Source organism: Streptomyces luteoverticillatus, assembly GCF_003970715.1.
In the GTDB taxonomy this organism is placed as follows: domain Bacteria; phylum Actinomycetota; class Actinomycetes; order Streptomycetales; family Streptomycetaceae; genus Streptomyces; species Streptomyces abikoensis.
Map to the genome: position 1 here is coordinate 5,842,156 of NZ_CP034587.1, position 115,343 is coordinate 5,957,498.

Annotated in this window: 87 protein-coding genes, 1 tRNA gene and 3 pseudogenes (2 of these 91 only partly in view); 46 read left to right on the forward strand and 45 right to left on the reverse strand. The window is 73.8% G+C overall.

Annotation, left to right across the window (positions count from 1 at the left end; translation table 11 throughout):
* From EKH77_RS26090 to EKH77_RS26120, 7 genes are all read left to right on the forward strand, one after another.
* Positions 1-488 carry the 3' portion of an isochorismatase family protein gene (locus EKH77_RS26090; protein WP_126916730.1) on the forward strand. Its footprint begins 145 nt before the window's first position, so 488 of the gene's 633 nt are visible here — the last part of the coding sequence; the start codon falls outside the window, past its left edge; its stop codon occupies positions 486-488.
* A 5-nt stretch (positions 489-493) separates the two neighbouring features.
* Positions 494-724 carry a phosphopantetheine-binding protein gene (locus tag EKH77_RS26095; RefSeq protein WP_206279925.1) on the forward strand — a complete coding sequence of 77 codons (231 nt, stop codon included), beginning with the start codon at positions 494-496 and terminating at the stop codon, positions 722-724.
* On the forward strand, positions 721-3,249 hold the full coding sequence (locus tag EKH77_RS26100) for a condensation domain-containing protein (protein ID WP_126916732.1): 2,529 nt from the start codon (positions 721-723) through the stop codon (positions 3,247-3,249). Before EKH77_RS26095 ends, EKH77_RS26100 begins: the two co-directional genes overlap by 4 nt.
* Positions 3,246-3,920, forward strand: a complete 675-nt coding sequence (locus EKH77_RS26105) for a 4'-phosphopantetheinyl transferase family protein (protein ID WP_346429075.1) — start codon at positions 3,246-3,248, stop codon at positions 3,918-3,920. The genes EKH77_RS26100 and EKH77_RS26105 overlap by 4 nt, the downstream gene beginning before the upstream one ends.
* A 42-nt stretch (positions 3,921-3,962) precedes the next feature.
* Positions 3,963-5,111 (forward strand): serine hydrolase domain-containing protein, encoded by a 1,149-nt coding sequence (locus EKH77_RS26110; RefSeq protein ID WP_240667535.1) that lies wholly within the window; start codon positions 3,963-3,965, stop codon positions 5,109-5,111.
* Positions 5,112-5,140: 29 nt separating this feature from the next.
* Positions 5,141-5,689, forward strand: coding sequence for a GNAT family N-acetyltransferase (locus tag EKH77_RS26115; protein ID WP_126916733.1), 549 nt, complete (start codon positions 5,141-5,143; stop codon positions 5,687-5,689).
* Between the two features lie 237 nt (positions 5,690-5,926).
* Positions 5,927-7,186: an RCC1 domain-containing protein gene (locus EKH77_RS26120; RefSeq protein ID WP_126916734.1), complete on the forward strand. Its 1,260-nt coding sequence runs from the start codon at positions 5,927-5,929 to the stop codon at positions 7,184-7,186.
* A 24-nt stretch (positions 7,187-7,210) separates the two neighbouring features.
* On the opposite strand, the gene EKH77_RS26125 is transcribed toward EKH77_RS26120, so the two are convergent.
* Together EKH77_RS26125 and EKH77_RS26130 are read right to left on the reverse strand one after the other, a co-directional pair.
* On the reverse strand, positions 7,211-8,257 hold the full coding sequence (locus EKH77_RS26125; protein WP_206279926.1) for an MBL fold metallo-hydrolase: 1,047 nt from the start codon (positions 8,255-8,257) through the stop codon (positions 7,211-7,213).
* Positions 8,258-8,341: 84 nt separating this feature from the next.
* A complete protein-coding gene (locus tag EKH77_RS26130; RefSeq protein WP_126916736.1) occupies positions 8,342-9,541 on the reverse strand; it encodes an aminotransferase class I/II-fold pyridoxal phosphate-dependent enzyme in 1,200 nt (399 codons plus the stop codon).
* 156 nt (positions 9,542-9,697) lie between these two features.
* Here EKH77_RS26130 and EKH77_RS26135 point away from each other — a divergent pair, with 156 nt between their 5' ends.
* Entirely contained in the window at positions 9,698-10,531 is an 834-nt protein-coding gene (locus EKH77_RS26135) for a class I SAM-dependent methyltransferase (protein ID WP_126916737.1), read from the forward strand.
* 15 nt (positions 10,532-10,546) lie between these two features.
* On the opposite strand, the gene EKH77_RS26140 is transcribed toward EKH77_RS26135, so the two are convergent.
* Positions 10,547-12,544, reverse strand: coding sequence for a transposase (locus EKH77_RS26140; protein WP_240667536.1), 1,998 nt, complete (start codon positions 12,542-12,544; stop codon positions 10,547-10,549).
* A 288-nt stretch (positions 12,545-12,832) separates the two neighbouring features.
* Here EKH77_RS26140 and EKH77_RS26145 point away from each other — a divergent pair, with 288 nt between their 5' ends.
* Positions 12,833-13,183 (forward strand): VOC family protein, encoded by a 351-nt coding sequence (locus EKH77_RS26145; RefSeq protein WP_126916738.1) that lies wholly within the window; start codon positions 12,833-12,835, stop codon positions 13,181-13,183.
* Between the two features lie 60 nt (positions 13,184-13,243).
* On the opposite strand, the gene EKH77_RS26150 is transcribed toward EKH77_RS26145, so the two are convergent.
* Both EKH77_RS26150 and EKH77_RS26155 read right to left on the reverse strand, forming a co-directional pair.
* Positions 13,244-15,121, reverse strand: a complete 1,878-nt coding sequence (locus EKH77_RS26150; protein WP_126916739.1) for a DUF5107 domain-containing protein — start codon at positions 15,119-15,121, stop codon at positions 13,244-13,246.
* 78 nt (positions 15,122-15,199) lie between these two features.
* Positions 15,200-16,627, reverse strand: coding sequence for a CoA transferase (locus EKH77_RS26155; RefSeq protein ID WP_126916740.1), 1,428 nt, complete (start codon positions 16,625-16,627; stop codon positions 15,200-15,202).
* Between the two features lie 232 nt (positions 16,628-16,859).
* Here EKH77_RS26155 and EKH77_RS26160 point away from each other — a divergent pair, with 232 nt between their 5' ends.
* Both EKH77_RS26160 and EKH77_RS26165 read left to right on the forward strand, forming a co-directional pair.
* Positions 16,860-17,126 carry a hypothetical protein gene (locus EKH77_RS26160; protein ID WP_126916741.1) on the forward strand — a complete coding sequence of 89 codons (267 nt, stop codon included), beginning with the start codon at positions 16,860-16,862 and terminating at the stop codon, positions 17,124-17,126.
* 277 nt (positions 17,127-17,403) lie between these two features.
* Positions 17,404-18,801 carry an amino acid permease gene (locus EKH77_RS26165; RefSeq protein WP_206279927.1) on the forward strand — a complete coding sequence of 466 codons (1,398 nt, stop codon included), beginning with the start codon at positions 17,404-17,406 and terminating at the stop codon, positions 18,799-18,801.
* 81 nt (positions 18,802-18,882) lie between these two features.
* Here EKH77_RS26165 and EKH77_RS26170 read toward each other — a convergent pair whose 3' ends face one another.
* Together EKH77_RS26170 and EKH77_RS26175 are read right to left on the reverse strand one after the other, a co-directional pair.
* Positions 18,883-19,644, reverse strand: coding sequence for an SDR family NAD(P)-dependent oxidoreductase (locus EKH77_RS26170; RefSeq protein WP_126916743.1), 762 nt, complete (start codon positions 19,642-19,644; stop codon positions 18,883-18,885).
* A 94-nt stretch (positions 19,645-19,738) separates the two neighbouring features.
* Positions 19,739-20,320 carry a TetR/AcrR family transcriptional regulator gene (locus EKH77_RS26175; RefSeq protein ID WP_126916744.1) on the reverse strand — a complete coding sequence of 194 codons (582 nt, stop codon included), beginning with the start codon at positions 20,318-20,320 and terminating at the stop codon, positions 19,739-19,741.
* A 163-nt stretch (positions 20,321-20,483) separates the two neighbouring features.
* On the opposite strand from EKH77_RS26175, the gene EKH77_RS26180 reads away from it, so the two are divergent.
* Positions 20,484-22,865: a collagenase gene (locus EKH77_RS26180; RefSeq protein WP_126916745.1), complete on the forward strand. Its 2,382-nt coding sequence runs from the start codon at positions 20,484-20,486 to the stop codon at positions 22,863-22,865.
* A gap of 91 nt (positions 22,866-22,956) precedes the next feature.
* Here EKH77_RS26180 and EKH77_RS26185 read toward each other — a convergent pair whose 3' ends face one another.
* Positions 22,957-24,726 (reverse strand): hydroxysqualene dehydroxylase, encoded by a 1,770-nt coding sequence (locus EKH77_RS26185; RefSeq protein WP_126916746.1) that lies wholly within the window; start codon positions 24,724-24,726, stop codon positions 22,957-22,959.
* A 211-nt stretch (positions 24,727-24,937) separates the two neighbouring features.
* On the opposite strand from EKH77_RS26185, the gene EKH77_RS26190 reads away from it, so the two are divergent.
* Complete coding sequence (locus EKH77_RS26190) at positions 24,938-25,243, forward strand: 4a-hydroxytetrahydrobiopterin dehydratase (RefSeq protein ID WP_126916747.1); 306 nt, start codon at positions 24,938-24,940, stop codon at positions 25,241-25,243.
* 45 nt (positions 25,244-25,288) lie between these two features.
* Here EKH77_RS26190 and EKH77_RS26195 read toward each other — a convergent pair whose 3' ends face one another.
* The 3 genes from EKH77_RS26195 to EKH77_RS26205 all read right to left on the reverse strand — a co-directional run bounded on the left by EKH77_RS26195 (position 25,289) and on the right by EKH77_RS26205 (position 29,117).
* Positions 25,289-26,131: an aldo/keto reductase gene (locus EKH77_RS26195; RefSeq protein WP_126916748.1), complete on the reverse strand. Its 843-nt coding sequence runs from the start codon at positions 26,129-26,131 to the stop codon at positions 25,289-25,291.
* 102 nt (positions 26,132-26,233) lie between these two features.
* Positions 26,234-28,060 (reverse strand): AMP-dependent synthetase/ligase, encoded by a 1,827-nt coding sequence (locus EKH77_RS26200; protein WP_126916749.1) that lies wholly within the window; start codon positions 28,058-28,060, stop codon positions 26,234-26,236.
* Between the two features lie 97 nt (positions 28,061-28,157).
* Positions 28,158-29,117: a LysR family transcriptional regulator gene (locus EKH77_RS26205; RefSeq protein ID WP_206279928.1), complete on the reverse strand. Its 960-nt coding sequence runs from the start codon at positions 29,115-29,117 to the stop codon at positions 28,158-28,160.
* 87 nt (positions 29,118-29,204) lie between these two features.
* Between EKH77_RS26205 and EKH77_RS26210 the strand changes: the two are divergent.
* Positions 29,205-30,244: pseudogene (locus EKH77_RS26210) on the forward strand (bile acid:sodium symporter family protein).
* A gap of 25 nt (positions 30,245-30,269) precedes the next feature.
* On the opposite strand, the gene EKH77_RS26215 reads toward EKH77_RS26210, so the two are convergent.
* Both EKH77_RS26215 and EKH77_RS26220 read right to left on the reverse strand, forming a co-directional pair.
* Positions 30,270-32,312 carry a sialidase family protein gene (locus EKH77_RS26215; protein WP_126916750.1) on the reverse strand — a complete coding sequence of 681 codons (2,043 nt, stop codon included), beginning with the start codon at positions 32,310-32,312 and terminating at the stop codon, positions 30,270-30,272.
* Positions 32,313-32,416: 104 nt separating this feature from the next.
* On the reverse strand, positions 32,417-33,349 hold the full coding sequence (locus tag EKH77_RS26220) for a quinone oxidoreductase family protein (RefSeq protein WP_126916751.1): 933 nt from the start codon (positions 33,347-33,349) through the stop codon (positions 32,417-32,419).
* Between the two features lie 111 nt (positions 33,350-33,460).
* Here EKH77_RS26220 and EKH77_RS26225 point away from each other — a divergent pair, with 111 nt between their 5' ends.
* Positions 33,461-33,967: a MarR family winged helix-turn-helix transcriptional regulator gene (locus EKH77_RS26225; RefSeq protein ID WP_240667538.1), complete on the forward strand. Its 507-nt coding sequence runs from the start codon at positions 33,461-33,463 to the stop codon at positions 33,965-33,967.
* Between the two features lie 212 nt (positions 33,968-34,179).
* Entirely contained in the window at positions 34,180-36,810 is a 2,631-nt protein-coding gene (locus tag EKH77_RS26230; RefSeq protein WP_126916752.1) for a GTPase-associated protein 1-related protein, read from the forward strand.
* A gap of 79 nt (positions 36,811-36,889) precedes the next feature.
* On the opposite strand, the gene fdhD is transcribed toward EKH77_RS26230, so the two are convergent.
* Positions 36,890-37,720 (reverse strand): formate dehydrogenase accessory sulfurtransferase FdhD, encoded by an 831-nt coding sequence (fdhD, locus tag EKH77_RS26235; protein ID WP_126916753.1) that lies wholly within the window; start codon positions 37,718-37,720, stop codon positions 36,890-36,892.
* 55 nt (positions 37,721-37,775) lie between these two features.
* On the reverse strand, positions 37,776-39,137 hold the full coding sequence (locus EKH77_RS26240; RefSeq protein WP_126916754.1) for a DUF2254 domain-containing protein: 1,362 nt from the start codon (positions 39,135-39,137) through the stop codon (positions 37,776-37,778).
* Between the two features lie 106 nt (positions 39,138-39,243).
* On the opposite strand from EKH77_RS26240, the gene EKH77_RS26245 reads away from it, so the two are divergent.
* The 12 genes from EKH77_RS26245 (at position 39,244) to EKH77_RS26295 (ending at position 55,117) form a co-directional block, all read left to right on the forward strand.
* Positions 39,244-39,328, forward strand: a tRNA-Leu gene (locus EKH77_RS26245).
* 87 nt (positions 39,329-39,415) lie between these two features.
* Positions 39,416-40,225 (forward strand): maleylpyruvate isomerase family mycothiol-dependent enzyme, encoded by an 810-nt coding sequence (locus tag EKH77_RS26250; RefSeq protein ID WP_126916755.1) that lies wholly within the window; start codon positions 39,416-39,418, stop codon positions 40,223-40,225.
* Between the two features lie 59 nt (positions 40,226-40,284).
* A complete protein-coding gene (locus tag EKH77_RS26255; RefSeq protein ID WP_126916756.1) occupies positions 40,285-42,690 on the forward strand; it encodes an ATP-binding cassette domain-containing protein in 2,406 nt (801 codons plus the stop codon).
* A gap of 63 nt (positions 42,691-42,753) precedes the next feature.
* Positions 42,754-44,376: an FAD-dependent monooxygenase gene (locus tag EKH77_RS26260; protein WP_240667539.1), complete on the forward strand. Its 1,623-nt coding sequence runs from the start codon at positions 42,754-42,756 to the stop codon at positions 44,374-44,376.
* A 160-nt stretch (positions 44,377-44,536) separates the two neighbouring features.
* Positions 44,537-46,723 (forward strand): hypothetical protein, encoded by a 2,187-nt coding sequence (locus tag EKH77_RS33110; RefSeq protein ID WP_164737861.1) that lies wholly within the window; start codon positions 44,537-44,539, stop codon positions 46,721-46,723.
* A gap of 1 nt (position 46,724) precedes the next feature.
* The gene (locus EKH77_RS26270) at positions 46,725-48,011 is read left to right on the forward strand and encodes a hypothetical protein (protein ID WP_126916757.1); all 1,287 of its coding nucleotides are present in this window, start codon (positions 46,725-46,727) and stop codon (positions 48,009-48,011) included.
* On the forward strand, positions 48,008-50,380 hold the full coding sequence (locus tag EKH77_RS26275) for a GTPase-associated protein 1-related protein (RefSeq protein WP_126916758.1): 2,373 nt from the start codon (positions 48,008-48,010) through the stop codon (positions 50,378-50,380). Before EKH77_RS26270 ends, EKH77_RS26275 begins: the two co-directional genes overlap by 4 nt.
* Positions 50,377-51,981, forward strand: a complete 1,605-nt coding sequence (locus EKH77_RS26280) for a TRAFAC clade GTPase domain-containing protein (RefSeq protein WP_126916759.1) — start codon at positions 50,377-50,379, stop codon at positions 51,979-51,981. The genes EKH77_RS26275 and EKH77_RS26280 overlap by 4 nt, the downstream gene beginning before the upstream one ends.
* Positions 51,982-52,058: 77 nt before the next feature.
* Positions 52,059-52,214, forward strand: coding sequence for a hypothetical protein (locus tag EKH77_RS33115; protein WP_164737862.1), 156 nt, complete (start codon positions 52,059-52,061; stop codon positions 52,212-52,214).
* A gap of 31 nt (positions 52,215-52,245) precedes the next feature.
* Positions 52,246-52,911 carry a vWA domain-containing protein gene (locus EKH77_RS26285; RefSeq protein WP_126918305.1) on the forward strand — a complete coding sequence of 222 codons (666 nt, stop codon included), beginning with the start codon at positions 52,246-52,248 and terminating at the stop codon, positions 52,909-52,911.
* Positions 52,908-53,786 (forward strand): PP2C family serine/threonine-protein phosphatase, encoded by an 879-nt coding sequence (locus tag EKH77_RS26290; RefSeq protein ID WP_126916760.1) that lies wholly within the window; start codon positions 52,908-52,910, stop codon positions 53,784-53,786. Before EKH77_RS26285 ends, EKH77_RS26290 begins: the two co-directional genes overlap by 4 nt.
* Positions 53,786-55,117 (forward strand): protein kinase domain-containing protein, encoded by a 1,332-nt coding sequence (locus tag EKH77_RS26295; RefSeq protein WP_126916761.1) that lies wholly within the window; start codon positions 53,786-53,788, stop codon positions 55,115-55,117. The genes EKH77_RS26290 and EKH77_RS26295 overlap by 1 nt, the downstream gene beginning before the upstream one ends.
* A 62-nt stretch (positions 55,118-55,179) precedes the next feature.
* On the opposite strand, the gene EKH77_RS26300 is transcribed toward EKH77_RS26295, so the two are convergent.
* Both EKH77_RS26300 and EKH77_RS26305 read right to left on the reverse strand, forming a co-directional pair.
* The gene (locus EKH77_RS26300; protein WP_126916762.1) at positions 55,180-55,503 is read right to left on the reverse strand and encodes a hypothetical protein; all 324 of its coding nucleotides are present in this window, start codon (positions 55,501-55,503) and stop codon (positions 55,180-55,182) included.
* Positions 55,451-56,968 (reverse strand): hypothetical protein, encoded by a 1,518-nt coding sequence (locus EKH77_RS26305; protein WP_206279929.1) that lies wholly within the window; start codon positions 56,966-56,968, stop codon positions 55,451-55,453. The genes EKH77_RS26300 and EKH77_RS26305 overlap by 53 nt, the downstream gene beginning before the upstream one ends.
* Before the next feature lie 290 nt (positions 56,969-57,258).
* Here EKH77_RS26305 and EKH77_RS26310 point away from each other — a divergent pair, with 290 nt between their 5' ends.
* Both EKH77_RS26310 and EKH77_RS26315 read left to right on the forward strand, forming a co-directional pair.
* Positions 57,259-58,707 (forward strand): MFS transporter, encoded by a 1,449-nt coding sequence (locus EKH77_RS26310; protein WP_126916763.1) that lies wholly within the window; start codon positions 57,259-57,261, stop codon positions 58,705-58,707.
* A 141-nt stretch (positions 58,708-58,848) separates the two neighbouring features.
* A complete protein-coding gene (locus EKH77_RS26315; protein ID WP_164737863.1) occupies positions 58,849-60,438 on the forward strand; it encodes an FAD-dependent oxidoreductase in 1,590 nt (529 codons plus the stop codon).
* 122 nt (positions 60,439-60,560) lie between these two features.
* Here the strand turns inward: EKH77_RS26315 and EKH77_RS26320 are convergent, their stop codons facing one another.
* Genes EKH77_RS26320 through EKH77_RS26330 form a run of 3 tightly spaced genes read right to left on the reverse strand, consistent with a single transcriptional unit; the run spans position 60,561 to position 66,597 of the window.
* Entirely contained in the window at positions 60,561-61,760 is a 1,200-nt protein-coding gene (locus tag EKH77_RS26320) for a cytochrome P450 (protein ID WP_126916765.1), read from the reverse strand.
* A complete protein-coding gene (locus EKH77_RS26325; RefSeq protein ID WP_126916766.1) occupies positions 61,757-65,074 on the reverse strand; it encodes a ferritin-like domain-containing protein in 3,318 nt (1,105 codons plus the stop codon). Before EKH77_RS26325 ends, EKH77_RS26320 begins: the two co-directional genes overlap by 4 nt.
* Positions 65,074-66,597 carry a flavin monoamine oxidase family protein gene (locus EKH77_RS26330; protein WP_240667540.1) on the reverse strand — a complete coding sequence of 508 codons (1,524 nt, stop codon included), beginning with the start codon at positions 66,595-66,597 and terminating at the stop codon, positions 65,074-65,076. The genes EKH77_RS26325 and EKH77_RS26330 overlap by 1 nt, the downstream gene beginning before the upstream one ends.
* Positions 66,598-66,988: 391 nt before the next feature.
* Here EKH77_RS26330 and EKH77_RS26335 point away from each other — a divergent pair, with 391 nt between their 5' ends.
* The 3 genes from EKH77_RS26335 (at position 66,989) to EKH77_RS26345 (ending at position 70,170) form a co-directional block, all read left to right on the forward strand.
* Positions 66,989-67,903: a DMT family transporter gene (locus EKH77_RS26335; protein WP_126916767.1), complete on the forward strand. Its 915-nt coding sequence runs from the start codon at positions 66,989-66,991 to the stop codon at positions 67,901-67,903.
* 147 nt (positions 67,904-68,050) lie between these two features.
* Positions 68,051-68,551 carry an inorganic diphosphatase gene (locus tag EKH77_RS26340; RefSeq protein ID WP_126916768.1) on the forward strand — a complete coding sequence of 167 codons (501 nt, stop codon included), beginning with the start codon at positions 68,051-68,053 and terminating at the stop codon, positions 68,549-68,551.
* Positions 68,552-68,574: 23 nt separating this feature from the next.
* The gene (locus EKH77_RS26345) at positions 68,575-70,170 is read left to right on the forward strand and encodes a hypothetical protein (protein WP_240667541.1); all 1,596 of its coding nucleotides are present in this window, start codon (positions 68,575-68,577) and stop codon (positions 70,168-70,170) included.
* Between the two features lie 18 nt (positions 70,171-70,188).
* On the opposite strand, the gene EKH77_RS26350 is transcribed toward EKH77_RS26345, so the two are convergent.
* Entirely contained in the window at positions 70,189-70,596 is a 408-nt protein-coding gene (locus EKH77_RS26350; protein WP_126916769.1) for an SsgA family sporulation/cell division regulator, read from the reverse strand.
* Between the two features lie 218 nt (positions 70,597-70,814).
* Here EKH77_RS26350 and EKH77_RS26355 point away from each other — a divergent pair, with 218 nt between their 5' ends.
* Complete coding sequence (locus tag EKH77_RS26355; RefSeq protein WP_126916770.1) at positions 70,815-71,939, forward strand: oxidoreductase; 1,125 nt, start codon at positions 70,815-70,817, stop codon at positions 71,937-71,939.
* A 14-nt stretch (positions 71,940-71,953) separates the two neighbouring features.
* Here EKH77_RS26355 and EKH77_RS26360 read toward each other — a convergent pair whose 3' ends face one another.
* Positions 71,954-72,253 carry a YciI family protein gene (locus EKH77_RS26360; protein ID WP_126916771.1) on the reverse strand — a complete coding sequence of 100 codons (300 nt, stop codon included), beginning with the start codon at positions 72,251-72,253 and terminating at the stop codon, positions 71,954-71,956.
* A gap of 80 nt (positions 72,254-72,333) precedes the next feature.
* On the opposite strand from EKH77_RS26360, the gene EKH77_RS26365 reads away from it, so the two are divergent.
* Positions 72,334-73,032 (forward strand): endonuclease V, encoded by a 699-nt coding sequence (locus EKH77_RS26365; RefSeq protein ID WP_126916772.1) that lies wholly within the window; start codon positions 72,334-72,336, stop codon positions 73,030-73,032.
* On the opposite strand, the gene EKH77_RS26370 is transcribed toward EKH77_RS26365, so the two are convergent.
* Together EKH77_RS26370 and EKH77_RS26375 are read right to left on the reverse strand one after the other, a co-directional pair.
* Positions 73,027-73,218 (reverse strand): hypothetical protein, encoded by a 192-nt coding sequence (locus EKH77_RS26370; RefSeq protein WP_126916773.1) that lies wholly within the window; start codon positions 73,216-73,218, stop codon positions 73,027-73,029. The genes EKH77_RS26365 and EKH77_RS26370 overlap by 6 nt on opposite strands.
* Positions 73,215-73,421 (reverse strand): hypothetical protein, encoded by a 207-nt coding sequence (locus EKH77_RS26375; protein WP_240667542.1) that lies wholly within the window; start codon positions 73,419-73,421, stop codon positions 73,215-73,217. Before EKH77_RS26375 ends, EKH77_RS26370 begins: the two co-directional genes overlap by 4 nt.
* A 155-nt stretch (positions 73,422-73,576) precedes the next feature.
* Here EKH77_RS26375 and EKH77_RS26380 point away from each other — a divergent pair.
* Positions 73,577-74,317 (forward strand): annotated as a pseudogene (locus EKH77_RS26380) (helix-turn-helix domain-containing protein); the annotation flags it as partial.
* A 31-nt stretch (positions 74,318-74,348) separates the two neighbouring features.
* Complete coding sequence (locus tag EKH77_RS33990; RefSeq protein WP_126916774.1) at positions 74,349-74,564, forward strand: DUF397 domain-containing protein; 216 nt, start codon at positions 74,349-74,351, stop codon at positions 74,562-74,564.
* Positions 74,565-74,573: 9 nt separating this feature from the next.
* Here EKH77_RS33990 and EKH77_RS26390 read toward each other — a convergent pair whose 3' ends face one another.
* Positions 74,574-76,115: a carboxylesterase/lipase family protein gene (locus tag EKH77_RS26390; protein WP_126916775.1), complete on the reverse strand. Its 1,542-nt coding sequence runs from the start codon at positions 76,113-76,115 to the stop codon at positions 74,574-74,576.
* 125 nt (positions 76,116-76,240) lie between these two features.
* Positions 76,241-78,220 (reverse strand): Xaa-Pro dipeptidyl-peptidase, encoded by a 1,980-nt coding sequence (locus tag EKH77_RS26395; protein ID WP_126916776.1) that lies wholly within the window; start codon positions 78,218-78,220, stop codon positions 76,241-76,243.
* A gap of 168 nt (positions 78,221-78,388) precedes the next feature.
* Between EKH77_RS26395 and EKH77_RS26400 the strand changes: the two genes are divergently transcribed.
* Both EKH77_RS26400 and EKH77_RS26405 read left to right on the forward strand, forming a co-directional pair.
* Complete coding sequence (locus EKH77_RS26400) at positions 78,389-79,945, forward strand: M1 family metallopeptidase (RefSeq protein WP_126916777.1); 1,557 nt, start codon at positions 78,389-78,391, stop codon at positions 79,943-79,945.
* 143 nt (positions 79,946-80,088) lie between these two features.
* Positions 80,089-80,814 (forward strand): MerR family transcriptional regulator, encoded by a 726-nt coding sequence (locus tag EKH77_RS26405; protein WP_126916778.1) that lies wholly within the window; start codon positions 80,089-80,091, stop codon positions 80,812-80,814.
* A 29-nt stretch (positions 80,815-80,843) separates the two neighbouring features.
* Here EKH77_RS26405 and EKH77_RS26410 read toward each other — a convergent pair whose 3' ends face one another.
* The 14 genes from EKH77_RS26410 to EKH77_RS26475 form a co-directional block, all read right to left on the reverse strand.
* On the reverse strand, positions 80,844-83,024 hold the full coding sequence (locus tag EKH77_RS26410) for a 3-hydroxyacyl-CoA dehydrogenase NAD-binding domain-containing protein (protein ID WP_126916779.1): 2,181 nt from the start codon (positions 83,022-83,024) through the stop codon (positions 80,844-80,846).
* Positions 83,025-83,113: 89 nt separating this feature from the next.
* A complete protein-coding gene (locus EKH77_RS26415) occupies positions 83,114-84,328 on the reverse strand; it encodes an acetyl-CoA C-acetyltransferase (RefSeq protein WP_126916780.1) in 1,215 nt (404 codons plus the stop codon).
* A 48-nt stretch (positions 84,329-84,376) separates the two neighbouring features.
* Positions 84,377-85,519, reverse strand: coding sequence for an acyl-CoA dehydrogenase family protein (locus EKH77_RS26420; RefSeq protein WP_126916781.1), 1,143 nt, complete (start codon positions 85,517-85,519; stop codon positions 84,377-84,379).
* The gene (locus tag EKH77_RS26425; RefSeq protein ID WP_164737864.1) at positions 85,516-86,703 is read right to left on the reverse strand and encodes a CaiB/BaiF CoA transferase family protein; all 1,188 of its coding nucleotides are present in this window, start codon (positions 86,701-86,703) and stop codon (positions 85,516-85,518) included. Before EKH77_RS26425 ends, EKH77_RS26420 begins: the two co-directional genes overlap by 4 nt.
* 92 nt (positions 86,704-86,795) lie before the next feature.
* A complete protein-coding gene (locus EKH77_RS34425) occupies positions 86,796-87,863 on the reverse strand; it encodes an acyl-CoA dehydrogenase family protein (RefSeq protein WP_126916782.1) in 1,068 nt (355 codons plus the stop codon).
* Complete coding sequence (locus tag EKH77_RS26435) at positions 87,863-89,032, reverse strand: acyl-CoA dehydrogenase family protein (RefSeq protein ID WP_126916783.1); 1,170 nt, start codon at positions 89,030-89,032, stop codon at positions 87,863-87,865. The genes EKH77_RS34425 and EKH77_RS26435 overlap by 1 nt, the downstream gene beginning before the upstream one ends.
* Before the next feature lie 28 nt (positions 89,033-89,060).
* Positions 89,061-90,254 carry a CaiB/BaiF CoA transferase family protein gene (locus tag EKH77_RS26440; protein ID WP_126916784.1) on the reverse strand — a complete coding sequence of 398 codons (1,194 nt, stop codon included), beginning with the start codon at positions 90,252-90,254 and terminating at the stop codon, positions 89,061-89,063.
* A gap of 80 nt (positions 90,255-90,334) precedes the next feature.
* Positions 90,335-91,774, reverse strand: coding sequence for a CoA transferase (locus EKH77_RS26445; RefSeq protein ID WP_126916785.1), 1,440 nt, complete (start codon positions 91,772-91,774; stop codon positions 90,335-90,337).
* Between the two features lie 69 nt (positions 91,775-91,843).
* A complete protein-coding gene (locus EKH77_RS26450) occupies positions 91,844-92,581 on the reverse strand; it encodes a helix-turn-helix domain-containing protein (RefSeq protein WP_126916786.1) in 738 nt (245 codons plus the stop codon).
* Positions 92,582-92,664: 83 nt separating this feature from the next.
* Entirely contained in the window at positions 92,665-93,048 is a 384-nt protein-coding gene (locus EKH77_RS26455) for an MmcQ/YjbR family DNA-binding protein (RefSeq protein WP_126916787.1), read from the reverse strand.
* A gap of 61 nt (positions 93,049-93,109) precedes the next feature.
* A complete protein-coding gene (locus EKH77_RS26460; RefSeq protein ID WP_126916788.1) occupies positions 93,110-94,516 on the reverse strand; it encodes a M1 family metallopeptidase in 1,407 nt (468 codons plus the stop codon).
* Positions 94,513-98,505: a Pls/PosA family non-ribosomal peptide synthetase gene (locus EKH77_RS26465; RefSeq protein ID WP_126916789.1), complete on the reverse strand. Its 3,993-nt coding sequence runs from the start codon at positions 98,503-98,505 to the stop codon at positions 94,513-94,515. The genes EKH77_RS26460 and EKH77_RS26465 overlap by 4 nt, the downstream gene beginning before the upstream one ends.
* Before the next feature lie 345 nt (positions 98,506-98,850).
* Positions 98,851-100,488 carry an ABC-F family ATP-binding cassette domain-containing protein gene (locus EKH77_RS26470; RefSeq protein ID WP_126916790.1) on the reverse strand — a complete coding sequence of 546 codons (1,638 nt, stop codon included), beginning with the start codon at positions 100,486-100,488 and terminating at the stop codon, positions 98,851-98,853.
* 75 nt (positions 100,489-100,563) lie between these two features.
* Entirely contained in the window at positions 100,564-101,256 is a 693-nt protein-coding gene (locus EKH77_RS26475; RefSeq protein WP_126916791.1) for a M24 family metallopeptidase, read from the reverse strand.
* Positions 101,257-101,400: 144 nt separating this feature from the next.
* Between EKH77_RS26475 and EKH77_RS26480 the strand changes: the two genes are divergently transcribed.
* The 3 genes from EKH77_RS26480 (at position 101,401) to EKH77_RS26490 (ending at position 104,746) form a co-directional block, all read left to right on the forward strand.
* Entirely contained in the window at positions 101,401-102,366 is a 966-nt protein-coding gene (locus tag EKH77_RS26480; protein ID WP_126916792.1) for an FAD-dependent oxidoreductase, read from the forward strand.
* Between the two features lie 31 nt (positions 102,367-102,397).
* Positions 102,398-103,342, forward strand: a complete 945-nt coding sequence (locus EKH77_RS26485; RefSeq protein WP_430981011.1) for a dihydrodipicolinate synthase family protein — start codon at positions 102,398-102,400, stop codon at positions 103,340-103,342.
* A gap of 72 nt (positions 103,343-103,414) precedes the next feature.
* Positions 103,415-104,746 (forward strand): hypothetical protein, encoded by a 1,332-nt coding sequence (locus EKH77_RS26490; protein ID WP_126916794.1) that lies wholly within the window; start codon positions 103,415-103,417, stop codon positions 104,744-104,746.
* On the opposite strand, the gene EKH77_RS26495 is transcribed toward EKH77_RS26490, so the two are convergent.
* From EKH77_RS26495 to EKH77_RS26505, 3 genes are all read right to left on the reverse strand, one after another.
* Positions 104,747-106,345: an AMP-binding protein gene (locus tag EKH77_RS26495; RefSeq protein ID WP_126916795.1), complete on the reverse strand. Its 1,599-nt coding sequence runs from the start codon at positions 106,343-106,345 to the stop codon at positions 104,747-104,749.
* A 171-nt stretch (positions 106,346-106,516) separates the two neighbouring features.
* On the reverse strand, positions 106,517-107,179 hold the full coding sequence (locus tag EKH77_RS26500) for a response regulator (RefSeq protein WP_126916796.1): 663 nt from the start codon (positions 107,177-107,179) through the stop codon (positions 106,517-106,519).
* The gene (locus tag EKH77_RS26505) at positions 107,176-108,354 is read right to left on the reverse strand and encodes a sensor histidine kinase (protein WP_240667543.1); all 1,179 of its coding nucleotides are present in this window, start codon (positions 108,352-108,354) and stop codon (positions 107,176-107,178) included. The genes EKH77_RS26500 and EKH77_RS26505 overlap by 4 nt, the downstream gene beginning before the upstream one ends.
* Before the next feature lie 132 nt (positions 108,355-108,486).
* On the opposite strand from EKH77_RS26505, the gene EKH77_RS26510 reads away from it, so the two are divergent.
* Entirely contained in the window at positions 108,487-109,407 is a 921-nt protein-coding gene (locus EKH77_RS26510) for an ABC transporter ATP-binding protein (protein ID WP_126916797.1), read from the forward strand.
* On the forward strand, positions 109,404-110,228 hold the full coding sequence (locus EKH77_RS26515; RefSeq protein WP_126916798.1) for an ABC transporter permease: 825 nt from the start codon (positions 109,404-109,406) through the stop codon (positions 110,226-110,228). Before EKH77_RS26510 ends, EKH77_RS26515 begins: the two co-directional genes overlap by 4 nt.
* Positions 110,229-110,239: 11 nt before the next feature.
* On the opposite strand, the gene EKH77_RS26520 is transcribed toward EKH77_RS26515, so the two are convergent.
* Together EKH77_RS26520 and EKH77_RS26525 are read right to left on the reverse strand one after the other, a co-directional pair.
* Positions 110,240-112,630 (reverse strand): Tex family protein, encoded by a 2,391-nt coding sequence (locus EKH77_RS26520; RefSeq protein ID WP_430981012.1) that lies wholly within the window; start codon positions 112,628-112,630, stop codon positions 110,240-110,242.
* A gap of 118 nt (positions 112,631-112,748) precedes the next feature.
* Positions 112,749-113,614, reverse strand: a pseudogene (locus EKH77_RS26525) (SCO6745 family protein).
* A gap of 125 nt (positions 113,615-113,739) precedes the next feature.
* Between EKH77_RS26525 and EKH77_RS26530 the strand changes: the two are divergent.
* Both EKH77_RS26530 and EKH77_RS26535 read left to right on the forward strand, forming a co-directional pair.
* Positions 113,740-114,720, forward strand: coding sequence for a GlxA family transcriptional regulator (locus EKH77_RS26530; protein WP_126916800.1), 981 nt, complete (start codon positions 113,740-113,742; stop codon positions 114,718-114,720).
* Positions 114,721-114,786: 66 nt separating this feature from the next.
* A protein-coding gene (locus EKH77_RS26535) for a DJ-1/PfpI family protein (RefSeq protein WP_126916801.1) crosses the window boundary here: on the forward strand, positions 114,787-115,343 show its 5' portion. 73 nt of this gene lie beyond the right edge of the window; only the first 557 of its 630 coding nucleotides appear in the window; its start codon is at positions 114,787-114,789; the stop codon falls past the right edge of the window.

Here is a 115,343-nt window from a genome sequence, read left to right on the forward strand (position 1 = left end):
GCGCCTCGCCCGTCACCGAGCTGCTCGCCAACATCGCGCGGCTGAAGAAGGAGTGCGCCCGCCTCGGCGTCCCCGTCGTCTACTCCGCCCAGCCCGGCGGCCAGAGCCCCGCCGAGCGCGGCCTCCAGCAGGACTTCTGGGGCCCCGGGCTGCCCGACGACGAGCGCGCCAAGGCCATCGCCGACGCCGTCGCCCCCGACGCGGGCGACACCGTGCTCACCAAGTGGAAGTACAGCGCCTTCGTCCGCACCGACCTGGCCGAGCGGATGGCGGAGCAGGGCCGCGACCAGCTGATCGTCGTCGGCGTCTACGCCCACATCGGCGTCATGATGAGCGCCTGCGACGCCTGGATGCGCGACATCCAGCCCTTCCTCGTCGCCGACGCCGTCGCCGACTTCTCCGCCGGCGACCACGCCATGGCCCTCGCCTGGGCCGCCGCCAAGTGCGCCGTCGTCACCACCACCGACCGCGTCTTCGAAGGACAGTGAGCACCGTGGCCCTGACCCTGGAACAGATCCGCGCCGACGTCGCCGACGTGCTGGGCGAGGACCCGGCCGACGTCCCCGACGACGAGAACCTCGTGGACTACGGCCTCGACTCCGTCCGCATCATGACCCTCGTCGAACGCTGGCGGCGCGACCACGGCACCGAGGTCACCTTCGTCGACCTCGCGGAGAAGCCGGCCATCGAGGAGTGGGCACCCCTGCTGGGGGCCTCGGCATGACGATCACCGCACTCGAGCGGCCCGTCAGCGGCAGCGGCCCCGACCGGCGCGTCGCGCCGGAGGGGCTGCCGCTGACGGCCGCTCAGTCGGCCGTGTGGCACGCCCGGAACCCCGCCCCGGGCAGCCCCGCGTGGGCCACCGCCGAGTACCTGGACATCCACGGCGACGTGGACCCGGAGCTCTTCGCACAGGCCCTGTACCGCGTCGCCCGCGAGGCGGACACCCTGGGCGTACGGATCGCGGACACGCCCGCCGGACCCCGGCAGCTGCCCGTCGACATCCCGCCGCCCGGCCACGGCTTCCCCCTCCACACCGCCGACCTCCGCGCCGAACGCGACCCCATGGGCGCCGCCCACGCCTGGCTGCGCGCCGACCTGGCCGTCCCCTTCGACCTCGCCCGCGGCCCGCTCTTCGCCCACGGCCTGCTGCGCGTCGGCGAACGGCGCTGGCTGTGGTCCCAGCGCGTCCACCACGCCGTCCTCGACGGATACGGCCACTCCCTCCTAGCCCGCCGCACCGCCGACGTCTACACCGCCCTCGCGGCGGGCACCGACCCCGGCGCCGGCCCCTTCGGCCGGCTCGCCGCGCTCGTCGAGGAGGACGCCGCCTACCACGGCTCCGCCGCCCAGGACCGCGACCGCGAGCACTGGCTCCGCCACGCCGCCGCCGACGACGCCCCCACCCTCGCCGGCCGCACCGCGCCCCCTTCCGGCACCGCCCTCCGGAGCACCGCCCACCTGGGCACCGAGGAGACCGCCCGGCTGCGCGAACTCGCCGCCTCCGTCCGCGCCACCTGGCCCGACGTCCTCTTCGCCGCCCAGGCCCTTTACCTCTCCCGGGCCACCGGCAGCGAGCGCGTCACCCTCGGACTGCCCATGATGGGCCGCATGGGATCCGTCGCCCTGCGCATCCCCGGCATGGTCATGAACGTCCTGCCGCTGCGCTTCACCGTCACCCCCGACACCACCTTCGCCGAGCTCGCCCACCAGGCCGACCTCGGCATCCGCGCCGCGCGCCGCCACCAGCGCCACCGCCCCGCCGAACCGGTCCGCGCGCCCCAGGTCAACGTGATGCCCTTCGACTACGGGCTCACCTTCGCCGGCGCCCCCTCCACCGCCCACAACCTCTCCGGCGGCCCCGTCGAGGACCTGACCGTCAGCGTCTACGACCGCGCCGACGGCACCGGCCTGCGCGTCGACCACGACGCCAACCCCGCCCTGTACGACGCCCGGGAACTCGCCGCCCACCAGCGCCGCTTCGTCGACCTCCTCGCCCGCCTCGCCGACGGCGACCCCCACCGGCCGCTCGCCGGTCTCGGCATCGCCACGGACGAGGAGCGCGCCCGGGTGCTGACGGAGTTCAACGACACGGCCGTCGCCCTGCCCCCGACCACCCTCATCGGCCCGGTCGAGGCCCGCGCCGCCCGGACGCCCGGCGCCCTCGCCCTCGTCCACGGCGACCTGACCCTGACGTACGGCGAGCTCAACGCCCGGGCCTCCCGCCTCGCCCGGCACCTCGCCGGCCTCGGCGTCCGGCCCGGGGCCCGGGCCGCCGTGGCGCTCGACCTCTCCGTCCGGGAGACGGTGGCGGTCCTCGCCGTCCTCAAGGCGGGCGGCGCGCTCACCGCCCCCGACGACCCCGCCGCCGTCTGCGTCGTGACCGACGCGGCCACGAGCCGCACGCTGCCGGACGTCCCCGTCGTCGACCTGGACGACCCCGAGGTGACGGCCGCCGTGGCCGCGCAGCCGCCCGTCGACCCCGGCCGCGCGCTCACCCCCCAGCACCCGGCCTGTTCCACCAGCGGAACTCTCGTCCCGCACGCCACGATCGACGGTGGGCTGCGCTGGCTGAGCGACCGGTGCGGGCTGACGGCCGGCGACCGCGTGCTGCGCCACGCCGAGGCCGGCTCGGAGGCATCGCTGCGGGAGCTGTTGTGGCCGCTGCGGGAAGGCGCCACGGTGGTCCTGCCGGAGAGCGGGGACGTGGCCCGTACGGTCCGCGAACAGGGCGTCACGACGGTCCGCTGCGACGGATCGCTCCTGGCGGACCTGACGGGTTCCGCTGGTGTGGGCTCCCTGCGGCGGGTCGTCTGCGAGGGCGACGCGCCCTCCCGCGAGGCCGTCGACGCCTTCCACCGGGCGCTCCCGGACGTGGCGCTGCATCTGGTGTACGGGACGGGGGAGGCGGCCGGCGCCGCCCACCACCGCTGCGAGCCGGGCGAGGCCGGGCCCGTGCCCATCGGGCGGCCCGCCTGGAACACCCGCCTGTACGTGCTCGACGCGGCCCTCCAGCCGTGCCCGCCCGGCGTCACAGGCGAGCTGTACGTGGCCGCCGACCGGCCGACCCCCGGTCGCGGGGCCGCCGGGGAACGCCTCGTCGACACCCCCTTCGGCCGGGTGCGCCGCACGGGCACCCCGGCCCGCTGGACGGCGGACGGCCGCCTGGAGCGCCCCGCCACCACGACTCCGGCCTCGGCGGATGCCGCCGCCGAGGCCGGTCCGACCGCTCTCCCGGAGGCGCCGTGATCCGCCCCCGGGAGCTCGGCCGCGACCCGCTGCCCGGGCCCTGGCGCCCGGGCGGCGGCCCGGCCGTCTGGCTGCTGAGGATCCCCGACGGGTCGACGTGGCCGCTCGACGACCTCGACGCCGACGAACGGACCCGGGCCGCCGGCTTCCTCCGCCCCCTCCACCGCGAGCGCTTCGTGGCCTCGCACGTGGGGCTGCGCCGCCTCCTGGGCGCGTACCTCGGCCTCCCACCGGCCGACGTCGCCCTCACCCGCGAACCCTGCCCCGGCTGCGGCGGCCCCCACGGCCGCCCGGCCGTCGCCGGACCGCTGCACTTCAACCTGTCCCACGCCGGGGAACTGGCCCTCTTCGCCTTCGCGGACACGCCGGTGGGAGCGGACGTCGAGGAGGAGCAACCGGCGGCGGTCGTCGCCGACGTCTCCCCGATGCTCCACCCGGCGGAGACGGCCGAACTCGCCGCCCTCCCGGAACCGGAGCGCCCGGCGGCGTTCGCGCGCTGCTGGACGCGGAAGGAGGCCTACCTCAAGGGGACGGGCACGGGGCTGGCGGAGAGCCTGGCGGCCACGTACGTCGGCACGGGAGCCGCCGCTTCGGCGCCACCCGGGTGGACGCTGACCGACGTCGAGGCGGGACCGGGCCACGCGGCGGCCATCGCGGTGGCGGGGCGCTGAGAAGACCCCACCGAACATCCCTCGTTAAGGAAGAAACTGGCTGTGTTGACGTTACGAAAGTCGCTGGTCGCCATGGTGACGGCCGCCGCGCTGGCCACGACTGCCTGCACCTTCACGGCGAACGCCTCGGCGGCGCCTCATGCCGCCGCCCGGGCGGCCCTGGACGCCCAGGTGAAGGCCGGGCACCCGGGAGCGCTGATACAGGTGCGGGACGGGAACGGCGTCTGGAACGCCTCCGCCGGCGTCGCCGACCTGGACACCGGCCGCAAGCGGCTCCCCGAGGACCACATACGCATCGGCAGCATCACCAAGTCATTCACCTCGGTGGTCGTCCTCCAACTGGAGGCCGAGGGCAGACTGAGCCTCGACGACACGGTCGAGAAGCTCCTGCCCGGCGTCGTCCGCGGCAACGGCTACGACGGCCGCGCGATCACCCTCCGTCAGCTGCTCAACCACACCAGCGGCGTCTTCAACTACAGCGACGACGAGAACTTCGAGCACATGGCCAGGGAGGGCTGGCCGGAGCACCGCGACGACGCCAAGACGCCGGCCGAGCTCGTGGCCACCGGCCTGTCCAACAAGCCCGACTTCGCACCGGGCAAGGGCTGGAACTACTCCAACACCAACTACGTCCTCGCCGGCATGATCATCGAGAAGGTGACCGGCAGGACGTACGCGAGCGAGGTCGAACGGCGCGTCATCAAGCCCCTCGGCCTGCGTGAGACCACCCTCCCCGGCACGTCGGTGAAGATGCCGGAGCCGCACGGCCGGGCGTACAGCAAGCTTCTCCTCCACGAGACGAACCCGGACGCGAAGATCTGGGACACCACCGAGATCACCAACACCTGGGTCTGGGCGGCGGGCGAGATCATCTCCACCACGGGTGACGTCAACCGCTACTTCGGCGCGCTGCTGGGCGGGAAACTGCTGCCTGCGAAGCAGCAGAAGGAGCTCCTGACCACCGTGCCGACGCCCGACAAGCGCTACGCCTACGGCCTGGGCCTGTACCGGATGGACCTGCCCTGCGGCGGCTACGTCTGGACGCACGGCGGCGGCGTCCACGGCTCGACGTCCGAGGCCACCTCGTCCCCCGACGGCCGGCACACCATGATGTTCAACGCCAACGGCGACTGGGCGACGCTCGAAGCGACAGAGGTGGTCAAGGCCGAGTACTGCGGTACCACCGCGTAGGGCGACTCCCCCCTGGGCAGCATCCGCACATGACCACCACCCTCCGTACGCCGACGCCCCGACTGACAACCCCCCGGCTGACGCTGCGCCGTTGGCGCGAGGACGACGTCGAGCCCATGGCGGCCATCAACGCCGACCCGCAAGTGATGCGCTGGATCCGCGACGGCTCGGTCCTGGACCGGGCGGAGACCGCAGCCGGGATCGCCGTGTGGGAGCGGGAGTGGGAGGAACGCGGCGTGGGGCTGTTCGCCGTCGAGGAGCGGGAGAGCGGGCGGTTCGCCGGGTTCGCGGGGCTGTCGGTGCCGGAGTTCCTGCCGGAGATCCTGCCGGCCGTGGAGATCGGCTGGCGGTTCGGCAGGGAGTTCTGGGGGCGCGGGCTCGCCACGGAGGCGGCCCGCGTCGTGCTGGACTTCGCGCTGCGCGATCGCGGCCTCGCGCGGGTGGTGAGTGTGCACGCGGTCGGCAACGACGCCTCCGAGGGCGTCATGCGCAAGCTCGGCATGCGACCCGAGCGCCGGACCGTCCACCCGGCCCATGGCGGCCCGCTGTGCGTACACGTCCTGGAGGCGGCCCCCTAAGTCCCGTGCGGTCCGGCAGCGCCCCAAAGGGGCGCGGGGAACTGCGCGACCAGCCACGACGCACCCGCAGCCGACCAGCCGCACTACCAGCGGAGCGCTCAGCGCGCGAGGGACGCCGCCGGGACGGCCGCGTCACGCGTTCGGCCGCCCCGCACGTGCCCCGGCCCGGCGGAGCGGCCAGCGTGGACGGCGGCGGCCTTTGCGCCGTCCGTCCCGCCCGCGCCGAAGGAGGCCCTCTTGGCCGTCGACCCGCCCGTATCCGCCCACGCCGCCGGCCGGCTCCACGCGGCGGGGCTGGGCCTCCAGGGTCAGGTGCCGGGCATCCTCATGGCGGCGGAGGGCGAGCGGATCGGCGCGATCGCCGCCGGGGACTACCACAGCCTCGCCGTCACCGACGACGGTCGGCTGCTGGTCTCCGGGCTCGACGACTACGCCCAGGTGACCGGGATCTTCGCGCTGGCGCGCGGCGAGCTGGTCGGCGCCGTGGCCGCGGGCGGCTTCCACAGCCTCGCGGTGACCCGGGACGGCCGGCTGCTGGCCGCCGGGAAGGACCAGAACGGCCAGGTCACCGGCGCCCGTGACGCGGCCCGCGGCAAGAAGGTCACGACCGTCGACGGCGGCGCCGTGCACAGCCTCGCCGTGACCGAGGACGGCGAGCTGCTCGCCGCCGGGCACGACGGCGACGAACAGGTGTCGGGGATCCTGACGGCGGCCCGGGGCCACCGCGTCACCGCCGTCGCCGCGGGCGACTTCCACAGCCTCGCGGTGACCGAGGACGGCCGGATCCTGGCCGCCGGCCGCGACGACGACCGGCAGGTCTCCGGGATCCTGGCGGCGGCGGACGGCCGGAAGGTCGTCGCCGTGTCCGCCGCCGCCCTGCAGAGCCTGGCCGTCACAGACGACGGCCTGCTGCTCGCCGCCGGCCGGGACGGGCACCACCAGGTGTCGGGCATCCTGCGCCTCGCCCAGGGCCGCAGGGTCACGGCCGTCGCGGCGGGCCATCTGCACAGCCTGGCGCTGACCCGGGACGGCGAGCTGCTGGGCGCGGGCAAGGACGGCGACGGGCAGGTGTCGGGGATCCTGGAGGCCGTGCGGCACCGGCACACCGAGCGGATCGCCGCGGGCGGCTACCACAGCCTCGCCGTCGTCGCCCCCGACGGGCCCCGGGGCCGGGTGATCCGGGCGAACTTCCACGCGGCCGACGACGCCGGGCCGGACGTGACCCTGTGGCTCCTGCGCCGCGAGGACAACCTCGACGTGGCCCTGACCTCGCATCAGCCCGCCCAGGACTTCGGCATCCGGGAGGGCGTGCCCGTGACGCTGGAGATCCGGCGGGGCGGGGACGAGGTCCTGGGCGACGGCATCGTCCGTTTCAGCTACGACGAGACCACCCGCACCGTCGGCGTCGACACCCGCGCCAGCCGCTTCCCCTCCCACCTGACCTGCACCGGACACGGCGCCAACCGCTTCACCTTCACGTTCACGGGAATCAGCTGAGCGACAGAGGCCGGGACTCACCCGTCACATCAGCCCCGTGACGCTCCTGTCGTACTCGGCGAGCACCCGTGAGGCGCCCACCGGCAGGTCCCACAGGTCCTCCCGGGGCCGGCCCGTCGCCGCCCACGCCGCCCGCACCCGCCGCAGCGGCTCCAGCGGCGGCTCGGCGGACAGCAGGAACGTCGCCCAGTGCATCGGCGCCAGCACCCGCGCCCCCAGGTCCCCGCAGGCGCGCACCGCCTCCTCGGGGTCGGTGTGCACCGGGCTCAGCATCCAGCGCGGGTCGTAGGCGCCGATGGGCAGCAGCGCGACATCGATGTCCGGATAGCGCTCGCCGATCCGTTCGAACCAGAAGCCGTAGCCCGTGTCCCCGGCGAAGTACACCCGCCGCCCGTCCGGCGCGGTCAGCACCCAGCCGCCCCACAGCGACCGGCACGTGTCGGTGAGGGTGCGCTTGCTCCAGTGGTGGGCCGGGACGAAGTCGAAGCGCACCGGGCCCGCCGGGCCGGGCAGCTCGACCGCCTCCCACCAGTCGAGGTCGGTGACCCGGGTGAACCGGCGGCGGCGTGCCCAGCCGGCCAGGCCCGCCGGCAGCAGCAGCGGGGTGTCGCGGGGGAGCCGCTTGAGGGTGGGCGCGTCGAGGTGGTCGTAGTGGTTGTGGCTGATGACGACGGCGTCGATCCTCGGCAGCGTCTCCCACGGCACTCCCACTGGCGTCACCCGGGGCGGGGTGCCGAGGATCCGGCGGGACCAGACCGGATCGGTCAGCACCGTCAGCCCGCCGACGCGCACCACCCAGCTGGCGTGCCCGGCCCAGGTGACGGCCAGCGCGCCGGCGTCGGCGGCCGGCAGCGGGCCCGGCTCGACGGGCAGCAGCGGGACCTCGCGGAGCGCCTCCGAGCCGGGCCGCAGCCGGCCCTCCCGGGCCAGCCGGGCCATGGCGCGCACTCCCGGCAGCGGCGCGGTGAGACGGTCGGCGAACGAGCGGGGCCAGGAACGGACCTGGCCGAGCGGGCGCGGCTCCCCGAGAGGACGCGGCTCCGCGAGAGGGCGCTCGGTCTGTTCGGTCATCTGGGGCTCCATTCGTGGGGAACCGGAACCTGGCGGTACGGGCGCGGGGCCCGCGCCGTCGTACGCCCACCGACTGACGGTAGATCAGTCACCGGCGAGTTCACTGAACGCCGATCCAAAAGTGGACAACGCCTCCACGACATCCGGATCCGCCAGCGGATCCGGGGTACTCAGGGCCCGGCGCCGCCGGTCGTCGCCGGTGCCGAGGAACGGAGGGGTGGAGATCCGCACCCGCAGCGCGTCCGGGTCGTCGCCGAACCGGTGGCCGCCGGGCACCGGACGGCCGAGCGCCGCGCTCAGCCGCTCCTCCAGCTCCACGGAGTCGGTGACGCCCCGCGCGGCGAGGGGCACCCGCAGCTCGCCCAGGTCGGCGTAGAGGTGCGGCCCGGTGCGCGGGGGCCGGCAGAGCGCCCCGGCGGCGTCGAGCCGCTCCCGCGCCGCCTCACCCAGCAGCCCGTACAGCCGGGCCATGGCGGCGGACCGGGCCCGGACGGGCTCCGGTTCGGTCAGCGCCCAGCCCACTGCCGCCGCGATCGGCGGCGGCAGTTCGGCCCGTACCGCCGTCAGCAGCGAGACGGCGCGGGCGTACAGGGCGGGGCCGGCTCCCCCGGCCGGGAAACGGGCGATCGCCGCCGGCCAGCCGGCGGGGGCGAGCGGGCCCGCGAGGTCGGTGAGGACGACGACCTGGTCCGGATACATCTCGGCGGGCCCCACGAACACCGTCCCGTGCGGGTCGTGGAGGGTGTCGCGCCATGTCTCGTCGCTGACGACCGTCAGCTCCTCGGCAGCCGCCGCCTCGCACACCTCGTGGAGGATCTCCGGCGGGGCGACCGTCCCGGTGGTGTCGTCGGCCACCGACAGCACCAGGAAACGCGGCCGACCGCCCTCGGCCCGGATCCTGCGCACGGTCTCCAGCAGCGCGTACGGGTCGGGCACGCCACCGCACTCGGCCGGCACCGGCACGTGGTACGCCAGCCGCCCGGCGAGCCGCGCCAGCGGGCTGTACGACGCCGAGCACGGCCGGGTCAGCAGCACCTCGCCGCCCGCCGAGGCGAACAGGGCCAGCAGCAACGGCTGGGCACCCGGCGCCGCGAGGACCCGCCCCGGCTCCGTCGGCAGACCGCGCCGCGCCCAGTAGCCGCAGGCCGCCTCCCGCAGCGCCCGCCCGCCGCCGACCGGTTCGGGGCCGGCCAGCCCGGCCGCCCCCGCCAGCCGCTCGCCCAGCTCCGGAAGCACGGGCAGCCCGCGCTCCGGCGGCGGGAGGGCGGGCGGTACCTGCTGCATCCTCACACCTTCGCAGATCACGGGGTGCGCGGCGGCCCGACACGGGCGGCGGAGTGAACAAACCCCGCCGTCCCGGATCGCAAGACGGCACTCTCACGATGCGAGAGAACGGCCTACGGTGGAAACGCCACTTCACGACGGAGCGAAGGGACCACCATGCCGGAACGACACGACGAACGGAACACGGCGAGCGCCGTCTACATCCACGGCCACCACGAGTCCGTGCTGCGCTCCCACGGCCGCCGCAGAGCCGCCGACTCCGCCGCCTACCTGCTGCCCTCGCTCGAACCCCACCACCGGATCCTGGACATAGGCTGCGGCCCCGGCAGCATCACCGCCGACCTGGCCGCTCTGGTGCCGTACGGCCGGGTCACCGGCCTCGACGCCGCCCCCGACGTCCTCGCGACCGCCCGCGCCACCGCCCGCGAACGCGGCGTGTCCAACGCGGACTTCACCGTCGGCGACGTCCGCGCCCTGGACTTCCCCGACGGCTCCTTCGACGTCGTCCACGCCCACCAGGTGCTCCAGTACCTCGACGACCCGGTGGCCGCCCTGCGCGAGATGCGCCGCGTGTGCCGCCGCGGCGGGATCGTCGCCGTGCGCGACGTCGTCTACACGGCCATGACCTGGTATCCGCGCGTCCCCGGCCTCGACGACTGGCAGCGCCTGTACGTGGACGTCGCCCGCGCCGGCGGCGGCGAACCCGACGCCGGCAGCCGGCTGCTGGCCTGGGCCCGGCGGGCCGGCCTGACCGACGTCACCGCCACGGCCGGCGCCTGGTGCTGGACGGGCGCCGAGCAACGCGCCTGGTGGAGCGGCCTGTGGGCCGACCGCACCCGCTCCGACCCGTATGCCCGCCACGCGATCGAGGGCGGCCACACGGACCGGGCGGGCCTGGAGACGATCGCGGCGGCCTGGCACGAGTGGGGGCGTCACGAGGACGCGTGGTTCTCGGTGCTCCACGGGGAACTGCTCTGCCGGGTCAACTAAGACTTGATCCGTAGGTCACCAGAGGGTGAGCTGTGGACTGCGCGCCGGTCGGGTGCCGGGCGCTCCGGCGTGGTCGCGCACTGGACGCGGCTCATCCGGGGTTGCTCGGTCCCGTCGTTCGGCGGTTCGGTGAGCAGAGGTCACCCGCTGGGCGGGGACTGCCACGCGGCCAGCGCCCCGAGGGGTGTTCTGGCACGGTGTGGTTGACTCACGCAGGGCCTCTTTCAGCCCTTGAGCGAATACGATTTGTGCGTGCCGTGATCGGGCTGTGTCCAGGGTCGCGGTCTTGGGGTCGTCGGGGTTGGACAAGTCCACGAAGGCGGCCAGAGCGGCGGACACCAGGTCCCGCTTGCCGAGCAGGCCGCAGGCGACGCACTTGTGTTCGCGGTCCCGGAGGGTCTTGGCGACGCGCTCGCCGCACATGCAGTGCTGGGACAGAGCGGTGGACCAGGTGGAGGCACGCACGAGGCGACCACCGGCAGCCTCGCACTCGATCTCCAGGGCGCCAATGAGCATGCCCGGCGTGGTCTGGGCCAGGCGCCTTCCCCACAGTCGGTACCAGGTGCGGATGTCGCAGTCCTCCACCGTGAGGCGGGGCCCGTGGGCGGCGACGATGTCGCGGGCCACAGCGCGGGCGCGGTGGCGTCGGTACTCGGCAGTGCTGGCGGAGGCCTCGGCCTGGCGTGCGCGCAGTTCCCGGTGGCCGGCCGACAGTCGGTCGCGGCGGAACGGCTGCTTGGGCACCCCGTCGGCTCGTGCGGCACGGGCACCGCCCGGGACAATCACGGCCTTGGGGGTCAGACCCTTGGCAGCGCGGCGTTCGGCGCGGGCGGTCTGCCGCCTCGACAAGACGTACTGTGTGGTGTTCGTGGCGCGGCGGGAACGCTCCAGCGCCCTGGCCCGGCCGCGCCGCTTCTTCGCTTCCTTCTCCAGCCGCGTCCGCTCGTCGTCGGTGAGTACGATCTCGGAGGACTTGGCGGCGCCTGCCGATGCCTCCAGGCTGGCGGGGAAGGAGACGACGGACAGGTTGGAGACGTTGCCGTCCACGCCGCCGATACGGTCCAGTTCGGCAGCCTGCTGCCGTACCTGCCGGACGGCAGGGGAGGTGTAGCCGGGGCCGAGGACCGTCAGGTGCGCCTCGTACGCCCAGCCGCCCGGCGCGGACGCCTTGCGACGGCGGACGAGATCGACCTTGTGCCAGCGGGCGTCGGTCTCAAGGAAGTGCCGTACCCGGTTCTCCTGAGCGGGGCTCTGGGGGATGCGGACAGGGAGGACGAGGTCGCCGCGCTTGCCGTCTGGGCCGCCGGCGAACACCACGGCGAGCGGCCCTGCATGATCCCACCAGTTCGCTTTGCGGGTGCCCTTGCCGGTAGGAACCTTGCCATTCGGCCGGGTCGGCTTCGGCATCCGGCGCGGCTGCATCAGGTCGTGCTGTCCGCCACTGGTGTAGGCCATCAGGTGGCCGCGGAAGGTGCCGACGAGGCGGAAGGTCTCCCACTTGTTGGCGGTGGTGTGGGAGCGAGCGCGGCCGGGAATACGGGTGAAGCCGTGCCGGCGACCCACGCGGGGGCGGCCGTGGCGGTTGCCGGTGGCGTCGGCGAACAGGTGCCTCTGTACGCCGTTCCATACCTCGTCGGCCATGTGCATGGACAGGGCCTTGGAGGCGTGGTGCTTGAGGTGACCGGCCGCCTCCAGGTGTTTGTACGCGCAGCGCTCCAGGGCCTCACGGGACAGGCTGAGTCGCTGTCGTACGTCCTTCGCGCTGTGGGTGTCGCGCTCGTGCTTGGCGGACCAGTAGGCGTCCACCTTGGCGCGGGCGTCGCGCTGGACGGCGCGCTTGATCGACCACATCGCGCCGAAGAGCTTCTCCAGCCGGGCGAGGTCGGCCGGGTCGGTGACGGCCAGCGGCAGCACCATCACCGACACCATCCCGTCGTCGGGCTTGGTCCACTTCGGGGCTTTGTTCTTCCCCCGGAATTTCTGCTGTGGCCGGGCGGTCTGCAGGGCAGTCACCTCCCTTCCGGATCAGTTGACTTATGGCACGCTACGCGAAGTACACCCTCCAAGCACGGGGATTGGGTCGATCATCCCTGATATGGGATGTGATTGGTCAACCAGGCTGCCGGTCACCGGCTGTTGGTGGATCACGTCGCGGACGCAGCCCCCGTTCGCCTGCATCAGTGAGGCGATGCCTTGACAGTCTGATCCAGGGCGGATATCAGCACACGATCGCCCCCGAGCGCCGGGCGGCACGTCGATTACCCGGCCAACGATGCGAGACGAGCCACTAGCCTGCTTTTCATGAACATTCTGGGGACTTCGCTAAGGGTGTGCGTGAGCGATCTGGAATCGTCGATCGCGGTGTACGAACGACTGACCGGCACCGAGGCCCAGCGCTTCCGGCGCGGCGGGGTCTCGGTCGCGGCCGTCGGCTGCTTCTTCCTGATGAGCGGACCGGAGGCCGAACTCTCCGTCCTGCGCAACATCACGGCCACGCTCGCCGTCACGGACGTCGACGAGGCCCTCGCCGACCTGCGCGCGGTCGGCGCGCAGATCATCGCGGGCCCGGTGCGGACGCCCATCGGCAGCAACCTGGTGGCCCGTCACCCGGACGGCTCGGTGTTCGAGTACGTCGACCGCCGGGCGGGGTGACCCCGAGGCCGGACGGGCTGACATTGTCAGCCCGTCCGGCGATCGAGGACCCATGACGGCTCAGGGGAAAGTCTCACCCTCCCCCAGGTCCTCCACCACAACACCGGCATCGCGGATCGCCCGCGCCCCCGCCGCATCCCCCCGCGCCTCCAGAATCCGCGCCTCCAGCAACCGGAACCGCCCCCGCGCCCGTGCGGTGGGGTGCACCGCCGTCAGCACGGCGGCGGCGTCCTCGGTCCGTCCGGCGGCGAGCAACGCCGGGATCGCCTCCAGCGCCAGCGCCGTCCGCGCGACCCGTGAGGCCCCCGCCTCCCGCGCCTCCGCGACCGCCCGCGCGTAGCGCTCGGCGGCGCGTTCGGGGTGGCCGCGCTCGACGTCCGCCGCCGCGAGCGCGCGCCGGGCCGGCCAGCCCATGCCCTGCCGGAGCGCGCGCTCCCAGCTGCGGACGGCCTGCGCGCGGTCGCCGGCGTGCCACTGGGCGACGCCGAGGTGGTAGGAGGCGTGCGGGCCGGGCTCGGCGTGCTCCAGCAGTTCCCGCCACGCGGGGGAGACGAGGGAGGGGCCGGGCTCCGGACCCTCCTCGCCCAGCGCTCCGGTGCGCAGCAGCGCCCGCCACGGCCGCTGTTCGTCGTCCTCGGCGGGTACGGGGAACGGCGTGCCCGGCAGTTCCAGACGCCCCCGCTCGACCTCGAGCGCGCCCCAGCCGGAGCCGGTGGCCAGCGTCTCCTTGGGCTGGTGGTCGGCGTAGGGGCGCCACGCCGCGTACGCGGCGTCGACGGCGGCGCGCGGCAGCGCCGCCTCCAGCCGCGCGGCGGCCTCGGCGCGCGCCGCCGCCCAGTCGGCGCCGTGGACGGCGGCGGGGTCGGCGGTCAGCGGCCCGTACGCCTCCAGCCAGGCGAACTCCCCACCCGCCTCCAGGGGGACGTGCTCCAGCTGGGTCGGCGCGAGGCCCGCCTGGATCTCGGCGTAGCCGCCCGTGCCGGGCTCGGTGAGCCACTCCTGCCATCGCCGCCCGTTCTCGTCCGCGCCCCACAGGAAGAGCTTGCGGCCGGTGAGGGCGTCGGTGGAGGTCTGGACGAGCCCCTGGCCGTGCTCGTCGAGCGCGGCGATCCAGCGGCGTTCGCCGTCGGGGAGGTCGTAGAAGTAGTCGGCGTGCCGGCTGCCGTCCGCCGGGTACGTCCGGTCGGCGCCGTCCCAGTGGGGGACGGGCACCCGGCGCAGGGAGGCGCGGTCGTAGCCGAAGTGCCAGGCGGCGTCCGCCGGGGCGAGGACGCGGGTGCGCGGGGTCTCGGGGACGGCGGTGTTGGACCACCAGTAGACGGGCGCGGCGCGGTGGTGGGGGTTACGGACGCGCACACCGGCATAGAGGAAGTCGGAGCCGTCCGGCAGCCACAGGTCGACCTGGAAGGGCAGGTCGCGCAGCCGCTCCCACTCCCACAGCCGCAGCATCTCGCCGCCGTCTGGCGCGGGCACGCGGGCCGCGTGGAGCGGGGCGACGGAGAGGGTGCCGTGGCCGGTCGCGCCGATGTTCCATTCGATGCCGCCGGAGAACCAGGCGCCGTTGAGGGCGAACCCGGCGGGCTGGAGGACGGGGTTGGAGTAGAGGAGCGGGCGGCCCGTCGGCTTGTGGACGAGGGAGTGCACCCGGCCGCCGAGCCCCGGCAGGACCGTGGCGCGCAGCCGGTCGTTCTCGATGACGATCGCGTCCAGGTCGGTGGGGACCCGGGTGCGGGTGTAGTCGTCGCGGCGGCGTACGGGCAGCAGGGAGCGCGGCGGCGCGTAGCGCGTCCGCCGGGCCATGGCGGGCGGCAGGGCCGCCATGGCGGCGCGGTCCAGGCGGTGGACGTCGCCGCGCGTGCCGAGCCGCGGCAGCGGGTTCTCCGGGCCGGGGGAGGCCGCGGGCAGGGTCAGCACGGCTCGGCGGATGGTGGTGGCCACGCGTCGGGCTCCCTTTCGCTCGTTCGCTTCGGCGGGGGTTCTCTCACAGCTCGCTTCGGGGTTCCGGCTCGCTTCGGGTCACAGCCACGCGGGGGCGTCGGCGCCCCAGCGTCCGGGCCGCCGGGCCCAGTCGCGCGGGGAGCCCGTGAACTCCACGGGGGAGCGCGCGTAGCGCAGCCGTCCCAGCGGGCCCTCTGCCTCGGTCAGCCAGGGCGCGGGGTCGTGGGCGTCGGCGCCGGGCTCGGGCACGCCCTCGTCGTGGGGTACGTCACGGGCCAGCCAGGCCGCCGTCTGCGCGAGGGCGAAGCGGGCCAGATGGGTGCCGCCGATGGCGCGCTGCTCGGTGACGGCGCGCAGCAGGGCGGCGGCCAGCAGGTAGCCGGTGCCGTGGTCGAGCGCCTGCGCGGGCAGCGCGCCGGGGCCGCCGCCGGGGCCCGGCTCGGTGGCGGCGATGCCGCAGGCGGCCTGGACGAGGCTGTCGAAGCCGCGCCGGTCGCCCCACGGCCCGTAGCTGCCCCAGGCGCTCAGCTGGCCGACGACCAGGCCCGGCCGGCGCTCGGCGAGGGCCTGCGGGGCCAGGCCGAACCGGTCGAGCGCCCCGGGCCGGTAGCCGGTCACGACGATGTCGGCGGTGGCGAGCAGCTCCTCGAAGGTCGCGCGGTCGGCGGTGCGGGCCAGGTCGAGGACGGTGGAGCGCTTGCCCGCGCCCGTGTCGTCGTGCAGCTCCTGGCTCTCCGGCAGGGAGGGGGAGTCGACGCGCAGCACGTCCGCGCCGAGCAGGGCGAGGGTGCGGGTGGCGACCGGGCCCGCGAGGACCCGGGTGAGGTCGAGGACGCGCAGCCCCTCGGCGGGCAGCGCGCCCGAGGGCGCCCCGAGCTCGCGGGCCGGGCCCTCGGCGAGCCGCTCCAGGGCGAGCAGCGGGCGCCGGGCCACCGCCGCGCCCTGCGGGTGGACGGCCCACTCGTGGGGCGTGCGCACGGCGACGGCCAGCCCGCCGGCCCCGCACACCAGCTCCTCCACCCGCGCGGCCTCCCGGCCGGCCAGCTCGGCGGCGACCCGGTCGACGAGTGGCGCGGCGTCGGCGTCCGGCCCCGGGTCGGGCACTCCGAGGGCGGCGAGGAGGCGGGCGCGGTGGTGGGGGTAGTTGGCGTGGGTGCGCACCCAGCCGTCGGCGGTGCGCCAGAAGCGGGACAGCGGGGCGAAGGAGGCCGGGGCGCGGCCGTCGCGGCGCACATGGCGCTCGCTGGCGAACGCCGTCGCGACGGCGCCGTCGTCGACGAGCACGCGCGGCGGCGGCCCGCCGCGCCGGGCGGCGAGCAGTTCGGCGGCGGCCAGCGCGCAGACGGCCACCGTGGCCCGGGCCGCCTCCCGGACGGGGAGCCGGGCCGGGAGTCGACTGGCGAGGGCCGTCTCCGGGCCGGTGTATTCGACGGAGGCCGTGAGCGCGGGGTCCCCGCCGAGCAACGCCCAGACGTGGTCCGTGGCTTCGGACGATCGCTTGATCATCCTCCGAGTCTGGCACCGGGTGCCAGGGCCTGGGAAGAGGTCCTTTGAGGCGTCCTGCCCGGAGGTGTCCTGCCCAAGGACGTCCTGTCCCATAGGGGACGGATGGGGGAGGCAACCCGATCGGGTGACATCCGGCGCGGGCCCGGCGCGGCGGCCCCGGCGGTCTAGGCTGGGTCGCGACCAACGGTGATCACCGGGCGGCGCCCGGTGAGCGGCTCTGGGGCGGGTTTCGGTGAGCGAGCGCACATCTCCGTCCGGGCCGGACCCGCTGGGGCGGACATGTCAGTGGTGCCACGGCTCCGGGTTCGGGACACGGGCGCTGGCCTACTGCCCGGGCGCCGACCCCTTCACCGGGCCGGCCGACACCGTCCACCGCGCGGGGCAGTGCGCCCACTGCCGGGGCTCCGGGACGTACGACTCCGGGCTGGACCCGACCCTCGGCCACCCCCGGGAGCCCCCCGAGGAGCCCGCCCCGCCCGCCTCGGAGCAGGGCGGCTGACCGGGTTTCCCTCGCTCGCGGGCGCGAATCCCGTCGGCAGGAGCGAAGCGGTCCGTTCCGCTTGATCGCGCGGCGGTGGACGAATCACGGTGCGCGGCGCCGATCGCAGCACCTTTTGCGGTCGCCGGGCGTACCTCGCGGGACAAAAAATTTCAATTTTGCGCCGTCTCACACTGCGGTCAATATGTGCTGTCGCACATACCTGTGCTCTTGCACAGTGATGCGAAGTCGCCACAGAATCAGCGACCTGCCCGCAGTACGAGAGGCGCACCCTTCCATGCAAGAAACCGACGGCACTCCCGCACGCCGCTTCGGCCTCCCCACGGCCATCTGCCTGGTCATGGGCAACATCATTGGCGGGGGCATCTTTCTGCTGCCCGCCTCGGTCGCCCCGTTCGGCACCGTCAGCCTGCTGGCCTTCGGTGTCCTGACGATCGGCGCGATCGCCCTCGCCCTCGTCTTCGGGCGGCTGGCCGAGCGCCATCCGCACACCGGCGGACCGTATGTCTATGCGCGCGCGGCTTTCGGCGACTTCGCCGGGTTCCTGTCCGCCTGGTCGTACTGGACGATGACCTGGGTCAGCAACGCCGCCCTCGCCGTCGCCGGCGTCGGCTACTTCCACGTGCTCACCGGGGGCTCGTCCTCGAAGACCACGGACCTGGTGATCGCCCTGCTCATGCTGTGGCTCCCGGCGCTGGCGAACCTCGCCGGCACCCGCTGGGTGGGCGCGGTGCAGGTGATCTCCACGGTGCTGAAGTTCATCCCGCTGCTCTTCGTCGCCGTCGCCGGTCTCTTCTTCTTCGACCCGAAGAACCTCGGCTCCTTCACCGAGGGCGGCGGCAGCTGGGCCAGCGGTCTGTCCGCCTCGGCCGCGATCCTGCTCTACAGCTACATCGGTGTGGAGTCCGCCGCGATGAGCGCGGGCGAGGTCCGTGACCCGGAGCGCAACGTCGGCCGCGCCAGCGTGCTCGGCACCATCGGCGCCGCCGTGGTCTATCTGCTCGGCACCGTCGCGGTCTTCGGCACGGTCGCGCACGACAAGCTCGCCAAGTCCACGGCGCCCTTCTCCGACGCGGTCGACGCGATGTTCGGCGGCCAGTGGGGCGGCACGCTGATCGCCTTCGCCGCCGTCGTCTCCATCGTGGGCGCGCTCAACGGCTGGACGCTCATGAGCGCCCAGATGCCGTACGCGGCCGCCAAGGACGGCCTGTTCCCGGCGATGTTCGGCAAGAAGCGGCGCGGGGTGCCCACGGCGGGCGTGCTCGCCGCGGCGGTGCTGGCCTCGCTGCTGACGATCGTCAACTACGTCTCCGGCTCGGGCGGCGTCTTCGAGATCCTGGTCCTGATCACCACCTTCTCGGCGACCGTCCCCTACCTCCTGGCCACCGCCGCGCAGGTGTACTTCCTGCTCAAGGGCGAGCGCGAGAAGGTCCACGCGGGCCGGTTCACGCGGGACATGGTCTTCGCGCTCGGCGGCTTCGGCTTCTCCTTCTGGCTCGTCGCCGGCGCCGGGTACGCGGCGGTCTACCAGGGCGGACTGTTCCTCCTCGCCGGCATCCTCGTCTACGCGTTCATGGCGGCCCGCCGCACGGCGACGGAAGAGCGCGAGGGCGAGCCCGTGGCGGCGGCGGAGAAGTCCGCCGAGCCGGAGGCTGAGCCGGAGCTGGTCGCGTAACGGCAGGACCTATGAGGAAGGGGCGGGCCGGGGGGCCCGCCCCTTCCTCATGTCCGTAGTGGTGTCCCGGGCCGGCGGGTCTCAGGCCGTGACGCCGCCGTCCAGGACGAGCTCCGTGCCGACCGTATAGGCGGCCTCGGCGGAGGCCAGGTAAAGGACCGCGGCGGCGACCTCCTCGGGGCTGCCCGCGCGGCCGGCCGGGACGTCGCGGCTCATCCGCTCGGCCTTCTCGTCGGCCGACTCGCCGGGCCGCGAGGACATCGTGGTCTCGATGGGGCCCGGGCTCACAGCGTTGATCCGCACCCCCTCGCCGATGTGGTCGAGGGCCGCGCTGCGGGTGAGCGTCGAGACGGCGGCCTTGCTCGCGGCGTACGCGCCGAGCCCCGGGACGCGCAGGTGCGCGCCGAGGTTGGACGAGATGTTGACGATGGCGCCACCGCCGTTGGCCCGCATGTGCGCGATCTCGTGCTTCATCGACAGCCAGACGCCCGTGAGGTTCGTGGCCAGCACGGTGTGCCAGTCGTCCTCCGGGAGGTCGGCGATCTTGGCGGGCGGGACGAACACGCCGACGTTGTTCACGGCCACGTCCAGGCCGCCGTACTGCTTCACCGTCCGCTCGACCAGGGCCTCGACGTCGGCCGGGCGGGTGACGTCGGCGGTGACGGCCGTGGCCTCGCCGCCCGCCGCCTCGACGGCGGCGACGGTCTCGCGAAGCGGCTCGGCCCGTCGGCCCGCGACCACGACCCGGGCGCCCTCCCGGGCGAAGGCGAGCGCGACGGCCCGGCCGATGCCGGTGCCACCACCCGTGACGAGGACGGTCCTGCCGGAGAAACGCGTGGTCATGTCGATGACTCCTCGGGATAACGCAAACAAAGATAAAAGAACGATCGGTCTTGAATTTGGGCATGAAAGAGCACAGAGGTGCCCATCGGGGGTGTCAGTCCAGCAGGGTCAGTGCCTGCTCGGCGGCGTCGCGCGCGAGGCCCGGTGCGGTGTCGAGCCGGCCGATCACGCGCAGGCCCTGCAGGAAGACCAGGAACATCCGGGCGAGCGCCACCGGGTCGCGGTCCGGGGAGAGTTCGCCCTGCGCCGCGGCCCGCATCAGGGCCGAGGTCAGCGCCGCCTCGACGTGGTGCCAGCTCTGCTCGACCCGGCGCGCCGCGACCGGGTCGTGCGGGCCCAGCTCCACGGCCGTGTTCGTCACGAAGCAGCCGAGCCGGGACGACGCGCCGGCCGACTCGGCGGCGAAGCGGCGCACCACGGCGCGGACGGCCGGCAGCGCCGGGCCCGGCTGGGCCAGCTCGGCCATGAGGCGCGGGTCCTTCTGCTCGCCGTAGCGCTCCAGGGCCTTGAGGTAGAGGTCGCGCTTGCCGCCGAACGTCGCGTAGAGGCTCGCCCGGGCGATGCCGAGGCGCTCCACGAGGTCCGCCATCGACGTCGCCTCGTAGCCGCGCTCCCAGAACAGCTCGAGTGCCGACTGGAGGGCGGCGTCCGGATCGAATTCCTTGGTCCTGGCCACGTCTTCGATCTTAGGTGTATCCAGAACGACCGGTCAAGAATCAACGATCGGTCAAGAGTTCGTTCACCGCGGTCTTATGGGTTGTCAGTGAAATGTCACATTACTATGGTGCGGCGCACGTCACTCGTAGCTGACGCAACATCAACCCCCCTGAGGAGAACCGGTGTACGCGCTACGCACAGTGCGCAAGGGGCTGCTGGCCGCCGCCCTGGCGGCCGCTCTCGCCCTGCCGACGGCCCAGGCCGCCCAGGCCGGCCCCGCCCGACCATCCGCCCGGACACCCACGCCCGCCACCGGGACCGCCACCGGCACGGCCCCGGTCCACGACCCGCGCGACGAGGTCGACAGGCTCGCCGCCCCGCCCAGGAGCACCACCCGCACCCCCGTCCCCGGCGGCGAGCGGGCCGAACCGGGCCGGATACCCGGCGACCTCACCGCCGACGGACCCGGCAGACCCGACAGAGCCGGCAGCCCCAGTAAAACCGGCAGACCCACCGGCGGCCCCGCCCTGCGCGGCTCCGTCCCCTGCACCCTCGACGGCCTCACCCGGCTCGGCCCCGACCAGCTCGCGGACTTCCTCACCGACCCCGCCGTCACCGCGGACGGCTGTCTGCGCGGCCTGATCTGGACCTGGGACGCCCGCCTCGTCCCCGTCCTTTCCCGCCCCCACGTCCAGGCCGTCGCCCGGCGCGCCGCCGAACTCGCCCCACGGCACGCCGGGGACGACGCGAGCCACCTCCTGGAGCTCTTCACCTACCTCCACGCCGCCGTCTACCACGACTTCTCCCACGACGAGATCGACCTCACCGACCCCGCGACCGTCGACGCCATGCGCCGCGCCACGGACGCGTACGGCACCGCCGCCCACACCTTCGACGTCACCCGGCAGAACGCCGAGACCCTCCGCGAGGCGCTCACCGCCGGCAGCGCGCCCGGCCTGCGTCAGCACCAACTCGGCCTCGTCGCCAAGACCCTGGCCACCATGGGCCCCGGCCGGCCCACCGCCGGCGACGCCTCCTGGGGCGGCGCGGCCCTCGCCGCCCTCACCGTCAACTACCTCGGCGTCTACCCCGGCAACAAGGACACCGCCTTCCACCGGGCCGTGGCCGCCGACTCCGGCTACCGCGCCGCCTTCCGCGCCTTCTCCGGCCACACCCACCTCAAGGGCACGGCCAACGCCTGGACGGTCCGCGACGCCCTGAGCGAGTACGGGCGCTTCGGCCAGGTCGACGGCCTCCGCCCCGCGATCACCACCGACCTCGGCGCGCTGCTGAAGACCGCCGAGACCAACTTCGGAGACCTCAGCGCCCCCTGGGCCTCCCTCGCCTCCTGGCTCAACACCTATGAGGCGTGCGCGCCCTACAACGTCTGCAAGCCCCAGATCGAGGCCCGGGTCTTCCCACGCGCCTACCGCTACGACAAGGGCGGCATCGAGGTCCGCACCGCCCTCGACCAGGCCACCGTCGACCAGCTCTACTACGCGAGCAAGCAGGTCAAGGCCCAGTTCTTCCGGGTGCTCGGCACCGACGTCCCGCTGACCGGCGACCCCAACGCCACCCTCCACATCCACCTCTACGCCTCACGCGCCGACTACGAGGTGCTCCACCCCCTCCTGACCGGCATGGGCACCAACAACGGCGGCGTCTACATCGAACAGGGCGCCACCTTCTACACCTACCAGCGCCGCGTTCCCCAGGACTCCAGCCTCACCCTCGAGGAACTCTTCCGCCACGAGTACACCCACTACCTCAACGGCCGCTGGGCCGTCCCCGGCATGTTCGGCGAAGGCCCCTGGTACCAGGGCGACCTGACCACCGCCATGGACGAGGGCACCGCCGAGTTCTTCGACGGCGCCACCCGCGACGAGGGCATCAAGGTCCGCAAGTCCCTGGTCAAGGGCATCATCGCCGACACCGCCGGCGGCAAGCCCCGGATGAGCGTCGACCGGTTCCTCCACGCCACCTACGACGGCGACGGCTTCCGCTTCTACAACTACGCGGGCACCTTCTTCGAGTTCCTGTGGCGCGAGCACCCCGCCCTGCTGCGGGAGATGTACGGCTACGAGCGCGCCGACGACCCCAAGGGCTTCGACGCCTGGCGCACCCGCATGGGCAAGGACGCCGCCATCCAGCGCGAGTACGACGCCTTCCTCGACGAGCAGATCCGCGACGTCGACCACCTCTACGTCCCCGACACCCACTACACCCCCGTGGGCTCGCTGACCCACGCGGCCGCCGACCAGGTAGGTGCGGCCTTCGCGAGCGCCACCGGAATCACCCCGAACTGCGCCGGGAACGGCGACACCACCGGCAAGCCGCGCTTCACCTGCACGGGCCGGATCACCGCCAACCTCTCGGACTCCGGCAGCCCCGATCATGTCTTCAGTGACATGTCCGGCACTGTCGACTACTTCATCCTCGACCGCGCCGCCCCGGCGGCCAACAACCTCTCCGACATGAACTGCTCCTTCGGAGCCGTCGACATCTGGTCCGACGGCAGGGCTGGCACCGCGGACTTCACCTGCGAGGGCCCGCTGCGGCCCTGAGAACGACGGGCGGTCTCCCGGACCCGCGCACTCGGGTCCGGGAGACCGCGTGTCGCGGCGGTCACGCCCAGCGCTAGCCCACGTCGGAGTACTAGCCCAGGTCGAAGACGTTGCGCAGGCCCAGCCGGTGCCGGAGGTCGTCCTGCCGCCGGAACGGGTCCAGTTCCGGTGCCCGGTAGAGGGGGACGACGGCGCAGCGCTCGGCGCGGGAGCCGGTCTCGTCCAGGAGGGCGTTGACGGCGGCGCGCGCGGCGGCGTTGGCGCCCTCCATGGTGGCCAGGTCGATGTCGACGGCCACGTAGTCCCCGGCGAGGAAGAGGTTGGGGATGGCGGTGCGGGCCTGGGGACGGTCGTACCAGGTGCCGGTGGGGTGGATGAAGAGCTGTTCGTCGTTGTTCGCGCGGGTGCCGTCCAGCTCCACGGCCGGGTCCAGGAACCACGAGTGGAGCGTCGCGTCGCGCAGCACCGGGCGCCCGGTGTCGTTGAGCCCGGCCTTCATCTGGGCCCAGACCTCGCGGGCGACCTCCTCGCGGGTGCAGCGTTTGGCGGGCTTGCCGTAGAGGATGCCGGGGCGGTCCCATTCGGAGACGTCCACGGAGAGGCAGTCCGCGACCGTGCCGTCGCCGTAGTCGGCCCGGAAGTCCCGGTGGCGCCAGTACTGGGCCTGGCTGACGGAGGTGATCGACCAGGGGGTGTCGATGTGGTTGATGTGGCCGTGGATGATCGGGGTGGGTTCGGTGAGGTAGAACTGGATGCCCGTCATCCAGTCCGTCTTGAGTCTGTCGCAGCGCGCGAGCTGTGGGTCGGCCGCCCGGACCTGCTCGTTCCAGGTCCGCCGGGCGTGTTCGACCGGCATCGCGGAGACGAAGTGGTCGGCGGTCACCGCCTGCCGGGCGCCGCCCGCGTCCTCGAGCACGGCCTCGGTGATCCGGCCGCCCTCCAGCCGCAGGTCCGTCACGGACCAGCCGGTGTGGAACACGACGCCCAGCGAGCGCAGATGGGCGGTCCACGGGTCGATCCACGCCTCGTTGGTGGGTGCGTCGAGGACCCGGTCGGGCTCGCCGTCGGCGCCCCGGCCCAGCGCGTTGTGGAGGAACGCCTCGACGCAGGTCGCGACGGTCCGGGTGCTGGCGACCTCGGCCTTGGTCGCGACGATGTTGCGGGTGATGCCGATGGCCAGCAGCTGCCGGTAGTCGGCCGACATCCGCGCCGCCCCGGTGAACTCCATCCACGGGACGCGCTCCCAGGACTCCAGGCGGCGGCGCTCGCCGCTGGTGAACCAGACCAGCAGCCGGTTCGCGAAGTACGCGATCTCATGGGCCCGCAGCCGGGAGAACGTCTCGCAGTAGGCCGTCAGCGCCCGCAGCAGCGCGTCCGGGGTGAGGAGGGGCGGCGGCGAGCCGACGGTGGCGAAGGGGATGCGGAGGTCCTCGCGGCCGCCCGTTCGGGCCAGCATGACCTCGCTGGAGGGCACGAGGTTGTCGTGGCAGCCGTTCGCGTTGCCCTTGAAGGGGATACGGCGGAGGGTATCGGGGAGATTGCGGTAGAAGCCCGGGATGAAGCGGAAGCCGTGCTCGCCGGGCAGGGGCTTGCGGCCGCCCTTCGCACTGCCGGGCACGTCCATGCTGCGCGCCTTGCCGCCGAGCGCGGACTTGCGCTCGTAGACCGTCACCTCGAAGCCGCGCTCGGCCAGTTCATGGGCGGCCGTCAGCCCGGCGACACCGCCCCCGAGGACGGCGACGCGCCGTCCGGCCTGCTGGGGAGCGCCGCGCGGCGCGGCGTGGGCCGTCCCCGCGAGTGCCGCCGTCGCCGTGACGGCCGCCGCGCCGCCGATGAACCCTCTGCGTGTGCGATCCGCCATGCCACAGCCCCCTGCCGGCCCGGTAACGTGTCATGCCCGGCGCGGAGCATAAGAGGGTCCCAGACGTCCCGGAAGGGCGCCGCCGACGCGGCTGTGCCATCCGCCGCACATTGGCGTGAAAGCGCTGCCGCCCCATGGGACGCTGGAGTGGCAGGTCCCTCGCCGGTCGGGCGACGAGAACGATCGGGCGACGAGAACGAAGGGATGCGTGATGGCAGTCGAACCGCTCTCGAAGAAGGACGTGGAGGAGCGCCTCCAGGAGCTCCCCGGCTGGTCCACGGACGGCGACCGGATCACCCGCCGCTACACCTTCGACGGCCACTTCCAGGCGGCGGCCATGGTGATACACATCGCGCAGATCCAGGAGGAGCTGAACCACCACTCCGATCTGACGCTCGGCTACAACACCGTGACCCTCGCCGTGAACACCCACAGCGTGGGCGGGAAGGTCACGGGGCTGGACGTGGAGCTGGCCCGCAGGATCGAGGCGGTCGCCCCGGGCCACGGGGCGCGCTGACGGCCGGTCCCACCGGGCTCGCGCCCGGCGGGACCGGCCGGTCGATCAGCTCCAGTCGAATTCGTCCGGGTTCGGGCCGAGCCGGTTGCCCGCGTCGAGGCCGGCGATCGCCGCGAGGTCGTCGGCGTCCAGCTCGAAGCCGAAGACGTCGAAGTTCTCGCGGATGCGGGACGGCGTCACCGACTTCGGGATGGCGACGTTGCCCACCTGCAGGTGCCAGCGCAGGACGACCTGGGCGGCCGACTTGCCGTGCTTGGCGCCGATGCGGGCGAGGACCGGGTCGCCCAGCAGCTCGCGGCCCTGGCCCAGCGGGGACCAGGCCTCGGTGACGATGCCGTGGCGCGCGTGCACGGCGCGCAGCTCGGTCTGCGCGAAGTCGGGGTGCAGCTCGACCTGGTTGACGGCCGGGACCAGGGAGGTCTCGGCGATGACGCGCTCGAGCTGGGGCGCGTGGAAGTTGGACACGCCGACCGCCTTGGCGCGGCCGCTCGCGGCGATCTCCGCGAAGGCGCGCCAGATCGTCACGTAGTCCTCGCGCATGGCCCGGGGCCAGTGGATGAGGTAGAGGTCGACGTAGTCGAGCCCCAGCTTGGCCAGGGAGGCGTCGAACTCCCGCAGCACGTTGTCGCGCGTCCACGTCTCGTTGGCGCTGTTCCACAGCTTGGTGGTGACGAACAGCTCGTCACGGGCGATGCCGGAGGCGGCGAGCGCCTTGCCGGTGCCCGTCTCGTTCTCGTAGATGGCGGCGGTGTCGATGCTGCGGTACCCCGCTTCGAGGGCGGTCGAGACGGCGGCGGTCGCCTCGTCGTCGGCGACCTGCCACACGCCGAAGCCCAGCTGGGGCATCTCGACGCCGTTGTTCAGGGTGATGGTGGGGACCTTGCTCACAGCAGTCGATCCTTACGTTCGCGAATGCACTTGCTCCAGCGTCAACCGGAACATCGTCGGCCGCATTCCCGCTCCCGCCATCAAGGGGACGTCACCGACGCGTCAGGCGGGGTAGAGCGCCTCCACCTCGTCGGCGTAGGCCTTCTCTATGGCCTTGCGCCGCAGCTTGCGCGTCGGCGTCAGCAGCCCCTGCTCCTCGGTGAAGGGGCCGGGCAGGATCCGGAAGGCGCGGATGGACTCGGCCCGTGAGACGAGGGTGTTGGCGGCCACCACGGCCCGCCGGATCTCGGCCTCCAGCTCGGGGTCGTGCACCAGTTCGGCCGAAGTGGTGGGCCGGGGCATTTCCCGCATGGCGAGCCAGTGCGCCACTCCCTCCCGGTCCAGGGTGACGAGCGCGCCGACGTACGGGCGGTCGTCGCCGACCACGAGGCACTGGGCGACCAGCGGATGGGCGCGCACCCGCTCCTCCAGGACGAGGGGCGAGACGCTCTTGCCCCCGGAGGTCACCAGGATCTCCTTCTTCCGCCCGGTGATCGTCAGATAGCCGTCCTCGTCCAGCGTCCCCAGGTCGCCGGTGGCCAGCCAGCCGTTCCGGAGTGCGGAGCCGGTGGCGCGCTCGTCCCCCAGATAGCCCGCGAACACCTGATCGCCGCGGAGCAGCACCTCGCCGTCGTCGGCTATCCGCACGCTCGTGCCGGGCACGGGCCGGCCCACCGTGCCGAAGCGGGTCCGCTCGGGCGGGTTGGCGACGGCGGCGCCGGTGGTCTCCGTCAGCCCGTACCCCTCGAGGACGGTCATCCCGGCCCCGGCGAAGAACAGCCCGAGGCGCCGCTCCAGCGCGGAGCCGCCCGACATCGCGTACCGCACCCGGCCGCCGAGCTGCTCGCGCAGTCTGGCGTAGACGAGCTTGTCGAAGAGCTGGTGCTGGACGCGGAGCGCGGTGCCGGGGCCCGGCCCGGCGCCGAAGGCCCGGTCCTCCAGCGCCCGCGCGTAGCGCACCGCGACGTCGACGGCCTTCTCGAACGGCCCGCCCCGGCCCTCCCGCTCGGCGGCGCGCCGGGCGGCGGCGAAGAGGCCCTCGAAGACATAGGGGACGGCGAGCACGAACGTCGGGCGGAAGGAGCGGAGGCTCGGCAGGAGGGCGGCGGCGGTCAGCCGCGGCTGGTGGCCCAGCCTGACCCCACCCCGGACCGCGGCCACCTGCGCCATGCGGCCGAAGACGTGGGCGAGGGGGAGGAAGAGGAGGGTGGACGCCTGCTCGCCGGGGCGGGAGCGGAAGACCCGCTCGTAGCGGCGCAGGACGTTGTCGCTCTCGGCCATGAAGTTGCCGTGGGTGAGGACACAGCCCCGGGGGCGGCCCGTGGAGCCCGAGGTGTAGACGACCGTGGCGGGGCAGCCGGGGGTGAGCGCCATCCGGTGGCGGTGGACGACCTCGTCGCGGATCCGGGCCCCGGCGCCGGTGAGCTCGTCGACCGCGCCGGCGTCCAGCTGCCAGAGGCGGGTGAGCCGGGGGAGGCGGTCGATGACGGAACCGATGGTCATCGCGTGGTCCTCGTGCTCGACGACGCAGGCGGTGACCTCCGCGTCGTGCAGCATCCGCAAGACCTGGTCGGGAGAGGAGGTGGGATACACCGGGACGGGCTGGGCGCCGACGCTCCAGAGCGCGAAGTCGAACAGCGTCCATTCGTAGCGGGTGCGGGACATGACGGCCACCCGGTCGCCGAACCGGACGCCCTGGGCGAGCAGGCCCTTGGCCAGCGCCAGCACCTCGTCCCGGAAGGCGGCCGCGGTCACGTCCCGCCACACGCCGCCCTCGGCCCGGCTCAGCGCCACCCGGCCGGGATCCTCGGCGGCATGATCGAAGACGACGTCCGCCAGCCCCCCGACAGGGGGCGCCGTCACCAGGGACGGCACGGTGAACTCGCGCAACCTCTCGCTCCTCGCGGACGCGGCACAGCCCTCGCCACGTGGCACAGCCGTCGCGGACGTGGCACAGCGCCGTGACCGTACCCGGTCCCGGGGGCGGTCAACCGGAGTGGAGGTCAAGCGAAGCGGAGGCCAACCGGAGTGGAGGCCAACCGGAGTGGAGCCGGTCGCCCGCCGCCAGGATCGCGTCCGCGAGGGCCTCCGCGCTGTCGCGCACCGGCCCCTCCCGCCGCGCGCCCGGGCCGTGCAGCAGGACGACGTCGATCCCGCCGAGGTCCGGCAGCCCGGCGCCGGCCGGGAGGCGGACGAGCCCCGGCGGGATCATCCCCTGCGCGTGGGCCATCACCCCGAGCCCGGCCCGGGTGGCGGCCACCAGACCGTTGAGACTGCCGCTGGTGCAGGTCACCCGCCAGGCGCGGGCGTGCCGCTCCAGCACCTCCAGGGCCCGGGCGCGGGTCACGGCCGGCGGCGGGAAGAGCACCAGCGGCAGCGGACGGCGCGGGTCCGGCCGGGTGCCCTCGGCGCCGATCCACACGAGCCGGTCGCGCCAGACCAGCCGGCCGTGCGGCTCGTCGGGACCCGGGCCGCCCCCGGGCTCGTCGGCCGGATGGCGTTTGGCCAGGACGAGATCGAGGCGCCCGGCCGCGAGCCGCTTCAGCAGATGCCCGGAGAGCTCCACGGTCAGCTCCAGGTCCACCTCGGGGTGGTGGCGCCGGAACCCTTCCAGCACCTCCGGCAGCCGGGTCAGCACGAAGTCCTCCGACGCCCCGAAGCGCAGCCGCCCCCGGGGCCGCGCCCCCGCGAACCAGTGCGCGGCGCGCTCATGGGCCTCCAGGATCGTCCTGGCGAAACCGAGCATCGCCTCGCCGTCCTCGGTGAGACGCACGCTGTGGGTGTCCCGGGAGAACAACTGCCGCCCGGCGGCCTCCTCCAGCCGGCGCACCTGCTGGCTCACCGTCGACTGCCGCACCCCCAGCCGCCGTGCGGCCTGGGTGAAGCTCAGCGTCTGGGCGACGGCCAGGAACGTACGCAACTGCACGGGATCGAAGATGCTGCCCATGCTTCCCGACGTTATCGCCAATCGTGATAGCAGTCAGAGCGGTGTACGGGGTTCCCGATGAACGAGGGGGCGGAGAGGGTGGGAGGCATGCGCCGTCTCCTCTCCCGACCGCTCTCCCGTCTCCCCGTCGACCCCTATATAGCCGCGCTGCTGGGCACGGTGCTGCTCGCGGTGTTCCTGCCGGTACGCGGCCCGGCCGCGACCGTCGCCGACGGGGCCTCCACGGGGGCGGTGGCGCTGCTGTTCTTCCTCTACGGCGCCAAGCTCTCCACCCGCGAGGCGATGGACGGGCTGCGCCACTGGCGGCTGCACCTGACGGTCCTCGCCTGCACGTTCCTGGCCTTCCCGCTGCTGGGCCTCGCCGCCCGGGGCCTCGTCCCCCACGTCCTGCCCCCGAGCTCTACACCGGGCTGCTCTTCCTGTGCCTGACGCCCTCCACCGTCCAGTCCTCGATCGCCTTCACCTCGCTGGCGCGCGGCAACGTCGCGGCGGCGATCTGCGCGGGCACCTTCTCCAGCCTCGCCGGCATCGTCCTCACCCCGCTGCTCGCGGCCCTGCTGCTGGGCGGCAGCGGCGCCGGGGCCTCCCTGGACTCACTGCTGTCGGTGGTGCTGCGCCTGCTCGTGCCCTTCCTGGCCGGGCAACTGCTGCGCCGCTGGATCGGCGGCTTCCTGACCAGGCACCGCCGGGTGCTGGGACTCGTCGACCGGGGCTCCATCCTCCTCGTGGTCTATGTGGCCTTCAGCGCGGGCATGGTGCGCGGGGTCTGGCAACAGGTCTCGCCGTGGCGGCTGGTGGTACTGGTGGGCGTCGAGGCCGTCCTGCTGGCCGTGATGCTGACCCTCACCACGTTCGGCTCGCGCGGGCTCGGCTTCGGCCGCGAGGACCGGATCGCCATCACCTTCGCCGGATCGAAGAAGAGCCTCGCGAGCGGGCTGCCCATGGCCACCGTCCTCTTCGGCGCGCAGGCCAGCCTGGCCGTCCTGCCGCTGATGCTCTTCCATCAGCTCCAGCTGATGGTGGGCGCGGTGCTGGCGAAGCGCTTCGCCCGGCAACAGCCGGTTGCCCTTCCGGCGGAGCCGGCGGGCTCGGCGATGGAAACCGCCTCCGCGCGGGGCGGAGCGTGAGCGCTCCGCGCGGAGGTCGATTCGTTCACCTGCGGGCCGGTGGGGGCTGGTCGCGCAGTTCCCCGCGCCCCTTACGGGGCTCGTCAATCCGGTCCAGCGGCAGCCATAGCACCGCGTCCCGGCGGGTGACCGGCGTGTTGTGGGTGCGTACCGCCGCCAGCTCCGCGTCGGTCAGGGCCCGGCCGTAGACCCGTACCTCCTCCAGATCGCCCGTCAGGAAGGCGCGGGCGTCCGGCCTCTGGCCCAGGTGCACCCCGAACGTCGAGTTGCGGCTCACCGATCCCGGGACGTCCGGCACCGACGCCGACGCGCCGTCCACGGTGAGGGTCAGCCGGCCGCCGGAACGCCGCAGGGCCACATGGTGCCAGCGTCCGTCGCCGTAGCCGTCGGCCGACCGTACCGTCGCCGTACGGGACGGGCCCGGGCCCGGCGCCAGCGCCGTCACCTGACCGGTCACCCGGCCGGTGCCCGGCTCCCCGCGCAACGCCACCTGCGGTGCGCCGCCGACCCCGCCCATCCACAGCAGGGGCTGCTCGCCCTTGACCGCCGCCGCCCGGTAGCGAAACCACAGAGCCGCCGTGAAGTCCCGGGTGCCCAGCGGCAGCGCGGTCCGGAAGGGCAGGCGTACGGCGGAGTCCGTCCCGTCGAAGCCGAGCCCGCCCCCGAACCGGCCCCCCACCGGGCGGGCGCCCCCGAGGACGTACGCCCCGGTGCCGCCGGGCGCCCGGTCCGGCGTCGTCGGGTCCGGGCCGCGCCGGGGGCCGAGCCACTCCTCGGTGAACCGCGCGAAGCGGATCTCCTGGCGCGCGTCGGCCTTGCCCGCCTCGTAGAGCAGACCGGTCGTGTCCTGCCCGATGACCGCCATGTCGGAGTAGCCGGACCAGTCGGCGGTGACCCGCCGCCCCCGCTCGGCGCTCTCCCAGGTGTGCCCCTCGTCGTAGGAGGAGCGGACGGTCATCGTGCGGCGGCGGTCCGGGTCGGCCGGCGCCGAGAACAGCCAGCGCCCGGACGGCAGCGGGAGCACCGCCCCCTGCACCATGGGGGAGTAGAGGTCGGGCAGGGGCCGGAACGGCGCGTCGAAGCTCTCCCCGCCGTCCCCGCTCACGGCGTCGTCCCGGTTGCCCAGCTCCGTGCCGTCCTGCTCGCGCCCGCCCGCGTAGACCGCGCCGTCGCTCCGCTCGGCGAGCGTCAGCTCGGAGGGCTTCTGACGGTACGTCCGGTCGGCCGCGACCGGGTATGTGTCGACCGCGCCGAGCCGCCAGTGGGCCCCGCCGTCGTCGCTGAGCGCGAGCGCCGCGTGGTTGGCGGAGGTGCGGGTGCCGTCGTGGCTCTCGGCGTTGAGGCCGATGACCAGCCGTCCCTCATGGGGCCCGTGGCCGAGCTGGACGCCGTGCCCGGGGCCCGTGGCGTACCAGGAGTTCCAGCCGGGGGGCCGGATCTCCTCGGTGATGTCGCGCGGCCACGACCAGCTGACGCCGTCGTCGTCGCTGTACTGGAGATGGGGGGTGCGGTCGCAGGGCACATCGCAGTTCCCGGCATCCTCACGGCCCTCGTTGTAGGTGGTGGCCAGCACGATCCGGCCGGTCCGGCGGTCCACGACCGGCGCGGGGTTGCCGTGGGTGTCGCCCCGCCCCGGATCGACGATCTGGAGCGCCCCCCAGCTGCGGCCCCCGTCGGTGGACCGTTTGAGCACGAGATCGATGTCGGTGGCGTCACCGCAGTTGTCCTTTCTCCCTTCGGCGAAGGCGAGGAGGGTGCCATGGGTGGTGGTGACGATGGCCGGGATGCGGTAGCAGGCGTAGCCGGGGTCCTGGTCGGCCCGGAAGAGGACCCGCTCGTCGAACCCGGCCCGCCCCGGCCCGACCGGCTCCTCCGTCGCCCCGGCGGCTCCCGGACGGAGGGCGAGAGCCAGCAACGCGCCGGAGAGGACGAACACGGCGGCGGCACGGAAGCGAAATCGGAAGAGGGTGCGGGGCCGACGCCCGTCCGGTCTTCCGGGGGATCCTCCGTCCGGTCTTCCGGCGGACTCCCCATCAGCACTGCCAGAGGTGGAAGGATGCGCCGCCATGGCCCGTCCCTTTCGCGTCAAGGCCGTCGGGGCGGCCCCACGTGTCCGGTGGGTCAACGTACGGGGCGGGCCTTCCTCTCACAAGGACCAGGCGGCATATACGCTCACACGGGTCGCAGAATCACCTTGCCGCGGTTGGCGCGCGACTCGATGATCCCGAAGGCCTTCGCCACGTCCTCCAGGGGCAGCTCGCAGTCCACCCGGGGCCGGATCCGCCCCGCCGCGAACAGCTCCCACAGCTCCCGCCGCCAGCGCTCCATCAGCTCGGGCCGCTCGCGGGCTATGAGGGCCATCTGGAAGCCGATGGCCGATTTCGCGCCCACCAGCAGGTCGTACGCCTCGATCGTCCCGCCGCCCGAGCTGTATGCCACGATCCGGCCGCCCGGCGCGAGGGCGGCGATGGCGGGGGAGAGCAGCTCGCCCCCGACCGCGTCCAGCACGATGTCCACCGGGGCGCCCCAGGACTCGTCCCCGTACGTCACCACCTCGTCCGCGCCCAGCGACCGCGCGAACTCCGCCTTGTCGGCCGAGCTCACCGCCGCGACCACCCGGCCGGCCCCGCGCGCCTTGGCGAGCTGCACCGCCAGATGCCCGGAGCCCCCGGCCGCCGCCGTCACCAGCACCGACTCGCCGGCCGCCGGCCGCGCCGCCTCGTACGCCCCCAGGGCGACCAGCCCGCACCGCACCAGCGCGACGGCGTCGGCCGCGCTCGCGCCCTCGGGGACGGGCGAGAGCATCGCCGTATGGACGAGGGCGAAATCGGCGAAGGCGTCGGTGAAGCACAGCCCCGTCACCCGGTCGCCGACGGCGAAGCCGGTCACCCCCGCGCCGACGGCCGCGATCTCCCCGGCCACCTCGCCTCCCGGGCCCGTCGGCAGCGGCAGCCCGCCCTCGCGGACCTTGCGGACGACGGGCAGCGTGAGGCCGATCGCCTCGGTGCGCACCAGCACCTCGCCGGGCCCGGGGACGGGCACGGCCGTCTCCTCGATCCGCAGGACCTCGGGGCCACCGGTCTCGGTATACCGAACGCGTCGCACGACGCACCTCCGCACAGTCAGGCCGGGGATTTATTGGGACCCCCAACGTTGGTAGCCCCTACGCTACACGACTTCATTGGGAAGTCCAATGGTTTCGGTTAGGCTCGTCCCATGGCAGACATGGCAGACATGGCAGGCAAGGCAGACGACGAGCCCGCCCTCCCCCGCATCCAGGCCCTCCCCAGCTGGCTGCTCAACCGCGCCTCCGCGCGCGGCCGCCGCCTCGTGACCGAGGCGCTCGCCCAGGACGGCATGCGGATGCCGCACCACGCCGTGCTCTCCGCCGTCGCCGACCTCGGCCCCGTCGCCCAGGCCGAGCTCGGCCGCACCACCGGCTTCGACCCCAAGGACATGGTCGGCATCCTCAACGACCTCCAGGCCCAGGAGCTGATCACCCGGACCCCCGACCCCGCCGACCGCCGGAAGAACGCCATCGCGCTCACCCCCGCCGGCCGCCGTCGCCTCGCCCGCCTCACCAAACTCGGCGACGAGGCGAACGAGGCCCTCCTCGCCGCGCTCACCCCCGCCGAGCGCGAGCTCTTCCTGGCCCTCCTCTCCCGCGTCGTGGCGGACACCACGCCGGGCGGAGACCAGGACGGCAGCGGGAACGGCCGCTGAGACGGCGGCTGAGCCGCTGAGACGGCGGCTGAACTTCCCGCCAAAGCCCGGGCGCCGACGCCCCGGATCTGGTGGGATGTCACCCGCGAGTGGGGCGACCGTGGGAAGACGGTGGGAAGTCAGAGGCGTGGCGGCGGCCCGTCCGGGCCGACCACCCGTTACACAGGGCTGGAGAACATATACAAGTGGGCCGAGGCGAGACGAGGTGTCAGGTGAATCTCCAGCAGCTGCACTACACCTCGACCGCCACCACGGCCCCCGACGGCTCCGGCTTCCGCTTCACCGCCGCCAGCCCCGAACTGCCCATCACCCTGCTGGGGGAGGCGGAGCAGCTCATCGGCTACGAACCGCCCCACGACGCCCCCGACTGCCCCTCCACCGAGGAACTCGCCGACTTCCCCGTGGCGTTCAGCCACAACCGCCTCTCCGACGGCAGCAGACTGCTGTGCCGCACCGTCCGCACCGGCCCCGGGCGCGCCGGCCGGCACGGCAACTTCCACGCCCACGCCGTGCGCCTGCCCGAGGGCGCCCGGCTGCCCGGCGGCCTGCTGCCCATCGAGGCCTGGGAGTCCCCGTCCTGGTCCGACCGCACCCCCGAGGGCGGCGCCCCCGAGCCGCTGGCCGGGTTCGTCCCCGCCCGGCGCATCGACAAGCAGGGCCTGCTCGAGTTCGTCCGCGCCCGCGCCGAGCGCCTCGAACCCTTCCTCGCCGACGTCCGGACCCTCTTCCGCACCCCCGACGCCCAGCAGCTCCTCGTCATCGAGCGGGACAGCGCCGCCACCGCCTACTGGGTGGCCGTCGCCAGCGCCGTCCTGCCGCGCGACCTCGCCGACCGGCTCACCTTCACCACGTACACCCGGCACCCCATGCTCGCCCGGCAGCAGATCGTCGGCGCCTTTCCCGACGCCGATTTCGACCACGTCTCCGCCTCCGCCCAGCACCGCTACCGCGTCCACGACTGCACCGGCGGCCCCTCCAGCCCCGCCCGCGCGGAGCGGGACCTGTGGGCGTCCGTCGCGGCCCGGATCTGGCTGGCGGGCCAGCCCGCCCTGTTCGCCGAGGCGACGCGCCGTACGGGCGTGCCCCTGGGCCTCGGCGGCGGGCGCGGCCCCGGCGACGAGTGCGACCGGCTCGCCGCCCTCGCGGCCCGCGAGGGCATCCCCCTCGACTCGAACGGCCGTACGGCCGCCGCCCGCTGGGCCCGTGGTCACGCACCCGGCGACAGCCTCGACACCGCCCTGCGGGCCCGGCTGCTCGCCACCCTCGCCGCCGGCGGCACCGACCGCACCCCCGAGGAGTGGACGGTCCTCGCCGCGCTCACCGAGGAGTTCGCCGCGCCCTCCTGCCGGTCGGCCGCCGCCCCCCTCAGACGCGACCTGCGGGCCGAGCTGGTCCGAGCCGCCGACTCGCCCGACACCCCCCTCGTCCGCTTCCTCACGCTCCTGCGCCTGGCCGAGGCCCTGCGCGTCGAGCACGAGGCCGTCCTGCCCGTGCTCACCGCCCGGCTGACCGCCGCCCTGCTCGACGAGGCCTCCCCGGACCGCAAGGTCGTGCGGGCCGCCCTCGACGCCCACCCCCGGCTGCGCACCACCGTGCTCGACTCCCTCGACCACACCGCCGCCACCGAGGACCCCCGCCCCATCACCCGCCTCCTCGCCGCCGAGCTCCCCCGCGCCGACCTCGAGGGGCGCCCCCACCTGCGGATGGCCGCCGCCATGCCGATGTCCGCCCTGCGCCGGTCCGAGAGCGCCGCGAGAGACCAGGCCGACCGTGACACCGGCCATGCCAACAGCCTCAGCCACCCCAACGGCCACAGCCCCGTCAGTGCCGGCGACCACGACACCGGCCGCGACACCGGCGACACCGGGCCCGACGGCAGCCCGCCCGGCCGGCGCCACGCCGACGCCCCCACCACCGGCCCGTACCCCGTCGAGTACCCCCACGACCACACCGACGACTACGCCACCGACGACTACGCCGACGTCCACTCCGACTACGAGGACCGCCCGGCCCTGCTGCACGCCCTGGTGAAGACCGCCGGGCCCGAGCACCAGGACGCCCCGTCCGTCCTGCGCACGGCCTACCGCCTCGTCTGGGGCGACGAACCGCTCGGCACTCTGGAGGCCGTCGTCCTGCTGGAGGGCATCGCGCCGGGCGCCGTCCACGCCGCCGGCCTGGACGAGCCCTTCGTCCGTGCGGCGCTCACCGGCACCCCCGACGACCCCGTCGCACCCCGCCTGGCCAAGACCCTCCTCAAGAGCGTCCTCGGCGACGGCACCGAGCTCCCGCCGCGCGAGCACGCCGCCCTGCTCCTCCTCGAACAGGCCGGGGACCTCGCCACCGGCGCCGCTCTGCCCGGCTGCGCCGCGCGCGTGGTGAGCCTGCGCCGGCAGGCCGAGCCACTGGAGGCCGGCATCGAGGAGCGGCTCGGCGACGCCCTCGCCCGCCACCTGCTGTGCATGGACCCGCCCCCGGCCCCCGGCGAGCTGCCCGACCTCGTCCTCGCCGAGGACGAGTACCTGCTGCGCGCCTACGCCCGCGAGGCGCAGGGCGACGAGGTGCGCGACCTGCTGCGCCGCACCCCCACCTACGCCGCCGTCTGCTTCGTCGCCTGGCACACCGCCCCCGACGTCACCCCGGTCTGGGACGAGATCCGCACCGAGCTGCTCAACTCGGTGCTGCGGCCCGAGGTGCGGCGGATGTCCACCGAGGACGTCGAGGAGATCCGCCGCTGTCTGCGACAGGTCGGCGGCCCGTGGGCGGAGATGTTCCACGAGTGGGACCGCTTCGGGGTGCTGGGCAGGCTCAGCGGCCGCTGGCGGGCCCGCCCGCCCCGCGCGTAGGCGCTCCGCTGGGTCCGGTACGTCATCCGCGGGTGCGTGGTGGCCGGTCGCGCAGTTCCCCTCGCCCCTTCGGGGCGCTTTACAGCGCCACGCGCTGCTCCCCGGCGTAGATGTTCATCGACGAGCCCCGCAGGAACCCGATCAGCGTCATCCCCGTCTCCGCCGCCAGGTCGACGGCGAGCGACGACGGCGCCGAGACCGCCGCCAGGACCGGGATCCCGGCCATGACGGCCTTCTGCGCCAGCTCGAACGAGGCGCGCCCGGAGACCATCAGCACGCTCCCGGCCAGCGGCAGCCGCCCCTGGCGCAGCGCGGCGCCCACGAGCTTGTCGACGGCGTTGTGCCGGCCCACGTCCTCGCGGACGTCCAGGAGCTCGCCGTCGGACGAGAAGAGGGCCGCCGCGTGGAGGCCGCCGGTGCGGTCGAAGACGTGCTGCGACTCGCGCAGCCGGTCGGGGAGCGCGTAGAGCAGCTCCGGCGTGAGCCGCAGCGGCGCCGGGCCGTCGGTGACGGGCCAGCGGGCGGTGGTGCGCACCGCGTCCAGGCTGGCCTTGCCGCACAGGCCGCAGGAGGAGGTGGTGTAGACGTTGCGTTCGAGGGTGATGTCGGGGACGGGGACGCCGGGGGCGAGCCGGACGTCCACGACGTTGTAGGTGTTGCCGCCGTCGGCGGTCGCGCCGGCGCAGTAGACGATGTTCGCCAGCTCGTCCGCGCGCCCGAGGACGCCCTCGCTGACGAGGAAGCCGGCGGCGAGGTCGAAGTCGTCGCCGGGGGTGCGCATGGTGATGGCCAGCGGTCTGCCGTTCAGCCGGATCTCCAGCGGCTCTTCCGTCACCAGGGTGTCCGGGCGGGTGTTCACGGCCCCGTCGCGGACCCGTATCACGCGGCGGCGTGCGGTCACCCGTCCCAAATCGATCAGCCCCCATGGTCGGATACGGCGATATCGGCAGTCCCGGGCAACGCTCTCACGCGTCGCCGGGCGCCGACCTGCCGACCCCCTGCCGGTCGGGCCGCAGCGCGAACGCCCGGTCCGCCGACTCCCGCACCGCGCCCTCCACGGCGTGGACCAGGAGCGTGCGGTGCCGCTCCAGGGGCGTCCGCCGGTCCTCGGGGGCGAGCAGCCGCAGGTCGTCGAGGGCGGCCATGAGGCGGCGGGTGACCTGTGGGCTGTGGGTGGCGCAGCCGCGGATCTCCGCGAAGCCGAGGTCCACGAGGTCCGTCCACCCCGGCAGGTCCCGCACCAGCCGTACCCGGCCCCGGCGGTCGCGGTGGTGGAGCGTCCCCAGCGGCCGCCAGGCGACGGCGGCCAGGAACTGGGTGATCCGGTCCAGGCAGGCGACGGCGGTCGTCGGGTCGTTGACGGCGGGGGACAGGGCCCGCTGGGCGATGTCCGACAGCTGCCGCAGCCCGAACCCGAGGTCCTGGTGGAACGTGCGCTCCACCCCGACCGACACCGTGTAACGCAGCGCCCGCGCGGGCGGCGGCGGGCCGCCGTGCACGGTCAGCACCGGCGTGCCGGGCACGACGAAGTCCCCGATGCGCGGGATCAGCCGCAGCACCACCCCGTGGCGCCGCGCCACCCGCACCAGCCGGGCGATGTGCACGTCCCGCAGCACCCCCGCCCGCCCCCGGTGCGTCACCTCGCCCCCGGCCGCCGGCAGCTCCGGCGGCCCGGCCTCGGCCACCGCGTGCCTGTCGATCACCCGGAACGACTCCCGGGTGATCCGGTCGATGACGTGACTCACCCGCATCAGCCGCAGCGTGGAGTTCACATAGGCGACGAACAGCGCCAGGCTCAGCAGCACCAGCAGCCCGCACACCGAGGCGGAGATCACCGGCACCGTGGTGATCGTCCGGGGATCGTCGCCGGACTCGTACGCCGCCTGCACCATCAGCGCGAACAGGAACGTCGCCAGGAACACCGTGAACGTGCACTTGGTGATCCGGCTGCGTACGTACAGCCGCACCACGCGGGGCGTCATCTGGCCACTGGCCATCTGGAGGGCGACCAGCGAGATCGAGAAGACCACACCGATGAAGGTGAGCATCGCCGAGCCCACCGTCGTGATGATCCCCTTCAGGTCGTCGGCGACCGCGATCAGCGACGCGATGTCGTCGTACGCCCCCTGCTCCCGCAGCGCCTCGACGAGCAGCCTGTCCAGCTCCAGCACGCCCAGGGCCAGCAGGACGGCCCCCACCAGCCCCGCGGTCGGGGCGAACCAGAACGTGTCCCGCAGATGCTCCCGCAACGGCGACAACGGTCGCGGCGAGCGCCGGGGAGCGCCACCGGGCGCGGGGAAGCGGGGAGGGTGTCCCGTATTGCCCATGTACGGACCCTATGCTCCGGAAGAAATCCCTGGTGAAAGGCACTCCGAATCCTTGGTAGAGTTATCCATGTCGCCGCGGGGAACACCCCGCCGAGACAAACACCTGGTCCGGGTGGCGGAATGGCAGACGCGCTAGCTTGAGGTGCTAGTGCCCTTTATCGGGCGTGGGGGTTCAAGTCCCCCCTCGGACACAGCGAAAAACCCCAGCTGAGCTGGGGTTTTTCTGTTTTCCCGCCCGGGTTTCCCGCTCGGGGCGTCACCGACGGAGGGACATCGGCATGAACCCCGCCCAGCACGGCGCGGCCGTCGTGGCCGAGACGGCCCGATTCGTCGCCACGGTCAAGGCAGCGGACCTCTCCACCCCGGTGCCGTCCTGCCCGGGCTGGACGCTGGCCGACCTGACCCGGCACACCGGCCATGTGCACCGCTGGTTCACCGAACTGCTGCGCCGGCGGATCCAGCAGCCGCCGTCCAGCCGTGAGGTCGACCTGCGCCTGCCGGAGCACGCCGACGGCTACCCGGGCTGGCTGACCGACGGCGCCGCCGAGGCCGCCGAGGTCTTCGCCGGCACCGACCTGGACGCGCCCATGTGGGCCTGGGGGCTCGACCAGCACGCCCGGTTCTGGGTCCGCCGCATGCTCTTCGAGACCCTCGTCCACCGGGCCGACGCCGAACTCGCCCTCGGGCTCTCCCCGCGCATCGACCGTGATCTGGCCGTGGACGGCATCGACGAGTTCCTCACCAACCTGCCGTTCGCGTCCCTCTTCGCGCCGCGTACCGCCGAACTGCGCGCCCCCGACCGGACCATCCGTTTCCTCTGCACGGACGGTACGGACAGTACTGGTGGTACGGACGGTGACGAGTCCGGCGACTGGCTGATCCGCCTGCGCCCCGACGGCTTCGGCCTGGTGGCCGACACCCCCGGAACGGGCACCACCGGACCGGACACCGCGGACGCCACGGTCCGGGGAACGGCGGCGGACCTGCTCCTGCTCCTCTACGGCCGCCTGGACCGCGAGAGCGACGCCTTCCACTCGGAGGGCGACCGTGACCTGCTCGCCCACTGGTTCGCCCACTCGGCCTTCTGAACCCCGCTGGATCCTGTGTTCTCCTGGAGCGGACCGGACGTCCGGCGGATGGAGACACGATGGCCAGGTCCAGGACGACGGGCGCACCGGACACACCGGACGCGCCCGCGCCCGTCCCGCACGTCGCCGACAGTCACGATCTGATCCGTGTCCACGGCGCGCGCGAGAACAATCTCAAGGACGTCGGCGTCGAGATCCCCAAGCGCCGGCTGACCGTGTTCACCGGTGTCTCCGGCTCGGGCAAGAGCTCGCTGGTGTTCGACACGATCGCCGCGGAGTCGCAGCGGCTGATCAACGAGACCTACAGCTCCTTCGTCCAGGGCTTCATGCCCACCTCCGCCCGGCCCGAGGTGGACGTCCTCGACGGGCTGACGACCGTGATCAGCGTCGACCAGCAGCGGATGGGCGGCGACCCTCGTTCCACGGTCGGCACCGCGACCGACGTCAACGCGATGCTGCGCATCCTCTTCAGCCGGCTCGGGACGCCGCACATCGGGCCGCCCAGCGCGTTCGCCTTCAACGTGCCCTCGGTGCGGGCGAGCGGGGCGATCACGGTGGAGCGCGGGGCCCGGAAGGCGGTGAAGGCGACGTTCAGCCGCACCGGCGGGATGTGCCCGCGCTGCGAGGGCCGGGGCGCGGTCACCGATCTGGACCTCACCCAGCTCTTCGACGACTCCAAGTCGCTCGCCGAGGGCGCGCTCACCGTCCCCGGGTACAAGGCGGGCGGCTGGAACCACCGGCTCTACAGCGAGTCCGGCTTCTACGACCCGGACAAGCCGATCCGGAAGTTCACCAAGCGGGAGCTGCACGACTTCCTCCACCACGAGCCGGTCAGAATGAAGATCGCGGGCATCAACATGACTTACGAGGGTCTGATCCCGCGCATTCGGAAGTCGATGCTCGCCAAGGACCGGGAGGGCATGCAGCCGCACGTCCGGGAGTTCGTGGACCGGGCGGTCACCTTCACCACCTGCCCCGACTGCGACGGCACCCGGCTCAGTGAAGGGGCCCGGTCGTCGAAGATCGACGGGGTCGGCATCGCCGACGCGTGCGCGATGCAGATCAGCGACCTGGCCGCATGGGTGCGCGGCCTCGACGAGCCGTCGGTGGGGCCGCTGCTCGACAGGCTGCGGCACAGCCTCGACTCGTTCTCCGAGATCGGCCTCGGCTACCTCGCGCTCGACCGGCCCGCCGGCACCCTGTCGGGCGGCGAGGCGCAGCGCGTCAAGATGGTCCGCCACCTCGGCTCCTCCCTCACCGACGTCACCTACGTCTTCGACGAGCCCACCACCGGCCTCCACCCCCATGACATCCGGCGGATGAACGACCTGCTGCTGCGGCTGCGGGACAAGGGCAACACGGTGCTCGTCGTGGAGCACGAGCCGGAGACCATCGCGATCGCCGACCACGTCGTCGACCTCGGCCCCGGCGCCGGTACGGACGGCGGCACCGTCTGCTTCGAGGGCACCGTCGAGGGGCTGCGGGCCGGCGGCACCGTCACCGGCCGGCACCTCGACGACCGGACCGCCCTCAAGGAGGCCGTGCGGGAGTCCACGGGCGTCCTCGCGATCCGCGGCGCCACGGCGCACAACCTGCGCGGCGTCGACGTCGACATCCCGCTCGGGGTGCTCGTCGCCGTCACCGGAGTCGCCGGCTCCGGCAAGAGCTCGCTCGTGCACGGGTCGATCCCCGCCGACGACGGTGTCGTGTCCGTCGACCAGACGCCGATCCGCGGCTCGCGCCGGAGCAACCCGGCCACCTACACCGGGCTGCTCGACCCGATCCGCAAGGCGTTCGCGAAGGCCAACGGCGTCAAACCGGCGCTGTTCAGCGCCAACTCCGAGGGCGCGTGCCCCACCTGCAACGGCGCCGGCGTCGTCTACACGGACCTGGCGATGATGGCGGGCACCGCCACCACCTGCGAGGACTGCGAGGGCAAGCGGTTCCAGGCGGCCGTGCTGGAGCACCACCTCGGCGGCCGCGACATCAGCGAGGTGCTCGCCATGCCGGTGACCGAGGCCGAGGAGTTCTTCGGCTCCGGCGAGGCGCGCACCCCCGCCGCGCACCGGATCCTCCAGCGGCTCGCGGACGTCGGGCTCGGCTACCTCAGCCTCGGCCAGCCGCTCACCACGCTGTCCGGCGGTGAGCGGCAGCGGCTGAAGCTGGCCACCCATATGGCCGACAAGGGCGGCGTTTACGTCCTCGACGAGCCGACCACCGGCCTCCACCTCGCCGACGTCGAGCAACTGCTCGGCCTGCTCGACCGGCTCGTCGACTCCGGCAAGTCCGTCATCGTCGTCGAGCACCACCAGGCGGTCATGGCGCACGCCGACTGGATCATCGACCTCGGCCCCGGCGCCGGTCACGACGGCGGCCGGATCGTCTTCGAGGGCACCCCCGCCGACCTCGTCGCCGCCCGCTCCACCCTCACGGGCGAGCACCTCGCGGCGTACGTCGGCGCGTAACGTCAGCGGCTGACAGCGCATTCAGGCATTGCGGCCAGGAGCGCCGTGCGGAAGATTGCTGCCATGACGGACATGCCCATGCCCGACGGCGGCAGCGATGACGACGACCTCCTGCCCGTACTGATCGTCGGGGGTGGGCCCGTCGGGCTCACCGCCCGGGCGCTCCTGGAGCGCTGGGGTGTACGGACCCTGCTCGTCGAGAAACACGCCGAGCTGTCCCCCTTCCCCCGCTCGCGGCTGGTCAATGTGCGCTCCATGGAGATCTTCCGCGGGCTCGGGCTCGCCGACGGGATCGCGGACGCCGCGTTCGCGCCCCGGTACGGCTGCATCCGCTTCCGTGACACCCTCCACGACCGCGACTTCGCGAGGGCGGCGATGATCGGCGTCGACGCGCCGGTCCCCGAGAGCCCCGTCATCGGCGTGGTCACCTCCCAGGACCGGCTCGAACCCACCCTGCTCGGCGCGGCGCGCGCACCGATGCGCTTCGGCACCGAACTCGTCGCCCTGGACCAGGGCCGGGGAGCGGAGAGCGTCGTCGCCTCGCTCGTCGACCACCGGACCGGCGCGGAGACCCGCGTCCGCGCCCGCTACGTCCTCGCCACCGACGGCGCGAACTCCACCGTCCGGCGGCTCCTGGGCATCGGCACCGCCGGGCCCGGGGCGCTGGGGGACTTCACCACCGTCGTCTTCGACGCCGACCTCGACCGCTGGTGCGCCGAGCGGCCCGCCGGGCTCTACTTCACCACGCACGGGCTGTTCGCCCCGGTCTACCCCGAAGGCGGCTGGGCCTGGTTCGCCCCCACCCCCGAGGGCGCCGCCAGCGCCGACTGGCCCGCGCTCGTCTCGCGCGCCCTCGGGTCCGGAGCCGACGTACCGGTCGACGTGGTGCGGGTCCAGCACTGGGTGATGAACGCGTTCGTGGCCGAGCGCCTCCGCCACGGCCGGATCCTGCTGGCCGGCGACGCCGCGCACGCGATGCCCATCACGGGCGGCCTGGGCATGAACACCGGCCTCTCCGACGTGCACAACCTGTGCTGGAAACTGGCCGGTGTGCTCAACGGGTGGGCCGACCCGGGCCTGTTGGAGACCTACGAGGCCGAACGACACCCCGTCGCCCAGCGGACGCTCCAGCAGGCGGTGGCCAACGCCCAGCTCATGATGCGCGTGCAGAACCGGCGGCGCGAACAGCTCCAGGCCGGTGGAGCGGCGCCGGACCGGGTGGAACTCCCCTGGACGGAGAGGTTCTTCGCCCAGCTCGGCCTCCTGCTCGGCGTCACGTACCGTTCCACCGCCGTCCTGGCCGATGGCGACGCCGACGGTGACACCCCACCCGGAACCGAGCCGTCCGACAGCGGAACGGACTACGTCCTCACCGCCGCGCCGGGCCACCGCATGCCCCACCTCTGGCTCACGGACCATCGCTCCACGCTCGACGCCCTCGGCGAGTGGTTCAGCCTCCTCACCCCGGACCCCGCCCGCTGGGAGGGCCAGGCGGCCGCCGCGCCCTGGCCGCTGCGCGTCGAGACCCTGCCCGGCGAGCACGCCGACGTGTGCGGACTCGGCCCGCACGGAGCGCTGCTCGTCCGCCCCGACGGCCACATCGCCGCCCGCTGGCGGGACCACCCGGCAAGCGACTCCGCCCTCCACCACGCCCTCGCCTCCGTCACCGGCTCGACGCCGGGATGACCCCGGTGACCGGGCACACGGCGCGGATCTTGGCAAACCTCGGCAACAAGCCTCCCGATCTGGTGAGATGGCATGTCGTACGTATATCGGAACGCGGGGGCAACGGCGGATGGGGCGGGAGTTCGGGGGGATCCTGGGGCTGCCGCAGGCACTTCCGGACATGCCGGTCTCGCCTCTTGTGCCCGCATATGACGATCTCCGGGCGCGGCAGGCGGCCTTGGGGCTGCGGCACGCCGCCGACGGGCTGTTTCCCGTCGGCGGGCGCCCGGCCGTCCGGTTCCTCGTCCTCGACGGGCTGCGCGTACCCGGCCGGGGCGGCCGGCCGCGCCACGTCGACCGCGACCGCCTCGCGGAGATCCGCGCCGCGTCAACCGGCCCGGCCGAGTGGGACGCGCTGCTGACGCGCTACGACGCCGTCCTCGCCGAGGACCCGATGGGGCTGCGCCGGATCGTCCTGTACGAACTCCTGCGACTGCTGCGGGACGACCCGCACGGCCCCCGCCCCGAAGCCGCCGTCGCCCTCGGCGTCGACCCGGCTGAGGCCACGGCCCTCGCCTACGCCGCCCGGCACGCGCCCCGCCTCGAACCCGCCGCGCGCACCGCCGCCGAGACCCTGCCGGACGCCTGGCGCGAGCGCCGCGTCCGGCAGGCCCGCGCCCTGACCCGGCAGTTGCCCACGCCCCTGGGCGACCAGCGGCTCGCCCGGCTCGTCGCCCGGGTCGAGGCCCGCGCCCGGCACGTGGACAATCTGCTGAAGGAAGCGGACGCGCTGAAGCGAGCCGGGGACGCGCCGGCCGCCGCGCAGCGCTACTTACGCGCCGCACGGGCCGCCGAGGACGACCCCCACGCCCTGCGCGGCCTCATCCTCACCTGCCGCCCCGACGGCGCCCTCGCCGCCGAACCCGGCCCGGAGGGTGTCCGGTTGAACTGGCGGCCGGACGCACGGGCCTGGCGGGTCCTGCGGTACGTCGCCGGGCAGGCCCCCGTGACGCTGGGGGAGGCCACCGGCACGTCCACCGGCACGTCCACCTTCACCGACACCGCCGCGCCCCTCGGCGAGCGCGTCCGCCACGCCGTCCTGCCGCTCGGCGAAGGTGACGGCGACGACGGGCGGATCGCGGGCCTCCCCCTCGTCGGCCCGGAGCTGCTCGTCGCCCCCGAAGTCGAGGACGTGCAGGCATCCGACGCCCGGGCACGCGTCGACGCGACGTGGCGCACCCCGCCCGGGGCCCACCGCGTCACCGTCGTCCGCACCGGCCCGCGCCCGGAGACGACCGCCACCGAGATCGCCGCGAGCCCACACGGCTTCCGTGACGACGGCCTCGCACCCGGCACGTACGAGTACCGGATCTCCTGCGTCTACCGCACCGCCACCGGCCGCGAGGTCCGCTCACCCGGACTGCGCCTCCGCCGGGCCGTCCACCCGTGGCCCGACGCCGTGACCGCCCTGACCGTCCGCCCCGGCGACACCCCGGGCACCCTGACCGTCGGCTGGACGGGAGGCGACCGGGGCGACGTACGCCTGCTGGTCTGGCCGGGTCCGCCACCGCAGGCCGGAGAGGACCTGCCCGCCACCGCCGGCCGGCTCCCATCAGCACTCCCATGGCTCACGGTCGGATCGGCGGGACTCCGGCCTCCGCGTGGCACCACCGCCCGCCTCACCGCCGTCACCGTCCTCGGCGAGCGGGCCGTGGCCGGCCCGAGCGTGCGCGTCGACGTCCCGGAGGCCGTCGAGGCGCTGACGGTACGCCGGGTCGGACCCGGCCGTGCCCGGCTGACGTTCGACTGGCCGGGGGCGGCGGACCGCGTCCTCGTCCGCTGGTGGCAGGACGGCCGGGCCGACGAGCGCAGGATCGGCCGGAGCACGTACTTCCGCGAAGGGCTGCACATCGACGTGACCGGTTCGGCGGCGCGCTTCCAGGCCGAACCGCTCGCCGTCACCGACGCCGACGTGCTGCTCCCGCCCCCGCCGGCCGAGGCGGAGATCCCGGCCGACGTCGCCGTCTCCTACACGGTCGAGCGCCTCGGCGGACGGTTCGCCGGCCGGCGCCGCCGGGTCGCCGTACGGGCCGAAGTCGTCGGGGAGGCCGCGCCGGGCCTCCCCGAGCTCCTGCTCGTCGCCCGCACCGCCACCGAGCCCCTGCCCCGCACGCCCGAAGACGGCACGCCCGTGCTGCGTCTGAGCGGCGGGGAGCTGACCGGCGGGCCGGTGAGCCGGGACGTCCAGGCGGCCGTGGAGGCCGCCGGAATCCGGCGCCCCTATACGCTCCGCGCGTTCCTGCTCGGCCCGCACGCCCACGCCGTACGCCTCGAAGAGCCCCCGCACAAGGACCTGGTGGTGCGCTGACATGACGACCGTCATCTGCCCTTACTGCTTCGCCCGAGGCCCGGCCGCCCGGCTCGGCTATCGCTGCCTGATGTCCGCGACGGGCGTGCGCGGCGGTACGAACTGCGACCCCGAACGCGACGACGTCTGGGCCGACTTCAAGGGCCCCAGCGTTCCCCCGCAGGCCCGGATGCGCGGCCCGGTCTTCGACGCGCCCCGTACCCTCGACCTCCGCGCCCGGGACCTCCGCACCCTGCGTGGCGCCGGCGGACGGGCGGCCTGCCCGGACTGCGGCGTCCCCACGCCCGTACGCGTCTGCCGGCGCTGCCACAGCGACCTGCCCAGCGACTACTGCGACCAGGACAGCCGCATCATCGCCCTCGTGGGCGCCAAGGCCACCGGCAAGAGCACCTACATCACCGTGCTCGTCAACGAACTGCGCCACCGCGTCGGCGGCGCGTACCGGGCGTCGCTCGCCGCGATGGGCGCGGACACCCAGCGCCGCGACCGCGACATGGCCGCCGAACTCTACGAGCGGCGCCACCTGCCGGGCGCCACCCGGCCCGCCGCGCTCGGCTTCAACGACCCGCTGCTGTACCGGCTGAGCGTCCCCTCCCGCAGCCGGTTGGCCGTCGGGAACAAGCACACCGGCAGCAGACACACCGCCCTGGTCTTCTTCGACGCGGCGGGCGAGGACCTGAGCAACGCCGCCGCCATGGACCGCTACACCGCCTACCTGGCCGCCGCCGACGGCATCATCCTCCTGGTCGACCCCCTGCAGCTGCCCTCCGTCCGGGACGAGCTCTCGGGCGGCGACGGACCACCCCTGCCGGCCGTGGAGACCCCGCCCCAGCAGATCGCCGCCGACATCGCGGCACAACTGCGCGGCCACGGCCGCGCCGGATCGCGCGGCCGGCTGTCGACCCCCGTCGCCGTGGCCCTCACCAAGACCGACATGCTGCGCCCCCTGCTCTCCCCGCACTCCCCTCTGCACACCAACGCCTCCCACCACGGCGGCGCCTTCGACAGCGCCGACCGCACCGCCGTCCACGAGGAAGTGCGCTCCCTCCTGGAGAGCTGGGACGGCGGTGCGCTGCACCGGCAGCTCGAGAGCGACTTCTCGGACGTGGGACTGTTCGGCCTCTCCGCGCTCGGCGCGCCGCCGCCGGCCGACGCCCCGGCCGACGCGCCCAAGTCCGGCCCGCAGCCGACCCGCGTGGAGGACCCGCTCCTGTGGCTGCTGACCCGCCGGGGCCTGCTGCCCACCCACAAGGAGAAGCCCAAGGAGAAGAAGGCGGGTAAGGCGTGACGCTCCAGCAGCTGCACTACACGTCCGCCGCCCCCGGCCCGGACGGCTCCGGCTTCCGCTTCACCGCCGTCAGCGACGACCTGCCCGCCGCCCTCCTCGGCGAGGTGGAGCAACTGGTGGGCTACGAGCCGCCGCGCGCCGCCCCCGCCCGCCCCACCGCCGACGAACTCACGACCTTCCCCATCGCGTTCAGCCACCACCTCCTCTCCGACGGCAGCAGGCTGCTGTGCCGCGCGGTCTACACCGGCACCGACTACAGCGGGCGGTACGGCAACTTCCACGCCCACGCCGTCCGGCTGTCCCCGGCCGACGCCCTGCCCGGCGGCATGCTGCCCATCCAGGCGTGGGAGTCCTCCTTCTGGGCCGACAGCACACCCGGGGACGGCGTCCTGGCGGGGGAGCCCACCTCGGCCGGGCGCATCGACAAGGCGCGGCTGCTGGAATTCGTCCGCGCCCGCGCCGAGCGGCTCGAACCCTTCCTCGCGGACGTACGGAACCTCTTCCTGGACCCCGACGCGCCGCAACTCCTCGTCGTCGAGCGCGACAGCGCCGACGTCGCGCACTGGATCGCCGTCGCCAGCGCCGTCCTCCCGCGCGAGCGGGCCGGCCGGCTGACCTTCACGACGTACACCCGCCGCCCCGGGCTCGCCCGGCAGCAGATCGTCGGCACCTCGCCCGACGCCGACACGGACGCCGCCGACGCCGACCGCCGCTTCCGCGTCCACGACTGCGCGGGCGGCCGCTCCAGCCCGGCACGCGACGCGCCCGACGCCTGGGCGTCGGTCGCCGCCCGCCTGTGGCTGGCCGGGCTCCCCGAACTGGTCTCCGGGACGGTCCGGAACCCGGAGGGCACCGGCCCGGACGCGCCGTACGACGCCGGGCGCCTCGCCGTCCTGGCGGCCCGCGAGGGCGTCGCCCTCGACGCGGCCGGCCGCACGGCGGCCGCCCGCCGGGCCATGGAGCAGCCCCCGACGTCCGACCGGTTCGCGCTGCTCACCGGGCTGGCGGCGGGCGGCACGGCCCGTACCGCCGAGGAGTGGACGGCCCTGGCCGCGCTCGCCGACGAGTTCGCGCCCCTGGCCGGCCACGCGATCACGGACCCCCTCGTACGCGACCTGCGCGCGGAGCTGACGCGGGCGTCCGACGAACCCCTGCCCGTGCTCCTGTCCCTCCACCGCCTCGCCGAGGCGCTCCGCCTCGACCTGACCGCCGCCCTGCCCGCCCTCACGACCCGTATGAGCGCAGCCCTCCTCGACGACAACGACGACAACGACGACAAGGACCGGGCCGCCGTACGGGCCGCGCTCGGCGCCCACCCCGAACTCGCGGCCGCCGTCCTCGGCTCCCTCGACCGGGCCGCCGCCACGGGCGACCCGGCGGCCGTCGCCCGCGTCCTCGCGGACGGAATCCCGGGCGCCGACCTCGAGCCCCACCCCCACCTGCGCATGGCCGCCGCCCTGGGCATGGCCGGGCAGCACACCGACCGTCCCGGGCTCCTCGACTCCCTCATGAAGGCGGCGGGCGCCGAGCACCAGGGGGAGCCGTCCGTCCTGCGCACGGCCGTCCGGCTGATCTGGGGCGGCACCCCGATCCGCCCCGTGGAGGCCGGCATTCTCCTCGCCGAGCTCCCGGAGACGTGGTGCCGCGCGGCGGGCCTCGACGACTCCTTCGTCCAGGCCGCCCTCGACAGCGAACCCGACGACCCCGAGGCGCCCGAGCTCGCCAAGGCCCTGCTCCTGAACCGCGCCACCACCCTCGCCCCCCGGCAGCGAGCCGCGCTCCTGCTGCTCGAACTGGCCGGTGACCTGACGGCCGGCGAGGCCCTGACCGGTTACGCGGGCCGGGCCGTCGCCCTGCGCGCCCAGGCCCTTCCTCTGGAACCCGGCATCGAGACCCGCGTGAGCACCGCGCTCGCCGAACGGCTCCTCGATTCCACCGCGCCCCCGGGCGAGCTCCTCGCCCTCGTCCAGGGCGGCGACGAGCCCTTCCTGCGCGCGTACGACCGGGCGGCCCGCCGGGAGGGCGTCGCCGACCGGATGCGCGGCACGCCCGGTTACGCCGCCGAGTGCTTCGCCGCCTGGCAGACCGCGCCCGGCGCCGGCGCCCTCTGGGAGGAGATCCGCACCGGGCTGCTCACGTCCGTGCTGCGGCCGGTGGTGCGCCGCATGCCCGCCGAGGACGTCGACGAGCTCCTCGGCGACCTGCGGCGGCGGGGCGGCCCGTGGGCGTCCGCGTTCCAGGACTGGAACCGCCCCGGCGTCCTCGGCAGGATCAGCGGCCGCTGGCGCGCCCGGGGCGGCAACCGGCCGGGGACCGCCGGGGCGCGCGGCCCCGGCGACATCGAGCCGCCGAGGGAGGAACGCCCATGACGGACCTGCTGACCTGGTGGCCGACGAGGATCTTCCTCCTCGTCAACGGCCTCGTCGCGGCGGGCGTCTTCCTGCGCGTCGCCCCCGACTTCCTGTGGCGCGCCCTGTACACGACCGGGCGCTGCCTGGGGCCCTGGCAGGCGGGCGTCATGGACCCCCGGGTGGCGGCGGCGGGCGGCGCGGGCGAACCGGCCCACGGCGCGTACTGGTACCGCCAGGTGTGGACGGACATCGGCTCCGCCACGCTCAGCGGCGTCCACGCCGTCCGTTACGCGCTCGTCCACGAATGGTTCGGGCGGATCACCCGCAACCTGTTCCACGGCCGCCGCCCGAGCGGTCCCCTGGGGGAGAACGGCTTCACTCAGACCGTGATGCGCTGCGTGGGCGTGGGGGTCGGCGCGGGCGCGAGCCTCGCGGCGGTCTTCGCCGGGCTGCTCTTCGCGCAGGCCGTGGCCCTTCTCGTGCTGTTCGTCGCCGTGGTCTGCGCGGCCCTGGCGCTCGTGGCCGTGGCCGTCCGGGCCGTGGAAGGTACGGGCAGGCTGCTGCGCGGGGTCCGGATGGCCTGTCCCCACCCCGGCTGCTACCGGCGGATCGCGCTGCCCGTCCACCGGTGCCCGACGTGCGGGGCGCGCCACGAGCGGCTGCGCCCGGGCCGGTTCGGGGTGCTGCGCCGGATCTGCGTGTGCGGGACGGCGCTGCGCACCAGCCTGCCCGGCGGGCGCGGCGAGCTGGCGGCCGCGTGCCCGCACTGCGACCAGCGGCTCCCCCGGGAGCTGGGCGCGGTGCGGACCGTGCACCTGCCGGTCGTCGGGGGCACGTCGTCGGGGAAGACGATGCTGCTTGCCGCCATGGTCGCGGGCCTGGCCTCGTGGGAGCGGCGCGGCATGCTCGGCATGGCGTGCGCCACCCGCTCCGACGTGGACGAACTGGCCGCGCTCAACCGGCAGCTGGACGGCGACGGCTGGGCCCACGCCACGACCGGCCGACAGCCCCGCGCCCTCATGCTCCTCGTCTCGAAGGGCCGGCGCCGAAGGCTGCTGTACCTCTACGACCCGATGGGCGAGAGCCTCCGTGACGCCGGGGCCGTGCGCGAGCAGCAGTACCTCGCGCACGCGGACGGGGTGGTGCTGGTCGTGGACGCGCTCGCCGAGCCCGGCGTGCGCGGGCGGCTCGGCGGCGACGACGGCGGCCGGGCCGTCGGGGCCCGGCCCTCGCCGGAGGGCCCCATGGCCACGTACGAGCGGCTGGCGGGGGAGATGCAGGCGCTGACGGGCCGTCGCGGGCGCACCCCGGTGGCCACGGTGGTCACCAAACGGGACGTCCTGGACCGGCTGGTGTCGCTGCCCGTTCCCGGCCCCCGTACCGACGTGTGGCTGGAGAGCGTGGGCCTTGGCAACCTCGTGCGCGGTCTCGGCCACACCTTCGGCCGCACCCGCTACTGGGCGGTCAGTGCCCGCGCCGCCACCGGCGCGGACGCCCTCGACGGCGAACAGCGGCGCGCCGCCGAGCCGGTGCTGTGGCTGCTGGGGCAAACCGGACTTCCCGTACGGAAGTTGCTCGTGGACGAGGTGCGCGAGCCGGACGGCAAGGTAAAGGCGTGACGTCGGCGCGTCCCTGCGGATAGGGTCGGGGCGCTCGGACGGTGAGTCGGACGGTGAGAAAGAGAAGACCGCGCACGGTGACATCCACATCCACCCGGACGCCCATCGCGCTGCCCGCCCATGTGGCGCGGCAACGCCGCGTGGTGCTGGGCCTGTTCGTCGCGGCGGCCGTCGTCCCGGTCTGCGCGACCGTGTTGTTCATCCTGTTATCGCTGAACGGACTGATGGAGTGATGCCCGCGTGAGCGACATTCCCGGTGGCCCGATGGAGAGCCGCCCGGTGCATTTCATCTGGATCCTCGACTGCTCGTACTCGATGCTCGGGGAGAAGATAGGCACGCTCAACTACGCGATCCGGGAGGCCATCCCGGAGATGCAGTCGGTGGCCCACGACAACGCCTCCGCCCAGTTGCTGGTCCGGGTCCTGACCTTCTCCAGCACCGCCCGGTGGCATCAGGCGCAGCCCGTCCCCATCGACGACTTCACCTGGCAGGACATCCAGGTCGACGGCGGCACCAACCTCGGCGCGGCCCTGTCCCTGGTGGCCCGCGAGCTTCAGACGCCGCCCATGCCGCAGCGGGCGCTCAAGCCGGTGCTCGCCCTGGTCTCGGACGGTCAGCCCCTGGACGAGTGGCGGGCAGGCCTGAAGGCCATCGACGCCACCCCGTGGGGCAAGAAGGCGGTGCGGGTCGCCATCGCCATCGGCGCGGACGCCGACCGGAGCGTCCTCCAGGAGTTCCTCGGCAACCCGGAGCTCCCGGTGCTGGACGCGAACAGCCCCAAGCAGCTGGCGGCCGCCATCCGCTGGGCCTCGACGGCGGCCGTCAAGGCCGCGTCGCAGCCCGTCGCCGGCGGTGCGGCGGGCACCAAGCAGCTCGGGCCCGCGTTCGCGCCGCCCAAGCTCCAGGACGATGACGACGACGTGTGGTGAGCGTGCCGCCGCACTGGGAGATCCTCCGCGAGTCGGTCCGGGGGCCGGGCAAGGCCCACAACCAGGACTGGTACGACGTCGACGACACGGTCGACGGCACGCTCGTGCTGGCCGTCGCCGACGGCCACGGCTCGGCCGCCCACGCGCGCAGCGGCCTCGGCGCGCGCTACGCCGTCGACGTCTTCCTCCACCGCGGGCGCGAGTTCGCGGCCCGCGCCCGTGAGTCGGGGGACCTGCGGCAGCTCCACCGCGACGCCTGCGGCCGCGTCCCCCGCGAGATCGTGCGCGACTGGCGGGACGAGGTCGAACGGCACGTCCGCAAGGAGCCGCTGGACGGCGTGCCGAAGGGCGGCGAGCTCCTCGCCTACGGCACGACGCTCCTCGGCGCGGTCCTCGTGCCCGGTCTGCTGGTCGCCTGGCAGCTGGGCGACGGGGATCTGATGCTCGTCGAGGCGGACGGCAGGATCCGCGCCCCGCTCGCCCCGGCCGAACCGGAGCTCGGGGACGAGACGGAGTCCCTGTGCGGCCGCCAGGCGTGGGACCTGATGCGGGTGCACTGGGCCCCCGTCTCCGACCCGGCGCGGCTGCCGCGCCTGCTGACGCTGTCCACGGACGGGCTGTCGAAGAGCTTCGCGGCACAGGACGGCTTCGTCCAGTTCGTCCGGGAGGTGGACGAACGCCTGGCGGCGGAGGGCGCCGAGCCGATCCGTGAGGCGCTGCCCGGCTGGCTGAACCACGCCGGCTCGTACTCGGGCGACGACACCACCGCGGTCGCCGTGTGGCGGCGACCGGACGACGCGGGCCCGTGCGAAGGCGGCCCCGACGCGGGCCCCTCCGAGGACGGCCCCCAGGACCGAGGAACGGAGAGCGACTGATGTCCGGCATGCTCGACGAAGGCGCCCGGCTCACCACCGACACGGGCGACGAGATCGTCGTCTCCGGGATGCTGGGAGCCGGCGGCCAGGGCGAGGTGCACCGCGTCACGACACCGCTCGGCGACAAGGCCCTCAAGTGGTACTACCCGAGCTGCGCCACCCCCGAGCAGCGGAAGATCGTCGAAGAGCTCGTCAGCCGGGACTTCGACGACGACCGCTTCCTGTGGCCGCACGCCTTCGTCCCCGGGCCCGGCGACGGATTCGGCTACCTCATGGACATCCGCCCCGAGCGGTTCAAGGGTCTGCCCGCGCTCTTCCGCCGCACGCTGCGCACCACGCCCACGGCGCTGGTGACCGCCGGACTGAACATGGTCGAGGCCTATCAGGCCCTCCACTCCCGGGGCATCGCCTACCGCGACATCTCGTGGGGCAACATCTTCTTCGACCCGGCCAACGGCGACGTCCTCGTCTGCGACAACGACAACGCCGTGGTCGAGGGCGAGGCCAGCGGAATCTCCGGAACCATGGAGTTCATGGCCCCCGAGCTGGTGCGCGGCGACACGGGCGCCATCCCCGGCACCCAGACGGACCTCCACTCGCTGTCCGTTCTACTGTTCATGCTGCTCATGAACCACCACCCGCTCAAGGGCCGGGCGGAGCTCGCCATCCGCTGCCTCGACGAGGCCGCCGAGAAGCGCCTCTACGGCCGGAACCCCGTCTTCGTCTTCGACCCCGACGACGACAGCAACGCGCCCGACCCGCAGGAGCAGCGCACCGTCCTCGCCACCTGGGCCGTGGTCCCGCCCAGGCTGCGCACCCTGTTCGTCAAGAACTTCACCGAGGGGCTGCGCGAGCCGTCCCGGCGCGTCCGCGAATCGCAGTGGCGCGACGCCCTGCGGCAGGTCCGCGACACGATCGTGGACTGCGCGAACTGCGGCCGGCAGAACATGACCGAGCCCCTCTCCACCACGGCCCGCGCCTGCTGGTCCTGCGGCAGCACCCTCGTCCTGCCGCCCCGCCTGGTGATCACCACGCCGATGCTGGGCACCGAGCGCCACCTGCGGCTGCGCCGCTCCGCCCGGGTGCACGAGCACCACGTCCTGGACGAGCCCGCCCGCCACGACTACGGGGACGGCACGGTCGTCGCCGAGCTCGTCCAGCACCCCACGAAACCGGGAGTGTTCGGCCTCGCCAACCGGTCGGCGAAGACCTGGAGCGCCCGCCGCTCGGACGGCACCGCCCAGGACGTGCCGCCCGGCCGGAGCGTGCCGCTGCGGGCCGGGCTGGAGATCGACCTGGGCGGGGCGCGGGCCGTGATCCGCGCCCAGTGAGCGACGGGCCGACCGAGTGGGGGGGGCCGACCGAGCGGGGGGCCGCGCTCACATGCCCGGGTTCACATCCCCAGGGCGCGGCCCAGATCCTGGGCCAGGGCGAGCGAACCGCTGCCGGCCGCCACCCCCGTCGTGATCAACTCCAGCCACTGCCGGACCCGCCCCCGGTCGACGGACCGCCCCTCGGCGTCCGCGCGCGCCAGCTCGCCGCGCACCAGGTCGGCGGGCTCGGCGAGCCCGGGGCTCTCGGCGCGCAGCCGCCGCACGAGCTCCCCGGCCAGCCGCAGCGCCTCGGCCGGGGACTGGCCGTGGTGGACCTCGATCCTGCCGTGGTCACCGAAGTTGCTCTGGCCCGAGACGTTGCCGTGGAAGTTGTACGTGCTCAAGGTGGCTCCTCTCAGCTTCCGCCCTGGGGGCGTAGTTGTTGATCTGGCCGTTGGCGCCGATGTTGGTGTTGCCGGTGATGTCGCCGGAGATGTTGTAGGTCTGGGTGGCGATCACCTGCTGGGCGCGGTCGAAGTCACTGGTGTCGACGTTGTGGTCCTGCAGGAACCGTTCCGTGGCGATCAGTACGCCCTGCTGGAGCCGGAGGAAGGTGTCCCGGGAGTCGGTGCGTTCCGTGTGGCCCATGGCGTTCCAGTCGGAGCACCAGTTGCGCAGGCTGTCGTCGGCGCCGTAGTCGTAGGCCGCGTGCTGCTTGGAGATCGCCCGGCGCGTCCGCTCCAGCTCGCGGGCGTAGCGCTTCCGCTCCCCGCGCCGCCGGGCGGCGCGGCCGGGCGCGCCCCACACGCCCCGCCAGGTGTTCGACACGCCGAAGCGCAGCAGGCTCCACCCGTACTCGAAGCCCTCGATGGGCAGGTAGCGCACCACGCTGAACCGGCCGTGGAGCGGGGGCACCACATAGGCGGCGACCTCCCAGGACAGCCGGGGATGCAGGAGCCGGGCCCGCAGGTGCATGGAGACGACGACGTTGCCGCCCTCGCCGACCATCTCCAGGCTCAGATACGTGCGCATGCCCGCGCCCGATCGCACCGTCGCGGACTGGACGGACTGCTGGGGGATGCGCGCGGCGGGCCGCCGCAGCGGATCGGGCAGCAGGTCGGGCAGATACGGGGTGCTCGTGCCGAGGACGTAGAGGCGGTTCTGCGCCCTGAGCTCCGGCAGGCCGATGATGTGCTTGATGTTCTTGGCCACGTAGGTGTGGAGGTCGACCGCGTCGAAGGGTTCGAGGGCCAGCTTCCCGCCGGTGGGGGAGTCGGCGGGGCGGCTGACGTCGATGGACTCCCAGACGACTTCCTTGATCTTCCTGCCGCTGCCGACGAAGGGGTTGCTCGACTCGGCGCGCACGTCGTACGGCAGGACGTTCGGCCGGCGCAGATCGGCCAGGCGGTTCTCCACCTCCGGCGCCACGGCCGGTGCCAGCTCCTGCGGCTTGCGCGGGTCCCGGTACGCGTCGAGGGCCGCCTGCCGGGCGTCGTGCTCGGCCCGGCAGACCACCACCCCTCCGCCCGCGAAGAGGACGACGAGAAGGAGGAGGCAGAACCACATGCCCGTGGACGCGCCGGCGCCGAGGCTCGCCAGGAGCCCGAGCAGTGAGCCGATCACGCCGAGCAGGACGATCGAGAGCAGCCGGTCCCGCCGCTCCCGGCGCCGCCAGGCGGCCTCGGTGTGCCGTACCAGCGCGATGAGGTTGACGCCGAGCGGCAGGCCGTTGGCCTTGAGCCCGTCGTCCATGAACTCCCGTCGCACCTTGTGCGTGAAGCCCTCGTCCAGGTGCGTCGTCGCGCACAGCCGTCGGGTGACGGCGTCCCCCCGGTACTGGGGTAACGGGGGCAGCTGTCTCGGCGCCATGCGATTCCCTCCCCTGCGCCGGCCCGGTCGCCGGGCCGGACTCACCCTATGGGAAGCGGCTCCCACCGGGCAGCACTCCGGAGAGCCCGGAAACGATCAACAAGGGTCCATGTACCCTAAAGGGGAGGCCAAACCTCGCCAGACCCGAGGAAACCCCAGCTCCGCTGGGGTTTTTCTATTTTTGGGGACACTTTGCGGCAGATCGGCCCGGCCGGGCCGGGGTCGCCCGTCCCCGCCGTCTGCCACAGACTGGTCGCGGTCGAGCCTTGAACGAATTGGTACGTCGAAGCATGAACGTTTCTCACACTGATCACCCCGCCGGTGACCAGCCCGCCACCTGGGACGGCCACCGTCCCGTGCGCGTGGGCGTGCTGGTCACGGCGCTGCTCGCGGCCTGCGTGGCCTTCCAGCTCAACGCGAGCATGCTCAGCCCCGCGCTGAAGAGCATCGAGGAAAGCCTCCACGCCAGCTCCGCGGAGATCGGCCTCACCCAGACGGCCTTCTTCACCTCCGCCGCGCTGTTCTCGCTGTTCCTGCCCCGCCTCGGCGACGTCATCGGACGCCGCAAGGTGCTGGCGGGGATGCTGGTGCTGATGGCCGTCGGCTGTGTGGTCGCCGCGCTGGCCGAGAGCGTTCCCATGCTGTTCGTCGGCCGGCTCATCCAGGGCGCGTCCGGCCCGACCGTCCCGCTGTGCCTGATCATGCTGCGGATGGAGGTCACCGAGCCCAAGCGCTACGGCACCCTCCTGGGCGCGATCACCGCCGTCAACGGCGGCATCGCCGGCGTCGACTCCCTGGCCGGCGGCTACCTCGCCGACAACCACGGCTTCCAGTCCGTCTTCTGGGCCATGGCCGTCGTGGCCGTCATCGCGGCCGTCCTCGTCGCCACGCTGACCCGCGAGACCAAGGTCCCCTCCGCCCACTCGATGGACTGGCCGGGCGTCGCCTTCCTCGTCGTCTCCGTCGGCGCGCTGCTCGTCGCCCTCAACGAGGCGGGCAAGCTCGGCGCGGCGAACTGGGGCCTGGTCGGCGGGCTCGTCGTGCTCTCCGCGATCGCCTTCGCCCTGTTCTGGCGGACCGAGGACCGCACCCACCACCCGCTGGTCGCCACGCGCCACCTCAAGCAGCGCGCCACCTGGGCGATCCTGCTGACCACCGTGCTCACCATGACCGGCGTGTTCGCCGTCATGAACGGCCTGATCCCCGCCTTCGCCCAGGACGCCAAGGCCGGCCTCGGCATGAGCGCCGAGGCCTCCGCCTGGTGGACGCTGACGCCCTACGCGCTGGCCGGCCTCGCCATGGGCCCGATCGCGGGCCGGCTGGCCGCCACCTACGGCTACGGGCGGATCCTGCGCCTGGGCCTGGTCGGCGCCGCCGCCTCCGTCATCCTGATGATCTTCACCATCCCGGCCCATTCGCGCGTGATGCTGCTGGTCACCTCGATCCTCGTGGGCATCACCTACGCGGGCGTCGCCAACATCGTCCTCAACGGCCTGGGCATCGTGCTGTCGCCCAAGGAGAACCCGGGCTTCCTGCCCGGCCTCAACGCGGGCGCCTTCAACCTCGGTGCCGGCCTGAGCTTCGCGCTGCTCTACGCGGTCAAGACAGCGGCCATGCCCAGTGACCCGGCCTCGGCCGGCGGCTACGTCACCAGCATGATCGCCGGCGTGGTCATCATGGCCGCCGCCCTCGGCACGTCCTTCCTGATCCCCAAGCCCGTGGAGGCGGAGGCGCACTGACGCGCGCCGGGGCCCGCACCGGGGTCGAACGGGCGCCCGAACGGGTCAATGCCCCGTGAGAGCCCCCCGAATGCCCCCTGGCCGTCCCATTGAAGCCTCCCCTCGCATGCCCGACCATAAGGGCGAGCGATGGGGAGGCCCATGAGCCGCTTCTGCCGGGACGTCGTGATCATCGGGGCCGGGCCCACCGGCCTGGCCCTGGCCGTGGCCCTGCGCCAGTACGGACTGGGCGTGACCGTCCTGGAGAAGGAGCCCGGCACCAAGCGGCAGGTGCGGGCCAGCGTCCTCTGGCAGCGCGCCCTGGAAATCCTGCGCGACCTCGGCTGCGCGGAGCGCTTCCTCGACCAGGGGCTGACCCTGCGGCAGGCCGTCTTCCACGTCCGGGGACGCGAGATCGGCCGGCACGCCATGACCGTCCCCGGCACGGCCTTCCCCCAGCCGCTGTCCATCGAGCAGATCGCCATCGAGGCACTGCTGGCCGAACGCCTCCGCGAACTCGGCACCGAGGTCCGCTGGAACAGCGAGGCCGTCGCCGTACGCCCCGGCGAACGCGCCGCCCAAGTGGACGTACGCGGACCCGACGGCACGCTGGAGACCCTCGACTGCCGCTGGGTCGTGGGCTGCGAGGGCGCCCACAGCGTCGTCCGCGGAACGCTCGGCCTCCTCTTCGAGGGCGAGCGCCGCACCGGCCTCCAGGCCGTGCAGATCAACGCCCGGCCCCGGTGGCCCTACCCCTACGCCCCCGACACCACGTACTTCTTCATCGAGCGCCGCGCCAGCCTCATCGTCTCGCCGCGCCCGGGCGGCGGATACCGCTTCTTCTGCTTCCGCGACGACCCGGACCCCGGGCACGTCGCGCCGCCCGACGTCGAGGAGATGCGCGAGCTGGTCGCCCGGGTCGCCCACGACCCGGACGTCCGCCTGGTGCCCACCGAGCCCGAGTGGTTCAACCGGGCCCGCTTCCACGACCGCGTCGCGGCCACCTTCCGCGTGGGCCCGGCCCTCCTCGCCGGGGACAGCGCCCATCTGTGGGCCCCCGTCGGCGGACGCGGCCTCAACACCGGGCTGCGCGGCGTCCACAACCTCGCCTGGAAGCTCGCCGCCGTCCACCAGGGGCACGCCCGCGACGCCCTGCTCGACACCTATACCGCCGAGCAGCGCGCCATCGCGCGGGAGGTGATGCGGCAGATGCGGCGCAACGTTCTGGAGCTGCCGCCCTCCGTGCCGACCCTTGCCGCGATGCGGCTTTTCGGGCCCGCGCTTCTGCGCAGCGAGACGTTCAACCGGCAGGGCCGCAACCTTCTCAGCGAGCTCTTCCGTCACTACCGCAGCGGCCCGCTCGCCGCCGACCGGGGCGGGCGCGGCGCCCTCCGCGCGGGCGACCGGCTGCCCGACCTGCCCGTCACCGAGAGCGGACGGCAGCGCAGGCTCCACGATCTGCTGTCGTACGAGCGCTGGACGCTGCTCGTGGGCGCGGCGAGCGGCGTGGCCACGACGGGGACTGTGCCGGGCTTGATCGACACGGTCGAGCTGCGCCGGGTTCTTGACCGGTACGCCGTGCGGGCGGAGGTTTTCGGGATCCGGGCCGGGAAGGGGGTGGCGGAAGGGCCCGCCCCCGGGACGTTGCTGCTTGTCCGGCCGGACGGGCATATCGGGCTGCGCGCCCGGGCGGGGGATGTCCGGGCGCTGGACGCGTACCTTGGCTCTTGGTTCGTTCGGCGGGGCGGCTGAGCGCGTTCGCGTTGCACTGCGGGCCGGTGGGGGCTTGTCGCGCAGTTCCCCGCGCCCCTTACGGGGCGCACTGTCCCCAGCCCCGCGCCCCTTACGGGGCGCCCGCCTTCGGAGCGCCCGCCCTACCGTGCTCCCGTCCGGATCATCATCCTCGCCGGGCCGTGGAAGATCAGGTCGTCCGCGTACCGTATCGGTTCTGACGCTCGGGACAGGCCCGGCAGGTTCAGGAGTTCCGTCAGGCCTATCTCCGCCTCCGCTCGTGCCAGGGGGGCGCCCACGCAGTAGTGGATGCCCATGCCGAAGCCGGTGTGGCGGAGGGCGTCGCGGTGGACGTCCAGGCGGTCCGCGTCGGGGAAGCGGCCGGCGTCCCGGTTGGCGGAGCCCAGGACCAGGACGACCTTCTCGCCCCGGCGCACGGTGTGCCCCGATATCTCGTCGTCCTCCTTGGCCCAGCGGCTGATCATCTGCACGGGCGGGTCGTAGCGCACCAGCTCCTCCACCGCGTCCGGCAGTAGCTTGGGGTCCGACCGCAGCTCCGCGAGCTGCTCCGGGTGGGCGAAGAGGGCCAGCAGGCCCTTGGCCAGCAGGTTGGTGGTCGTCTCGTGGCCCGCCGTCAGCAGATGGATGCAGGTGCCCACCAGGACGTCGTCCCCCAGCGGAACGCTCTCCTCGGCCGCCAGCATCGCCGCGATCAGGTCCGCCGCGTCGGCGCCGCGCCCCGCCCGCCGCCTCGCCAGCTCGGCCCGGAAGTACGCGGCGAGTTCCCGCGCGGCCGCCTCGGCCACCGCGAAACCGTCGGAGCGGCGGGCCGCACGGGAGCTCGTCGCCTGCTGGAGGTCCACGGCCCGTTCCCGGAACCAGGGGCGGTCCGCCCTCGGCACCCCCAGCAGTTCGCTGATCACCAGGATTGGGAAGGGCGCGGCGAAGCCGCTCACCAGATCGGCGGGGTCCGCCGCCGTGAGCTCGGCGGTGAGCTCCGCCGCCAGTCGCCGGATGCGGGGGCGCAGCGCCTCCACGATGCGGGGCGTGAAGCTCTTCGCGACCAGCGCCCGTACCCGGGTGTGCTCCGGCGGGTCCATGAAGACCAGCCAGTTGGTGACGGTCCGCCGCAGGTGCGGGCACTGCTCGGGCAGCGCGGCGGGCAGGGCGCCCCGGCCGTGGCGGCGGCTGGTGAGCACCCGGGCCACGTCGGCGTGGCGGAAGAGGTACCAGGTGTCGCCGGAGCGGTGGACGGGGTCGAGCTCCCGGTAGGGCCGGTAGGACGCGTAGGGGTCCGCCGGGTCGACGTCCTCCGGGCGGAACGGGGGTATCGGTGTGCTCATGGGGTGTCTCCCTGGCGGCGGAAGAAGTCGGCGTGGAAGGCCGCCATCTCGGCGACCTGGGACGGCACCGGCTCGCACTTGCGGGCCGCCGCCGCGAGGTGGTCCAGGCGCAGCGCCAGCGCGCGGCGCGCCACGTCGGGCCGGGGGACGGACGCGGGCTGGGTGTCGAGTTCGAACGTCGGGCCGGCGGTCCGGCCGCGGCGGCCCGATTCCATCGTGACCAGCAGCTCCGCCAGCGGACGCATCATGCCGGTCATCACGTCGATGGAGGCGTTCATCAGCTTCGAGCGGCGCAGGCTGCCGTCCGGGCTCTCGCCGAAGTGCTGGGCCATCAGCTGGAGCATCACGTGGTACGAGCGGTTGAACAGCCGTGCCACCGTCCGCGCCTCGTCATCCGTGATCGAGTCCTTCGCCGCGTCGCCGACGCCTACCGTGGGGTTGCGCAGCACCGGGTAGGCCGGGCTCCAGGGCAGCAGCCGCCCGTAGGGCCCGGGGACGCGTTCGGTGGTCAGGGCCTCGCCGATCCGCAGGAAGCTCTGGAAGTGGGAGGAGTCCGACGGCCCGGCGTCGCCCAGGGCGCCGCCCTCGCCCTGCTCGGTGATGAAGTCCACGGCGAACAGGGCGCTGGCGAGGTCGTCGACCTCCAGCTGGTAGTCGGGGTGGGTGGTGTTGACCGATTCGCGCATGAACACGTGGTGTTCGCCGCCGCCGCGCCCCTTCTCGACGAGGAAGAGGTCGGGGACGCGCCGCAGCCCCTCCCGGATGCCCGCGTACAGCTCGCTCACCGAGCTCCAGGTGAAGCCGAGCGGCCGGACGGCGGTGGGCCGGGCGCCGCTCTCGCGGCGCACCTCCGGCGTGAGCCCGGCCGGCTGCTCGATGGCGATGTAGCGCTGCACGCTGCCGACGCTCAGGCCCTCCAGGGCGAAGTCCAGCGGGACGGGCAGCTCGGCGTTGAGCGTGCCGAAGTCGAGCACCGGGACGTGGAAGGGCTCGCCCATGGCCGTGATGATGTTGTTGACCAGCAGGAAGTGGATCATCTCCTCGCGGGCGACGTTCAGCAGGGTGCCCCGGATCCCGTCGTCGACGGTGGCGCCGCCCTGCCCGCACGCGAGCGCCAGCTGCTCCGCCGTCCACCGGCCGCGCCGTACGTACTCCCGCCCGGCGCCGTGCGTGGGCACGGAGAACGCCGCGTAGAGGTACTGGAGCATCACCGCGAGCTCCAGCGCGGCGGCCTGCTTGAGGGCGGTCCACAGCTCGCCGCGCGTGGTGATCGCGGGCTCGGTCACGGGGATCGCCGGGGCGGTGAGCGGTGGGCGGGTCCGTTCCTGCTGGTTGCGCAGATAGGCCAGCAGGAGGCGGGCCTTGGGGTCGGTCAGGTCGCGGGTGGGCGGCATGTAGTACGTCTTCGCCTTGTTGCGCGGGTCGCACATCTGCCACGCCAGCTCGGCGTACGTCTCCACCTTGCAGCGGTCGGCGAGGCTGAAGACGTCGGAGCGCATGAAGGTGGAGATGTGCTCGTAGAACGCGAAGACCTCGCGGTGCAGCAGGGTGAAGTCGACGTCCTCGCGGGGGACGTCGTCCAGGTGCCAGTCGTCGGGCAGGACACGGACGGACAGGCTGCCCGCGCCCGCCCAGTAGCCGAGGGCGTCCTCGTCGTCGTAGGCCGTCCAGGCGGAGCCCGCCTCCGTGGGGTCGGCGGCGGGCCGGTCGGCGGGGTCGGTGGTCAGCAGGACCCGGCAGGTGCCCGCCCGCTCGCCGCGCAGGATGAGCAGGCCCCGCCCCCGGTCGTCGGTCTCCACGGCGCACTCGGCGGTGAAGCCGCCGTCCCCGCCGCGCATCCCCAGGTGGACGGCGTCCCCGCAGCGCGCCCCCGCGCCGCCCGCGACGGGGTCGGCGGGCAGGGCGCGCGGGTTGGAGTACTGGCGGGCGTGGACGGTCCCGGCGCTCGCCGGGCGGCCGCGCACGAACACGCGCAGCGGGATCTCGACGGCGTGGTCGCGCTCGTGCGCCGCGTCGCGGTGATGGAGGGTCACCACGGCCTCGTCGCTCTGGATGTTGATCTCCCGCTCGGCGAGCAGCACCTCCGGGTCCCCGGTTCCGGCGGCGGCCCGCACCAGGCACAGGGCCTCGTCCGGGGCGGCCTCCCAGCCCGCCTCGGCGGGCACGGTGACGATGCCGGAGGTGAGCTCCCCGGCGTTCGGACCGGCGTACGACCCGGCGGGCAGCCGGGCGAGGAGCCGGCCGGAGCCGGCCGACCGCAGCTCCAGGTCGCCGGCGTCCAGCGGCGGCCCGAGCCGGTGCAGCGGGCCCGGGCCCGCCTCCGTTGCCCGGCCCGTGAGCGGCACGGCGGAGACCATGTTGAACGCGGCCCGGCCGTGCCCGACCTCCACCGTCATGTGGTGGAGCGGGCCGCCCGCCCCCGGAAGGGGGGCGAGCAGCCGGCCGGCGGGATAGCTGCGCGGTTCCTCGGCGTGCCAGGGCGCGATCGTCCCCCGCACCCGCCACAGGGCGGGCGTGTCCGGGGCGAGCGGCGAGGTCACGTCGTCCAGCGCGAACTGGACGACCAGGCCGTCCGCCCCGCCCTCCACCGCCTCGCGCAGCGCGCGCACGGCGGGGGAGAGCCGGGCGTCCGGCAGCCAGCCCAGCCCGTCCGCGCCCTCCTCGGGGGTGACGACGAACTGGTGGACGGCGCAGTAGCCCAGCTCCCGGGCGAGCGCGTGCTCGCCCACGCCCAGGATCCGGCGGAAGTCCACCCAGCGCGGCGGCTGGAAGCCCTCGACCGCGTTGCTGAGCATGTAGCCGTCGTCGTGCGAACGGCCCAGGCGCCCCAGGCCGAACCGGCCGATCATCAGGGCGGTCGTCCACCGGGAGGCCGGGTCCAGGTCGAAGACCCGGGCTCGGTTGACGGTCGTGCGCAGGTACTCGTTGTAGTGGCCCCACACGTCGACGCTGCGGCCGACGAGCGGGTCGGCGGTGGAGGGCGGGGCGCCGGCCGGATCGTCCGGGCCCTCGACGGAGACGACCCGGGCGTCCAGCAGGAAGTGCCCGTTGCCGTCGAAGTGCCGCCCCTTGGCCGCGCTGAAGACTCCCCCCTCCGCCGCCGGGCAGGATCGCCCGGCGGCGTCGAAGTGCGGCCCGAGCCGCTGGAGGTGGTCGTGGTACTCGTCGGCCGGCCGGTCGGCCGGGAATGGCCGCCCGTCACCGGTCAGGGCCCGGTTGGCGGCGAGATCCACGAGCCCGCCCCGCGCGCCGGTGGGCAGTTTCGTCGTCGCGGTGCCGGCGAAGTGCAGCCGGGGCAGATCGAAGACGCTCATCACAGGGCTCCCGCGGGGTTGGCCCGGCCGGAGACGGCCGTGCGGCGGCGGTCGGTGGCGAAGTCCGCCACCTGTTCGACGGCCCGGAGCGCGGACTCGATCGATCCGTCGATCCAGGCGGGCGACGTCGAGCAGTGCTCGCCCGCGAAGAACAGCCGGTGCGCGGGCCGTCCGGCGCGCAGCAGCTCCTCCTCGACCTCGCCGGGGCTCTTGCCCCAGCGCACCGCGCAGCCGGCCTGCCAGCGCGAGTCCCCCCAGGCCACGCTGACGGCTTCCAGCACCATGCCGGGCGAGAGCAGCTCGGGGTGGGCCACGCTGAGCTCGTCCAGCACCAGGCGGTGGCGGCGGCAGGCCGACATCCGGCCCAGCTTCCGGGCCTCGTCCCCGATGGTGTAGCTGGCCAGCAGGGCGGCGCCGCGCCCCGGTTCGCCGTCGACGGGCGGGTAGTAGGTCTGGCGGATGCGCCCCCCGGTGAAGGAGGCGCCGCCCTCGATGCCGCCCTGCCGCCAGAACGGCGTCCGGCAGAGGAAGGCGACCTTGGTGGCCGGGCAGTACTGCACGTCGCGCAGTACGGCCAGCTTGTCGGTGTCCAGGCCGGTCAGCCGCATCCGCCGGACGGCGGGGAACGGCGCGGTGCACACGACGAGATCCGAGCGCTTGACGACCGTCCGGCCGCCCGCCTTGACCTGGAGCAGGACGCCGTCGTCACGGACGTCGACGCCGGTGACCCGGTGGCCGAGGGCCACCGGGCCCCGCAGCCGGCCCGCCAGACGGCAGGTCAGCTGGTCCATGCCGCCGTGCAGCCGCAGCAGGTCGGGGCTGGTCTCGGTGAGGATGTCGTCGAGGAAGCTGTTGAGCCGGCCGCTGCACCCGGCGCGGATGCCCGGGTAGGCGGCGAAGAACGTGTGGAGGTCGACGCGGTCGCGCGCCGCTCCGCGTATGTGCTCGGTGATGTCGAGGTGGTCGACCATGTCGAGCAGCTGGCGGTGGAGGTCGGCGCGGAGCGCCTCCCGCAGGTCCGGGGGCGCGATGGCGTCGACGATGGCCGTCAGCCACGTGCCGAAGACGATGGTGCCCGTCGTGTACCGGTGGTCCGGGCGCTGCCGCGCGAGCTCGGCGCGGAAGTGCTCGCGCAGCGGGCCGGCGGCGTCCCGGATGCGAATGAAGCCGTTCCGGGTGTGGAGATAGGCGTTCTCCTCGGAGAGGAGCGTGGCGAACGTGCGGAGTTCGCCGGCCAGCCCCATCTTTCGAATGTATTCGAGAGTGTGGTGGTGGTGGGACGGAATGCGCATGGCGCCGAGCTCCACGGACGGTGCGCCGGAGCCCGGGCCGAACCGGTGGGTGAGAATGCGGCCACCGATACGGCTGTTGCCTTCCAGCACCTCGACGCGATAGCCGAGGCGCTCCAGTTCGTAGGCGGTCACCAGACCGGCGACACCGGCGCCGATGACGGTGACGTGGCGCCCTCGCCGTTCGAATTTATCGAATGCGTGGGCATGCCAAACCATGGAGTTCGCGGACATTGGTGGTTCCCCCCGTTAATGCCGTGCTTTCCCCGTTCGAGCACCCGTACAAATTTCATACGGGGCCGTCAGAACGCAATGGTATTTGAGGACGCTCGAAATCTGGCAGCGGATTTTTGCCCGGCGTCGACGAAATCGTAGACGCGGTACGGCGAAATACGGCCGGGGATCGTCCGGACATCCCATGGGCGATGCGCTCCCCCCGCCGACCGTGATCGACGCGGGCCCCACGCCGCCCGGCAACCCCTCGGATCGTCGGCTCGTACTCCCAGCGGAGTACCGAAAAGCCCGTACTCAAGTACGACGACGCGGGCGCCCGCGCCAGGCATCGTTGAGGGATGGAGCACGAGCACGACCTGACGGAGTGGAGAACCTGGAGCGGGGGTGGCGCGTGAGCGCGCTCGCCGTGGCGGTGCTGCTGTGCCTGGTGTCCGCCGTCTGCTACGCCGGGGCGGCCATCGCCCAGGAACGCGTCGCCGCCACCAGCCCCGGCGGGGGATACGCGCCGCTGCGGCGCCCCGGCTGGTGGGGCGCGGTCGCCCTCACCTGCCTCGGCGCCGGGCTGCACGTGGTGGCCCTGGCCTACGGCCCGCTGAGCCTCGTTCAGCCGCTGGGCGCGCTGACGATCGTCTTCGCCCTGCCGATGGCCGCGCTGTGCGCCCGCCGCCCCGTCGGCGCGGCGAGCCGGCGCGGCGCCCTCCTCGCCACGGTGGGACTGGCGGGGCTGCTGAGCCTCACCGGGACCCCGCACGGCGACACCCTCGCCGGCGCCGAACGCCCCCTGCTCGCGGTTGTGGCCCTCGCCGCCGTGGCCCTGGCCGCCCTCGCCGCCCGCCGGCTGCGCCACCCGGGCGCCCGGGGCGTCCTGCTGGCCGCCGCGGCGGGCGCGGCCTTCGGCATGGCGTCGGTCTTCACCAAGGCCGTCGCCGAGGACTGGACGACGCGCGGCGCCGACATCCCGGCCCTCCTGCCGGGCCTCGGCGCGATCGCGGCCCTCGCCCTGGCCGGGATGCTGCTGTCCCAGTCCTCCTACCGGGGCGCGGGCCTCGCCGCGCCGCTGGCGACCGTCACCGTCGTCAACCCCGTGGTGGCCGCGGCGATCGGCGTCGCCGAACTCGGCGAGGTCTTCCGCTACGGCGCGACGGGCGCCCTTCTCGCCGCCGTGGCGGGGGCGGTGGCCGCGACGGGGGTGGTGACGCTGACCGTCCAGGACGCGAAGCGTCCTGCGGATGCCCCCGCCCTGCCCCACGCGCGGCAGCCCGACCGCGACCTGGTCCGGGCCGGCGCGGACCCGGACCCGCGCTGACGCGCGGTGGGGGTCCCAGGGGGCGCAGCCCCCTGGGAAACGGTGAAAGGGCGGGGCTGGGGCACCCTCCCCAGGGTGAACGCCCCGTGGCGCACGCGGTGCGAACCGCGCCACCATGGTGCCCCCGAACCCCTCCGGAGGAGCCCCGTGGATTTCGATGTCGTCGTGGAGATCCCGCAAGGCAGCCGCAACAAGTACGAGATGGACCACGAGACCGGCCGCATCCGCCTCGACCGGATGCTGTTCACCTCCACCCGCTACCCCGCCGACTACGGCTACATCGACGAGACCCTCGGCGCGGACGGGGAGCCCCTCGACGCGCTCGTGCTCGCCGGGGACCCTACGTTCCCCGGCATAGTCGTCCGATGCCGCGCGATCGGGATGTTCCGGATGCGGGACGAACAGGGCGAGGACGACAAGGTGTTGTGCGTGCCCGCCGGCGACCCCCGGCACGAGCACGTGCGCGACCTCCGGCACCTGCCCGAGTTCGACCGGCTGGAGATCCAGCACTTCTTCGAGGTCTACAAGGAGCTCGAGCCGGGCAAGTCCGCCGAGGCCGCCTGCTGGGCGGGCCGGGCGGCCGCCGAGGCCGAGATCAGCGCCGCCCGCGCCCGGGCCAAGGCCGCCGGGACGAGCTCTCCCTGGTGAGCGATGGCGAGCGATGATGAGAGATGGCGAGCGATGAGGGCGGCGGCGATGCGGTAGAAGAGGGCATGGCCACCACCGACCGGCGCGCCGCCGGTCCCGCCTCCGCCACCACGGACCAGGATGCTACGCCGCACCACGACGTACGCCTGGCTGCGGTCGCCGTCGCCTTCGCCGTACTGCAACTGTGCTACGCCGTCGCCCATATGGACCTCGGCTGGGACGAGAGCGTCTACCTCTCCCAGGTGGACCCCCGCAACCCCGCCGCCTTCTTCAGCGCCCCGCGCTCACGAGGCATCAGCTTCCTCGTCGCGCCCATCGTTTCCCTCACTCCCTCCGTCCCCGTGCTGAGGGTCGCGCTGGTACTGCTCTCCTCGCTCGCGCTGTTCGCCGCGTTCCGCGTGTGGGAGCCGCTGCTGGGCAGGGGCCGCGTCGCGCTCGCCGCGCTGCTGTTCACCGGACTGTGGATCACCGTGCTCAGCGGCCCGGAGGTCATGCCCAACCTCTGGCTCGCGCTGGCCGCCGTCGCCGCCGTCGGCTGGTTCCTGCGCGCCCGCCGCGACGCCCCCGGCCGGCGCCGGGCCCTCACGGGGCTCACCGTCGCCCTCGCCGCCGCGGCGCTGCTGCGCGCCCCCGACGCCGTCTGGCTCGCCCTGCCCCTGCCGGCCGCCTGCGCCGGCGTACGGGCCTGGCGCACGCCCGCCACCACGGCCGCCGTCCTCGGCGGGCTCGCGGCCGGTGGTGCGCAGTGGGCGGCCGAGGCGTACGAGCGCTTCGGCGGCATCGGCCGGCGGCTCGCGCTCTCCAGCGACACCGAGGGCGGCATGGGCGCCCATCTCGGCGCCGGACTCCGCGCCTCCTACCGCGCCCTCAACGGCCCCCAGCTCTGCCGCCCCTGCCGCATCGCCGGCCCCTCCATCGCCCACTCCCTGTGGTGGCTGCTGCTCCCTGCCCTCATCGCGGCCGCCTGTGCCCTCGCCCTGCGCGTCCGCCGACAGGAGCCGCAGGAGCCTCAGGAGCTCCGGGAGCCCCGCCGGTCCCGCGAACCGGAGGGGGCCGCCGTCACCCTCCTGCCCGTCGCCTGCGCCCTGGCCCTCGCCGCGCCCTATCTGCTCCTGCTCGACTACGCGGCCCCCCGCTTCCTGCTGCCCGTCTACGCCCTGCTCGCCTTCCCCGTCGCCGGTCTCGCCGCGCACGCCGTACGGGCCGCCGGGGCGGCGGCCGGCCGGCGGGGCCGGTTCGCCGTCGTCGCCCTGCTGGGTGCCGTCCTCGCCGCCCACCTCGCCGTGCAGCTCGAGGAACTCCGGGTCAACACCGCCGACGCCCGCGACACCACCGTCCGCTACCGCCGGGCCGCCAATGAACTCGGCCGCCTCGGCGTCATCTCCCCCTGCCTCGTCATCGGCCCCCGCGCCCAGCCCATCGCCTACGAGGCGGGCTGCGTCTCCGCCCAGACCGCCGGCAACAACCGCTCCCACACCACCGACGACATCCTCCGCGCCGCCGCCCGGATCCCCACGGCGCTGCTGTACGACCCGAGCCACCCCTACCTCCCGCCCTACGCGCGCGGGTGGCACTCCCACCCGCTGCCGGGCACCGACTGGTTCGCCTACGTCCCCTGACGGTCCCCGGTGACCCGTTCAGGCCAGGAGGGCGGCCAGATCGCTGTCCACGTCGAGGTGCCCGGCCTCGGCGCCGGCCGGCACCTGGGCGTAGGTGTGCGCGAGGAAGGCCCGCAGCTCAGGGGTGTCGATCTGCACCATGGCCACCCCCTCCAGCGCGTGGAACTCCAGTACCGTGCGGTGCGGGCCGCACGGCCACACCCGTACGTCCCCGCCGCCCGCCGAGCGGAGCAGGCCCCGGGCCAGCAGCTCCCGGGCGAAGGTCCACTCGACCTCGTCGCCGTCGAGGGAGGCCGTGGGCGGGAAGACGACCCGCACCGCGAACGGATCGTCGCTCTCGTAGCGCAGGAGCGCGGGAACCGTCCGGGACGGCGGAGCCGACGCGATGATGCGTGCCTGGACAGCCTGTTCGATGACAGTGGACAATGCCGGCTCCCTTGCGGTTGGTTTCCCGGTGGTGCGCTTCCGTGCCGTTGCGACTTCCTCTGCTTTACACAGTGAGACGGCCGAACGATCGTGGTCGTGCACATGAATCAAGCGTGAGCTGCGTCACGGCCCTTGAAAAAGAAGACATTTGTCATTGATGGCAATGAACTTCAAGGAATACGGCCAAGGATGGGCGGACCTGGACCACCATGAGACGCATGAGACAGACTGTGAAGATCTTACGAACCCTGCTCACCGGGGCGTGCGGGGCCGTCCTCGCCCTGGCGGGTCCGGCGGCCGTACCCGCGCGGGCCGCCACCCCGGCGCCGGGGACGGCGTGGGAACTGCCGGGGACGGCGTGGGAACTCAAGAACACCGGCACCGACGCCCGCTTCCGCGGCCTCGCAGCCGTGAGCCGCGCCACCGCCTGGGCGGCGGGCACCAAGGGCACCGTCCTGCTCACCCGCGACGGCGGCACCACCTGGCGCGATGTCTCCCCGCCCGGCGCACGTGGGCTGGAGTTCCGGGACATCGAGGCCTTCGACGCGCGGAACGCCGTCGTCCTCGCCATCGGCGAAGGCGACGCATCAAGAATCCTGCGGACGGAAGACGGCGGCACCACCTGGACGGAAGCCTTCCGGAACCCCGACCCCAAGGCCTTCTACGACTGCGTGACCTTCTTCGACCGCCGCCACGGCATCGCCCTCGGCGACCCCGTCGACGGCAGGTTCCGGCTCCTGGAGACGCACGACGGCGGCCGCGCCTGGCGGCCCCTGCCCGCCGCCGGACTGCCCGCCGCGCTGAGCGGCGAGGCGGCCTTCGCCGCGAGCGGCCAGTGCGTCGTGAGCTCCGGCCCCCGCGACGCCTGGATCGCCACCGGCGGCGCGGCCGTCTCCCGCGTGCTGCACTCCACCGACCGGGGCCGCACCTGGACCGCCACCGAGGCGCCCCTGCCGGCGGGCGACCCCGCCCGGGGCGTCTTCGGCCTCGCCTTCCGCGACCGCGCCCACGGCCTCGCCGTCGGCGGCGACTACCGCGCCGGACAGCCGTCGCCCCGCGCGGCCGCCGCCACCGGCGACGGCGGCAGGGCCTGGCGCACCGCCGACCGGCCCCCGGCCGCCTACCGCTCCGGCGTCGCCTGGCTCCCGCACAGCCGCACCACGGCCCTCGCCGTCGGCCCCACCGGCACCGAGCTCACCACCGACGGCGGCCGCACCTGGCGGACCTTCGACACCGGCTCGTACGACACGGTCGACTGCGCCCCCGCCGCCGCGCCGGGCGCGGGCTGCTGGGCGGCGGGGGAGAAGGGCCGAATCGCCCAGCTGACGTTCCGGAAGGGCTAGCCGGAAGGACTGGACTAGGAGGGCAGCTCCTGCCGGTACGGCTCCATGGCCTGGGACGTCTTCGTCGGGATGAACTCGGTGATGGAGTACTCGGCCACACCCGCCACCGTGAACGGGTCGCTGCGCGTGATCTCCTCGATCTTCGCCCGGTCCTCGCCCACCGCGAGGATGACCCCGCCGTCACGCGGCACCTTGCGGCCGGAGGCGATGAAGACGCCCGTCTCGTAGTGGGCCTCGAGCCAGGCCACGTGCTCCGGCAGCGCGGCGTCGATGCGCTCGATGGGAGCAATGTAGGTCAGTTCCAGTACGAACATGATCGACAGGCTACGCCCAGCCGCCCGGGACGGCACCCCCGCCCCGGCGGCCGGGCCCCCGCCCGGTACCGTGGGCCACCATGATCGACGCACCCCGCCCCCTGCCGCCCGGCTGGCCTACGACCGAGGCGGAAGCGACCGCCGTGCAGGACGAGTTGCGCGGCCGGGTGATCCTCGACGAGCCCGGCCCGCAGCCGGGCGCGCCACTGATCGCGGTGGGCGTGGACGTCGCCTACGACGACGAGCGCGACGTGGTCGTCGCGGCGGCCGTCGCGCTCGACGGGACCACCCTGGAGGTGGTCGAGGAGGCGACGGCCGTGGGCCGCGTCGCCTTCCCCTACGTGCCGGGGCTGCTCGCCTTCCGCGAGATCCCCACCGTCCTCGCCGTCCTCGACCGCCTCACCGCCACCCCCGGCCTTGTCGTCTGCGACGGCTACGGCCTGGCCCACCCCCGCCGCTTCGGCCTCGCCAGCCACCTCGGCGTCCTCACGGGCCTGCCCACGATCGGCGTCGCCAAGAACCCCTTCACCTTCACATACGACGCGCCGGGCCCGGCACGCGGCGACACGTCCCCGCTGCTGGACGGCGCGGAGGAGGTCGGCCGGGCCCTGCGCACCCAGAAGGGCGTCAAGCCCGTCTTCGTCTCGGTCGGCCACCGCGTGAACCTCGACCACGCCTGCGCGTGGTCCCTGGCCCTGTCCCCCCGCTACCGGCTCCCCGAGACCACCCGCGCGGCCGACTCCCTCTGCCGGCGCGCGCTGGCGGAAGAGGCCTCATAGCGAGTTCACCGGGTGCTCCGGGTGCGCCCGGGCCCAGTGCGCCTTCTCGGCCGCCTCGTACTGGGCGAGGGCCATCGGGTCGGACCGTTCCACGGCGCCGGCCTTCGCGCGGGCGAAGAGCGCGCACTGCGAGCAGGGCGGCGCGCCGGGCGCTCCGCCGCTGGTGTGGGGGAGCGAGATCGTCACCGGACACCTGCCGCGCGCTTCTCGACGGCGGTCGCCAGCCGGAGGGCGCCGGGCCGCGCCTCCCACTCCCGTCCGCCACCCGGTGGTCGGAGCTGCGCCCTGCCGCCTTCGGTGGCCATGAGGCAGCCGAGGCGGTCGAGATGGGTGTCCACGAGCCATACGCCGGGGCGGTAGGTCATCGTGGCAGTGGTTTGCTTCGTCATTTGTTCGAACTCCGTGTGTTCCGCGCTGTCTGAACGGGAATCAAGACTCCACCCGTGACATGTGGCTGACCAGACGGTTTGTCATTCCAGAAACCTCTGGAATGCAGGGAGTTGAGCACGTGAGCGAGGACGCGGCAGTCGAAACGCCCGCAGCGATGTTCGGCAAGGAGATCAGGCTCGCGCGCGAAGCGCGCGGGTGGACGCAGGCCCAGCTGGCCGACAAGCTGTGGTGCCGCCAACCGTACGTCAGCAAGGTCGAGAGCGGTCAGCAACTCGCGTCGCCACAGTTCGCGGAGATGTGCGATCGGGTGTTCGGCACGCCGGGTGTTTACGCCCGGATGCGGCAACGGGCGGCGGATGCCGGGAATCCGGCGTGGCTGCTCCCATATCTTCAGCTGGAGCGCCAAGCGGCCACTGTCTGCGACTACTCGCCCGTATTGGTTGCGGGGATCTTGCAGACGCCCGAGTACGCCGAAGCCGTCTATCGGGCGTCCCCTACCGATGGCTCCCGACCGCGCATCAAGCAACATGTGGACGACCGCATGCGACGCCGGGAAGTATTCGACGGACCTAATCCCCCGTCGTTCTGGGTCATCTTGCACGAGGCCGTGCTGTGGTCCGGCCTGGGCGGCGCCGACGTCATGCGGGGGCAACTCCAGCACCTGGCGGCGGTGTCCGAGCACCCGCACATCACGGTTCAGGTGCTCCCTTTCGGGGGCACGCCAGTGCGAGGCGCACCGTTTATCTTGCTCAGGCAGCAGGACGGGACCGAAGTCCTGTACGCGGAGAGCTACGTGCAGGGGCAAGTGCATGACTCGCCGGGAGTGGTCGGCGAAGCGCGTGCGACCTATGAGCGGCTACGCGCCAACGCTCTGTCCCTACCGGATTCTCTCCGCCTCATCCGGCACGTTATGGAGGCATACGTTCATGAGCGCCACCCCCGACCTCACCCACTCGATATGGGTGAAATCCAGCTACAGCGACGCGAACGGCGGGACGTGCGTCGAATGGGCCCCCGCACACGCGGCTACCGACGTCGTCCCCGTCCGGGACAGCAAGAATCCTGACGGGCCCGTGCTCACCCTGCCCGCCGCCGCCTGGTCCGCCTTCCTGACGGGAGTCAAACGGTACCCCGCCGTGTAGCCGGCACGCCTATTCGCCGATCAGCGGCAGCACCGCAAACGCGTGGTCCTGCCAGATGAGGCGGGACGCCTCCTCCGGGTAGGCCGTGACAGCCGGTCGCGTGTCGAAGACCCGGGTGAGGCGCCGCCCGGCGTCGTACGCGGGCCAGCCGGGGTCGCCGTGGGTGGCGAAGGCCGTCCACGCGGTGCGCATGGACGCGGACAGCTCCTCCCCGGCGGGGGAGGGGCTCTCGCCGAAGAGCGCGGCGGGCTGGCCGCTGGCCAGATTGCCGAAGACAAGAGGGACGTCGAGGCCGTGGCACGCGCCGAGGGCGCCGCCCATTCCCGGGGCGGGCCAGGTCAGCTCGTACACATGGGCGCGTCCGCCGCCGGTGATCTGCGCCTCGGCGAGGTGGAGACTCGGCATGCGGAACAGCCAGTCCGAGTGGACCAGTTCGTACAGCTCCTCCGGGCCCGCCGCCGGGAAACCGTCGGCGTACCGGCGCGGGCCGTCCGGGCCGGGGGCGAAGTCCCGGAGGGCGGTCGCCGCCGGCTCGTCCGTCACTCGGCCGAGCGTGCCGTCGATCGCGGTGAACAGTCGTTGCTCGTCGCGGGTGTGGCCGGTGAGGACGTCGACGTCCCGGCCCGCGCCGTCGGCCAGGGCCTGCCAGGGAGTGACGGGCAGGATGTCGCCGTCGACGACGGGCGAGAACGGGATCGTCCTGAGGGCGGCCCGGCCCCAGCGTCCGGCGAACGAGGTGGACTTGGCGGCGACCGTGTCACCAGCGGCGGCCAGGTGGTTCGGGGCCACGGCCGACAGGTCGGCCGCCGTGGGCCGCAGCCCCAGCCCGGCGGCGCAGGCGGCGGCGATGTCGGCGGCGAGCGCCGGGGAGAAGAACGTGCCCTGCGCGCTCTGCGCGACCGCCCGGCCGAAGAGCCCGGCCGCGCGCGGCATCGCCAGCAGCGCGGCGACCGATCCCGCCCCCGCCGACTGGCCGAAGACCGTGACGCGGTCCGGGTCGCCGCCGAACGCCCGGATGCCGTCGCGCACCCACTCCAGCACGGCGACCTGATCGAGCAGGCCCCGGTTGGCGGGGGCGCCCTCGATCGGCGCGAAACCCTCGATGCCCAGCCGGTAGTTGAACGTCACCACGACGACGCCGCCGTCGCGCGCGAGGCGGGCCCCGTCGTACTCGGGGAGGGCGGCGGTGCCGAAGCTGTAGCCGCCGCCGTGGATCCACACCATCACCGGGAGCCCCGCTCCCGGGTACGGCTCGGGCGACCAGACGTTGGCCGTCAGCCAGTCGGTGCCCGCCGCGTCCCGCGACAGCGCGTCCATGCCGAAGAAACCGGCCTGCGGAGGCGGCGGCCCGTACGAGAGGGCCGGGCGCACCCCGTCCCAGCCCTTCACCGGCCGTGGCGCGGCGAACCGGAGCGGGCCCACCGGCGGTTCGGCGAAGGGGACGCCACGGAAGACCGCCACGCCCCCTTCCGTACGGCCGCGCAGCACTCCGGCCGTCGTGCGGACCTCGGGCCCGGAGCCCGTCGGCGGTCCGGAAGCGGGAATCGTCATCGCAGCCCCTTCCCGGGCAGGGAGAACGCTGTCACGGATGCCGTGCAGGCAGCACGTCATCATCCCGCCCGGGCCGGGACGAGGGCCAGCGGATTACGGCCCCCATGGGCGTAACCGCCCCCGGGCTACGGCCGGTGCGTCAGCTCCGGCAGTCGCAGCCCGCGCGGGGGCGCCACGGGGGTGACGCCCCCGGACACGGCCGCACCCCGCGTCGCGCGGAGGAACGCCGCCGTCCCGCCGACCAGCGGCAGCTGGGCGGACGTCCCGTGGAGGTCCACCGTCACGCGCGGCGTCGTGCTCGCCGGGACGATGAGGCCCGCGTCCGTGCCGGCCACGATGAGGGCCAGACGGTGGCCCGCCGGGACGACGTGGTCGGTCGCGGCGAGGTCCAGCGTGATGGTGTACGGCTTGCCGGGAATGAGCGGAATCCCATGAGCGAGGTCCCCCGCGTGGCCGAGGTCGGCCCAGCCGCGGCTGAAGACCGTGTGGTCGACGTCGGCCTGGTCGGCGGCTGTCCGCTTGAAGCAGCCGGTGTCGCCCGCCGTGCCGGACCCGAGGCAGTCGCTGTCCGCGAGGGTGAGGATGCCCTCGCCGTCGCCCGCGTAGTTGCGGATCGTGGCCGGGCCGAGGTCGACGAGGACGGCCGAGAGATGCGCCGAGGTCGTCGACGGCGTGACCGTCAAACGCACCGTCGAGGAGCCCGCGAGACGCAGGTCCTCGCTGAGAGGACCGGTGACGAACCCGGCCTTGCTGCCTGTCGGTTCGTCGATCCGCGTCGCCCAGTCGGCCTCGCCGAGCGCGGGGTCGTCGGTGAACTCCGCCGTGGCCCCGCGCGGCGCGGGCTCCGTGCCCAACGTGCCCACGCCGGGCACCTCGCCGACCCCCGGCCGCAGGGCGGCCGTGCGCGTGCCGGTCGGCGGCCAGACGCGGTCGGTGGACCACTGGTCGGGGGCCCGCTCGACGTCGGCCATCGGCTCGCGCTCGACGCCGTTGTCGTAGCCGAGGAGGTAGTGGTCGAACCAGCGGTGGAGCGTGGACACCCACGCGTCGCGCCGGAAGTCGAACGGGTCGACGTGGCCCGCCGAGGACAGCCAGACCTTGCGCTCGACGCCGTGCGCGGCGAGCGCGTCCCACCACTGGCCGAAGTGCTTGGTGCGGACGTTGAGGTCCTGCATGCCGTGGACGGCGAAGACGCTGGCGCGCACCTTGCCGGCGTCCTTGACGTAGTCGCGCTCGCTCCACAGCCGCGTCCAGTCGCCGTTGCGGGGCGCGCCCTCGACGAGTTCCCGCTGGACGGCCTGGCAGCGGCCGCGCGCCTCGGGGCTCTCGATGCCGTTGGCCAGGCCGTCGGGGCCGCCGTCGTAGAGGGCGGCGCCCTTGGCGAAGTAGTAGTCGTACCAGGAGCTGATGGCGCCGATGGGGACGATCGTCCTCAGGCCCTTGACGCCGGTGGCGGCGACGGCGTTGGCGATCGTGCCGTCGTAGCTCTTGCCGATCATGCCGACCGCGCCGGTGGTCCAGTCGGCCGCGACGGCGGTGGTCCCGGTGCGGGAGGAGTAGCCGCGGGCGCGGCCGTTCAGCCAGTCGACGACGGCCTTGGCGGACTGGACGTCGGAGCGGCCGCCGATGTCGACGCAGCCGTCGGAGCGGTTGGTTCCGGTGAGGTCGACCAGGACGACGGCGTAGCCGCGCGGGACGAAGTAGTTGTCGTAATAGAGGGGGAACTGGACCGGGCGGCCCTGCGCGTCGTAGGTCTTCTTCTGGCTCTCGTTGCCGCGCCCGCAGCAGGAGTAGTACGGGCTGGCGTCCATGATGACGGGCACCTTGCGGCCCTGCTCGGCGGCCTCGCGGGGGCGGATGATGTCGACGGCCACGCGGTCGGCGCGGCCGTCGCGGTCGCCGTCGACGCGGGTGTCGACCCACACGGACTCGCGGACGGCCCGGTCGTAGGAGTAGACGGGTCTGCTCTCGCCCGGTGGTTTCGCGCCGTTCGGTGCGGGAGCGGCGAGCGCCGGGGTCGGCAACAGTACGGCCAGCAGGGCTATCAGCGCTGTGGGGAGGGATTTCGTCCAGGGTATGCGGGATCTCCGCGAGCGTATGGGCATGGGGCGGACGGTAGCGCGGGAAAACCCCTGTGCAGAAGGGGGTTGGCGGGGGCTACGGTGTCACCGGTGTGTCGATCACATGACAGAAACCACCATGGACATACCCGCTCACTCAATGAGTACATAGGCTGCGATTGATCTCTCGCCCCCTACGAGTTGGAGTGCCTCGTGCGTCACAGACTGATCGTTCCGGCCGCGGCCGCCGCCTCCCTGCTGCTGGCGATCCCGGCGTCGGCGGCCGAGCCCACGCCGGGCGCTCCGGGCGTCGGCGACTCGTACTACCCGACGGCCGGGAACGGCGGTTATCACGTATCCCATTACGACCTCCGGCTGAAGTACCAGCCGCAGACGGACAAGCTGGAGGGCACGGCGACCCTCACCGCCACCACCACGCAGGCGCTGTCCCGGTTCAACCTGGACTTCGCCCTGGACGTGAGCGAGGTGACGGTCAACGGCAAGCCGACCTTCTTCGCCAAGTCGGGCGACCACGAGCTGGAGATCACGCCCTCCGCGCCCCTGCCCGAGGGCAAGCAGATCACCGTCGTGGTCCGCTACAGCGGCACCCCCTCGCAGGTGAAGATCGGCGGGTACTCGGCCTGGCAGCGCACCCCGGACGGCGCGGTCGTGGCCAACGAGCCGGAGTCGGCGGCCTGGTGGTTCCCGAGCAACGACCACCCGCGCGACAAGGCCACCTACGACATCTCCATCGCGGTGCCGGACGGCCTGCAGACGGTCAGCAACGGCGAGCTCAAGTCGCAGTCGTCCAAGCTGGGCTGGACGCGCTACAACTGGAGGGCCACCAAGCCGCAGGCGTCGTACCTGACGACGCTGGCCATCGGCAAGTTCGACATCACCACCGACAAGACGGCGGACGGCCTTCCGGTTCTCAACGCCTACAGCAAGGACCTGGGCGACAACCTTGCCTCGGCCAAGGCCAGCGTCGAGCGCTCCGCCGAGATCATCGAGTGGGAGAGCAAGATCTTCGGCCCGTACCCGTTCAACGCGATCGGCGGCTACGTCCCGAACGTCAAGACGGGCTACGCGCTGGAGACCCAGACCCGCCCGTACTACAGCCCCTCCGGCTTCGCGAACGGCGCCAACACCTCCCTCGTCGTGCACGAGCTCGCCCACCAGTGGTTCGGCGACAACGTCTCGGTGAAGAACTGGCGCGACATCTGGGTCAACGAGGGCTTCGCCACCTACGCCCAGTGGCTGTGGTCGGACAAGGAGGGCGAGGGCACCACGCAGGAGCTCGCCGACTACACCTACGACGGCATCCCGGCCGACAACGCCTTCTGGAAGGTCAAGCCGGGCGACCCGGGCGCGGAGAACCAGTTCCACGGCGCCGTGTACCAGCGTGGCGCGGTCGCCCTCCAGGCGCTGCGCAACCGGGTCGGCGACAAGACCTTCTTCGCCATCCTCAAGGGCTGGCAGACGGACAACAAGTTCGGCAACGGCTCCGTGCAGGACTTCGTGGCGTACGCCGAGAAGGTCTCCGGCAAGCAGCTGAAGAGCCTCTTCGACACCTGGCTCTTCACGGACAGCAAGCCGAGCGCCGCCGTCGCCGCGAAGGACGGCATCGGCAAGGCCGCCAAGGCCGCCCCCAAGGCCGCCCCCAAGGCCGCCAAGTCCGGCAAGGCGCTCGCGGCGCCGGCCAAGCCCGTCGAGCCCAAGTCCTGGAAGAAGATCCAGGCCGCGCAGGACGGCCACGGCCACCAGCACTGACCCGGTTCCCTCCGGTTCCCCTCGAAGAGGCCCGTCGCCACGGCGACGGGCCCCTTCCCGTTTGCGGGTTTCACAGCGGTGGTGACACAGCAATACTGTTCAACACGCAGGGCACGACGCGACAGGAGAGCGAGGCACCGCAGATGACCACAGGGACCCAGGAAACCTCCCTCACCGTCGACGAGTTGGCGGCCCGCGCCGGCGTGACCGTCCGTACCGTGCGCTTCTACAGCACCCGGGGGCTGCTGCCGCCGCCCGAGATAGGCCCCCGCCGCGTCGGCCGCTACGGCTCCGCCCACCTCTCCCGGCTCGCCCTGATCGAGGAGCTCCAGCACCAGGGCCTCACCCTGGCCGCCATCGAACGCTATCTGGGCGGCCTCCCGGCCGACCTGAGCGCCCACGACCTGGCCATCCACCGCGCCCTGGTGGCCTCCTGGACCCCGGACAAGGCCGAGGAGACCACGCGCGAGGCACTGGAGCGGCGCGCGGGCCGCCCCCTCACCGATACCGACCTCGACCGGCTCGCCGCGATGAACGTCCTGGAACGTCCCGAATCCGGCGACGCCTTGCGCGTCGACCCCGGGCTGCTGGGGCTGGGCCTGGCGCTCCTGGACGTGCCCATCGCGCTGGAGACGATCCTCGCGGCCCGCACGGTCCTCCTGGAGCACGCCCGGGCGACGGCGCGCGAGCTCACCCGGCTCTTCCACGAGGAGGTCTGGGGCCCCTACCGGGAGCGGGAGGACGACCCGGAGCAGGTCGAGGCGATGAAGTCGCTGTCGGCGCACATGCAGCCGATGGTGGTACAGGCGCTGGTGACCGCCTTCCAGCGCTCGCTCAAGCAGGAGCTGCGGGAGACGTACGGGGGCTGAGCCCCCGTACACCCCTCCGGCCGAGGGCGTCAGTCCGTGAACGTCTCGCCCTTCTCCGCCTTCGCCACCAGCAGCGCGGGCGGCGCGAACCGCTCGCCGTACGCCTCCTGGAGCTCGCGGGCGCGGGCCAGGAAGCCGGGCAGCCCGCCCTCGTAGCCGTTGACGTACTGGAGGGCGCCACCGGTCCAGCCGGGGAAGCTGATGCCCATCACCGAGCCGATGTTGGCGTCGGCGACCGACGTCAGCACGCCCTCCTCCAGGCAGCGGACGGTGTCCAGCGCCTCGGAGAAGAGCATGCGCTCCACCATGTCGGCGAAGGGGATCGCGGCGTCCGGCCCGGCGTCAGGCCGGCCGAAGTGCTCCGCCAGCCCCGGCCACAGCCCGGCGCGCTCGCCGTCCACGTAGTCGTAGAACCCGGCGCCACCGCTCCGGCCCGTGCGCCCGAACTCGTCCACCATCCGGTCGAGGACCGCGTCGGCCGGGTGCGGCACCCACGTGCCACCGGTTTCCTCGATGGCGCGCCGGGTCTCCTCGCGGATTTTGCGGGGCAGAGTGAGGGTCAGCTCGTCCATCAGGGAGAGCACTTTCGCCGGGTAGCCCGCCTGGGCCGCCGCCTGCTCGACGGAGGCGGCGGGGAGGCCCTCACCGATCATGGCCACGCCCTCGTTGATGAACCGGCCGATGACGCGCGAGGTGAAGAAGCCCCGCGAGTCGTTGACGACGATGGGCGTCTTGCGGATCCGCCGGACGAGATCGAAGGCGCGGGCCAGGGCCTCGTCGCCGGTGCGCTCGCCCTTGATGATCTCCACCAGCGGCATCTTGTCGACGGGCGAGAAGAAGTGCAGCCCGACGAAGTCGGCGGGCCGCTCCACGCCCTCGGCGAGGAGGGTGATGGGCAGCGTGGAGGTGTTGGAGCACAGCAGCGCGTCGGGGGCGACGACCTGCTGGATCTCCTGGAAGACCTTGTGCTTGAGCGCCGGGTCCTCGAAGACGGCCTCGATGACGACGTCGCAGCCCGCGAGATCGGCGACGCCGGCGGTGGGGGTGATCCGGGCGAGCAGCGCGTCCCGCTCGGCCTCGGTGGTGCGGCCCCTGGCCACGGCCTTGTCGAGGAGCCGCTCCGAGTACGCCTTGCCCTTGGCGGCGTTCTCGGCGGAGACGTCCTTGAGGACGACCTCCAGCCCGGCCCTGGCACAGGCGTAGGCGATGCCCGCGCCCATCATGCCCGCGCCGAGGACGGCGACCTTCGAGGCGGTGCGCGGGGCGATGTCCCTGGGGCGGCTGCGGCCGGAATTGACGGCCTGGAGGTCGAAGAAGAACGCCTGGATCATGTTCTTGGCGGTCTGCCCGGTGACCAGCTCGGTGAAGTAGCGGGCCTCGATGACCTGCGCGGTCTCGAAGTCGACCTGCGAGCCCTCCACGGCCGCCGCGAGGATGTTGCGGGGCGCGGGGTAGGGGGCGCCGCCGGTCTGCTTGCGCAGGGTGGCGGGGAAGGCGGGGAGGTTCGCGGCGAAGCGGGGGCTGGCGGGGGTGCCGCCGGGGATCCTGTAGCCCTTCTCGTCCCAGGGCTGGCGGGAGGTGGGGTGGGCGTCGACGAAGGCGCGGGCCTTGGCGAGGAGGTCCTCGGGGTCGGCGGCGAGCTCGTGGACGAGACCCGCCTCCAGGGCGTGGCGGGGGCTGTACTGGGTGCCCTGGAGGAGGAGCTTGAGGAGGGCGTCGGTGATGCCGAGGAGGCGGACGGTGCGGGTGACGCCGCCGCCTCCCGGGAGCAGGCCGAGGGTGACCTCGGGCAGGCCGATCTTCGAGCCGGGCGCGTCGAGGGCGACGCGGTGGTGGCAGGCGAGGGCGATCTCGTAACCGCCGCCGAGCGCGGCGCCGTTGATCGCGGCGACGACGGGGACGCCGAGGGTCTCGATGCGGCGCAGGTCGCGCTTGACGGCCATGCCGGCGTCGAAGACGCGCCGGGCGTCGGCGGGGGTGGCCTTGATGAGCTCGCGGAGGTCGCCGCCCGCGAAGAAGGTCTTCTTCGCGGAGGTGACGATCACGCCGCGGATCTCTTCCTTCTCGGCCTCCAGGCGGTCGGCGACCGCCGCGAGGGAGGCCTTGAAGGCGTCGTTCATGGTGTTGGCGGACTGGGCGGGGTCGTCGAGGGTGAGGGTGACGACGCCGGTCGCGTCGCGGTCGTAGCGGATGGTGGTGGGTGTGGTCATGCCGGGTGCTCCTGGTATGTCGGGGGGCTGGGGCGTAGCCCCCAGGAAACGGGGAAAGGGTGGGACCGGCGCACGGCCCGCCGCAGGCGCTACACCCGTTCCACCACCGTCGCGATTCCCATCCCGCCCCCGACGCAGAGCGTGATCAGCCCGTAGCGGCCGTCCCGCCGTTCCAGTTCGTCCACGACCGTGCCCAGCAGCATCGCGCCCGTCGCCCCCAGCGGATGGCCCAGCGCGATGGCGCCGCCGTTGACGTTGACCTTCTCCAGGTCCGCGCCCATCTCCTCCACGAACCGCAGTACGACCGCCGCGAACGCCTCGTTGACCTCGATCAAGTCCATGTCGTCGATGGTCAGCCCCGCCTTGGCCAGCGCCTTGCGCGTGGCCGGCGCCGGGCCGGTGAGCATGATGGTCGGCTCGGAGCCGGAGACGGCGGCCGAGACGATACGGGCCCGGGGCCGCAGCCCGTAGCGCTCGCCCACCTCGCGGTTGCCGATGGCCACGAGCGACGCGCCGTCGACGATGCCCGAGGAGTTGCCCGCGTGGTGGACGTGGTCGATCTTCTCCACCCGGTGGTACTCCTGCAGCGCCACCGCGTCGAAGCCGCCCTGCTCGCCCAGGGCCGCGAAGGAGGGCTTGAGGGCGGCGAGGGTGTCGACCGTGGTGCCGGGGCGCAGGTGCTCGTCGCGGTCGAGGACGACGAGGCCGTTGCGGTCGAGTACGGGCACCACCGAGCGGTCGAAGCGGCCGTCCTTCCACGCGGCGGCGGCCAGCTCCTGCGACCGCGCGGCGAAGGCGTCCACGTCCCGGCGGGAGAAGCCGCCGAGCGTGGCGATCAGGTCGGCGCCGATGCCCTGGGGCACGAAGTTGACGTCGAGGTTGGTCATCGGGTCCGCGAACCACGCGCCGCCGTCGGAGGCGATGGGCACCCGCGACATCGACTCCACGCCGCCCGCGAGGACCAGGTCCTCCCAGCCGGAGCGGACCTTGGCGGCGGCGAGGTTGACGGCCTCCAGGCCCGACGCACAGAAGCGGTTCTCCTGGACGCCCGCCACGGTGTCGGGCAGCCCGGCGGCGATGGCGGCGATCCGGGCGATGTCGGAGCCCTGGTCGCCGATGGGGCTGACGACGCCGAGCACGATGTCGTCGATCGCGGCCGGGTCGAGGTCCGGGAGGCGCCGCCGGAGCTCGTGGATCAGCCCGACGACCAGGTCGATGGGCTTGGTGCCGTGGAGGCCGCCGTTGGCCTTGCCACGGCCGCGCGGGGTGCGGATCGCCTCGTATACGTACGCTTCGGTGCTCAAGGGCGTGGGCCTTTCGGAAGTCAGCAGGGGGAGGCAGGGGGAGAGGGGTCAGGAGAGCAGGGAGCGGCCGATGATCTCCTTCATGATCTCGGTCGTACCCCCGTAGATCGTCTGGATCCGCCCGTCGGTGAACGCCTTCGCCACCGGGAACTCGGCCATGTAGCCGTACCCGCCGTGGAGCTGCAGGCACCGGTCGGCGACGCGCTTCTGGAGCTCGGTCGCCCACCACTTGGCCATGGAGGCGTGGACGGCGTCGAGCTCGCCCCGGTCGTGGTCGGTGACGCAGCGGTCGAGGAAGGCGCGGGTGACCGCGCACTCGGTGGCCATCTCGGCGATCTCGAAGCGGATGTGCTGGAGCCTGGCCAGCGGCCGGCCGAACGCCTCGCGCTCCTTGACGTAGCGGGTGGTGATCTCCAGCAGGTGCTCGGACGCGGCGATCGCGGAGACGGCGATGCTCAGTCGCTCCTGCGGCAGATTGGCCATCAGGTGCCCGAAGGCTCCGTCCGGTTCACCCAGCAGGTTCTCCTTGGGGACGCGGACGTCGTCGAAGAACAGCTCGGCGGTGTCCTGCGCCTTCTGCCCGATCTTGTCGAGGTTGCGGCCGCGCTCGAAGCCCGGCATGCCCCGCTCGACGACCAGCAGGCTCAGCCCCCTGGCTCCGCCTTCCGGCGTCGTCCGGGCCACGACGACGACCAGGTCGGCGAGGATGCCGTTGGAGATGAAGGTCTTGGCGCCGTTGAGCAGCCAGTGGTCGCCCCGGTCCTCGGCGGTGGTGCGGATGCCCTGGAGGTCGGAGCCCGCGCCGGGCTCGGTCATGGCGATGGCGCTGATGGTCTCGCCCGAGCAGAACCCCGGCAGCCAGCGCCGCTTCTGCTCCTCGGTCGAAAGGTTCGCCAGATACGGGCCGACCATGTCGTTGTGCAGCTGGACGGCGAGTCCGGCCGCCCCGGCGCGGGCGAACTCCTCGGCGAGCACGGCGCTGTAGCGGAAGTCCTGGTTGCCCCCGCCGCCGTACTCCTCGGGCACGGCGAGGCCCAGCAGTCCCTGGCGCCCGGCGGCCCGCCAGGCGTCACGGGAGACGATGCCGTCCTTCTCCCACCGCTCCTGGTGCGGGGTCACCTCCTTGGCGAGGAAGGTGCGCACGGTCTCGCGGAAGGCTTCGTGGTCGGCGGTGAAGAGCTGACGCTTCATCGTTTCTGGCTGCCTTTCTCTGTCGCGCCGACGCCCGGCGCGTGGCGTTCGGCGTGCCGTTCGAGACCGGGGACGTCCCAGTCGCGGGCCACCTCGGCGGTGTCCGCCCCCGGCCGCGCGGGCGGCCGGCGCACGGAGCCGGGGGTGGCGGAGAAGCGGGGTGCGGGGGCGGGCTGGGTGATGCCGCCGTGGCTGGTGAACGTGGCGCGTGCGGCGAGGTGCGGGTGGTCCGGGGCCTCGCGCAGCGACAGGACGGGCGCGACGCACGCGTCCGATCCCTCGAAAACCTCCGTCCATTCCGCCCGGGTGCGCTGCCTGAAGCGCTCGGCGATGGCGGCCCGCAGCTCGCCCCAGCGGGCGGGGTCCTCGCGGCCGGGCGTGCCCTCCGCCAGGCCGAGGAGGCGGGTGAACTCGGCGTAGAAGCGCGGTTCCAGCGCGCCCACCGCCATGTACCCGCCGTCGGCCGTCTCGTACGTCCCGTAGAACGGCACCCCGCCGTCGAGGAGGTTGGCGCCGCGCCGGTCCTGCCAGCGGCCGGCGGCGAGCATGCCGTGGAGCATCGCGGTGAGGTGGGCGGTGCCGTCGACGATCGCGGCGTCCACGACCTGCCCGGGTCCCCCGGAGCGGACGTGCTGGAGGGCGGCGAGGATCCCGATGACGAGGTAGAGGGAGCCGCCCGCGTAGTCGCCGAGGAGATTGGCGGGCGCGTAGGGCGGTCCGTCGGCGGGCCCGGTCAGCCCGAGGGCGCCGGTGACGGCGATGTAGCCGATGTCGTGCCCGGCGTCGGCGGCGAGCGGCCCGTTCTGCCCCCAGCCGGTCATCCGGCCGTAGACGAGCGCGGGGTTGCGGGCCAGCGCGGCGTCGGGCCCCACGCCCAGGCGCTCGGCGACGCCGGGGCGGTAGCCCTCGATCAGCACGTCCGCGCGGGCGGCCAGGTCGAGGACGGTGCGCGCGCCGTCCTCGGACTTGAGGTCCACGAGGACCGAGCGTTTGTTGCGGTTGGTGATGTCGGAGGCCGGATCGATGGCCAGCCCGGGCCCGCCGGGCCGCTCGACGCGGACCACGTCGGCGCCGAGATCGCCGAGGAGCATGGCGGCGAACGGCCCGGGCCCGATGCCCGCCAGCTCCACCACCCGCACCCCGGCGAGCGGCCCACTCACTGTCGCGCCCGCCCCGTCGCCCATACGGCCCCCACGTCCTTGTGACACAACCGCTGTAACACTCGTGATGTTAGGAACGAGTTCCATCGACCACAAGGGTCTTGCGGGGCGAGGGGTCAGGGCGTGGTGGTGAGGGCGGGCCAGAGGGTCGTGGCGGTGAGGGACCCGGCCAGGCGGAGGGCCCAGTAGGTCTCGTCGCCGTCCTCGTCGCGCCAGGACCACAGGCGGGTGGTGGCGAGGTGGAGCGGGCTGAGCAGGGTGATGCCGAGGGCGCCGTGGAGCTGGTGGGCGATACGGGCGATCTCGGCGGCCGAGGCGGACGCCTGGGTCTTGGCGGCGGCGACGGCGAGGTGTGCGGCCGGGCCGCCGGTGTCCAGCGGCGCGGCGGCGGCCCGGACGGCGGCGCGGACCAGGGCCGCCTCCTCGATCAGCCGCGCCTCCTCCTGCTTGACGGCCTGGAAGTGGCTGAGCGGACGGCCGAACTGCGTGCGGGCGGCGGTGTGGGCGGCCGTCAGCTCCACGCAGCGTTCGGCGGCCCCGGCCATCAGGGCGGAGCGGGCCAGGGCCGCGCGGAGCCGGGCCTCGTCGAGCAGTTCGGGGGAGACCCGGCGGACCCGTGAGGCGGGGATCTCGAGGCCGGCGAGGTACAGGTCGTCGCGGGGTTCCTCGGCGAGGTTGCCGCCGGGGGTGAGGACGGCCTGGTCGGGAGCGAGGGTGAACAGGACCGGCCCCGACGGGGCGGTGGCCAGGACGACCACCGTGGTGGCGGCGCGGGCCCAGGGGACGCGGCGCAGGGTGCCGCTGACCAGCAGGGTGTCCTCGTCGCCCAGACACCCGGCCGAGCCGACGGGGGAGGCGGCCGGGTGGGCGTAACGGACCGTGAGCTCGGGGGCGATGGCGTAGCTGAGCGGGCCGTCCGGCACGGGGAGGCCGACGCGGCGCAACAGTGGGCGGGCCACCAGGGCCGTTTCGGCCAGTGGGGCGGGGACCGCTCGGCGTCCCGCCTCCTGGGCGGCGGCGAGGAGCTCGGCGGTGGAGGCGTCCGGGGCCGGAAGGGCCACGGCGTCGGGGGCGGTGGTGTTGGCGACGACGGCGATGGTGTCGGGATCGGCGTAGAAGGCGTGGGTGTCGTAGGCGTCGGCGGAGATGACGGGCGTGCCGGTGTCTATGGTGTGGGTGTTCATCAGTGCCGCTCCAGTCCACGAGTGATGATGCCGCGAAGGATTTCGTTGGTGCCGCCGCGCAGCGTGTAGCCGGGGCTGTGCAGCAGGGCGAAGGCGAGCAGTTCGGGGTGGCTGCCGGGGGTGGCGTGCGGATCGGCCGGGGTCGGCAGGACACCGCGGACGGTGTCGATCAGCGTGCCCTCCAGGCGGGTGCCGAGGTCCTTGACCAGGGCGGCCTGGATGTCGGGCGAGGCTCCGGCGTCCAGGGCCGCGGCCACGCCGAGGGACAGCCGGCGGACGCTGTGCAGACGGGCGGTGAGGAGGCCGACCTGGGTGAGCCGCTCGGCCGTGGCCGGGCGCCGCTCCAGCTCGCGGAGCAGGGAGACCAGCAGGGGGAAGGTGGACAGGTAACGTTCCGGGCCACTGCGCTCGAAGGCGAGTTCGCCGGTGACCTGCTTCCACCCGTCGCCCCGCCGTCCGAGCAGCATGCCGTCGGGGACGCGGACGCCTTCGAGGTGGCAGGCGTTGAAGCGGTGCTCGCCGCTCATCAGCCGGATCGGCTCGACCCGTACCCCCGGGGCACGCAGGTCGACGATGAACTGGCTGAGACCGGCGTGCCTGTCCTCGGCCTCGTCGGTGCGGGCCAGCACGATGGCGTAGTCGTTGACGTGGGCGCCGCCGGTCCACATCTTGGTGCCGGTCAACCGCCATCCGTCGGCGGTGCGTTCCGCCCGGGTGGCGACCGAGGCGAGGTCGGAGCCGCTGCTCTTCTCGCTCATGCCGATGGAGAAGAAGCACTGTCCGGCGGCGATCCGGGGCAGGAAGAAGCGGCGCTGCTCCTCGGTGCCGTGCTGGAGGACGGACGGGCCGGCCTGCCGGTCGGAGACCCAGTGCGCGCTGACCGGGGCGCCGGCGGCGAGCAGTTCCTCGATCACCACATAGCGCTCCAGGAAGCCGCGGCCCGCGCCGCCGTATTCGGTGGGCAGGGCCATCCCGACCCAGCCGCGCCCGGCGAGGCGACGGCTGAAGCCGGGATCCCAGCCGGCCAGCCAGGAGTCGGGGCGGCCGAGCACGGTGCCGCGGGCGCGCTCCTCGTCGAGAAAGGCGCGGACCTCGGCACGGAGCCGGCGGGCCGATTCGGGCAGGACGACGTCAGGGAATGCGATCGGTGAGAGCGTGGAAGGCGACATGGTTCATTCGCTCCTGGGTCGGTGTGGGTCAAGCCGCGGTGTGCAGCAGGGAAGGGTCGAAGCCGGCTTCGCGGAGGACCTCGTCGGTGTGCTGGCCGATGCCCGGGCAGGGGCGTGGCTCCGGCTCCGGGTCGGCCGAGTAGCGGACCGGGCGGCCGATGACCCGGTAGCGGCCCTCGGTAGGGTGCTCGGCATCGCGCAGCAGGCCGCCCTCGCGGGCGTAGGCGCTGGTGGCGGCGGATTCCAGGTCGAGGACGGGGGCGGCGGCGATGCCCGCCCGGTCGCAGAACTCCTGCCACTCGGCGCTGGTGTGGCGTGGTGTCAGTTCCGCGAGCAGCGGATAGAACTGGTCGGCGTTGCGGGCCCGGTCGGGTCCGGTGGCGAAGCGCGGGTCGTCGGCCAAGTCGGGGCGGCCGACGAAGGCGGTGAACTCCCGCCAGTCGCGGTCGCTGTGCGGCAGGATGCACATCCAGCCGTCGGCGGTGCGCTGGGCAAGGCGCTCCGGGCTGAGCGAGCGCGCCGAACCGAACGCCCCGTCGGGCTCCAGGGCGGCCGCGCCCAGGTGCTCGACCAGGTTGAAGGCGAGCATGGTGTCGGCCATCGGGACCTCGATGTGCTGGCCGGTGCCGCCGTGCTCCCGGTAGTGCAGCGCGGCCAGTACCGACTGGGCGATCTGCATGCCGCAGATCTTGTCGGCCAGCACGGTGGGGACGTAGTGCGGCCGGCCGGAGACCTTGTGGTTGAGCCAGACCAGGCCGCTGGCCGCCTGGATGATGTCGTCGTAGGCGGCGTGGGTGCCGTAGCGGCTGTCGCTGCGGAAACCCTGGGCGTTGGCGTAGATCAGGCCGGGGTTGACCGCCGCGACGTCGTCGTACCCGAGGCGGAGACGCTCCAGGGCCTGCGGGCGCAGGTTGGTGATGAAGACGTCGGCGGTGCGCAGCAGGGCGAGCAGGGCGTCGCGGCCGTGCGGGGCCTTGAGATCGATGGCGGCGCTGCGCTTGTTGCGGTTCAGGTTCAGTGCCGGGCCGCCCATGCCGGGGTGGCGTCGTGGTGGGTAGTGGCGCGTCATGTCGCCCGTGGGCGGTTCGACCTTGATCACATCCGCGCCCAGGTCGCCGAGCTGCTGGGCGGCGTACGGGGCCATGATCACACTGGCCAGTTCGATGACACGGACTCCGGCGAGGAGCCCTCGGCCGGGCGGGCCGCTCGGTTTCTCGGGCATTGCGTACCTCCGGGGGTATCGGACGTTGTCTGCGGGTGCGTCGTGGCTGGTCGCGCAGTTCCCCGCGCCCCTTCGGGGCGCTACCGCCACTGGAGCGCGGCGGAGCCGAGCGGGGAACGCCGGCCGGGCGCGGGAACCGTACGCCCGCTGTACGCGAACGGTGTCGCCGGTTCGGTGAGCGGGCCGAAGTCGGTCATGGTGGTCGAGAGTGCGGTGAGCGGCGTCCTCCCGGGCCGGGGCAGGTCGCGTACGTCCTCCCGTGCCAGCAGCCCGAGTTCCCGCACCCAGTGACACACCCCGGCCAAGGTCACGCGGATCCGCCAGGAGCCGCCCTCCGTCGCCCGCCGGCGCAGGGCCGTCGCGACGCCGGCGGCCCCGAGGTAGGCGGCGAGGTAGTCGTTGAGCAGGTACGTCGGTGGCAGCGAGGGCCGGTCCGTCCACTCCTCGACGGCGAATCCCGTGGCCGAGCAGGCGAGCTGGTCGAATCCGCCGCGTTCGGCCCAGGGGCCGTCGGCGCCCCAGGCGTGGTATTCGAGGGCGATGAGCCCGGGGCGGCGCCGGACGAGTTCCTCGGTCGACGCTCCGTGCCGGGCGAGTCCGCGGTAGGCGTGCACGAAGACGTCCGCTTCCTGGAGCACGTCGTGGAAGGCCGCGCGGTCGTGCGCGTCGCGGAGGTCGCAGTAGGCGTTGCGCTTGCCGCCGCCGGTCATGGCGATCATCGGGATCGGGTCGGGGCGGTCGGGGCGCGTCAGATGCAGCACGTCGGCGCCGAACTGGGCGAGGAGCCGCGTCGCGACGGGACCCGCGATGACATGGGTGAGATCGAGCACCCGTACGCCCGCGAGTGCCTCGTCGGCCTCACCGATCGGCTCCAGAGGCCGCACCGGTCCGTCACCGACGCGTTCGATCTCGACGACCGGGCGCCGTGCCACATGACGCCCGGCGGGATGGGCGAGCCATTCGTCGCGGGTGCGCACGGCGCACGCGACGCCGCCGCGGCCGCAGATGGCCTCCTCCAGCGTGAAGGCGTCCCAGTCGGCCGCGGCCCGCGCGATCCCCACCGTGTCGAGCGGGCACCGCAGCACGGAGGCGACGGCGTCCCGAAGATGCGGGTAGGTGGTGATGATGAAGATCCACCGGCCGTCGCGCGCCCGGTAGAAGTCGTTGTTGCCGAGCAGTGTCGGATCGTCGAGCAGAACATCGAGCGGGCGCCCCGACAGCCTCGTGTGATACGTCGCCATGAGCTGGTCGATCGCGGCCTCGGCCCGCACCTCCACCCTCTGGTGCCGGTGGCCGCGCTGTTCGCCGACCGCCGCCATCTGCTGCCCGAAGACACCGATCGCGGCGGACATGGCATCGGCGAGGCGGTGCACCGAGGGCACCAGGGGGTCGGCCCCGACGACGGTGACGTCCTCGGCCCCCCGGGCCGGATCGGGGTCGCCGAGGGTGCGCAGCAGCCGGGAGACGATCTCGCCGGTGGGCGGCGTCGGCCCGGTCGTGGTCAGCGTGTTCGAAGTCATGCCGGGATGCTCGTTCCCGGCACCGGGCGAGCGCCCGGATTCACGGATATCCGTGAACCGGTGCGGACGTCACGTCCGCCTCTCCTGGATGTGCGCGAGGAGCCGGGCCGCCGCCCGGTCCAGGAACAGCCGCTCCGAGCGGCCGCGACGCCGGTGCGTCAGGACGAGTGCCCCCGTGACGAGGGAGCCCTCGGTGACGGGGATCGCGAGCGCGCTGACCTCGGGGTCGGCCAGTCCCTCGCTGCGGCTGATCCGTGACGCGCGGATCGCCGGCAGGGCGGAGCGGAACTCGGCGACCGCCTCGGGGTCGTGGCGGGCGAGCTCGTCGAGCAGCCCGCGGCGCTCCACCTCGTCGGTGAGGGCCAGCAGCAGCCGGCCCGCGGCGGTACGCAGCAGCGGCCGGGCGACGTGCTCGTCGGCGAGCGGCACGAGGCGGGGAATCTCGTCCTCGCCCCCGCGCGCGAGGTGGACGGCGTCGAGCCCGACCCGCACCGTGAGCAGCACCGGGGTGCCCGCGACACGGCTCAGTTCGTCGAGTTCGGCCTGGCCGATCCGGGGGACCACCCGCCCGGCGATGAGGTTGAGGACGTGCGGGGCGGGCCCGAGCCGGAAGCGCCGGTGCTGTTCCAGCAGAAAACCGGTCGCCACAAGGCCGTTGACCAGATCCTGCACCGAACTCGCCGGCGCCTGAAGCGTCCGTGCCAACTCGGCCACGGTCACCCCGCCCGGCGCCCGGGCGGCGGCCTCCAGGACCCACGCGACCCGGTCCACCGTACGATGACGCCGCCGCCGCCCGTGCTCACCCATCCCGCCCCACCTCGTCCTTCTCGTGCGTCGCGGGCCGCTCGCACCGACACGGCCCGCCGGTTCCCTCTCCCGCCACCCCGGCGTCAGTCCGCGTCGAGCCGGGCGACGAGCCGCTTGGGGGCGATCGTGCGGTAGCTCTCCTCCACCCAGTCGCGGAGCAGCTCGACGGTCACGTCGGTGCCGGTCGGCGGGATGGTCACCCAGCCCGAGCGGCCCAGCCCGTAGCGCATGGGCGCGGCCCCCGGGACGGTGAGGGCGTGGCCGTGGGACGCCTCGTCCATGAGCTTGAGACCGATGCCGGGGGACGCGGTGTCCCCCTCGGCGCCGAGGAAGACGAAGATCTTCCTGTTGACCTTGACGACCGCGCTCTCGTCCCAGGGGAAGTCCTCGAAGGCGCCGGGGAGGGAGAGGGCGAACGCGCGGACGCTGTCGCGGATTTCGAGGTCGGGCGTGGGTAGGGCGGGCATGGGTGGCGCCTCCGGGGGTCACGGGGATCTGTGAGGTAGATGATCTCCGATCCCGTGGCGCTCACGCCGGGAAGTCCGGCAGGCGCTTGTCGTAGAGCCATGGGTGGAGCACCGCCGCCACGTCACCGCCCGTCACTTTCCCGGCGTGGGCGAGGAAAGCCGGGGTGTCCGCGCTGCCTCCCCGGTGGGCGTCGTGCCAGGTGCGCAGGACGCGGAAGAAGTCCTCGTCCCCCACGGCCAGCCGCAGCGCGTGGAGCGTGCACGCCCCCCGGACGTACACCCGGTCGTCGAAGAGGCTGCGCCGGCCCGGATCGGCGATGCGGAGGTTCTGCCGGCGGCCCGAGAGGTCCTGCCACGCCTGCCGGGCGAGGGTGTCGGCGTCGTCCTCGTCGAGGTGCTCCGACCACAGCCACTCCGCGTACGTGGCGAAGCCCTCGTTGAGCCAGATGTGCCGCCAGTCGGCCAGGCCGACGCTGTTGCCGTACCACTGGTGGGCGATCTCGTGGGCCACGAGCGTCTCCCAGCCGCGCCGCCCGTCCATGTGGTTGCCGCCGAAGACGGACAGCGTCTGGTTCTCCACCGGCGCCGCCAGCTCCGCGTCGACGACGACCGCCCCGTAGGACTCGAAGGGGTAGTCGCCGAAGAGCCCGGCGAAGGCGCGCAGCATCTCCGGCTGGCGGGCCAGGTCGTGACGGGCCCGCTCGGCCAGGTGGGGCGGGTAGGCGTTGCGCACCCCGCCGCGCTCCTCGTGGGTGAAGCGGCCGGTGTAGAGGGCGGCGAGGTAGGACGACATCGGGCCGGGGTGGTGGTACGTCCAGCGCTCCTTCGAGCCGTCGCCGACGGGCATGTGCTCGCGCAGCGTGCCGTTGGCCAGCGCGTGGTGGCCCTTGGGCACGGTGACGGTGAAGGTGTACGCGGCCTTGTCGTCGGGGCGGTCGTTGCAGGGGAACCAGGAGGGGGCGCCCACGGGCTGGGAGGCGACGAGCGTCCCGTCGTGGTCGTCCCCGGTGCGGTCCCAGCCGACGCCGCCGAAGGGCGTGGTGACGGGCTTCGGCCGGCCCGCGTAGCGGACGTCCATCACGAACGCCTGCCCGGGCGCGAGGGTCCGGGCGGTGGTGAGGAGCAGCTTGCCGTCGCGGCGCTGGACCGCGACGGGCTCCCCGTCGAGGTGCGCCGAGCGCACCGCCAGCCGGGCCAGGTCCAGCGCCACCACGCGCGTACGGTCGTTGGAGACGGCGTGGATCCGGGCGTGGCCGTCCAGCCAGGCCCGGCCGGGGTCGTAGCCGAGCCGCAGGTCGTAGGCGAGGGTGCGGTGGCCGTGGGAGCCGTGCCGGGGGAAGTAGCCCGGCACGGCTCCCACGCGGCGGCTGTCGCCACCGACGCAGAGCGCGGCGGCGCCCAGCGGGAGCGCCGCCGCGGCCGTGAGGAGGCCGCGGCGGCTGCACGCGAAGCGGTCCCGGAGGCTCATGCCGAGCCCACGAGCTGGGGTGTCGCCCCGGCGATGGGGTTGCCCGCCCAGTGGGTCCCGGCGGGCACCGTCTCGCCCCGCATGACGAGGGAGGACGGGCCGATGGCCGCGTGCTCGCCGACCGTGCTGCCCGGCAGCACGATGCCGTGCGGGCCGATCGAGGCGCCCGCGCCGAGCTCGACGCGGTCCATGCGCATGATCCGGTCGTGGAACAGGTGCGTCTGGAGGACACAGCCGCGGTTGACGGTGGCGCCGTCGCCGAGGGAGATCAGGTCGGTCTCCGGCAGCCAGTGGGTGTCGCACCACACGCCGCGCCCGACGCGCACGCCGAGGCTGCGCAGCCACCAGTTGAGGACCGGCGTGCCGGTGAAGGGACCGGCCAGCCACGGCACGGCGAGGGACTCCACGAAGGTGTCGTAGAGCTCGTTGCGCCACACGAAGGAGCTCCACAGGGGGTGCTCACCGGCCTTGAAGCGGCCCATGAGCAGCCACTTGGCGGCGGTCGCGGTGAGCGCGGCCACGATGCCGGCGGCCAGCAGCAGCGGCGGGGCGATGAGCGCGGCGAAGCCGAGGCCGTGGTCGTCCAGGGCGTCCTGCTCGATCAGCAGCACGGCCTCGGCGAGCGCGAGGCCGCACATCAGCGGCAGCACCCGGCACAGTTCGACGGCCGCGCGGGCCGTCATCAGCCGCCGGGGCGGCTCGAAGGTGCGGCCGCTGTCACCGGTGGACGCGACGCGCGGCAGCGGCATCGCCGGGCGGCCCAGCCAGGAGCTGCCGGGCTCGCTGTGCGCGGGGGCGTCGGACAGCACACCGATCAGGCCGTGGTCGGGGACGTTCCGGCCGGGGCCGACGATGCCGGAGTTGCCGACGAACGCCCGGCGCCCGATGCGGACGCGGCCCAGCCGCATCCGGCCGGCGTGGAGCTCGAACGGGGCGACGAGGGTGTCGTCCGCGAGGAACGCGCCCTCGTCGACGGTGAGCAGCGACGGCAGCGGCAGCACCGTGGAGATCTCGGCCCGCCGGCCGATCCGCGCGCCCAGCAGGCGCAGCCAGCCGGGGGTGGCCAGGCTCGCGTAGAGCGGGAACAGACCGGCGCGGGCGCCGTCGAGGAGCCGGGTGACGACCCAGACCCGCCAGGCGACGCCGCCGTCGGCGGGGTGGCTGCCCGGGGTGATGCCACGGCCGAGGATCCGCACGACCAGGGCGAGGAGCAGCATCCAGCAGATGGTGGTGACGAAGGTGAACGCCGGAACGGCGGCCAGCAGCCACAGCCCGGCGGTGGTGAGGGTGGCACAACCCTTGATCAGGTAGTACGAGCCGACGAGCGCGGGCAGCGAGGCCAGCAGCGGCAGCAGCGGCATCCCGGCGAGGGACAGCGCGTAGGCGAGGGACCACCGGCGCGAGCGACGGTGCCGCGCGGTGGTCCGGGCGCCGCGCCCGGCGTCGTCGGAGCGCCGCGCCCCGGGGACGTGGGCGCTGCGCGCGGGGTGGGGCCCGGCGTCCGTGAGCCCAGCGGCAGGCGTCCCCGCGGGCGGAACCGCCACCGGGCGGGCCGGGGAGCCCTCCCAGGTCTGGCCGGGCGGGATGTGGCCGTCGAGGCAGCCGCCGCCCTCGAGGGTGGCGCCCGCGCCGAGGGAGGCGCCCGGCATCAGCATGGTGCGGTGGCCGACGCGGGCGCCGGCGCCGATGGAGAGCGCGCCGACGCGCAGCGTCTCGCCGTCGAGCCACCAGCCCGCGAGGTCGGCCTCCGGCTCGACGCCGCAGCCGTCGCCGAACTCGGCGAGGCCCGTGACCGGCGGCATGGCGTGGAGGGAGACGTTCCGGCCCGCCGCGCAGCCCAGGGCGCGGGCGTACCAGGTGGCCCAGGGCGTGCCGAGCAGGGCGGGGACGCCGAAGGCGGCGACGGTGCGTTCGGCGGCCCACAGCCGCAGGTGGACCCGGCCGCCGCGCGGATACGCGCCCGGGGCGATGCCCCGGGTGAGCACGCGTGCGGCGGCCGCGCCCAGCAGGAAGCGGGAGGGGGCGCTGAACAGGATCAGCCATCCGGTGACCACCAGCCACCAGGAGGTGTGGGGGGCCCAGGACTCGGGGGCCAGCAGCCCCAGGACGTTGTCGGCGGCGGCCAGGCCCACGAGCCCGCGCAGCCCGGCCACGCCGAACAGCGCGGTCTGCACCACGATCTGGGCCGCGCCCATGCGGCGGCGCACGGGCCGGACCTCGCGCCGCACGGCCTCCTGCGGGGCGAGGGAGTCGAGGTGGGCGGCCATGTCGCGGAGCACGGGGTGGCGGTAGAGGGCGGCGACGGAGACGCCGGGGTAGTGCTCGCGCAGCGCGGAGGCCATCTTCGCGGCGGCCAGGCTGGTGCCGCCCAGGGAGACGAAGTCGGAGCCGGCGGAGGGCCGGGTGCCGAGGAGCTCCTCCCAGAGGTCGGCGAGCCGGGCGGCGGTCCCCGTGAGCGGCCCGCCCTCCGCCCCGTCGTCGCCGGTGGTGGGCAGCGGCCAGGGCAGGGCGTCGCGGTCGACCTTGCCGGAGGTACGGGTGGGCAGCTCGGCGACCTCGCCCAGGACGGGCACCAGCGCGGCGGGCAGCCGTTCCGCCAGCAGCTTTCTCGCCAGCTCACGGTCGTAGTCGGGGCCGGGCACCACGTAGCCGGCGAGCAGCCGCCCGCCGGCCGGGGTGGTGCGGACGGCCGCGGCGGCGCCCAGCACGCCGGGCAGGGCGCTGAGCGCGGCGTCGATCTCGCCGAGCTCCAGCCGCCGCCCGCCGATCTTGATCTGGTCGTCGGCGCGCCCGGCGAAGACCAGGCCCTCGGGGTCGGCGCGGACGAGGTCGCCGGTGCGGTAGGCGCGGGGGGTCTCCAGGGCGGCCGACGGGCGGTAGCGGTCGGCGTCCTTGACGGGGTCGAGGTAGCGGGCGACGCCGACGCCGGCGACGACCAGCTCGCCCTCGGCGCCCCAGGGCACGGGCTCGCCCGCCGCGTCGACGACGGCCAGCTCCCAGCCGTCCAGCGGCAGTCCGATGCGCACGGGCTCGCCGGGGTGCATCCGGGCCGCGCAGGCGACGACGGTGGTCTCGGTGGGCCCGTAGGTGTTCCACATCTCGCGGCCGGGCACGGCGAAGCGGTCGACGAGCTCGGCGGGGCAGGCCTCGCCGCCGACGATCAGCAGCCGCACCCGGTCCAGGGACTCCGGCGGCCACAGCGCGGCGAGCGTGGGCACGGTGGAGACGACGGTGATGCCGCGTTCGACGAGCCAGGGGCCGAGCTCGTGGCCGGCGCGGACGAGGGAGCGGGGGGCGGGCACCAGGCAGGCGCCGTGCCGCCAGGCCAGCCACATCTCCTCGCAGGAGGCGTCGAAGGCCACGGACAGCCCGGCCAGGACGCGGTCGCCGGGGCCGAGCGGGCAGTCCTTGAGGAAGAGACCGGCCTCGGCGTCGGCGAAGGCGGCGGCGCTGCGGTGGCTGACGGCGACGCCCTTGGGCGCGCCCGTGGAGCCGGAGGTGAAGATGATCCAGGCGTCGTCGTCGGGCAGCGGCGGACGGCCCGGGCCGGTGGCGGGGGCGGGGCCCGGCAGCAGGGTGTCGGCGGTGATGACCAGGCAGACCCCGGCCTCGCGGAAGACGGTGGCGGCCCGCTCGTCGGGGTCGTCGGCGTCGACGGGCACGTAGGCGGCGCCGCAGCGGAGGACGGCGAGGATCGCCAGGTACAGCTCGGCGGTGCCCGAGGGCACGCGGACGCCGATCCGGTCGCCCGGCCCGGCGCCGGCCCGGCGCAGCCGGTCGGCGCGGGCGGCGACCTCGGCGGTCAGCGCCCGGTAGGTCAGGGTCTCGGCGCCGGTGTCCAGGGCGAGGGCGTCGGGATGCGCGGCCGCGGTGGAATCGAACACGTCGAGCAGCGTGCGCTCCGGGTGCGGCGGGGCGCTCCGGTAGCGCGCCCTGTCCGCGGTGGCGCCCGTGGATACGGACGCGGGTCCTGGGAGGGTCGATGACATCGGTCGGTACGCCTCTATTCGACGTGGGTGGCACGGACGTCACAGGACGACGTCCGCATCCACAGACGACACGGGCCGACGAGGGGTTCGTATGCCGGTTCCCAACGTTCCGTAAATCGAACGGACCCTGAGTAACCCCATCAACGCTTCAAAATCACTGCCGTACCCGGGGTATCACCGCTGATTCAATGGTCAAACAGCACTGACGCCATGGGGATCTCTTGGGGAAGTGTTGGCCTTACGCTGGGTTTCTTTTCGGGCCCGGCATCACCCGTTCGCCCAGCTCGCACACAGCCTTCCCACAGCTTCCGGACAGCGCCCGCCCGGTTCCCGCCCCGGATTCGCTCAGCGCTCGCTCACCCGTCCGTCCGCGACCTCCAGCCGCCGCGTGGTGTGGACCGCGTCCAGCATCCGCCGGTCGTGGGTGACCAGCAGCAGCGTGCCGGTGTACGAGGCCAGCGCCGACTCCAGCTGTTCGATGGCCGGCAGGTCGAGGTGGTTGGTGGGCTCGTCGAGGACGAGCAGGTTCACCCCGCGCGCCTGGAGCAGGGCCAGCGCCGCGCGGGTGCGCTCACCCGGGGAGAGCGTCACGGCCGGGCGCAGCACGTGCTCCGCCTTGAGGCCGAACTTGGCCAGCAGCGTCCGGACGTCCGCCGGGGCGAGCTCCGGGACCTCCGCGCCGAACGCCGCCAGCAGCGTCTCCTCGCCGAAGAACAGCGCCCGGGCCTGGTCCACCTCGCCCACGACCACCCCCGGACCCAGCGCGGCGCCGCCCTCGTCCAGGGGCAGCCGGCCGAGGAGGGCGGCGAGCAGCGTGGACTTCCCGGAGCCGTTGGCGCCGGTGATGGCGACCCGGTCGGCCCAGTCGATCTGGAGGTCCACCGGACCGAGGGCGAACGGCCCGCGCCGGGCGACCGCCCCGCGCAGCGTCGCCACGACCGCGCCCGAGCGGGGCGCGGCGGCGATCTCCATCCGCAGCTCCCACTCCTTGCGGGGCTCCTCCACCACCTCCAGCCGCTCGATGAGCCGCTCGGTCTGACGGGCCTTGGCGGCCTGCTTCTCGGTCGACTCGGCGCGCAGCTTGCGGCCGATCTTGTCGTTGTCGGTGGCCTTGCGGCGGGCGTTGCGGACGCCCTTCTCCATCCAGTTCCGCTGGGTGCGCGCCCGCGCCTCCAGCCCCGCCCTGGTGTCGGCGTACTCGTCGTACGCCTCGCGGGCGTGCCTGCGGGCGGTCGCGCGCTCCTCCAGATAGGCCGCGTAACCACCGCCGTAGAGGTTCACCTGCTGCTGGGCGTGGTCGAGCTCCAGCACCTTGTCGACCGTGCGGGTCAGGAACTCCCGGTCGTGGCTGACCAGGACCGTGCCGGCGCGCAGGCTCGTGACGAACGACTCCAGCCGCTCCAGGCCGTCCAGGTCGAGGTCGTTGGTGGGCTCGTCCAGCAGGAAGACGTCGTAGCGGCTGAGCAGCAGGGACGCGAGACCGGCGCGGGCGGCCTGCCCGCCGGAGAGGCCGGTCATGGGCCGGTCCAGGCCGATGGCCAGGCCGAGCGAGGCGGCGACCTCCTCGGCCCGCTCGTCGAGGTCCGCGCCGCCCAGGTCCAGCCAGCGCTCCAGTGCGACGGAGTAGGCGTCGTCCGCGCCGGGCGCCCCGTCGACGAGGGCCTGCGTGGCGGCGTCGAGAGCGGTCTGCGCGGCGGCGACCCCGGTACGGCGGGCGAGGAACGCCCGGACGGACTCGCCCTCGCGCCGCTCGGGCTCCTGCGGAAGGTGGCCGACGGTCGCGGTGGGCGGGCTGAGCCGCAGCGAGCCGTGCTCGGGCGTGGCGAGGCCCGCGAGCATCCGCAGCAGGGTGGACTTCCCCGCCCCGTTGGCCCCGACGAGCCCGATGACGTCCCCGGGGGCGACGACGAGGTCGAGCCCGGAGAAGAGCGTGCGGTCGCCGTGTCCGGCGGCGAGATCCTTGACGACGAGGGTGGCACTCATAAGGGCACCGACTCTATGCGGTGGCAGGCGCCGGGCCGAACCGGCCCGGCGCCCTGCGGGCGGCGGTGGCGGCCGTCAGGCCAGGTCCAGGAGCTGCTCGTAAAAACCGCCGAAGCCCTTGTCGCGGTCGACGAAGTGGAGTTCGAGGATCCAGTGGCAGGGCCGCCCGGACCGGTCGACGCGGCGCAGGGGGTTGTGGTTGTCGGGAGTGATGTAGGACTCCGTCTTGGCCCCGTCGTTGGTCTCGTGGGGGAACTCGCCGACCAGGTGGCCGGTGTGCCAGATGCCGATCTCCCAGCCGGCCTCGGCGGCGAGCTTCTCGACCGTCTCGTACAGGACGGCGCCGGTGATGGCCTCGTCGGCCCGGAAGGCGGCGCGGCCGGCGTCGAAGACGCGGGGGAGATCGGCCAGGAGACGGTGCTTGTCGGGGTCCTGACCGAAGACGTAGGTGCGCCCGAAGTCGGCCTCGTACTCCTCGAAGATCGGGCCGAAGTCGGCGAACGCGACGTCGTCCTCGCCGATGATCCGGTCCGGCGGGTTCTCCCGGTAGGGCAGCAGGGAGTTGGGGCCGGAGCGGACGATCCGCTTGTGCCAGTGCTTGGTGGTGCCGAACATCTCGTTCGCGAGGTCCCGGATGTGATCGCTCACCTCGCGCTCCCCGCGCCCCGGGACCACGATCCCGCGCGCCTCCACCTCGGCGAACAACGCGATCGCCTTCTCCTGCGCGGCGACCAGCCCCGCGACCCGCTTCGCTTCCGCGTCCGCCATCTCGGATCCCCCTGTCGGTTGGCTTATTCCAAGATCGACCCTGCTGGATGATCTCCTATGCGACAGCGCACCGACCCGCCCGTTCATTCCCCGGGTCTGCCACTTCCCGCCCGGCGCTGGGGAGTTCGCCGGTACCGTCGGCGCATGGCAAGCGATGTGATCGTGATCGGTGCCGGCGTCATCGGCCTGACCAGCGCGGTCGTCCTGGCGGAGCGGGGCCGGCGCGTCGAGGTGTGGACGCGTTCGCCGTCCTCGGAGACCACCTCGGCGGTGGCCGGGGGCCTGTGGTGGCCCTACCGGATCGAGCCGCGCGACCGGGCCGGCGACTGGGCGCTCGCCTCGCTCGCGGTCATGACCGGCCTGGCCGGGCGGCCGGAACGGACCGGGGTGCGCCTGGCCGAGGGCACCCACGCCGGCCAGGCCCCCGGCGAGCTCGGCGCGTGGGCGGCCCGGGTGCCGGGGCTGCGCGCCGCCGGCGCGGGCGAATTGCCGCGCGGCTTCGACCGCGGGGTACGCGTCCGCCTGCCGCTGCTGGACATGACCACGCATCTCGACTACCTGACCCGGCGGCTCCGCGCGGCGGGCGGCACCGTCGCCGTCCGCCCGGTCGACTCGCTCGCCCAGGCCGCCCGCTCGGCGCCCGTCGTCGTCAACTGCACCGGCCTGGGCGCCCGCGACCTCGTCCCCGACCCCTCGGTGCACCCGGTGCGGGGCCAGCTCGTCGTGGTCGAGAACCCCGGCATCGACGAGTGGTTCACCGCCGCCGACGACGCCGGGGCCGACACCGTCTACGTCTTCCCCCAGCCCTACGGCGCCGTCCTCGGCGGCACCGCCCAGGAACACGCCTGGGACCGGGACCCCTCGCCCCGCACCGCCCGGGCCATCATCAGCCGCTGCTCCCGCGTCTTCCCCCGGCTGGCCCGGGCCCGCGTCCTCGGCCACCGCGTGGGCCTGCGCCCGGCCCGCCCGCGCGTCCGCCTGGAGGCCGAACCCCTGCCGGGCGGCGGCCGGCTCGTCCACAACTACGGCCACGGCGGGGCGGGCATCACCGTCTCCTGGGGCTGCGCCCTGGCGGCGGCCGACCTGGTGGAGACGGCCACGCCGTCTTGACAGCGCGGGCCGGGACGGAATGCTGTACCGCGTGACGCACCTGCCCGTACCCCTGACCGGCGTCGTCCCTCCGCTCTGCACCCCCCTCACACCCAGTGGCGACGTGGACGTCCGCTCCCTCGTCTCCCTCGTCGAACACCTGCTGGACGCCGGGGTCCACGCGGTGTTCGCCCTCGGCACCAGCGGCGAGGCCGCCTTCCTGAGCGACGCCCAGCGCGACGAGGTACTGCGGATCACCGTCGAAACCGTGGCCGGACGGGTGCCCGTGCTGGCAGGCGTGATCGACACGGCCACGGCCCGCGTCGTCGACCGGGCGCTGGCCGCCGCCGCCCACGGCGCCGACGCGCTCGTCGCCACCGCGCCCTTCTACGCCGGGACCCACCCCGCCGAGACCGCCGACCACTTCCGCCGGATCCGGGCCGCCGTCGGCCTCCCGCTGATCGCCTACGACATCCCCCAGCACGTCCACGGCAAGCTCACCGCGCCCGTCCTCCTCCGGCTCGCCGAGGACGGCACCCTCGCCGGCCTCAAGGACAGCAGCGGCGACCTGGGCGCCTTCCGCCGCCTGCTGGTCGCACTGCGCGAACGCGGCCTCGACGGCACCTTCGCCGCGCTCACCGGCTCCGAGCTCGCCGTGGACGCCGCCCTGCTGGCGGGCGCGCACGGCGTCGTCCCCGGGCTGGGCAACGTCGACCCGGCCGGGTACGTCCGGCTGTACGACCACGCGCGGGCCGGGCGCTGGCCGGAGGCGGCGGCCGAGCAGGACCGGCTCGCGGCGCTGTTCGCCCTCGTCGACGCGGGGGACACCGCCACGATGAGCGGCGGCGCCGCCGCGCTCGGCGGCTTCAAGGCCGCGCTGCGCGCGCTCGGCGTCATCGACTGCGCGGCGACGGCCGCGCCCCAGCGGCCGCTGTCCGAGGAGGCCGTCGCCGAGGTCCGCCGACGGTTGGCGGAGGGCGGACTGCTGCCCGCCTAGCGTCGGCCGCTCACGTGGCGCGGGCTTCCTGCCGAAGACGAACGGTGACGCCGACCGGTGGGAGAGCCGTTCATGGACGAGGTGACCGCGCGCTACGTGGAACTGTGCCGCGCCGAACTGTGCCGCGCCGACGGGAGCGGGCTGAGCCGGGCCGTCGCCGAGGCCGAGCTGCCGGGCTGTCTGCGCGACGCCCGGCTGCTGGCCCGGCCGCTGTTCGCCGGCGAACCGGAGCTGCGGGCGGCGGTGGACGACCTGCTGGCCCTCTTCGACGTCCTCGTCTCCCTGCCCGACCGGCTCTTCGACGGCGACGTCGAACGGTACTGGGCGGCCCTGGGCGGCGAGCCCCGCATGGCCCCGCTGCTGCGGCGCCACGCCCACGCCGGGCGGCCCGCCGACCGCTTCGGCCGGGCCGACCTCTACCGCGACGAGCACGGCCGCTTCGCGCTGCTGGAGTTCAACATCGCCGGTGGGGTGGGCGGCTTCGAACTGGGCGAACTGCCCCGCTCCCTGGAAGCCGTGCCCGCCTTCGCCGCCTTCGCCGAGCGGTACGCGCTGCGGCACGTACGGACCGCCGAACGCGTGGCCGCGACGCTGCGGGCCGTGGCGCCGCGCCCGTCCCCCGTGGTGGCCCTGGTGTTCGCGCCGGGGGCGCTGCCCCGGTACCGGCGGCCGGTCGCCCCCACCGTCGCGGTGCTGGAGGGCCAGGGGCTGGACGTCGTCCTCGGCGAGCTGGGCGACGTGCGGGGCGACGGCGGGAAGCTGTTCGTCGGCACGGCCCGCGTCGACGTGGTGCTGCGCTTCTTCACCGTCGACGACACCATCGGGCACGAGGACGGCCTCGCCGCGATCACCCGCGCCGACGAGAAGGGGACGGCTGTCCTGTGGACCGGGCTGGACAGCGCCCTGTTCACCAACAAGGGCGCCCTCGCCCTGCTGTCCGACCCCCGGTGCGACGCCGTGCTGTCCGCGCGCGAGCGGCGGGCGGCCGAACGGATCCTGCCGTGGACCAGGCTGCTGACCGCACAGCTGGTCGACCGGTGCGTCGAGGAGCGCGAACGGCTGATCCTCAAGCCCTGCCGGGGCTTCGCGGGCTCGGGCGTCGTCGCGGGCTGGGCCTGCCCGGAACGGGAGTGGCGCGACGTGCTGCGCGACGCCGCCGACGGCGGGTTCGTCGTACAGCGCCGGGTCGTGCCCCGGCCGGAGCCGGTCGTGGACCCGGTGACGGGGGAGACCGAGGACTGGACGCCGGTCTGGGGCCTGTTCGTCACCCCCGACGGCTACGGGGGCAACGCCATCCGCGCGCAGCGCGCCACCGGCGGCGACGTCATCGGCTACAGCACCAGCACCGAGACCCTGGCCACCGTCGCCTTCACCCGGCCCGCCGACGATCGGCCTGCTCGCTGATCAGTTCGCGGACTCCGCCCGCGCCGTCGTGTCCCCGTGGAGCAGCCCCTGGTGGCCCGCCCAGTAGGGCGCGCGCAGGGCGGTCTTGTCGACCTTGCCGATGGGGGTCAGCGGCAGCGCGTCGACGAACTCGAAGCTCGCGGGCAGATAGACGGGCCGCTCCAGCTCGGCCAGCACGCACTTGCGCAGCTCGTCGAGCTCCACACGCGCCCCGGGAGCGGTGACGACGACGGCGTGCACGGCCTGCCCGTACAGCGGGTGCGGCACCGGGATCACCGCGGCGGCCCGCACCGCCGGATGGGTGGTCAGCGCGTTCTCCACGAGCGGCGAGTAGATGGTGGACCCGGCCTCGCCCGTGATGATCACGTCGTTGCGCCGGTCCATGAGGAAGAAGTAGCCCTCCTCGTCCCGGTAGCCGAGATCGCCGGTGCGCAGCCAGCCGTCCGGGTGGAACGCGGCGGCGGTGGCCTCCGGCTGGTTGAGGTAGCCCTCCATGACGCGCGGCCCGCGCGCGCAGATCTCGCCGACCTCTCCCGGCGGCAGGGGCCGGCCCTGCTCGTCGCGGACCTCCGTCTCCATGTCGGGGAAGGAGCGGCCGACGGAACGCAGCAGTCTGCCCTCGTCCACGAGGTGGTCGGCGGAGTCCAGCGCTGTGAGGCCGAACGCCTCGGTCTGGGCGTAGAGCTGCCACAGCACCGGCCCGAACCGGTCGAGGGCCTGCTGGAGCCGGTCCGGGGTGATCGGGCTGGCCCCGTACATGACGCGGCGCAGCCGGGAGCAGTCGACGCCGGCCAGCCCCGGGTGGTCGAGCAGCCGGTACAGCATGGGCGGCATCAGCATCATGGCGGTGATCGGCTCGTTCGTCAGCGCCTCGATCACGGCCTCGGGGGTGAAGCGGTCGACGAGCGTGAGCGTGCTGCCCCCGGCCAGGCCGCTCAGCGCGTACAGGCCGCCGACGTGGGCGATCTGGCTGGTCACCAGCAGCGTCACGGGCTCGGGGAGGAACGGGTTCGCCAGGATCGTCCGGTACATCCGGTGCCGGTGGAGGATGGCTTTGGTGAGGCCCGTGGTGCCGCCGGAGCAGAGCACCGTCTCCACCTGCCCGGCGTGCGCCCACCGCGGCTCGCCGGCCGGGTGGGCGCGCCGGACGACGTCCATCAGGTCCGGCGCCGGCCCGCGGGATCCCAGCGACCACAGGCGGGCGCCGGGGAAGGCGCTGGTGACGGCGTGCGCGCAGGTGTCGGAGATCCGGTCGTCCACGATGAGGACGTCGGCGGGAACGTTCGCCGCGACGCTGGCGTACTCGGCCGGCCCCCGGTCCACCGGCATCGGCAGGAACCGCGCCCCCACCAGGTGCGCCGCGAACGGCACGCACACCGCCTCGGCGCGGTTCCCGCTGGCCAGGGCGACGGTGGTGCCGGGCCCCAGGCCGAGCGACCGGAACCCGGCGGCCATCTGACGAATCGTTTCCGCAAGCTCGGCGTAGGTCATCCGGAGATCCCGGTACACCACGGCCTCCCGCGTCCCGTACCCCGGGAACACCTCGTCCACCAGCCAAGCGGCGTAGCTGCGCCCCGCCGCTCCGTCCGACCCGTCCATGGGCCCGCCTCCTCTTCCGGTTCCGGTAGGCGCCCCTGGTCGGGTCAGGACGGGACGTCACACGGGACGACGGCGCGGACGCGCGTCGTCCCGTGTGATCGATGGCCGGTGGCGGGGTGGGTCTCACCGGGAAGGCCGCTCATTCATCCGGTCGGGCGCAGGAATGGGCCGTCAGCGAGGCGCGGTCACCAGTCCCGCCTCATAGGCGGTGATCACGAGCTGGACCCGGTCCCGGGCGCCCAGTTTGGTGAGCAGCCGTGACACGTGCGACTTGGCGGTGGCCACCGTGATGAAGAGATCCTCCGCGATCTCGGTGTTCGACCGGCCGCGTCCGACCAGGGTCAGGACCTCCCGTTCCCGCTCGGTGATGCCCTCGACCGGTCGTGGCGGGCGCCGCGGCCCGGCCTCGGGGCGCCCGGCGAAGTCCGCGATCAGACGGCGCGTCACCCCGGGTGCGAGCAGCGCGTCGCCTGCGGCGACGACGCGGATCGCCGCGAGGATGTCGTCCAGCGCCATGTCCTTGACGACGAAGCCGCTCGCGCCCGCCCGCAGGGCGCCGCGGACGTGGTCGTCCTCGTCGAAGGTGGTCAGGACCAGGACGCGGGCCGTCGTGGGACCGGCCGTGATCAGACGGGTGGCCTCGATGCCGTCCATACCGGGCATCCTGATGTCCATCACCACGACGTCGGGCTCGAGCTCGCCGGCGAGCCGGACCGCTTCGGCTCCGGTGGCGGCCTCGCCGACGACGTCCAGGTCGGGCTGGTCGGCCATGAGCAGCCGCAGTCCGGACCGCACCAGCGGCTGGTCGTCGGCGAGCAGGATCCTGACGGTCACCGGGCCTCCACCTTCACCGGAACGCCGCCGGGCGCGGGCAGCGGCAGCCGGGCCGCCACCCGGAAGCCGCCTCCGGGGCGCGGGCCGACGTTGAGCCGGCCGCCCAGCAGGCCGACCCGCTCGCGCATGCCGACGATGCCGAAGCCGTGGGCCGGGCCGTCGCCGGTGATGCCACGCCCGTCGTCGACGACCTCCACGGACAGTTCCTCGTCGCCGTGGTCGATGGTCACCCGGCAACTCCCGGTGCCCGCGTGGCGGACCACGTTGGTCAGCGCCTCCTGCACGATGCGGTAGGCGGACAGATCGATGTCGGCGGGCAGCGGGCGCCCGCTCCCGCCGCGGCGCACCTCGACGCGTACCCCCGCGTCCCCGGTCGCCGCCGCCAGCCGTTCGATGTCGGCCAGTCCCGGCGCGGGCGACCGCTCGGGGCCGGCCGTGCCCCGGTCGGCCTGACGGAGCGACACCAGTGTGCGCCGCAGGCCCGACAGGGTCTCCCTGCTGGTGGCCTCGATGGCGCGCAGCGCCTCGCGGGCCTCCTCGGGCCGGGTCTCGATGACCCGGCCGCCCACACCGGCCTGGATGGCGATGACGCCGACGCTGTGCGCGACCATGTCGTGGAGCTCCCGTGCGATCCGCAGCCGTTCGGCGGTCACGGCCTCGGCCACCTCCCGCGAGCGCAGCGCCACCGCGTGCTCGCGGCGCTCACGGACGAGGAGGCCGGCCGCGCAGGAGGCGGCCATCGCCAGGAGGGCGATCAGCCCGTTGACGGACAGGTTGTCCCCGTGCGCGAAGAGGCCGATCACCAGCAGTTGCACGAGGAAGGACACGGCCACGGCGATGACCGAGGCGCGGCGGGTCCGGGTGGCGACGACGATGCCCAGGACGAGGTCCACCGCCAGGTACCCCAGGAACTCGCCCTGGTACGAAGCCGTAGGGATCGCGTGGGCGGCGCTCGGGGGGCCCACCACGGCGGCCGTGGATCCGAGGAGCGCCAGGGCGAGGGCGGCCGGTGGCAGCCGTCGCACGACGCCGGTGAGCAGGCTCGCGGCGAGCAGTGCCCCGACGCCGTGGACCGTGCCCGACGCCCGTGGCGCGGCCCCCAACAGCAGGGCCGTCATGAGGAGGTAGGCGGCGGCCCCCGCCCAGGCCACGGCCTTCGTTTCGATCGGATTCACGCCGCGAGACTATCCGGCCGTCACCCGCGCGGCGTCAGCCCGGGGACGTACGCCCACGGGCCAGTGCCCGGCGGGTGATTGCCGCCCGTGGCCCCATGCCGGGAGGCGGTCCCTCCCGGCAGTCTCGGTGCCGTGATCGAAGTCAACGAGCTCACCAAGCGCTACGGCGGCAAGACGGCCGTCGACCAGCTGTCCTTCACCGTCCGGCCGGGCCGGGTCACCGGGTTCCTCGGCCCCAACGGAGCCGGCAAGTCCACCACCCTGCGGATGATCCTCGGCCTGGACGCGCCCACCGCCGGCACCGCCACCGTCGGCGGCGTCCCCTTCCGCGGCCATCCGCGCGGGCTGCGGCATGTCGGAGCCCTCCTCGACGCCGGGCAGGTCCACGGCGGCCGCAGCGCCGCGGCCCACCTGTCCGCCCTGGCCCGGAGCAACGGAATCCCACGGCGCCGGGTGGACGAGGTGCTGCACGAGGTGGGACTGGCCGAGGCGGCGAACCGCCGCATCGGCGGCTTCTCCCTCGGCATGAAACAGCGGCTGGGCGTCGCCACCGCCCTCCTCGGAGACCCGCCCGTGCTCATGTTCGACGAGCCGGTCAACGGCATGGACCCGGAGGGCGTGCTCTGGGTACGCGGGCTCTTCCGGCGCCTGGCCGCCGAGGGGCGCACGGTCTTCCTCTCCAGCCATCTGATGTCGGAGATGGAGAACACCGCCGACGACCTCGTCGTCATCGGCCGGGGCCGCCTCATCGCCGCCGAGCCGCTCCGGGACTTCGCGGCGCGCGGCACCCGGCGCGGCGTCGTGGTGGGCACGCCGAGGGCGGCGGAACTGGCGGCCGCGCTGACGGCGGCGGGCGCCTCGGTCGAGCCGGAGGGACCGGCCGGTGCGGAGAGGCTCGTCGTCACCGGGCTCCCGGCGGACCGGATCGGGGCACTCGCCTTCGAGAAGGGAATCCGGCTGGACGAACTGACCACCCGCACCGCCTCGCTGGAGTCGGCCTTCATGGAACTCACCGCCGGCAGCACCGAATACCAGGCAGGACAGCCCCGATGACGACACTCGCCCCCGCCCCCCGGACCACCTCCGCCGCCGGGCCGCCCGCCCGTTTCCGCGACCTGTTCGCCGCCGAGTGGATCAAGACGCGGTCCCTGCGCTCCACGCCGTGGACGATCGCGCTCACCGTCCTGTTCGTCATCGGCTCCGCCGCCGTGGCGACGATGACGGACGACGCCCCGGGCTCCGGCCCCGCCGGCTTCCGGCACTACGACGCCTATCCACCGGCCGGCTACTGGACGCTGATCCTCATCGCGAGCAGCATGGGCGCCCTCGGCGTGGTGAGCGAGTACGGCAGCGGCCTGATCCGCGTCACCACCGTGGCCGTCCCCGCCCGTGGCTCGGTGGTGCTGGCCAAGGCCGCCGTCACCGCCGCGCTGTGGACGGCGGTCGGCACGATCGCCTCCCTCGGCTCCTTCCTGGTCTCCCAGACCCTCCTGGCCGGACGGCACGCCGCCGTGCCGATCACCCACCCCGGGGTGTTCCGGGCGGTGGCGGCGTCCGCGCTGCTGGCGCCGGTCTGCGCGCTGGTCGGCCTGGGCCTCGGCGTTCTGCTCCGGCACGCCGCCGCGACCATGGTCACCGGCGTCTTCGTCCTGCTGATGCTGCCCACCATGTTCTCGGAGAGCGACCGCTGGTCGGCGGACGTCAAACACGCGCTGGTCTCGGCCGCCTGGAAGCGCCTGATCGAGACCTGGGAGCCGGATCCCGCGTCCCTGGCGTACACCGCCACGGTCTCCGGCTCCTGGATCGTCTACGCGCTCTGGCCGCTGCTCACGGTCGCGCTCGCCGTGCTGGTGGTGAGGCGCCGCGACGTGTGAGCGCGCCCCCGCTACCGGCCCTTCGGGCCCAGCAGCCCCGCACGCCGCAGCGCGTCCGCCATCGCCCCGTCGGCCGGGGGAGTGGCGGCCGGGCGGCCGCCGCCCTCCGCCCGGCGGGGGCGCGGGGTGCCGCCCCGGCGCGGAGCGCTCCCGCGCTCGCCGCGCTCCGCGCGTTCCGTCCGCTCGCGGGGCGCGCCGCCAGCGGCGCGGGCCGGTGACGCCTCGTCGTCCAGACGGAGCGTCAGCGAGATCCGCTTGCGCGGGATGTCGACGTCCATCACCTTCACGCGCACGATGTCGCCCGGCTTGACCACGTCGCGCGGGTCCTTCACGAACGTCTTCGACATCGCCGACACGTGCACCAGGCCGTCCTGGTGGACGCCCACGTCCACGAAGGCGCCGAAGGCCGCGACGTTGGTGACGACGCCCTCCAGCAGCATCCCCGGCGTCAGGTCGCCGATCTTCTCGACGCCCTCCTTGAAGGCCGCTGTTTTGAACGCGGGCCGCGGGTCGCGGCCCGGCTTCTCCAGCTCGCGGAGGATGTCCGTGACCGTCGGAAGGCCGAAGGAGTCGTTCACGAAGTCCTCGGGACGCAGAGCGCGCAGCGTCGCGGTGTTGCCGATGAGCGCGGCGACGTCGCCGCCCGTCGCCTTCACCATGGTCCGCACCACGGGGTACGCCTCGGGGTGGACGCTGGAGGCGTCCAGCGGGTCGTCGCCGCCGCGGATGCGGAGGAAGCCGGCGCACTGCTCGTACGCCTTGGGGCCCAGGCGGGCCACGTCCTTGAGGGCCTTGCGGGAGCGGAAGGGGCCGTTGGCGTCGCGGTGGGCGACGATGTTCTCGGCGAGGCCGGAGCTGACGCCGGAGACCCGGGAGAGCAGCGGCGCGGAGGCGGTGTTGACGTCGACGCCGACGCCGTTGACGCAGTCCTCGACGACCGCGTCCAGCGAACGGGACAGCTTCAGCTCGGACAAGTCGTGCTGGTACTGGCCGACGCCGATCGACTTCGGGTCGATCTTCACCAGCTCGGCGAGCGGGTCCTGCAGCCGGCGCGCGATGGAGACCGCGCCGCGCAGGGAGACGTCCATGCCGGGCAGCTCCTGCGAGGCGAACGCGGACGCGGAGTAGACCGAGGCGCCGGCCTCGGAGACCATCACCTTCGTCAGCTTCAGCTCGGGATGACGGGCGATCAGGTCGGCCGCCAGCTTGTCGGTCTCGCGGGAGGCCGTGCCGTTGCCGATCGCGACGAGCTCCACGCCGTGCTCGCGGGCGAGCCGGGCCAAGGTGGCCAGCGAGGCGTCCCACTTGTTCTGCGGGACGTGGGGGTAGATGGTCTCCGTCGCGGCGACCTTGCCGGTCGCGTCCACGACGGCGACCTTCACGCCCGTGCGGAAGCCCGGGTCCAGGCCCATCGTGGCGCGCGTGCCGGCCGGGGCGGCGAGCAGCAGGTCGCGCAGGTTCGCCGCGAAGACGCGGACGGCCTCGTCCTCGGCGGCCTGGCGCAGCCGCGTCCGCAGGTCGATGCCCAGGTGGGTCACGATCCGGGTGCGCCAGGCCCAGCGCACGGTGTCGCCCAGCCACTTGTCCGCCGGGCGGCCCCGGTCCGCGATCCCGAAGCGGCGGGCGATCATCTGCTCGTAGGCGCTCGGACCCTCGGTGGACTCCTCCGGGGCCTGCGGCTCCAGGGTGAGCTCGAGGACGTCCTCCTTCTCGCCGCGCAGCATCGCCAGCACCCGGTGGGAGGGGAGCTCGGTGAAGGGTTCGGCGAAGTCGAAGTAGTCGGCGAACTTCGCGCCCGCCTCCTCCTTGCCCTCGCGCACCTTCGCGGCCACCCGCCCGCGCGACCACATGCGCTCGCGCAGCTCGCCGATCAGGTCGGCGTCCTCGCCGAACCGCTCGGTGAGGATGGCGCGGGCGCCCTCGAGCGCGGCGGCGGCGTCCGCGACGCCCTTGTCCCCGTCGACGAACGCGGCGGCCGCCGCCGACGGGTCCGTGCCCGGGTCGCGCAGCAGGCCGTCGGCCAGCGGCTCCAGCCCGGCCTCGCGGGCGATCTGCGCCTTGGTGCGCCGCTTGGGCTTGAAGGGCAGGTAGATGTCCTCCAGGCGGGCCTTGGAGTCGGCCTCGCGGATCCGGGCCTCCAGCGCCTCGTCGAGCTTGCCCTGCGACCGTACGGACTCGAGGACCGCCGCCCGGCGGTCCTCCAGCTCCCGCAGATACCGCAGCCGTTCCTCCAGGGTGCGCAGCTGCGCGTCGTCGAGCGCCCCGGTCGCCTCCTTGCGGTAGCGCGCGACGAACGGCACGGTCGACCCGCCGTCGAGCAATTCGACGGCGGCCCGCACCTGCCGCTCCCGCACGCCGAGCTCCTCGGCGATCCTGCCTTCGATCGACGTCGACGTCGTCACGATCACGCTCCGCTTTCCCTGTTCCGCGGCGGTTCCGCCGCGCTGAGCCGCGATCCGCATTGTGGCAGGTATCGGTGACAGAGCCCGCGCGCCCGGCTGTTTCCGCAGGTCGGAGCGGCTACCCCCGCAGGTCGGACGGGAAGGCGCCGCCCTGCACCAGGGTGGTGGTGTAGCCCTGGGCCAGCTCGGTCAGCCGCGCGACACCGGCGGCGCCCAGGTGCTCGTAGGGGGCGCGGTCCAGGCGGTCCGTCGCGTCCTCCAGCTCCTCGCGCAGGTCCACGCCGGCCTGCGTCAGCGTGCCGTCCGTGTTCAGCAGCCCGCGCTCCAGCAGCCGCTCACGGCCGGCGGCCAGGTCGTCCTCGCTCCAGCCACGCGTGCGCATCAGCCACTTGTGCGACATGCCCTTGCCGGTGGCGGAGTGGGTCAGGATCGCCTCGATCGGGTCGATGCCGGCCTGGACGAGGACCATCAGGTGGCCGTCGCCGCGGTACTCGCGCAGCAGCGTGGTGGCGTGCCACAGCGCCAGGTGCGGGGCGTCCGGCACGGGCAGGTCGGCGTGGGCCGCGTACAGGGTGCGCATGGACCGGTCGCACGCCTCGGTGGCCCGCAGCGCGAGCTCGGCGGCCTCGGCCATCTCGGCGGAGGCCACGGTCTCCTCGCCGAGCAGCCGCCGCAGCTGGGCGTCGGCGGCGCGCAGCCGCGCGGCCAGGATGTCCTCGGGGAGGCGATGTCCCAGACGGCGGGGATGTGCTGGGAGATCAGCTCGTGGCTGAAGCTGAAGAACGAGGCCGTCACCGGGCCCGGTCCGACCCGGCCGAAGGCGGCGGCGCGCCCCGCCAGATAGACGGCGCCGAAGCTCTCGGTGCCGCCGATGCCGAGGGCGCCCACCTCCTGCTGGATCTCCGGGGAGAAGTACTGGGCCGAGTGGAAGGGGTTGAGGAACGCTTGGCAGCGGCGGGCGGCGCCGACGGGCAGAGAAGTCATGTCCCGTACCGTACGTACTGGTTGGTACGGAAGGAAAGGGTGAAGGTCACAGTCGCCACCCATGGCAGGAAAGGTGGGGAACCCGTCATTGCGGCCATGACGGGAGGGCGGCCAGCATGGAGGCCATGAGAACCCGCACGGTGCTGATCGTCCTCTTCGAGGGGATCCAGCCCCTCGATGTCACCGGCCCCCACGAGGTGTTCGCCGGAGTGCGGCCCGAGCGCGGCGCGGAGGGCGGCTACGAGGTGCGCACCGCGACGATCGACGGCGAGCCGGTCCGCAGCACCAGCGGGCTGCGGCTCGCCCCCGACGCGGCCCTCGCCGACTGCGCCGTGCCGGACCTGCTCGTCGTCCCCGGCGGGGAGGGCGCCCTGGAACCCGATCCCCGGATCGTGTCCTGGCTGCGCGTCAACGGCCCCCGGGCCGGGCGGCTGCTCTCCGTCTGCACCGGCGCGTTCCTGGTCGCCGCCGCCGGGCTGCTCGACGGCCGGCGCGCGACCACCCACTGGGCGTACTGCGACCGGTTCACCGAGCGCTTCCCGGACGTGCTGCTGGACCCCGAGCCCATCTTCGTGCGCGACGGCCGCGTCGCCACGTCGGCCGGCGTGACGGCGGGCATCGACCTGGCGCTCGCCGTCGTCGAGGAGGACCACGGCCGGAAGGTGGCCCTCACCATCGCCCGCCACCTGGTCGTCTTCCTCCGCCGGCCCGGCAACCAGCGGCAGTTCAGCGTCCCGCTCGCCGCCCAGACGGCCGGACGCCCGACGCTCCGCGACATCCAGCACTGGATCGTCGAGCACCTGACCGCCGACCTGTCGGTGGACGCGCTCGCGGACCGCGCGGGCCTGTCGCCCCGGCACTTCGCCCGGGCCTTCCGGGACGAGGTGGGAATGACGCCGGGGCGCTACGTCGACCTGGTGCGACTGGAGGCCGCCAGGCGGCTGCTGGAGGACACCGGGCAGGGCGTGGAGGAGGTCTCCCGCGCCTGCGGCTACGGCACGCCCGAGGCGATGCGGCGGGCCTTCGTCCGGGCCCTGGGGGCGGGACCGGCCGAATACCGGCGGCGCTTCCGGCCCATGACCATGGTTCAGCCGATCGCCGTCTGACCGCCTCCCTTCGATCCCCCTTCAATCCCCTTTCAATTTCCTTCGAGTACGAGAGAAGGCTTTGCCATGCAGATCGCCATCCTGCTTTATCCCGGTTTCACCGCACTTGACGCTGTGGGCCCGTACGACACCCTCAGCCGCCTCCCGGGCGCGGAGACCGTCTTCGTGGCCGAGCGGCCCGGGCCGGTGCCCAACGAGAGCGGCAACCTCACGCTCGTCGCCGAGCGCTCCCTCGCGGACGTGCCGCGTCCCGACATCGTCGTCGTCCCCGGCGGTCCGGACCGGTTCCTGCCGCTCGAGCCCGGCCCCGTGCGGGACTGGCTGACGGCCGTGGACCGCCACACCACCTGGACGACGTCGGTGTGCACCGGCTCGGTGATCCTGGCCTCCGCCGGGCTGCTGACGGGCCGCCCGGCCACCTCGCACTGGCTCCACCTGGAGCAGTTGCGCTCCCTGGGCGCCGAGCCGACGGGGCAGCGGGTCGTCTTCGACGGCAAGTACGTCACCGCCGCCGGGGTCTCTTCGGGCATCGACATGGGCCTCGCGCTCCTCGGCCGGATCGCGGGCGACCGGACGGCCCAGACCGTCCAGCTGATGATCGAGTACGACCCGCAGCCGCCCTT

Bases quoted from the DNA above. Each gene is read 5' to 3' on its own strand.
- EKH77_RS26100 (WP_126916732.1), top strand. From the start codon at position 721: ATGACGATCACCGCACTCGAGCGGCCCGTCAGCGGCAGCGGCCCCGAC.
- EKH77_RS26115 (WP_126916733.1), top strand. From the start codon at position 5,141: ATGACCACCACCCTCCGTACGCCGACGCCCCGACTGACAACCCCCCGG.
- EKH77_RS26125 (WP_206279926.1), bottom strand. From the start codon at position 8,257: ATGACCGAACAGACCGAGCGCCCTCTCGCGGAGCCGCGTCCTCTCGGG.
- EKH77_RS26130 (WP_126916736.1), bottom strand. From the start codon at position 9,541: ATGCAGCAGGTACCGCCCGCCCTCCCGCCGCCGGAGCGCGGGCTGCCC.
- EKH77_RS26135 (WP_126916737.1), top strand. From the start codon at position 9,698: ATGCCGGAACGACACGACGAACGGAACACGGCGAGCGCCGTCTACATC.
- EKH77_RS26145 (WP_126916738.1), top strand. From the start codon at position 12,833: ATGAACATTCTGGGGACTTCGCTAAGGGTGTGCGTGAGCGATCTGGAA.
- EKH77_RS26155 (WP_126916740.1), bottom strand. From the start codon at position 16,627: ATGATCAAGCGATCGTCCGAAGCCACGGACCACGTCTGGGCGTTGCTC.
- EKH77_RS26165 (WP_206279927.1), top strand. From the start codon at position 17,404: ATGCAAGAAACCGACGGCACTCCCGCACGCCGCTTCGGCCTCCCCACG.
- EKH77_RS26170 (WP_126916743.1), bottom strand. From the start codon at position 19,644: ATGACCACGCGTTTCTCCGGCAGGACCGTCCTCGTCACGGGTGGTGGC.
- EKH77_RS26185 (WP_126916746.1), bottom strand. From the start codon at position 24,726: ATGGCGGATCGCACACGCAGAGGGTTCATCGGCGGCGCGGCGGCCGTC.
- EKH77_RS26190 (WP_126916747.1), top strand. From the start codon at position 24,938: ATGGCAGTCGAACCGCTCTCGAAGAAGGACGTGGAGGAGCGCCTCCAG.
- EKH77_RS26205 (WP_206279928.1), bottom strand. From the start codon at position 29,117: ATGGGCAGCATCTTCGATCCCGTGCAGTTGCGTACGTTCCTGGCCGTC.
- EKH77_RS26215 (WP_126916750.1), bottom strand. From the start codon at position 32,312: ATGGCGGCGCATCCTTCCACCTCTGGCAGTGCTGATGGGGAGTCCGCC.
- EKH77_RS26225 (WP_240667538.1), top strand. From the start codon at position 33,461: ATGGCAGACATGGCAGACATGGCAGGCAAGGCAGACGACGAGCCCGCC.
- EKH77_RS26240 (WP_126916754.1), bottom strand. From the start codon at position 39,137: ATGGGCAATACGGGACACCCTCCCCGCTTCCCCGCGCCCGGTGGCGCT.
- EKH77_RS26250 (WP_126916755.1), top strand. From the start codon at position 39,416: ATGAACCCCGCCCAGCACGGCGCGGCCGTCGTGGCCGAGACGGCCCGA.
- EKH77_RS26255 (WP_126916756.1), top strand. From the start codon at position 40,285: ATGGCCAGGTCCAGGACGACGGGCGCACCGGACACACCGGACGCGCCC.
- EKH77_RS26260 (WP_240667539.1), top strand. From the start codon at position 42,754: ATGACGGACATGCCCATGCCCGACGGCGGCAGCGATGACGACGACCTC.
- EKH77_RS33110 (WP_164737861.1), top strand. From the start codon at position 44,537: ATGCCGGTCTCGCCTCTTGTGCCCGCATATGACGATCTCCGGGCGCGG.
- EKH77_RS26270 (WP_126916757.1), top strand. From the start codon at position 46,725: ATGACGACCGTCATCTGCCCTTACTGCTTCGCCCGAGGCCCGGCCGCC.
- EKH77_RS26280 (WP_126916759.1), top strand. From the start codon at position 50,377: ATGACGGACCTGCTGACCTGGTGGCCGACGAGGATCTTCCTCCTCGTC.
- EKH77_RS26285 (WP_126918305.1), top strand. From the start codon at position 52,246: ATGGAGAGCCGCCCGGTGCATTTCATCTGGATCCTCGACTGCTCGTAC.
- EKH77_RS26295 (WP_126916761.1), top strand. From the start codon at position 53,786: ATGTCCGGCATGCTCGACGAAGGCGCCCGGCTCACCACCGACACGGGC.
- EKH77_RS26305 (WP_206279929.1), bottom strand. From the start codon at position 56,968: ATGGCGCCGAGACAGCTGCCCCCGTTACCCCAGTACCGGGGGGACGCC.
- EKH77_RS26310 (WP_126916763.1), top strand. From the start codon at position 57,259: ATGAACGTTTCTCACACTGATCACCCCGCCGGTGACCAGCCCGCCACC.
- EKH77_RS26315 (WP_164737863.1), top strand. From the start codon at position 58,849: ATGAGCCGCTTCTGCCGGGACGTCGTGATCATCGGGGCCGGGCCCACC.
- EKH77_RS26320 (WP_126916765.1), bottom strand. From the start codon at position 61,760: ATGAGCACACCGATACCCCCGTTCCGCCCGGAGGACGTCGACCCGGCG.
- EKH77_RS26325 (WP_126916766.1), bottom strand. From the start codon at position 65,074: ATGAGCGTCTTCGATCTGCCCCGGCTGCACTTCGCCGGCACCGCGACG.
- EKH77_RS26330 (WP_240667540.1), bottom strand. From the start codon at position 66,597: ATGTCCGCGAACTCCATGGTTTGGCATGCCCACGCATTCGATAAATTC.
- EKH77_RS26345 (WP_240667541.1), top strand. From the start codon at position 68,575: ATGGCGAGCGATGAGGGCGGCGGCGATGCGGTAGAAGAGGGCATGGCC.
- EKH77_RS26355 (WP_126916770.1), top strand. From the start codon at position 70,815: ATGAGACAGACTGTGAAGATCTTACGAACCCTGCTCACCGGGGCGTGC.
- EKH77_RS26360 (WP_126916771.1), bottom strand. From the start codon at position 72,253: ATGTTCGTACTGGAACTGACCTACATTGCTCCCATCGAGCGCATCGAC.
- EKH77_RS26365 (WP_126916772.1), top strand. From the start codon at position 72,334: ATGATCGACGCACCCCGCCCCCTGCCGCCCGGCTGGCCTACGACCGAG.
- EKH77_RS26375 (WP_240667542.1), bottom strand. From the start codon at position 73,421: ATGACGAAGCAAACCACTGCCACGATGACCTACCGCCCCGGCGTATGG.
- EKH77_RS33990 (WP_126916774.1), top strand. From the start codon at position 74,349: ATGAGCGCCACCCCCGACCTCACCCACTCGATATGGGTGAAATCCAGC.
- EKH77_RS26390 (WP_126916775.1), bottom strand. From the start codon at position 76,115: ATGACGATTCCCGCTTCCGGACCGCCGACGGGCTCCGGGCCCGAGGTC.
- EKH77_RS26395 (WP_126916776.1), bottom strand. From the start codon at position 78,220: ATGCCCATACGCTCGCGGAGATCCCGCATACCCTGGACGAAATCCCTC.
- EKH77_RS26405 (WP_126916778.1), top strand. From the start codon at position 80,089: ATGACCACAGGGACCCAGGAAACCTCCCTCACCGTCGACGAGTTGGCG.
- EKH77_RS26410 (WP_126916779.1), bottom strand. From the start codon at position 83,024: ATGACCACACCCACCACCATCCGCTACGACCGCGACGCGACCGGCGTC.
- EKH77_RS26420 (WP_126916781.1), bottom strand. From the start codon at position 85,519: ATGAAGCGTCAGCTCTTCACCGCCGACCACGAAGCCTTCCGCGAGACC.
- EKH77_RS26425 (WP_164737864.1), bottom strand. From the start codon at position 86,703: ATGGGCGACGGGGCGGGCGCGACAGTGAGTGGGCCGCTCGCCGGGGTG.
- EKH77_RS34425 (WP_126916782.1), bottom strand. From the start codon at position 87,863: ATGAACACCCACACCATAGACACCGGCACGCCCGTCATCTCCGCCGAC.
- EKH77_RS26435 (WP_126916783.1), bottom strand. From the start codon at position 89,032: ATGTCGCCTTCCACGCTCTCACCGATCGCATTCCCTGACGTCGTCCTG.
- EKH77_RS26440 (WP_126916784.1), bottom strand. From the start codon at position 90,254: ATGCCCGAGAAACCGAGCGGCCCGCCCGGCCGAGGGCTCCTCGCCGGA.
- EKH77_RS26445 (WP_126916785.1), bottom strand. From the start codon at position 91,774: ATGACTTCGAACACGCTGACCACGACCGGGCCGACGCCGCCCACCGGC.
- EKH77_RS26450 (WP_126916786.1), bottom strand. From the start codon at position 92,581: ATGGGTGAGCACGGGCGGCGGCGGCGTCATCGTACGGTGGACCGGGTC.
- EKH77_RS26455 (WP_126916787.1), bottom strand. From the start codon at position 93,048: ATGCCCGCCCTACCCACGCCCGACCTCGAAATCCGCGACAGCGTCCGC.
- EKH77_RS26460 (WP_126916788.1), bottom strand. From the start codon at position 94,516: ATGAGCCTCCGGGACCGCTTCGCGTGCAGCCGCCGCGGCCTCCTCACG.
- EKH77_RS26465 (WP_126916789.1), bottom strand. From the start codon at position 98,505: ATGTCATCGACCCTCCCAGGACCCGCGTCCGTATCCACGGGCGCCACC.
- EKH77_RS26470 (WP_126916790.1), bottom strand. From the start codon at position 100,488: ATGAGTGCCACCCTCGTCGTCAAGGATCTCGCCGCCGGACACGGCGAC.
- EKH77_RS26475 (WP_126916791.1), bottom strand. From the start codon at position 101,256: ATGGCGGACGCGGAAGCGAAGCGGGTCGCGGGGCTGGTCGCCGCGCAG.
- EKH77_RS26480 (WP_126916792.1), top strand. From the start codon at position 101,401: ATGGCAAGCGATGTGATCGTGATCGGTGCCGGCGTCATCGGCCTGACC.
- EKH77_RS26490 (WP_126916794.1), top strand. From the start codon at position 103,415: ATGGACGAGGTGACCGCGCGCTACGTGGAACTGTGCCGCGCCGAACTG.
- EKH77_RS26495 (WP_126916795.1), bottom strand. From the start codon at position 106,345: ATGGACGGGTCGGACGGAGCGGCGGGGCGCAGCTACGCCGCTTGGCTG.
- EKH77_RS26515 (WP_126916798.1), top strand. From the start codon at position 109,404: ATGACGACACTCGCCCCCGCCCCCCGGACCACCTCCGCCGCCGGGCCG.
- EKH77_RS26530 (WP_126916800.1), top strand. From the start codon at position 113,740: ATGAGAACCCGCACGGTGCTGATCGTCCTCTTCGAGGGGATCCAGCCC.